This is a genomic window from Marinobacter profundi, assembly GCF_002744715.1.
In the GTDB taxonomy this organism is placed as follows: Bacteria; Pseudomonadota; Gammaproteobacteria; order Pseudomonadales; family Oleiphilaceae; genus Marinobacter; species Marinobacter profundi.
The window spans coordinates 115,027-228,140 of sequence record NZ_KZ319372.1; the positions used below are offsets into that span (position 1 = coordinate 115,027).

The 113,114-nt window shown below is 61.9% G+C and carries 103 protein-coding genes (1 of these 103 running past the window's edge); 48 read left to right on the forward strand and 55 right to left on the reverse strand.

The genetic code is table 11. From position 1 onward, the window contains the following. The first annotated feature begins 8 nt into the window (after nt 1–8). The 4 genes from pepQ to CLH61_RS12525 all read left to right on the forward strand — a co-directional run bounded on the left by pepQ (nt 9) and on the right by CLH61_RS12525 (nt 3,577). The gene (pepQ, locus tag CLH61_RS12510) at nt 9–1,286 is read left to right on the forward strand and encodes a Xaa-Pro dipeptidase (RefSeq protein ID WP_211289118.1); all 1,278 of its coding nucleotides are present in this window, start codon (nt 9–11) and stop codon (nt 1,284–1,286) included. 108 nt (nt 1,287–1,394) lie between these two features. Then, nucleotides 1,395–1,601: a bacterioferritin-associated ferredoxin gene (locus tag CLH61_RS12515; protein ID WP_099615088.1), complete on the forward strand. Its 207-nt coding sequence runs from the start codon at nt 1,395–1,397 to the stop codon at nt 1,599–1,601. Nucleotides 1,602–1,738: 137 nt separating this feature from the next. Further along, nucleotides 1,739–2,215 (forward strand): bacterioferritin, encoded by a 477-nt coding sequence (bfr, locus tag CLH61_RS12520; RefSeq protein ID WP_099615089.1) that lies wholly within the window; start codon nt 1,739–1,741, stop codon nt 2,213–2,215. Nucleotides 2,216–2,224: 9 nt separating this feature from the next. Further along, on the forward strand, nt 2,225–3,577 hold the full coding sequence (locus CLH61_RS12525) for a phosphohexomutase domain-containing protein (protein WP_099615090.1): 1,353 nt from the start codon (nt 2,225–2,227) through the stop codon (nt 3,575–3,577). Nucleotides 3,578–3,707: 130 nt separating this feature from the next. Here CLH61_RS12525 and CLH61_RS12530 read toward each other — a convergent pair whose 3' ends face one another. Together CLH61_RS12530 and CLH61_RS12535 are read right to left on the reverse strand one after the other, a co-directional pair. Next, nucleotides 3,708–4,835, reverse strand: a complete 1,128-nt coding sequence (locus tag CLH61_RS12530) for a phospholipase A (RefSeq protein ID WP_099615091.1) — start codon at nt 4,833–4,835, stop codon at nt 3,708–3,710. Nucleotides 4,836–4,910: 75 nt separating this feature from the next. Next, entirely contained in the window at nt 4,911–5,246 is a 336-nt protein-coding gene (locus tag CLH61_RS12535) for a hypothetical protein (RefSeq protein WP_099615092.1), read from the reverse strand. 209 nt (nt 5,247–5,455) lie between these two features. On the opposite strand from CLH61_RS12535, the gene CLH61_RS12540 reads away from it, so the two are divergent. Further along, nucleotides 5,456–5,869, forward strand: a complete 414-nt coding sequence (locus tag CLH61_RS12540) for a c-type cytochrome (RefSeq protein WP_099615093.1) — start codon at nt 5,456–5,458, stop codon at nt 5,867–5,869. Nucleotides 5,870–6,025: 156 nt separating this feature from the next. Here the strand turns inward: CLH61_RS12540 and CLH61_RS12545 are convergent, their stop codons facing one another. The 3 genes from CLH61_RS12545 to rep form a co-directional block, all read right to left on the reverse strand. Continuing rightward, a complete protein-coding gene (locus tag CLH61_RS12545; RefSeq protein WP_099615094.1) occupies nt 6,026–6,589 on the reverse strand; it encodes a hypothetical protein in 564 nt (187 codons plus the stop codon). 10 nt (nt 6,590–6,599) lie between these two features. Beyond that, on the reverse strand, nt 6,600–8,930 hold the full coding sequence (locus CLH61_RS12550; RefSeq protein ID WP_099615095.1) for a galactose oxidase early set domain-containing protein: 2,331 nt from the start codon (nt 8,928–8,930) through the stop codon (nt 6,600–6,602). Nucleotides 8,931–9,055: 125 nt separating this feature from the next. Next, nucleotides 9,056–11,074 (reverse strand): DNA helicase Rep, encoded by a 2,019-nt coding sequence (gene rep, locus CLH61_RS12555; protein WP_099615096.1) that lies wholly within the window; start codon nt 11,072–11,074, stop codon nt 9,056–9,058. A 142-nt stretch (nt 11,075–11,216) separates the two neighbouring features. Here rep and CLH61_RS12560 point away from each other — a divergent pair, with 142 nt between their 5' ends. The 6 genes from CLH61_RS12560 (at nt 11,217) to rsd (ending at nt 18,510) form a co-directional block, all read left to right on the forward strand. Beyond that, on the forward strand, nt 11,217–12,956 hold the full coding sequence (locus tag CLH61_RS12560) for a GGDEF domain-containing response regulator (RefSeq protein WP_228152630.1): 1,740 nt from the start codon (nt 11,217–11,219) through the stop codon (nt 12,954–12,956). Nucleotides 12,957–13,003: 47 nt separating this feature from the next. Beyond that, entirely contained in the window at nt 13,004–15,340 is a 2,337-nt protein-coding gene (locus CLH61_RS12565) for a Tex family protein (RefSeq protein WP_099615098.1), read from the forward strand. A gap of 88 nt (nt 15,341–15,428) precedes the next feature. Further along, nucleotides 15,429–16,982, forward strand: coding sequence for a glutamate--cysteine ligase (gshA, locus tag CLH61_RS12570; RefSeq protein ID WP_099615099.1), 1,554 nt, complete (start codon nt 15,429–15,431; stop codon nt 16,980–16,982). A gap of 161 nt (nt 16,983–17,143) precedes the next feature. After that, nucleotides 17,144–17,353 carry a ribosome modulation factor gene (rmf, locus tag CLH61_RS12575; protein ID WP_099615100.1) on the forward strand — a complete coding sequence of 70 codons (210 nt, stop codon included), beginning with the start codon at nt 17,144–17,146 and terminating at the stop codon, nt 17,351–17,353. 104 nt (nt 17,354–17,457) lie between these two features. Further along, nucleotides 17,458–17,937, forward strand: a complete 480-nt coding sequence (locus CLH61_RS12580; RefSeq protein ID WP_099615101.1) for a disulfide bond formation protein B — start codon at nt 17,458–17,460, stop codon at nt 17,935–17,937. A gap of 90 nt (nt 17,938–18,027) precedes the next feature. After that, a complete protein-coding gene (rsd, locus tag CLH61_RS12585) occupies nt 18,028–18,510 on the forward strand; it encodes a sigma D regulator (RefSeq protein WP_099615102.1) in 483 nt (160 codons plus the stop codon). 64 nt (nt 18,511–18,574) lie between these two features. Here the strand turns inward: rsd and CLH61_RS12590 are convergent, their stop codons facing one another. The 3 genes from CLH61_RS12590 to CLH61_RS12600 all read right to left on the reverse strand — a co-directional run bounded on the left by CLH61_RS12590 (nt 18,575) and on the right by CLH61_RS12600 (nt 20,323). After that, nucleotides 18,575–19,312 (reverse strand): BamJ family beta-barrel-assembly machinery protein, encoded by a 738-nt coding sequence (locus tag CLH61_RS12590; RefSeq protein WP_099615103.1) that lies wholly within the window; start codon nt 19,310–19,312, stop codon nt 18,575–18,577. A 91-nt stretch (nt 19,313–19,403) separates the two neighbouring features. Next, the gene (locus CLH61_RS12595) at nt 19,404–19,793 is read right to left on the reverse strand and encodes a DUF4124 domain-containing protein (protein WP_099615104.1); all 390 of its coding nucleotides are present in this window, start codon (nt 19,791–19,793) and stop codon (nt 19,404–19,406) included. Beyond that, complete coding sequence (locus CLH61_RS12600) at nt 19,790–20,323, reverse strand: TIGR02444 family protein (RefSeq protein WP_170003729.1); 534 nt, start codon at nt 20,321–20,323, stop codon at nt 19,790–19,792. The genes CLH61_RS12595 and CLH61_RS12600 overlap by 4 nt, the downstream gene beginning before the upstream one ends. Before the next feature lie 97 nt (nt 20,324–20,420). On the opposite strand from CLH61_RS12600, the gene CLH61_RS12605 reads away from it, so the two are divergent. Beyond that, nucleotides 20,421–22,406, forward strand: a complete 1,986-nt coding sequence (locus CLH61_RS12605; protein ID WP_099615106.1) for an ATP-binding cassette domain-containing protein — start codon at nt 20,421–20,423, stop codon at nt 22,404–22,406. Between the two features lie 6 nt (nt 22,407–22,412). Here CLH61_RS12605 and ppx read toward each other — a convergent pair whose 3' ends face one another. Continuing rightward, entirely contained in the window at nt 22,413–23,924 is a 1,512-nt protein-coding gene (gene ppx, locus CLH61_RS12610; RefSeq protein WP_265734790.1) for an exopolyphosphatase, read from the reverse strand. 327 nt (nt 23,925–24,251) lie between these two features. Between ppx and trxA the strand changes: the two genes are divergently transcribed. Next, entirely contained in the window at nt 24,252–24,578 is a 327-nt protein-coding gene (gene trxA, locus CLH61_RS12615) for a thioredoxin TrxA (protein ID WP_099615108.1), read from the forward strand. 69 nt (nt 24,579–24,647) lie between these two features. On the opposite strand, the gene CLH61_RS12620 is transcribed toward trxA, so the two are convergent. Genes CLH61_RS12620 through moaB form a run of 4 tightly spaced genes read right to left on the reverse strand, consistent with a single transcriptional unit; the run spans nt 24,648 to nt 27,157 of the window. Then, nucleotides 24,648–25,094 (reverse strand): molybdenum cofactor biosynthesis protein MoaE, encoded by a 447-nt coding sequence (locus tag CLH61_RS12620; RefSeq protein WP_099615109.1) that lies wholly within the window; start codon nt 25,092–25,094, stop codon nt 24,648–24,650. 1 nt (nt 25,095) lies between these two features. Next, entirely contained in the window at nt 25,096–25,365 is a 270-nt protein-coding gene (locus CLH61_RS12625; protein WP_099615225.1) for a MoaD/ThiS family protein, read from the reverse strand. Nucleotides 25,366–25,367: 2 nt separating this feature from the next. Beyond that, the gene (locus CLH61_RS12630; RefSeq protein ID WP_099615110.1) at nt 25,368–26,585 is read right to left on the reverse strand and encodes a molybdopterin molybdotransferase MoeA; all 1,218 of its coding nucleotides are present in this window, start codon (nt 26,583–26,585) and stop codon (nt 25,368–25,370) included. Continuing rightward, on the reverse strand, nt 26,585–27,157 hold the full coding sequence (gene moaB / locus CLH61_RS12635; RefSeq protein ID WP_099615111.1) for a molybdenum cofactor biosynthesis protein B: 573 nt from the start codon (nt 27,155–27,157) through the stop codon (nt 26,585–26,587). Before moaB ends, CLH61_RS12630 begins: the two co-directional genes overlap by 1 nt. 418 nt (nt 27,158–27,575) lie before the next feature. Here moaB and rho point away from each other — a divergent pair, with 418 nt between their 5' ends. From rho to CLH61_RS12650, 3 genes are all read left to right on the forward strand, one after another. Further along, nucleotides 27,576–28,838, forward strand: coding sequence for a transcription termination factor Rho (gene rho, locus CLH61_RS12640; protein ID WP_099615112.1), 1,263 nt, complete (start codon nt 27,576–27,578; stop codon nt 28,836–28,838). 196 nt (nt 28,839–29,034) lie between these two features. Next, entirely contained in the window at nt 29,035–30,522 is a 1,488-nt protein-coding gene (gene ubiD, locus CLH61_RS12645) for a 4-hydroxy-3-polyprenylbenzoate decarboxylase (RefSeq protein WP_099615113.1), read from the forward strand. A gap of 1 nt (nt 30,523) precedes the next feature. Continuing rightward, entirely contained in the window at nt 30,524–31,528 is a 1,005-nt protein-coding gene (locus tag CLH61_RS12650) for a 2Fe-2S iron-sulfur cluster-binding protein (protein ID WP_099615114.1), read from the forward strand. Nucleotides 31,529–31,618: 90 nt separating this feature from the next. Here the strand turns inward: CLH61_RS12650 and CLH61_RS12655 are convergent, their stop codons facing one another. The 6 genes from CLH61_RS12655 to CLH61_RS12680 form a co-directional block, all read right to left on the reverse strand. Beyond that, nucleotides 31,619–32,857: a heme biosynthesis HemY N-terminal domain-containing protein gene (locus CLH61_RS12655; RefSeq protein WP_099615115.1), complete on the reverse strand. Its 1,239-nt coding sequence runs from the start codon at nt 32,855–32,857 to the stop codon at nt 31,619–31,621. Next, entirely contained in the window at nt 32,854–33,951 is a 1,098-nt protein-coding gene (locus tag CLH61_RS12660) for a uroporphyrinogen-III C-methyltransferase (protein ID WP_099615116.1), read from the reverse strand. The genes CLH61_RS12655 and CLH61_RS12660 overlap by 4 nt, the downstream gene beginning before the upstream one ends. A gap of 48 nt (nt 33,952–33,999) precedes the next feature. Continuing rightward, nucleotides 34,000–34,827 carry a uroporphyrinogen-III synthase gene (locus CLH61_RS12665; protein ID WP_099615117.1) on the reverse strand — a complete coding sequence of 276 codons (828 nt, stop codon included), beginning with the start codon at nt 34,825–34,827 and terminating at the stop codon, nt 34,000–34,002. After that, entirely contained in the window at nt 34,808–35,749 is a 942-nt protein-coding gene (hemC, locus tag CLH61_RS12670; protein ID WP_099615118.1) for a hydroxymethylbilane synthase, read from the reverse strand. Before hemC ends, CLH61_RS12665 begins: the two co-directional genes overlap by 20 nt. An 83-nt stretch (nt 35,750–35,832) precedes the next feature. Then, entirely contained in the window at nt 35,833–36,600 is a 768-nt protein-coding gene (locus CLH61_RS12675) for a LytR/AlgR family response regulator transcription factor (RefSeq protein ID WP_099615119.1), read from the reverse strand. After that, nucleotides 36,597–37,685, reverse strand: coding sequence for a sensor histidine kinase (locus tag CLH61_RS12680; protein WP_099615120.1), 1,089 nt, complete (start codon nt 37,683–37,685; stop codon nt 36,597–36,599). Before CLH61_RS12680 ends, CLH61_RS12675 begins: the two co-directional genes overlap by 4 nt. A 117-nt stretch (nt 37,686–37,802) precedes the next feature. Between CLH61_RS12680 and argH the strand changes: the two genes are divergently transcribed. Beyond that, entirely contained in the window at nt 37,803–39,194 is a 1,392-nt protein-coding gene (gene argH, locus CLH61_RS12685; RefSeq protein WP_099615121.1) for an argininosuccinate lyase, read from the forward strand. Nucleotides 39,195–39,219: 25 nt separating this feature from the next. On the opposite strand, the gene CLH61_RS12690 is transcribed toward argH, so the two are convergent. Further along, nucleotides 39,220–41,664, reverse strand: a complete 2,445-nt coding sequence (locus CLH61_RS12690; protein WP_099615122.1) for an EAL domain-containing protein — start codon at nt 41,662–41,664, stop codon at nt 39,220–39,222. A 198-nt stretch (nt 41,665–41,862) separates the two neighbouring features. Between CLH61_RS12690 and lptM the strand changes: the two genes are divergently transcribed. Genes lptM through xerC form a run of 5 tightly spaced genes read left to right on the forward strand, consistent with a single transcriptional unit; the run spans nt 41,863 to nt 46,004 of the window. Then, on the forward strand, nt 41,863–42,039 hold the full coding sequence (gene lptM, locus CLH61_RS12695; RefSeq protein WP_099615123.1) for an LPS translocon maturation chaperone LptM: 177 nt from the start codon (nt 41,863–41,865) through the stop codon (nt 42,037–42,039). Nucleotides 42,040–42,072: 33 nt separating this feature from the next. Then, nucleotides 42,073–43,323, forward strand: a complete 1,251-nt coding sequence (lysA, locus tag CLH61_RS12700) for a diaminopimelate decarboxylase (RefSeq protein ID WP_099615124.1) — start codon at nt 42,073–42,075, stop codon at nt 43,321–43,323. 14 nt (nt 43,324–43,337) lie between these two features. Beyond that, a complete protein-coding gene (gene dapF / locus CLH61_RS12705) occupies nt 43,338–44,315 on the forward strand; it encodes a diaminopimelate epimerase (RefSeq protein WP_099615125.1) in 978 nt (325 codons plus the stop codon). A 22-nt stretch (nt 44,316–44,337) separates the two neighbouring features. After that, nucleotides 44,338–45,078, forward strand: coding sequence for a DUF484 family protein (locus CLH61_RS12710; RefSeq protein WP_099615126.1), 741 nt, complete (start codon nt 44,338–44,340; stop codon nt 45,076–45,078). Then, on the forward strand, nt 45,078–46,004 hold the full coding sequence (gene xerC, locus CLH61_RS12715; protein WP_099615127.1) for a tyrosine recombinase XerC: 927 nt from the start codon (nt 45,078–45,080) through the stop codon (nt 46,002–46,004). The genes CLH61_RS12710 and xerC overlap by 1 nt, the downstream gene beginning before the upstream one ends. An 8-nt stretch (nt 46,005–46,012) precedes the next feature. Here xerC and CLH61_RS12720 read toward each other — a convergent pair whose 3' ends face one another. Continuing rightward, the gene (locus CLH61_RS12720) at nt 46,013–46,246 is read right to left on the reverse strand and encodes a DUF2789 domain-containing protein (protein ID WP_099615128.1); all 234 of its coding nucleotides are present in this window, start codon (nt 46,244–46,246) and stop codon (nt 46,013–46,015) included. Between the two features lie 107 nt (nt 46,247–46,353). On the opposite strand from CLH61_RS12720, the gene CLH61_RS12725 reads away from it, so the two are divergent. Further along, entirely contained in the window at nt 46,354–49,122 is a 2,769-nt protein-coding gene (locus tag CLH61_RS12725) for a transporter substrate-binding domain-containing protein (RefSeq protein WP_099615226.1), read from the forward strand. A 14-nt stretch (nt 49,123–49,136) separates the two neighbouring features. Here CLH61_RS12725 and CLH61_RS12730 read toward each other — a convergent pair whose 3' ends face one another. Next, the gene (locus CLH61_RS12730; protein ID WP_099615129.1) at nt 49,137–49,505 is read right to left on the reverse strand and encodes a hypothetical protein; all 369 of its coding nucleotides are present in this window, start codon (nt 49,503–49,505) and stop codon (nt 49,137–49,139) included. 207 nt (nt 49,506–49,712) lie between these two features. Here CLH61_RS12730 and CLH61_RS12735 point away from each other — a divergent pair, with 207 nt between their 5' ends. Beyond that, entirely contained in the window at nt 49,713–50,297 is a 585-nt protein-coding gene (locus CLH61_RS12735; protein ID WP_099615227.1) for a hypothetical protein, read from the forward strand. A gap of 19 nt (nt 50,298–50,316) precedes the next feature. Then, entirely contained in the window at nt 50,317–52,539 is a 2,223-nt protein-coding gene (locus CLH61_RS12740) for a patatin-like phospholipase family protein (protein WP_099615130.1), read from the forward strand. Between the two features lie 8 nt (nt 52,540–52,547). On the opposite strand, the gene CLH61_RS12745 is transcribed toward CLH61_RS12740, so the two are convergent. The 4 genes from CLH61_RS12745 to CLH61_RS12760 form a co-directional block, all read right to left on the reverse strand. Then, the gene (locus CLH61_RS12745; RefSeq protein ID WP_099615131.1) at nt 52,548–52,931 is read right to left on the reverse strand and encodes a hypothetical protein; all 384 of its coding nucleotides are present in this window, start codon (nt 52,929–52,931) and stop codon (nt 52,548–52,550) included. After that, the gene (locus CLH61_RS12750; protein ID WP_099615132.1) at nt 52,915–53,601 is read right to left on the reverse strand and encodes a GntR family transcriptional regulator; all 687 of its coding nucleotides are present in this window, start codon (nt 53,599–53,601) and stop codon (nt 52,915–52,917) included. The genes CLH61_RS12745 and CLH61_RS12750 overlap by 17 nt, the downstream gene beginning before the upstream one ends. A gap of 95 nt (nt 53,602–53,696) precedes the next feature. After that, complete coding sequence (cls, locus tag CLH61_RS12755; protein WP_099615133.1) at nt 53,697–55,127, reverse strand: cardiolipin synthase; 1,431 nt, start codon at nt 55,125–55,127, stop codon at nt 53,697–53,699. Nucleotides 55,128–55,129: 2 nt separating this feature from the next. Further along, nucleotides 55,130–56,197, reverse strand: coding sequence for an AraC family transcriptional regulator (locus CLH61_RS12760; RefSeq protein ID WP_228152632.1), 1,068 nt, complete (start codon nt 56,195–56,197; stop codon nt 55,130–55,132). A gap of 492 nt (nt 56,198–56,689) precedes the next feature. Here CLH61_RS12760 and CLH61_RS12765 point away from each other — a divergent pair, with 492 nt between their 5' ends. Next, nucleotides 56,690–57,472 (forward strand): alpha/beta fold hydrolase, encoded by a 783-nt coding sequence (locus CLH61_RS12765; protein WP_099615134.1) that lies wholly within the window; start codon nt 56,690–56,692, stop codon nt 57,470–57,472. A gap of 13 nt (nt 57,473–57,485) precedes the next feature. Here CLH61_RS12765 and CLH61_RS18400 read toward each other — a convergent pair whose 3' ends face one another. Continuing rightward, entirely contained in the window at nt 57,486–57,644 is a 159-nt protein-coding gene (locus tag CLH61_RS18400; RefSeq protein WP_155522956.1) for a hypothetical protein, read from the reverse strand. A gap of 180 nt (nt 57,645–57,824) precedes the next feature. Here CLH61_RS18400 and CLH61_RS12770 point away from each other — a divergent pair, with 180 nt between their 5' ends. From CLH61_RS12770 to CLH61_RS12780, 3 genes are all read left to right on the forward strand, one after another. Next, nucleotides 57,825–58,916 (forward strand): SMP-30/gluconolactonase/LRE family protein, encoded by a 1,092-nt coding sequence (locus CLH61_RS12770; protein WP_099615135.1) that lies wholly within the window; start codon nt 57,825–57,827, stop codon nt 58,914–58,916. Beyond that, nucleotides 58,909–59,394 (forward strand): acyl-CoA thioesterase, encoded by a 486-nt coding sequence (locus CLH61_RS12775; protein WP_211289114.1) that lies wholly within the window; start codon nt 58,909–58,911, stop codon nt 59,392–59,394. Before CLH61_RS12770 ends, CLH61_RS12775 begins: the two co-directional genes overlap by 8 nt. Before the next feature lie 88 nt (nt 59,395–59,482). Further along, nucleotides 59,483–60,472 carry an NADP-dependent oxidoreductase gene (locus CLH61_RS12780; protein WP_099615136.1) on the forward strand — a complete coding sequence of 330 codons (990 nt, stop codon included), beginning with the start codon at nt 59,483–59,485 and terminating at the stop codon, nt 60,470–60,472. Nucleotides 60,473–60,475: 3 nt separating this feature from the next. On the opposite strand, the gene CLH61_RS12785 is transcribed toward CLH61_RS12780, so the two are convergent. The 5 genes from CLH61_RS12785 to CLH61_RS12805 all read right to left on the reverse strand — a co-directional run bounded on the left by CLH61_RS12785 (nt 60,476) and on the right by CLH61_RS12805 (nt 66,782). Then, the gene (locus CLH61_RS12785) at nt 60,476–62,323 is read right to left on the reverse strand and encodes a cation:proton antiporter (protein WP_099615137.1); all 1,848 of its coding nucleotides are present in this window, start codon (nt 62,321–62,323) and stop codon (nt 60,476–60,478) included. A 7-nt stretch (nt 62,324–62,330) separates the two neighbouring features. Then, nucleotides 62,331–63,155 (reverse strand): tRNA cyclic N6-threonylcarbamoyladenosine(37) synthase TcdA, encoded by an 825-nt coding sequence (gene tcdA / locus CLH61_RS12790; protein ID WP_099615138.1) that lies wholly within the window; start codon nt 63,153–63,155, stop codon nt 62,331–62,333. Nucleotides 63,156–63,415: 260 nt separating this feature from the next. After that, nucleotides 63,416–65,191 (reverse strand): acyl-CoA dehydrogenase C-terminal domain-containing protein, encoded by a 1,776-nt coding sequence (locus CLH61_RS12795; RefSeq protein ID WP_099615139.1) that lies wholly within the window; start codon nt 65,189–65,191, stop codon nt 63,416–63,418. A 356-nt stretch (nt 65,192–65,547) separates the two neighbouring features. After that, nucleotides 65,548–66,186: a ChrR family anti-sigma-E factor gene (locus CLH61_RS12800; protein ID WP_099615140.1), complete on the reverse strand. Its 639-nt coding sequence runs from the start codon at nt 66,184–66,186 to the stop codon at nt 65,548–65,550. Next, a complete protein-coding gene (locus tag CLH61_RS12805; RefSeq protein ID WP_099615141.1) occupies nt 66,183–66,782 on the reverse strand; it encodes a sigma-70 family RNA polymerase sigma factor in 600 nt (199 codons plus the stop codon). Before CLH61_RS12805 ends, CLH61_RS12800 begins: the two co-directional genes overlap by 4 nt. A gap of 243 nt (nt 66,783–67,025) precedes the next feature. On the opposite strand from CLH61_RS12805, the gene CLH61_RS12810 reads away from it, so the two are divergent. Further along, nucleotides 67,026–68,060 carry an AraC family transcriptional regulator gene (locus tag CLH61_RS12810; RefSeq protein ID WP_099615142.1) on the forward strand — a complete coding sequence of 345 codons (1,035 nt, stop codon included), beginning with the start codon at nt 67,026–67,028 and terminating at the stop codon, nt 68,058–68,060. Nucleotides 68,061–68,066: 6 nt separating this feature from the next. On the opposite strand, the gene speA is transcribed toward CLH61_RS12810, so the two are convergent. Continuing rightward, nucleotides 68,067–69,977: a biosynthetic arginine decarboxylase gene (gene speA, locus CLH61_RS12815; RefSeq protein WP_099615143.1), complete on the reverse strand. Its 1,911-nt coding sequence runs from the start codon at nt 69,975–69,977 to the stop codon at nt 68,067–68,069. 216 nt (nt 69,978–70,193) lie between these two features. Between speA and speE the strand changes: the two genes are divergently transcribed. Then, entirely contained in the window at nt 70,194–71,075 is an 882-nt protein-coding gene (gene speE / locus CLH61_RS12820) for a polyamine aminopropyltransferase (RefSeq protein WP_099615144.1), read from the forward strand. Nucleotides 71,076–71,234: 159 nt separating this feature from the next. After that, the gene (locus CLH61_RS12825; protein WP_099615145.1) at nt 71,235–71,426 is read left to right on the forward strand and encodes a DUF6316 family protein; all 192 of its coding nucleotides are present in this window, start codon (nt 71,235–71,237) and stop codon (nt 71,424–71,426) included. A gap of 160 nt (nt 71,427–71,586) precedes the next feature. On the opposite strand, the gene CLH61_RS12830 is transcribed toward CLH61_RS12825, so the two are convergent. Continuing rightward, on the reverse strand, nt 71,587–72,855 hold the full coding sequence (locus CLH61_RS12830; protein ID WP_099615146.1) for an ammonium transporter: 1,269 nt from the start codon (nt 72,853–72,855) through the stop codon (nt 71,587–71,589). Between the two features lie 72 nt (nt 72,856–72,927). Continuing rightward, nucleotides 72,928–73,266: a P-II family nitrogen regulator gene (gene glnK, locus CLH61_RS12835; RefSeq protein ID WP_092020784.1), complete on the reverse strand. Its 339-nt coding sequence runs from the start codon at nt 73,264–73,266 to the stop codon at nt 72,928–72,930. 386 nt (nt 73,267–73,652) lie between these two features. On the opposite strand from glnK, the gene CLH61_RS12840 reads away from it, so the two are divergent. The 3 genes from CLH61_RS12840 to trmB all read left to right on the forward strand — a co-directional run bounded on the left by CLH61_RS12840 (nt 73,653) and on the right by trmB (nt 76,344). Beyond that, complete coding sequence (locus CLH61_RS12840; protein WP_099615147.1) at nt 73,653–73,907, forward strand: accessory factor UbiK family protein; 255 nt, start codon at nt 73,653–73,655, stop codon at nt 73,905–73,907. Nucleotides 73,908–73,982: 75 nt separating this feature from the next. Next, nucleotides 73,983–75,506: a YifB family Mg chelatase-like AAA ATPase gene (locus CLH61_RS12845; RefSeq protein ID WP_099615148.1), complete on the forward strand. Its 1,524-nt coding sequence runs from the start codon at nt 73,983–73,985 to the stop codon at nt 75,504–75,506. Between the two features lie 121 nt (nt 75,507–75,627). Continuing rightward, on the forward strand, nt 75,628–76,344 hold the full coding sequence (gene trmB, locus CLH61_RS12850) for a tRNA (guanosine(46)-N7)-methyltransferase TrmB (protein ID WP_099615149.1): 717 nt from the start codon (nt 75,628–75,630) through the stop codon (nt 76,342–76,344). Nucleotides 76,345–76,355: 11 nt separating this feature from the next. Here trmB and CLH61_RS12855 read toward each other — a convergent pair whose 3' ends face one another. The 10 genes from CLH61_RS12855 to CLH61_RS12900 all read right to left on the reverse strand — a co-directional run bounded on the left by CLH61_RS12855 (nt 76,356) and on the right by CLH61_RS12900 (nt 85,483). Then, the gene (locus CLH61_RS12855) at nt 76,356–76,883 is read right to left on the reverse strand and encodes a hypothetical protein (RefSeq protein WP_099615150.1); all 528 of its coding nucleotides are present in this window, start codon (nt 76,881–76,883) and stop codon (nt 76,356–76,358) included. Further along, on the reverse strand, nt 76,883–78,013 hold the full coding sequence (gene hemW, locus CLH61_RS12860; RefSeq protein WP_099615151.1) for a radical SAM family heme chaperone HemW: 1,131 nt from the start codon (nt 78,011–78,013) through the stop codon (nt 76,883–76,885). Before hemW ends, CLH61_RS12855 begins: the two co-directional genes overlap by 1 nt. 16 nt (nt 78,014–78,029) lie before the next feature. Next, nucleotides 78,030–78,638 carry an RdgB/HAM1 family non-canonical purine NTP pyrophosphatase gene (gene rdgB, locus CLH61_RS12865; RefSeq protein WP_099615152.1) on the reverse strand — a complete coding sequence of 203 codons (609 nt, stop codon included), beginning with the start codon at nt 78,636–78,638 and terminating at the stop codon, nt 78,030–78,032. 8 nt (nt 78,639–78,646) lie between these two features. Next, a complete protein-coding gene (locus CLH61_RS12870; RefSeq protein WP_099615153.1) occupies nt 78,647–79,111 on the reverse strand; it encodes a DUF4426 domain-containing protein in 465 nt (154 codons plus the stop codon). A gap of 2 nt (nt 79,112–79,113) precedes the next feature. Beyond that, a complete protein-coding gene (gene metW / locus CLH61_RS12875) occupies nt 79,114–79,716 on the reverse strand; it encodes a methionine biosynthesis protein MetW (protein WP_099615154.1) in 603 nt (200 codons plus the stop codon). After that, nucleotides 79,713–80,861, reverse strand: coding sequence for a homoserine O-succinyltransferase MetX (gene metX, locus CLH61_RS12880; protein WP_099615155.1), 1,149 nt, complete (start codon nt 80,859–80,861; stop codon nt 79,713–79,715). Before metX ends, metW begins: the two co-directional genes overlap by 4 nt. 148 nt (nt 80,862–81,009) lie before the next feature. Next, entirely contained in the window at nt 81,010–82,974 is a 1,965-nt protein-coding gene (locus tag CLH61_RS12885) for a dynamin family protein (RefSeq protein WP_099615156.1), read from the reverse strand. A 255-nt stretch (nt 82,975–83,229) separates the two neighbouring features. Next, entirely contained in the window at nt 83,230–83,814 is a 585-nt protein-coding gene (locus CLH61_RS12890; RefSeq protein WP_099615157.1) for a YggT family protein, read from the reverse strand. Between the two features lie 80 nt (nt 83,815–83,894). After that, on the reverse strand, nt 83,895–84,728 hold the full coding sequence (proC, locus tag CLH61_RS12895; RefSeq protein ID WP_099615158.1) for a pyrroline-5-carboxylate reductase: 834 nt from the start codon (nt 84,726–84,728) through the stop codon (nt 83,895–83,897). A 59-nt stretch (nt 84,729–84,787) separates the two neighbouring features. Further along, nucleotides 84,788–85,483, reverse strand: a complete 696-nt coding sequence (locus CLH61_RS12900) for a YggS family pyridoxal phosphate-dependent enzyme (RefSeq protein ID WP_099615159.1) — start codon at nt 85,481–85,483, stop codon at nt 84,788–84,790. 146 nt (nt 85,484–85,629) lie between these two features. On the opposite strand from CLH61_RS12900, the gene CLH61_RS12905 reads away from it, so the two are divergent. The 3 genes from CLH61_RS12905 (at nt 85,630) to CLH61_RS12915 (ending at nt 89,348) form a co-directional block, all read left to right on the forward strand. After that, nucleotides 85,630–86,664 carry a type IV pilus twitching motility protein PilT gene (locus tag CLH61_RS12905; protein WP_099615160.1) on the forward strand — a complete coding sequence of 345 codons (1,035 nt, stop codon included), beginning with the start codon at nt 85,630–85,632 and terminating at the stop codon, nt 86,662–86,664. Nucleotides 86,665–86,706: 42 nt separating this feature from the next. Then, entirely contained in the window at nt 86,707–87,828 is a 1,122-nt protein-coding gene (locus CLH61_RS12910) for a PilT/PilU family type 4a pilus ATPase (protein ID WP_099615161.1), read from the forward strand. Nucleotides 87,829–87,962: 134 nt separating this feature from the next. Next, entirely contained in the window at nt 87,963–89,348 is a 1,386-nt protein-coding gene (locus tag CLH61_RS12915; protein ID WP_099615162.1) for an OmpP1/FadL family transporter, read from the forward strand. A 39-nt stretch (nt 89,349–89,387) separates the two neighbouring features. Here CLH61_RS12915 and CLH61_RS12920 read toward each other — a convergent pair whose 3' ends face one another. Both CLH61_RS12920 and polA read right to left on the reverse strand, forming a co-directional pair. Further along, entirely contained in the window at nt 89,388–89,756 is a 369-nt protein-coding gene (locus CLH61_RS12920) for a hypothetical protein (protein ID WP_099615163.1), read from the reverse strand. A gap of 314 nt (nt 89,757–90,070) precedes the next feature. After that, a complete protein-coding gene (polA, locus tag CLH61_RS12925; RefSeq protein ID WP_099615164.1) occupies nt 90,071–92,788 on the reverse strand; it encodes a DNA polymerase I in 2,718 nt (905 codons plus the stop codon). A gap of 113 nt (nt 92,789–92,901) precedes the next feature. Here polA and CLH61_RS12930 point away from each other — a divergent pair, with 113 nt between their 5' ends. Further along, nucleotides 92,902–93,231, forward strand: a complete 330-nt coding sequence (locus CLH61_RS12930; protein ID WP_099615230.1) for a DUF2782 domain-containing protein — start codon at nt 92,902–92,904, stop codon at nt 93,229–93,231. A 146-nt stretch (nt 93,232–93,377) separates the two neighbouring features. Beyond that, entirely contained in the window at nt 93,378–93,791 is a 414-nt protein-coding gene (locus CLH61_RS12935) for a hypothetical protein (RefSeq protein ID WP_099615165.1), read from the forward strand. A gap of 78 nt (nt 93,792–93,869) precedes the next feature. On the opposite strand, the gene CLH61_RS12940 is transcribed toward CLH61_RS12935, so the two are convergent. Next, entirely contained in the window at nt 93,870–94,538 is a 669-nt protein-coding gene (locus tag CLH61_RS12940; protein WP_099615166.1) for a DUF4124 domain-containing protein, read from the reverse strand. Nucleotides 94,539–94,629: 91 nt separating this feature from the next. Then, nucleotides 94,630–95,268 carry an orotate phosphoribosyltransferase gene (gene pyrE / locus CLH61_RS12945; protein WP_099615167.1) on the reverse strand — a complete coding sequence of 213 codons (639 nt, stop codon included), beginning with the start codon at nt 95,266–95,268 and terminating at the stop codon, nt 94,630–94,632. An 81-nt stretch (nt 95,269–95,349) separates the two neighbouring features. Here pyrE and CLH61_RS12950 point away from each other — a divergent pair, with 81 nt between their 5' ends. Beyond that, entirely contained in the window at nt 95,350–96,156 is an 807-nt protein-coding gene (locus CLH61_RS12950; RefSeq protein WP_099615168.1) for an exodeoxyribonuclease III, read from the forward strand. A gap of 66 nt (nt 96,157–96,222) precedes the next feature. Here the strand turns inward: CLH61_RS12950 and rph are convergent, their stop codons facing one another. Beyond that, complete coding sequence (gene rph, locus CLH61_RS12955; RefSeq protein ID WP_099615169.1) at nt 96,223–96,939, reverse strand: ribonuclease PH; 717 nt, start codon at nt 96,937–96,939, stop codon at nt 96,223–96,225. A gap of 191 nt (nt 96,940–97,130) precedes the next feature. Here rph and CLH61_RS12960 point away from each other — a divergent pair, with 191 nt between their 5' ends. From CLH61_RS12960 to CLH61_RS12980, 5 genes are all read left to right on the forward strand, one after another. Next, a complete protein-coding gene (locus tag CLH61_RS12960) occupies nt 97,131–97,997 on the forward strand; it encodes a YicC/YloC family endoribonuclease (protein ID WP_099615170.1) in 867 nt (288 codons plus the stop codon). A 119-nt stretch (nt 97,998–98,116) separates the two neighbouring features. Continuing rightward, nucleotides 98,117–98,749 carry a guanylate kinase gene (gene gmk / locus CLH61_RS12965; RefSeq protein ID WP_099615171.1) on the forward strand — a complete coding sequence of 211 codons (633 nt, stop codon included), beginning with the start codon at nt 98,117–98,119 and terminating at the stop codon, nt 98,747–98,749. A 146-nt stretch (nt 98,750–98,895) separates the two neighbouring features. Then, nucleotides 98,896–99,108 carry a DNA-directed RNA polymerase subunit omega gene (rpoZ, locus tag CLH61_RS12970; protein WP_099615172.1) on the forward strand — a complete coding sequence of 71 codons (213 nt, stop codon included), beginning with the start codon at nt 98,896–98,898 and terminating at the stop codon, nt 99,106–99,108. Nucleotides 99,109–99,249: 141 nt separating this feature from the next. Beyond that, nucleotides 99,250–101,406, forward strand: a complete 2,157-nt coding sequence (locus CLH61_RS12975) for a RelA/SpoT family protein (protein WP_099615173.1) — start codon at nt 99,250–99,252, stop codon at nt 101,404–101,406. Between the two features lie 102 nt (nt 101,407–101,508). Next, a complete protein-coding gene (locus tag CLH61_RS12980; protein WP_099615174.1) occupies nt 101,509–101,895 on the forward strand; it encodes a RidA family protein in 387 nt (128 codons plus the stop codon). A gap of 93 nt (nt 101,896–101,988) precedes the next feature. Here the strand turns inward: CLH61_RS12980 and CLH61_RS12985 are convergent, their stop codons facing one another. Then, nucleotides 101,989–102,879: an NAD-dependent epimerase/dehydratase family protein gene (locus tag CLH61_RS12985; RefSeq protein ID WP_099615175.1), complete on the reverse strand. Its 891-nt coding sequence runs from the start codon at nt 102,877–102,879 to the stop codon at nt 101,989–101,991. A 60-nt stretch (nt 102,880–102,939) separates the two neighbouring features. On the opposite strand from CLH61_RS12985, the gene CLH61_RS12990 reads away from it, so the two are divergent. Both CLH61_RS12990 and recG read left to right on the forward strand, forming a co-directional pair. After that, the gene (locus CLH61_RS12990; protein ID WP_099615176.1) at nt 102,940–103,902 is read left to right on the forward strand and encodes a hydrogen peroxide-inducible genes activator; all 963 of its coding nucleotides are present in this window, start codon (nt 102,940–102,942) and stop codon (nt 103,900–103,902) included. 7 nt (nt 103,903–103,909) lie between these two features. Then, nucleotides 103,910–105,985: an ATP-dependent DNA helicase RecG gene (gene recG / locus CLH61_RS12995; RefSeq protein WP_099615177.1), complete on the forward strand. Its 2,076-nt coding sequence runs from the start codon at nt 103,910–103,912 to the stop codon at nt 105,983–105,985. A 334-nt stretch (nt 105,986–106,319) separates the two neighbouring features. Here the strand turns inward: recG and CLH61_RS13000 are convergent, their stop codons facing one another. The 4 genes from CLH61_RS13000 to CLH61_RS13015 form a co-directional block, all read right to left on the reverse strand. Beyond that, entirely contained in the window at nt 106,320–106,775 is a 456-nt protein-coding gene (locus CLH61_RS13000) for a DUF2489 domain-containing protein (RefSeq protein ID WP_099615231.1), read from the reverse strand. 22 nt (nt 106,776–106,797) lie between these two features. Next, nucleotides 106,798–109,092, reverse strand: a complete 2,295-nt coding sequence (locus tag CLH61_RS13005; protein ID WP_099615178.1) for a molybdopterin oxidoreductase family protein — start codon at nt 109,090–109,092, stop codon at nt 106,798–106,800. Between the two features lie 150 nt (nt 109,093–109,242). Further along, entirely contained in the window at nt 109,243–112,479 is a 3,237-nt protein-coding gene (locus CLH61_RS13010) for an Ig-like domain-containing domain (RefSeq protein WP_099615179.1), read from the reverse strand. A 14-nt stretch (nt 112,480–112,493) separates the two neighbouring features. Then, nucleotides 112,494–113,114: the final stretch of an outer membrane protein transport protein gene (locus CLH61_RS13015; RefSeq protein ID WP_099615180.1), read on the reverse strand. 714 nt of this gene lie beyond the right edge of the window; the window shows 621 of its 1,335 coding nt (coding positions 715–1,335); its start codon lies off the right edge, out of view; the stop codon is at nt 112,494–112,496.

The following is a 113,114-nucleotide window of genomic DNA, read 5'->3' on the forward strand; positions in this document are numbered from 1 at the left end:
ATCCTCAGCTGGGCCGACTGCAAGTTGATCACCTGCAAATCCTTCAGCAGCGTTACGAGCAGGCGATGGCTGCGCACGGCTATGACGCTCTGCTGATCAGCTCCGGGGCGGCGCCGTTGCGTTACGGCGATGATCAGGCCTGGCACTTCCAGGGCTACGGCCCCTTCCTGCACTGGACCGGCCTGGTGGGGCGAGAGCACTGCTGGTTGCTGGTCCGTCCCGGGCAGCGCCCGGTGCTCTGGCTCTATCAGCCGGTGGATTTCTGGCACGCCACCTTGACCCTGGCGGACGAGCCCTGGCACGGGAGTGTCGATATGCGCACCGTGGATCAGCAACTGCCGGCGGACCTGCCCGGGTCGGGGCGGCAGGCGGTAATCGGCGATCCGGCGGTCATTGCGGCGGTGGCAGGGGATCACAACCCGCAAGCCCTGTTGCCGGCCCTGGAGGAAACCCGGGTCCACAAGACCCCCTACGAGATTGCCTGTCTGACGCAAGCCAGTCGCGTCGCCCTGCAGGGCCATAATGCGGCGCGGGACGTCTTTCTGGCCGGTGGTAGTGAATTCGACATCAGCCTGGCCTACCAGCAGGCCACCGGGCAGCGGGAGGCAGATGCCCCGTATCACAGCATCATCGGGCTCAATGCGCACGCTGGCACGTTGCATTACCAGTACTACGATACCGTTGCCCCGGCACGGCACCGCAGCCTGCTGATAGACGCCGGGGTAAGGTACCGCGGCTATGGCTCGGACATCACCCGCACCACCGCGGGACCGGGTGAGGGCCGCTTTGCGGCGCTGATCCACGGCCTTGATCATTTGCAGCAGCGACTGTGCGGAATGGTGGCGCCGGGGGTGAGCTACCCGGACCTGCACCACCGCGCCCATCTCGGCCTGGCGGCCCTGCTCGGGGCGGCCGGCCTGGTCCGTGGCCTGGATGAAGACGCGATGGTTGCGCAGGGCATTACCCGGGCGTTCTTCCCCCATGGCGTTGGTCACTTTCTGGGGGTTCAGGTTCATGATGTGGCAGGCAAGCCGGCGCCGCCACCGGCGGATGCGCCTTTCCTGCGGCTAACGCGGACGCTGGAGCCGGGCATGGTGGTAACGATTGAGCCTGGCCTGTATTTCATTCCCTCGCTGCTGGAGCCCTTGCTGACGGGGCCGCTGGCTAAGCACCTGAATGCCGGGCTGATCCGTGAGTTGCAAGGCTGCGGCGGCATCCGCATTGAGGACAACGTGGTGGTGACAGCGGCAGGCGGGCGCAACCTGACCCGCGAGGCCGGCGGCTGACAACGGACGACTTTCGGCCCGGTTGCACAAATTTAACGCAACGGGGTTGCATTTCTAGATGGTAATGACAATAATTCCCACTAAGTTCTTCAGGACGGTGGGATCGTTATGTATGTATGCCTGTGCCACGGGGTAACCGACCGCGACATCCGCGAGGCGGCAGATAATGGCTGTTCTTCCATGCGCCAGCTCGGTAACGAGCTCGGGGTGGGTCGCCAGTGCGGGCGCTGTGCGTCCACCGCGCGGGAGATCCTGCGGGAAAGCCGGACTCCGGACTACCTGGCCCTGGCCAACATGCTCGCCCAACCCGCCTGACCTCACGCTCTGCCGTATCCCCAAAGCCGGCCGCACCGCCGGCTTTTCTGTACCGGATGTCCCCTCCGCAATTTTTTATTGGCCGGTAAGCAGCTATCCTTGTTCTCTGAACACACTCGTCATCAGGGAGCGCTGCTATGAAAGGCGACAAGAAGGTTATCCAGTATCTCAACAAGGTCCTCGGCAACGAGCTGACCGCCATCAACCAGTATTTCCTGCATTCCCGCATGTACAAGGACTGGGGGATCACCAAGCTGGCCGCCAAGGAATACGAAGAGTCCATTGATGAGATGAAGCACGCCGACCAGCTCATCGAACGTATCCTGTTCCTGGAAGGCTTGCCCAACCTGCAGGACCTCAACAAGCTGCTGATCGGTGAAAACGTCGAGGAAATGCTGTCCTGCGATCTCAAGCTGGAGATGACGGCCCACGCCGACCTCAAGGAAGCCATCCTCTATTGCGAGGAAGTGCAGGACTTCACCAGCCGGGAGCTGTTCCGCAGCATTCTGGACAGCGAGGAAGAGCACATCGACTGGCTGGAAACCCAGCTGGAGATGATCGGCCAGATGGGTATCCAGAACTATATCCAGCTTCAGTCAGCCGCCGCGGAGTAAGCCAGTACAATGGATCTGTCCTGTTTTAAAGCCTACGACCTGCGGGGCCGCGTGCCGGAGCAGCTCAATCCCGAACTGGCTGAAAAGATCGGCCGCGCCTATGTGGACGTTACCGGTGCCCGCAAGGTCATCGTGGGTTACGACATCCGCCTCTCCAGCCCGGAGATTGCCGAAGCGCTCAGCGCGGGGCTGATGGCGGCCGGCGCTGATGTATTTGACATTGGCCTGTGCGGTACCGAGCAGGTGTACTTTGCTACCAGCCACTACGGCATGGACGGTGGCATCATGGTGACCGCCAGCCACAACCCGAAAGACCACAACGGCATGAAGATGGTGGGCCCCGAGTCCCGGCCGATCAGCTCCGATAACGGGCTGAACGACATCCGGGACCGGGTACTGCAGCCGTTTACTGACGCCCCGCTGCGCGGCCGCCGTGAGTCGCTGGCAGTGGCGGCAGCCTATGTCGATCACCTGCTGGGCTATGTTGATGTGGCAACGCTCAAGCCGATGAAGATTGTGGTCAATGCCGGCAACGGCGGCGCCGGCCTGGTGATTGATGACCTGGAGCCTTTGTTGCCGTTCAGTTTTATCAAGGTTCATCACCGGCCCGACGGTAACTTCCCCAACGGAGTCCCCAACCCGATTCTGAAGGAGAATCAGGCGGTGACCGCCGATGCAGTGGTGGAACACCAGGCTGCCATGGGGATTGCCTGGGACGGCGATTATGACCGTTGTTTCTTCTTTGATGAGAATGGCCGCTTTATCGAGGGCTATTACATTGTCGGGTTGCTGGCAGACCAGTTCCTGCGCAAGGCCGGCGGCGGCAAGATCATCCATGACCCGCGGCTGACCTGGAACACCATCGACCTGGCGCAGGCGGCGGGCGGCAAGGCCATCGAAAGCAAGACCGGCCATGCCTTTATCAAGCAGCGGATGCGGGATGAGGATGCCCTGTACGGCGGCGAGATGAGTGCCCACCACTACTTCCGTGATTTTGCCTACTGCGACAGTGGGATGATTCCCTGGTTGCTGGTGGCGGAGCGGCTGTGCCAGTCCGGCCAGACATTGTCGTCACTGATTGACGCCCGCATCGAGTCCTATCCCGCCAGTGGCGAAATCAACCGCACCATTGACGATCCCCGCAAGGTGATCGCCGCAATTGAAGCCAAATACAGCATCGGCGCCAAAAGCGTCAGCCATGTGGATGGGGTGAGCATCGAGTTCGACGACTGGCGGTTCAACCTGCGGATGTCCAACACCGAGCCGGTGGTACGGCTGAATGTGGAATCCCGGGGGGATATACCGTTGATGAACGAGAAAACCGAAGAACTGCTGGCGGAAATGGAGCGGTTGAATAAGTAGCAGAATGGTTTGGATCAGGAGGGGAGGGGGACAGGCTTAAGCCAGTCCCCCTATACACAGGTCAGAAAGGGGACAGGCTTAAGCCTGTCCCCATATGTCCACCTACGCCTGTCCCCCTGCACCTGTTGACCTAGAGCCAGTCGTTCAGCATCACGCCAATGCCAAAGCGGTGAACGCGCTTGTTGTAGTCGATCAGGCTTTCTGCGTAGCCGTTGTAGTACTGGATAAATCCCTTCAGGCGCCCGCCCATCGGGAAGCTGTAACCCAGTTCAAAGGACGTCTTGTTGTCTTCGGAACGGAAATTGTTGCGCAGTTTCAGGGACAGCGTCTTGTCCTCGCTCAGCTTGTAAACGCCAATGAAATCGGCATAGCCCACATAGCGGTCCAGGTCGGCGTTGTCGTCACTGTCGGAGCCTTCCGGCAGTCGATACCAGGGTTGCACCATGAAAAGCCAGCGGTCATAGCTGTATCCGGCGCTGCCAATGATGCGGTTCCAGCTGCGGGAGCGCGGCTCGCTCTGGCCATTGGACTGGTGACTGAAGCCGAGCGTGACGCCATTAAGGGTGCCCGGGCCCAGTTTCCAGTCGGTCCGGTAACGGACAAAGAGCTCCGGTTCGTAATTGGTTTCCCGGAACGGTGCCGATTCGGCGCGGTTGTAGACCTGCCAGAAGGAGGCCTGGGTGTAGCCGAACCAGAGGGTGGTGCGGTCGTCGAGCAGGCCGGTCAGCAGCGGCACCTTGAAGCTGATCTGATACTTGGCTTCCTTGTTGTCGAGGTCGTAATCGTAACCGGTGCTGCCCAGTCGCGGGCTGGTCGGCTGCTGATTGGGGCTGGATACCCAGGTAAATGGCAGGATATAGGTGGGCCGGTGGCTGACAAAGGCTCCGGAGAACGAGAAGATGGCTTTCTCCGCGGCCACGTAGCGATCGATGACTGCATCCATTACGCCACTGTCGTCTTGGTCACCGACTGCGGCTGCGGTATCGCCGGTATCGGTATCCAGCGCCGCATCCGGGTCGAGCCGGTCGGTGAGCTGCTCGGCCGCCTCGATCTCCGCGTCACTGGCCTGCTCGCGGGCCGCTTGCGGGTTATTCTGCTCGTCGTAGCAGGCAAGGCGCGCGACGCCGTTCTGGATTACCGCGCAGTCACGCAACTCACGGCTGGTGGTTTCCGCCGGATCCGGGCTGGCCTGCGCAAGTGTCGTGGCCGGGGCCAGGCCAGTCAGCAGCAGCAAGGGCAGAACTGACAATCGGTTCATTTTTGCACCTGTTTTCGTGCCTGTGTTTTTTACTGAAGTTTCGCGCTGTTGTTTCGCACTGATGTCTCGCCGGGTCTAGCCCGCGTTCATGCTGAGCCAGGTGTTGGCGATGCCATAAACCCATACGCCCAGCAGGGTGACTGCCAGCAGCCCGAACACCAGTTTGTGACGGGTTGCTTTGCCGGCTTCCGCCGCCACCACCCAGCGCAGGTACATCAGCCCGATAAAACTCAGAAATACCGCCAGGCTGGCGGCGGCGGGGATGATCAGCCAGGCTGGATTCAGCGTGCCACCGTCACTGCTCCTGCCCAGAATGGCCATGGAGCCAAGCAGGATGGCAAGGGCGATGAACTCCGTGGCCAGCAGGCGCTTGCGCCAGGGATGGGGTGTCGTTGACGGATTCGGTAACATGGGTCAGGGCTCCGCAGTGGGCAGGGAATGGCGCTATGGTAACGGTTTACCATTGCCGGCGTTACCCCGGCTGGAAAAGTTCACCAAATGGCAATTATTTGGCCGAAATCAAGTGACGGGTCGAGCCATTGGTTTTTTTGCAGTGCGCCACCCGCTATAATGCGGCGACTTAAAGATTATAACGCTCTGATGCGAGGTGCATTGTGAAGATGAAGAGAGTCCTGGCTGCTGTACTGCTTGGCTTCGGCCTGACGGCAGGTGCCGTAATGGCAAGTGTTGAAGACGAAATTCGTGCGCGCATTGCGCCGGTAGGCGAAGTCTGCCTGCAGGGCGAGGACTGTGGCCAGGAAGTGGCACCTGCCGCGGCCGCCAGCTCCGGCCCGCGTGCGGGTGACGAGGTTTATAATGCGGTTTGTATGGCTTGCCACACTACCGGCGCAGCCGGTGCCCCGGTGATCGGTGATTCCGGCGCCTGGTCTGCCCGTATCGACCAGGGCCTCGAAACCCTCGTAAGCCACGCCATCAACGGCTTCAATGCCATGCCGGCCAAGGGTGGCTGCGCCAGCTGCCCGGATGAAGAAATCCAGGCCGCGGTCGAATATATGGTTAATGAGAGTAAGTAAGCCGACACGGCTGTGATGAAAAACCCCCGCACTGCGGGGGTTTTTCGTATCAGGGGACAGGCTTAAGCCTGTCCCCGAAGGGGACGCGCGGAGTTGGAGGTTAGCAGGGGACAGGCTTAAGCCTGTCCCCGCCTGCAGTTGGCGCTTTCGGGGGAATCATTGCCCGCCCGGGTCTGGTAGTGGTTGCCAGGTCACCGAGCCGGTCAGGCTGCTCGCAGTGCTGCTGTTTTCGAGCGCGACCGGGATGCGCCAGGTCACCGGTTTGCCGTCTGCACCGGCATGCCGGACGGCCTCGGCGACCCTGGAGTCAACCCAGCCGAAGCTGCCAGAGCCCGACACGGTTTGCCAGTGGCCGCGATCAGTCCCGGTGGGCTTGCCGGCCGCGGTAGCGGCAGCGTGCCAGCTGGGGCTATCGGTATGGGCTTCGACCCGGTCGCGCTGGAACCGCAAAAAAGGCCCGCCGTCGCTGCCGGGGACGTGCAGGGTTCCTGAGCCTTCATAGCGCAGCAGGAGGGCCGGCACCGGCGCGTCCAGAATGGTGAGGTGCAGCCCGCGGATATCCGCCGGGTCGGTAAGACTCGCCTTGACTACCCCCTGCGGCAGCGCCGACATGTCGGGGCCGCCGTGTGCAACGACGGCTCCGGGGCTGAGCAGCCCGAGCGTCGTTACCAGGCAGCCGATGGTGGCGAGCAGCCGGTCAGATGATTTTTTCGCCGTCATGCCTGTCTCCTCACAGTATTCCGAGCAGACCATCGCTGCTGCCGTCAGTGTCGGTGTCGGTGTCAGTACCTGCGGTGTCGTCGGCCAGTTGCAGGTCCGCCATGCACTCCAGCGCCGTGTTGACCACGGTGATCGGCGCAGACACCGAGGGGACCCGCCCCTCTTCGCTGTCTTTGCTGACGAACAGCATGTACTTGCCGGCCGGGACCACGTTGTGGGTGTCCGGCATAGTCAGGCGCAGGTTGCGGCCATTGCGGGACTGGATGGGTAACTCGATGGCGCGCTGGTCACCATCAATCAGATGGGTCATCACGGTGCGCCGGATCAGCAGTACCTTGTCGATATTCTCGGGGTCGTCCACCTGGATGGAAAAACTCTGGCCGGTGGTCAGGTTTTCCGGTGCCGAGAGAATCTCCGGGCGGTCGTTGCGCATGGCGTAGGGTGGGGTATAGATCTCGAAGCTGGGATCGCGACCGGCGTTCGGTGCCAGACCGAAATCCTCGAAGCTGATATGAGACAGGTAGGCGGTATTGATGGGCGCGTGGCCACCGATCAGTACCCGACCGTCGGCCAGCAGCAGCGCGGTGTTGTGGTAGGTGCGGGGGCGATTGGCCGTGGCCACCTCGGTCCAGGTTCCGCTTTCCGGATCAAAGCGCTCGGCGGTCATCAGTGGGCCTTCCAGGCCCGGTGCGACCACGCCGTCGCGGGTACCGCCGCTGAACACCATCACGCTGCCGTCGGGCATCACTACGTTGGTACCGTACCAGCGGGGCTGGTTCAGCGGTCCGGTCAGTCGCGACTCATAGTCGATACGGTCGCCGGTCGTGGTGATGCGGTCAATCCGGCTCTGGGCCACCGGCAGGTATCCGCCGGGGTTGGTCAGCAGGGCGTAGCTGGGTACGCCACCGGCGGTCAGCAGCTCGACCTCGGTGTAGTCGCCGTTTTCATTGGGTTTGAGGGGCAGCATGGTGGAGGAGGTGGAGCCCCGCATACCGCCGGCAATGGCTATCTTCAGGGCCTCTTCATCGACACCGGTATCGGCGGCGGAGGTCAGCAGCTCCGTCGGCGATTCCAGCAGATCACCGAGCAGGGTGGAGAACTGGTCCATTGAGGCGTTGGTGATGTTGAGAGTGCTGGAGAGCTGGGCGAGGCCGGCCTCGTCCAGCCGCAGGGGTAATCCGGCGTAGCCGATGTCGGTCCAGGCCTGGGTTTGCGGGTTGTAGCTGGCTACCAGGTTCCACAGCGCCTGGTCATAGCCCTGGCCGAACGGGTTAAAGGCCTGGCCGCCGGCGTTATACAGCACGTGGCCGTTGGGCAGCAGGTGCATCCGCGGGTAGAGTGGCAGAGAGCGGTCGGCCGTGGGCGGGTTCTCGGTCCAGACACCGCTACAGGGGTCGTAGGTTTCGGTCTGGACCACATTGCGGCCGGAATTCAGCGGGTCTTCCGGATAGACCGGTTTCAGCAGCTTGGTGACGCCACTGGCGACGAACACCTTGCTGTCTGCCAGGGTAACCAGCGATGGATACCAGCGGCCGTAAGTCATATCGCCACTCTGGCTCCAGGTGTTGCTGCGTTCGTCGAAGATCCGCGAGTTCTTGATGCCTTCCAGTTCGGCAACCCCCAGCGGCAGGCCGTCAATACCAGGCTCGGAATAATAGTCGGTGCCACCCACCGCCATGATCCGGCCGTCCGCCAGCCCGATTACGTCGGAGCAGAACAATGCCCCGTCGTTCCGGGTGGTGTTGTCTGCGGTGTCCAGCAAGCCATCCAGCTCGGTGCCGTTGAGCAGGGTTTCACTGTCGTTGCCATCGGGGTTGGCGCCGGCTCGCAGCGGGTCCGGCTTCTGCCAGCTTGGCGTGTCGTTATCGCCCAGTGCCAGTACCCGGCTCTGGTCGTTGATCGACACTTCACCGAACTCCCCCACGATGGACAGCTCAACGTTCTCGGTACCCTCGAGGGCATTGAGGTAGAGCACCCGGCCGTCTTCGAGGAGCGCCATGGTGCCCGCGGCAGGTTTGCATTCGAGCAGGCCTTCGCTGTTGGTAACGCAGCGTTCGTCGGTGGTTACGGCTTCGCCGTCAACAATGATGGTCGGTTCTGCGAAGGGCGCACTGAACGCGCCAACCGGCGAGTAGTCGTCCCGCAACACGGCCTGTCGTTCGCTGACGGTCTGATCGCCGGCAACGGCCGTGCTGGAGTCCGGCGACGGTGAGGTTCCCGCTGCATTGTCTCCGGACGATCCACCGCCGCAGGCGCTGAGAATCAAAGCCGAACCGAGCGCCAGATAGCGTCGGCTCCGTGCTGCGGGAGCGGGAATCAAAGGCAGGTTCTTGCTGTTCATTTCACTCTCCTGGCTGTTGTTTTTGTAGTCGGGGCCAGGGGCCCCACTACAGCTAACGGCTCAGGGGAGGGAATAGTTGCAGTTGACGGTGTTTAACAATTGGTAATGTAGTGGCCGGTGCCGGCTCAGGCCCCGAGATCCCCGAGCAGGGCGCTCAGGGTCGCCTTGCCCTTTTTCTGGTTGGCTTCAACATCCAGGTCACCCATGCCCTCCCATCTAAGGTCCTCTTCCGGCAGTTCGTCCAGGAAGCGGCTGGGAATGGTTTCCAGCTTTTCGCCATATTGCTTGCGCTGGGCGGCAAACGTGAGGGTCAGGGTCTCCCGGGCGCGGGTGATGCCCACGTACATCAGCCGGCGCTCTTCCTCGATGTTGCCTTCTTCGATGCTGGTGCGGTGGGGCAGGATCTCTTCCTCCAGGCCCATGATGAAGACATGGGGGAATTCCAGGCCCTTGGAGGCATGGAGTGTCAGCAGCTGCACCTTGTCACTGTCATCATCTTCTTCTCGCTGTTCCATCATGTCGCGCAGGATCAGTTTGCTGATGGCGTCCTCGACCCCGATTTCATCGGCGGTGCCTTTGCCGTCATCGAGCATGCGCTGGATGGCATCAGTCAGGTACCAGATGTTCTCCATTCGCCGTTCGGCCTGTTTCGGGCTGCCGGAGTGCTGGTGCAGCCACTCCTCGTACTCGATGTCGGTGAACAGCTGCTTGATCACCGGGATCGGGTTTTCCCGGTGCAGGCGCTCGCAGGTGTTGTCGACCCAGTGGGCGAAGCGGCGCAGCCGGTCAAGGCCCTTCTCGGTGACGTGGGCCTCGGCGCCCATATCTCCCAGCGAGCGGAACAGACTGACATTGCGGGAGCGGGCATAGTGGCTGAGCTGCTCTAAAGTGCGCGGGCCGATTTCCCGCCGTGGTACGTTGACCACCCGCAGAAACGCGGCATCGTCATCCGGGTTTACCAGCAGTCGGAGGTAGGACATGGCGTCCTTGATCTCGCTCTTGGAGAAGAACGACTGCCCGCCGGAGATCCGGTAGGGAATCTGGTAGGCCTGCAGTTTCATTTCCAGCAGCCGGGCCTGGTGGTTGCCGCGGTAGAGTACGGCGAAATCCCGGAACGACAGGCCCTTTTTAAGCTTCTGGTCAATGATCTCGGTGGCGACCCGCTCTGCCTCGGCATCCTCGCTGCGGCAGCGCACGATGCGGATTTCCTCGCCGATGGTGTGCTCACTCCACAGTGCTTTCTCGAACACGTGGGGGTTGTTGGCAATGACTGTGTTGGCGCTGCGCAGGATGCGTCCTGTGGAGCGGTAGTTCTGCTCCAGCTTGACGATCTTCAGGCTGGGGAAGTCTTCCTTCAGCTGGACCAGGTTTTCCGGTCGCGCGCCGCGCCAGGCGTAGATCGACTGGTCATCGTCTCCGACCACGGTAAAGGCCGCCCGCTCGGCCACCAGCAGCTTGACCAGTTCGTACTGGCAGACGTTGGTATCCTGGTACTCATCCACCAGCATGTAGCGGATCTTGCGGCGCCACTTCTGCAGGACGTCCGGATGGGTGCGGAACAGTTGTACCGGCAGCAGGATGAGGTCGTCAAAGTCGACCGCGTTGTAGGCCTTGAGGTACTCGTTGTACCGCGCGTAAATGAGGGCGATCCGTTGTTCCCGTTCGTCCGCCGCCTTGCTCCGCGCCTCTGCCGGACTGCGCATGGCGTTCTTCCAGGACGAGATGGTCATCTGGACGTCCGCCAGTTCATCACCGGCATCGGCACTGGCCTCCCGCATCATCAGGTCCTGCAGCAGGGCCTTGGCATCCTCGGCGTCGAAAATGGAGAAGCCGGGATGGTAGCCGAGGTGGGCATGCTCCTCGCGGATCATGTTCAGGCCGAGGTTGTGGAAGGTGGACACCGTGAGGCCGCGGGCCTGGCTCCGGTCGACCAGCCGGCTGACTCGCTCCTTCATTTCCCGCGCCGCCTTGTTGGTAAAGGTGACCGCGGCAATATGTCGCCCCGGAATGCCTACCTGCTCGATCAGATGGGCGATCTTGCGGGTGATCACGCTGGTCTTGCCGCTGCCGGCCCCCGCCAGTACCAGTAGGGGGCCTTCTACATAGCGCACGGCTTCACTTTGTCGGGGGTTGAGCTGGCTCACGACGGTCCTGTTGGAGAAGGCAGATTCGATAGGGATAATGGGCCGCTATTCTACACCAGCGCAGGGGGTCCTGTACCTTGGCAATGTATCGGCTATCCTAGTGAGGACAACTTGTTATGATTACAGGGAAATCTGCGAATAAATGACACTTTTGGCGACGGAACCCATGAGCTGTAGCCGCATCCGTATACTGGTACTGACCCCGGAATACGCCGACTACCTGTGGCTCGGTGCCCTGCTGGCGCGGGATCCGGAGCTGGATCCGGACCTGACCTGGTGCCCGGATCTTATCGATTGCGAAGACCTGATCCGCAACGCCCATTTTGACGTGATCATCTGGGATTGTGTCTTTCATGGCGGCTCCGAGCTGGCCTTTATCCAATACCTGGCGGCGTCCAGCCATGACCGGCCGGTGCTGGCGCTGAGTGCCGAGCCCGCCGCCGAGCGGGCGCCGGAACTGCTGGCCGAGGGTGCCGCGGATTACCTGAGCCGGGCCCGGATCGACCAGTGGGAGCTGATCCGCGCCGTCCGTTGCCTGTGGTACCGGGAGCAGCTGGCAGAGTCGGCCCATGGCCAGCTTGGCCGCGAGGTGGCCAGCGGTTTCATCAATCGCGACCTGTTCTTCGACCGCTTGCAGCAGGCGTTACTGCGGGCGGAACGGGGCAGTCAGCGCCTTGCGCTGCTGCACCTCAACATTGACGCCTTCCGCAATCTCAACGAATCCCTGGGGTACCAGCAGAGCGACCAGCTCATCGTGAAGCTGGCCGAACGGCTGCGGGCCAGCCTGCGCCGGGTGGATTCCCTGATGCGCATCGGTGGTGACGAGTTCGCCATTATCGTCGAGAAGGTGGAGGACTCCCTGGATGTCACCCAGGTCATCCGCAAGGTGGTCACCGCACTGAATGAGCCGCTGACCATTGGCGGCCAAACCCTGGTGGTGAGTGCCAGCCTGGGGGTTGCCACCTACCCGGAGGCCGGTAACACCGCCGAGAACCTGTTGCGGCGGGCCAACCGCGCCATGTTCGAGGCCAAGCGGGATGCCGGCACCAGCTACCGCTTCTATGACCAGAACCTGCACGTAACCGCCGGCCACCAGCTGCGGCTGGAAGCGGACCTGCGCAATGCCCTGCGTAACCGGGAGCTTGAGCTCTACTACCAGCCGCGGATCGACCTGGCCACCGAGGAGGTGCGCGGGGTGGAATGTCTGCTGCGCTGGAACCACCCGGAACGCGGCCTGATCTCACCGGAGGAATTCATTCCGGTTGCGGAGCGCAGCGGGCTGATCGTGCCGATCGGTTACTGGGTGATTGAGCAGGCCTGTGGGCGCTTGCGGGATGCCGCCGAGCTGGGGCACCCCGGGCTGGTGTTTGCGGTCAACCTGTCGTTCCGCCAGTTCCACGACCGCAAGATGACGGAAACTATTTTCCGCATCATCTACAACGCCAATGTGGATACCAGCCTGCTTGAACTTGAGCTCACCGAAAGTGCCATGATGCACGACCCGGAATACGCCCAGCGCTGCCTGCGGGAGCTTAACCAGCTGGGAATCAGTTTTGCGCTGGATGATTTCGGTACCGGGTTCTCATCCCTCAGCAACCTCCAGCACCTGCCCATTGCACTGGTCAAGATCGACAAGTCCTTCGTCCAGGACCTGGGCCATTCCGCGGATGCGGAGCACATCATCCGCGCGATTATCAGCCTGGCCCACAGCCTGCAGATCAGCGTGGTTGCCGAAGGGGTGGAGACCGAGGATCAGCTGGATTTCCTGCGCCAGCAGCACTGTGACGAGATCCAGGGATACTTCTATGCCCGCCCCATGCGCTGGCCGGATCTGATGCATTTTCTCGATGGTGGCAACACCCCGGCTTGCCTGCAACAGTAAGCCGCTGTACCTTTGCGCTTTGTTTTTAAAGCATCAGGCGAGGTTGCATGAACAGTATCTCCAGGCGCATTGCCGACGAACTCGGGGTTCGCGAGCAACAGGTGAATGCCACCATTGAACTGCTGGATGAAGGCGCGACGGTGCCTTTCATCGCCCGTTACCGTAAGGAGGTTACCGGTTCCCTGGACGACAGTCAGCTGCGAACCCTCGAGGAACGGGTGCGCTACCTGCGGGAGCTGGAAGACCGTCGCGGAACCATCCTCAAGAGCATTGAGGAGCAGGGCAAGCTGACCGATGAACTGCGCAGTGCCATCGCCGAAGCCGACACCAAGAACCGCCTGGAAGACCTCTACCTGCCCTACAAGCCCAAGCGCCGCACCAAGGCCCAGATTGCCCGTGAAGCGGGTCTGCAGCCGTTGGCCGACGCGCTTTATGACGACCCCACGCTGGATCCGGAAACCACCGCGACCGGTTATCTCAATGCCGAGGCCGGCATCACTGACAGCAAGGCTGCGCTGGAGGGAGCCCGCCATATCCTGATGGAGCGATTTGCCGAAGATGCCGAGCTGCTCGGTGTGCTGCGGGACTTCATCTGGAACCAGGGCCAGCTCAAGGTGACAGTCATCGAGGGGAAGGAAACCGAAGGGGCCAAGTTCCGTGATTACTTTGACCACATCGAGCCACTGAAAAAAATTCCCTCCCACCGGGCGCTGGCCATTCTTCGTGGCCGCAACGAAGGTATTCTGGGCTACACCATTGTGGTGGGTGACGGTGAGGATGACCGGCGCCAGCCCCATCCCGCGGAACAGCGCATTGCCGCGCACTGGAACATCCGTGACAACGGCCGTGCTGCCGACAAGTGGCTGGCCGAGGTGGTGCGCTGGACCTGGCGAGTCAAGCTCGCGACCCAGATTGAAACCGACCTGATGGCGCAGATTCGCGAAGCCGCGGAAGCCGAGGCCATCAACGTGTTTGCGGCCAACCTCAAGGACCTGTTGCTGCTGGCACCGGCCGGCCCGCGTCCGACTCTGGGGCTGGATCCCGGGCTGCGCACCGGGGTCAAGGTGGCGGTGATTGACGGTACCGGCCAGGTAGTGGGCCATGGTGCGATCTTCCCCCATGCCCCGAAGAACCAGTGGGACCAGTCCATCGAGCAGCTGGCCGCCTGGTGCCGGCAGTACCGGATCGAGCTGGTAGCAATCGGCAATGGCACCGCCTCGCGGGAGACCGAGAAACTGGTCGCCGACCTGTGCAAACGATATCCGGAGCTCAAGCTCGCGCGAATTGTGGTCAGTGAATCCGGTGCTTCAATCTACTCCGCCTCCGAGTTTGCTTCCCGCGAGCTGCCGGATCTCGATGTCACCATCCGTGGCGCCGTCTCCATCGCCCGTCGCCTGCAGGATCCGCTCGCCGAACTGGTCAAGATCGAACCCAAATCCATCGGGGTGGGGCAGTACCAGCACGATGTGTCTCAGGTGCAGTTGGCCCGCAGTCTGGATGCGGTGGTCGAGGACTGCGTGAACGGGGTCGGGGTCGACCTCAATACCGCTTCCGTGCCGCTGCTGGCGCGGGTATCCGGACTGAACCAGAGCATTGCCCAGAACATTGTTGATTACCGTAATCGTAACGGTGTGTTCAGCAGCCGCAAACAGCTGCTCAAGGTTTCCCGCCTCGGCGAGCGGACCTTTGAGCAGGCTGCAGGATTTCTCCGGATTGCCGGTGGCGAGAACCCGCTGGACCGCTCTTCGGTCCACCCGGAGGCCTATGGCGTGGTGGAGGCCATAGCGGCCCGCAACGGACGCCAGGTGGCCGATATTATCGGCGACAGCTCGTTCCTGCGCTCGCTGGACCCGAAGGATTACGTGACCGAACAGTTCGGCTTGCCGACGATTCGCGATATCATCGCCGAACTGGAAAAGCCCGGCCGCGATCCGCGCCCGGAATTCCGTTTTGCCAGTTTCGAGGAAGGGGTGGAAACCCTTGGTGATCTCAAGCCTGGCATGATTCTCGAGGGCTCGGTGACCAATGTCACTAACTTTGGTGCCTTCGTGGATATCGGCGTGCATCAGGATGGGCTGGTACATATCTCCGCCTTGTCCCACACTTTCGTCAAGGACCCGCGGGAAGTGGTGAAGGCCGGCGATATCGTCAAGGTAAAGGTGATGGAAGTGGACATTCCCCGCAAGCGGATTGCGCTGTCAATGCGGATGGATGACCAGCCGGGTGAGGACAGTCGTGGCGGCGCAAAGCCAGCCGGTCGCAGCAGCGGTGCGGGTGCCGGTCGCGGTGGCCAGGGGCGCGCAGCCAGGCCCCAGCCGGCCCAGCAGGGCGCAATGGCCGGCGCGCTGGCGCAGGCGCTGGCCTCGGCCAAAGGTAAGCGCTGATCTCATCCGGGGGCCCTGCACGGCCCCGTCACCATTCTAATTGTTCGCAGTGCCGGGTTGGCCTGGTACTGCACAACAGGAGTCATTCATGGCTGAATCCCGTCATCAGCTTTTCGGGCAGTTTACTGCCAGTCAGTGGTCCGGTTTCCGCAAGGGCGCAGAGAAGGAAGGCCTGCGGGTAGACCGCAACGGGTTCATCGCCCAGACTCCGCATCCCCGGGCGCTGGGATCGGCACTGACCCATCCGCAGATAACCACCGATTATTCGGAGGCCCTGCTCGAGCTGATCACCCCGGTCTGTGACTCGACCGCCGCCATGCTGTCCTCGCTGCGGGATACCCACCGCTATGTCCAGCAACACCTGGGGGACGAGCTGTTCTGGGGGGCGAGCATGCCCTGCGAGATCAATGGTGACAGCAGCATTCCCATTGCCCGTTATGGCACCTCCAACATTGGCCGCCTCAAGCACGTTTACCGTCAGGGCCTGGCCGTGCGCTATGGCCGGGTCATGCAGAGCATTGCCGGTGCCCACTACAATGTGTCGTTGCCGGACAGTTTCTGGGGTATCTGGCAGCAGGCGCTGGGCAACCGTCAGAACCTGCAGGATTTCAAGTCGGACCAGTACTTCTGGCTGATCCGCAATTTCCGTCGCCGCAGCTGGCTGCTGATGCTGTTGTTTGGTGCCTCGCCGGCGCTGGATGCCAGCTTTGTTGCCGGCGTCCGGCACAACCTGGCGGACTGGGGGCATCGCACCTGGTACGGGCCCGAGGCAACCTCGTTGCGGATGGGTGATCTGGGTTACCACAACAATGCCCAGTCGTCGCTCAATATCTGTTTTAACGAGCTGGAGACTTACACCAAGACCCTGTACCGGGCCATACATACGCCCTGGCCACCCTATGAAGCGATCGGCACCCGGGACGGGGACCGGTTCATCCAGATCAATACCAGCATCCTGCAGATTGAAAACGAGTACTACAGCGCGGTGCGTCCCAAGCGCACCACCCGGCGCGAGGAAAAGCCGATCCAGGCGCTGGAGGCCCGTGGCGTGGAATACATCGAGGTACGCTGCCTGGATCTCGATCCGTTCTCGCCGGTAGGGATGAACGAGCAGCAGATCGACTTCCTCGACCTGTTCCTGCTGGACTGCCTGTTATCGGACAGTCCCCGAATCGGTGATGACGAGTGCGAGCGGCTGGATGACAACTACAAGGACGTCGTCAGCCGCGGCCGGTCCCCTGAGCTGACGCTGTGTGACGGCCGTGGCCCCACCACTGTCGGTGAGTCGGCATTGCGCCTGCTGGACCGCTTGCAGGGACTGGCCGGACAACTCGATGGGCTGGCCGGGGGCGATACCTATCGCAATGCCCTAACGGCCCAGCGCGCCAAGGTGGAAAACCCGGAGCTGTTGCCGTCGGCACAGGTGCTGCAGGCGATGAAGACCTCCGGTCTCGGACACCGTGACTGGGGTATGGAGATGGCCCGCCAGCACCGGGAAACCCTGCTGGCGGAACCGCTTGAGGGTACGGCGCTGGCAGAATTCGAGCGGATGAGCGCTGATTCGCTGGCTGAGCAGGTTGAGATGGAGCGATCCGACTCGCTGTCATTTGAGGATTTCCTGGCCCAGTACCTGCGGAACTGATGCGGCAAACGGCGGGCAACGCGGGGGCGGTCACACGATGACCGGACCTGGTGCACAAAAACTCCACAGCACGTTGTCCGGCGGCCAATCCCCTGCTAGCGTTGACGTGGCATTTCATATCGTCGGTATTCGCTACGTTCGTGCGGTCAGGGAGAGAAGGCATGGCAACAGACACCGGCCTGGGCTGGGGCGTTGAATCGCTTAACAAGGCTTATCGTCAGGGCTATATGGCGGCCAGCATCGGTCTGCCGAAAGCCCGCTGCCCCTATCGCGGAGAGGTGGTGGTTGCGGCCTGGGAGGCCGGCTGGGACGATGCCGAGCAGGTGGTCCGCGATGCCACGGACGATGATCTGTTTTCCCGCATTGCCTGAGCCTGCCGAAGCTTGAAGTTCGCGCCCGTTTACGGTTAAGTGGGTGGCCGCCGGAGTCCGGCCGGCTGCCCGTTCAATCGTGAGGTGACAACTTGAAGTACAGGATGGTGTTTTCCCTGATTTTTCTTGTGTGTGCCGGCTTGCTGGCTACCGCGTTCTACATGGAATATGTGATGGGCCTCGAGCCGTGCCCGCTGTGCTGGCTCCAGCGCTATGCCTTCATGGCGGTCGGGGCGGTCAGCCTGCTTGCGGTGGTCCATAACCCCGCGGCAACCGGCGGCCGGATCTACGGTTTCCTGCTGGCGCTGTTTGCCGGCACCGGCCTTGCCCTGGCCGGGCGTCAACTCTGGCTGCAAAGCCTGCCCCCTGACCAGGTGCCCGCCTGCGGCCCATCGGTCGACTATATGCTCGAAGTGTTGCCCTGGACGGAAGTGCTCACCACGGCAATCCGCGGTACCGGCGATTGTGCCGAAGTGGTGTGGCGCTTCCTCGGGCTCAGCATTCCCGGCTGGACGGCCGTTTTCTTCAGCCTGCTGGTGGTGGTCGGGCTGGTAATGCTGTTTCGTCCGCTTCGTCGCGGTTAAGTGTTGCGAGGGCAGGCTGCCTTGGGGTAAGTTGAGGTTCACAATCAACAGCAGCACTGAGTGCACAGCCGTGAGCAGGAGACGGGCGACATGTTAGAAAATTGCCGGAATGCGAGGGAGCGCTGGGGTGGCGTCAGCGAGTTGATTGACCGCTGGCTCAAGGAGCGACAGGAATTGCTGGTCCATTACTGCGACCTGTCCGGCCAGGAGGACCGTACGCCTTCGGAAGCGCTCATGGCGAAATTTGTCCGGTTCTGCGAAGTGTTGGTGGACTATGTCTCCGCAGGGCATTTCGAGGTCTACGAGCAGCTCATTCGGGAGGCCAAGGAGTTCAATGACGGCGGTCTCGAGCTGGCGGCCAAGGTCTACCCGCGGTTGGCGGAAAACACCGAGATTGCGCTCGATTTCAATGATCGCCTGGATGGCCGGGCACTGTCCGGGGATGAAGTGAAGTCACTTTTTGACGAGCTGTCAAACCTGGGTGAGGTGCTTGAAAGCCGCTTCGAGATCGAGGATTTTCTGATCGAACACCTGCACAACGTTCACGCTGACAAGGTTCTGTCATCGGTCTGAGGCGGGCCGGCAGGTAGTTTTACCCGGGCCGCGGTGTTGCTGGCCCGGGTGCTTTGGAAGCTGCTTAGTTTGCCTCAGCTTCCGTCTCTTCTTTCTGGTCCGGGTTCACGGCCAGCAGTTCCACGTCGAAAATCAGCGTTTCGTTGGGGCCAATGCCACGATTACCGCCCGGGCCGTAGGCCAGGTCTGACGGGATGTAGAGTTTGTAGCGGCTGCCTTCAGTCATCAGCTGCAGGCCTTCGGTCCAGCCGGGAATGACCTGGTTCAGTCCGAAGGTTACCGGCTCGCCGCGTTCGCGGGAGCTGTCAAAGACTTCGCCGGAGATCAGCTCGCCGGTGTAGTGCACACGAACCTGATCTTCGGCGGCCGGCTTGTCGCCACTGCCTTCTTCAATCACTTCGTACTGCAGACCGGATTCGGTGGTCTGTACGCCTTCGCGGGCGCCGTTCTCGGCGAGGAAGGTTTCGCCGGCGTCCTTGTTCTTCTGGGCAAGCTCTTCCATCTGGGCGCGCTGCTCGTCCTGGAGTTCCTGCTGATAGGCCATCAGAGCCTGCTGGATCTCCTCGCGGGTCATCCGGTTGGCAGTTTCGTCAGCGGCGTGACCGTGCTGGATGCCCTGGAGAAACTGGTCCATCTGCAGGTCGGGCAGATCGTTGCGCATACGCTCGCCGAGCACCAGACCCATGCCGTAGCTTACTTTCTGGTCGTTGGTGTCGAGCTTAGGATCTTCCGGGGTCTGAGTTGCAGTGGTGCAGCCAGCCATAACGCCGGCAATCGCCAGGGCGATCAGGGTTTTCTTCATTGCTGGGTCCTTCGTCTGGTTTTGTAATTCAGCACTGAAAGTTATCGGTTTCAGTCGTCGGATGCTACTGAACATGCGTTAACGTGTGAAGTCAGCTGCCGTTATTGGCAGGCCGGGGGGTCAGGGCAAAAGGAGCCTGATAGGGTGACTGCCAGTCGGTCTCCGGATTGCCGGCCGGTAGCGCTGGTTGCTCGCTCAGCGGGGCGGGTTCGATAGCCAGTGCATTCCAGTTGCCCTGGGCGGGCGGCCGGTCGGCATAGTGCCAGCTGCCGTCGCTGTCCTGCCACTTGAATACGATTTCCGGTCCTTCAGTAGGCACCGGAGAGGGAACCAGTCCTTCGAAGGACGGGATTTCGGGGCCGGGTTTCGGCTCCTCGGTCTTGACCACCACCGTATCGGGGGCATTGATGCCGAAGAAAATCAGCAGCATCAGCAGGCCAAGCGCCGGGAAGGCGAGCCTGACAAGCCATTTCATCATCATGGCTTTGAAGCTCCAGTTGGGGAGAGCCGGTCGCGCAGGCTCCTGGTGAGTTGTTCCAGCAAAATGCCGGTCTCCCTGTCGATCATTGGTTCCGGCGCGGCCTGGCGGAGGTTGCAGATGGTCAGACCTGCCAGGTCCTGGTGTTCCGCTTCGGTGGGCCCTTTGGTAGACAGGGCCCTGAAGGCGAGCGCCAGCTCGATTTGTTCCGCGTGCAATTCGGCGGCCGCAACATTGTCTCGCAGTGCGGCCAGCGTGTATTGCTCTTTTGGCAATATATGACGAATTGTACGCAAAGTAGCGGTAATGTCATTACGCCAGCGCACAATCTCGGGCGCCTCTTGCGTCGGGTAGCTCCGGTTCCGGCTCGCCTGCCAGCAGGCACAAAGGATACGGGTCACGCTCCAGCCCCGGGATTGCAGGGCAAGACAGCTTTGCTCGACCTCCGGTTGCTGCCAGAAGGCGAGGGCGAAGTGCCACAGCGGGTTTTCGGTCTCCAGTGTACCGGCAAACTCTGCTGTTTCTGTTGTCATGCCGCTCCGTTCCCGGTATCCGGGCATTACCTGCCGTTTACATTACAGATTAACAGACGATATCCGAACCGTAAGGTTCCCTGATAATATTGCCGCCATGTTAACGATAACCGATCTCAGTTTACAACGTGGTGGCCTCTGGTTACTAGAAAGCGCCAGTCTCACTGTCCAGCCGGGGCAGCGGGTGGCTATTGTCGGCGCCAATGGAGCCGGTAAATCTAGCCTGTTCCAGCTGCTGTTGGGCCAGCTTGCGCCGGAGCAGGGCAGCATCAGCCTGCCGGGTGGTTGCCGTATTGCCCATATGGCGCAGGAAGTGGGTGCCTCCAGCCGCAGTGCCAGGGATTTCGTGCTCGATGGTGATACCGACCTGCGTCGGCTCGAGGCCGAATTGGCGGAAGCCGAGCTGCGTGGCGATGACCATGCCATGGCGCGGCTGCACGGCGAGCTTGACCTCCATGAGGCCTGGTCGGCACCGCGGCGTGCCGAGGCACTGATTCGCGGTCTCGGGTTCTCCGATGCGGATGCCGACCGCCCGGTGTCGGCCTTCTCCGGGGGCTGGCGGATACGTCTTAACCTGGCCCAGGCGTTGATGCGGCCCTCGGACCTGTTGCTGCTGGACGAGCCTACCAACCACCTTGACCTGGATGCCTGCCTGTGGCTCGAAAACTGGCTGCGGCGTTATCCCGGTACCCTGCTGTTCATCTCGCACGACCGGGATTTCATGGACCGGGTGGCGACCCATGTCGTGCATTTTGACCAGCGCCGGCTGGAGTCCTACACCGGCAATTACTCTGCCTTCGAGAGCCAGCGGGCGGAACGTCTGGCCCAGCAGCAGGCTGGCTATGAACGCCAGCAGGCCAGGATCGCGGAGATCCAGCGTTTTATCGACCGCTTCAAAGCCAAGGCCACCAAGGCCCGCCAGGCCCAGAGCCGGGTCAAATCCCTGGAGCGGATGGAGAAGATTGCGCCGGCGCATATCGATTCCCCGTTCAGTTTCGAGTTCCCCCTGGCAGAGAAGGTCTCCAACCCGCTGCTGTCGATTCGCAACGGGGCCGCGGGGCACGGCGACAAGGTCATCCTGTCAGGTCTTAACCTCAGCCTGTTGCCCGGCAGTCGCATCGGTCTGCTTGGTCCCAACGGAGCGGGCAAGTCCACCCTGATCGATGCCCTGCGTGGTGAGCGTACCCTGCTGTCCGGAGACCGGGTGACCGGCGAGAACCTGGCAATCGGCTATTTTGCCCAGCACCAGCTGGAATCGCTCGATCTGGACGCCAGCCCGTTCCTGCATCTGCAACGGCTTGATCCCAGGGCCTCCGAACAGAAGATCCGCAATTTTCTCGGCGGGTTTGATTTTCACGGCGACGAAGCGCTGACTCCGATCCGCACTTTCTCCGGCGGCGAGAAGGCCCGGGTTGCTCTGGCGGTTATTGCCTGGCAGCGGCCAAACCTGCTGTTACTGGATGAGCCCACCAACCACCTTGACCTGGAAATGCGTCAGGCACTGACCATGGCGCTGCAGAACTTTGACGGTGCCATTGTCGTGGTGTCCCACGACCGTCACCTGTTGCGCAACACGGTGGATGAGTTCTGGCTGGTTAACGAGGGCCGGGTGGTTGCCTACGAGGGTGACCTGGAAGATTACGAGCGCTGGCTCGCGGACCGCCGCAAGAACGAGGTGGAAGCGCCCTCCCGCGACGTCCAGGCCCGGGCCCAGGGCGAGGCGTCTGGCGCGGCGGCGCCGGCTTCGGCGAGTCGTGGTGGAGAATCTGCGGGGGAGGGGCCCGGCGAAAGTGCCGAGGAGCGCAAGGCCAGGAAACGTGCCGAAGCCGCCGTGCGTCAGAAGCTGTCCCCCTTCCGTAAGGAGCAGGCCAGTCTGGAAGCTGCGATGGACCGGCTGCAGGCCGAAATGGCCGACGTCGAGCAGGCGCTGGCGTCGCCTGCGTTGTATGACGAGGCGGGCAAGCAGCAGCTGAAGGAGCTGTTGGCGCGACAGACTGAACTCAGTCGCCGGCTGGAGGATACCGAGGCCCGCTGGCTTGAGGTCAGCGAAACGGTGGAGAATCTGGAGGCCGAGCTGGGCTGAGCCTGCTCAGTCGCTGACCTCCAGGCGGAATTTCTGCCGGGCCAGGTAGTCCTGCTCGTTCTGCAGGTCGGCCAGCGTCAGCGGTCGCTCGTCAAGCCAGCCCTTGGGAAACTCCACGGTAAGCCGCTGCTCCCCCGGGTACAGCCGGATATCCGGCGGCGCTTCCTGGTTGCGCGGATGCTGGATCAGTACCGCCAGGCGCAGCAGGACGCACAGATAGCGCAGGCGGGGAATATCCTCCGGGTCGGCGCTTTCGAAGATTGCCGGCGCGAACTTGCGCCGGTGGCCGCGCACCAGCGTGGCCAGGTCCCGCTGGAACTGCTGCGAAAAACCGGGCAGGTCGGAGTAGCGCAGCAGGTAGGCGCCGTGCTTGTGGTACTGGCTGTGGGAGATGGTCAACCCGATTTCATGCAGCCGGCAGGCCCAGCGCAGGACGTCCTCGTCGTGGGGGGTGCGCAGTGCCCAGGCATCGGCGACCTGCTCCCAGGCGGCCAGTGCGGTGTCTTCCACCGCCCGGCCGTGCTGCTGATCGACATGGTAACGCTCCTGCAGGGCCTGGATGGTCCGTTCCCGCACATCTTCGTGCTGAATGCGACCGGCGATGTCGTAGAGCAGTCCCTCCCGTAGCGCGCCGTCGGCATAGGTCATGCTTTCAATGCCGAGGGATTCAAAGGCTCCCATCAGGATGGCAAAGCCGGCCGGGAAAATGTTGTGGCGGTCGGCGCGGACCCCGATTTCCGAAAGCCGGTCGGTGCGGCCCATGTCCACCAGCCGGCGACGCAGTTCACGCATGCCGTCGAGGGTCAGGGTGCCGTCGGAAATTTTCAGGTGGGCCATGACATTGGCAATCGCCTTGATCGAGCCCGAGGAGCCGGCCGTGCTCTGCCAGCCGAGCTGGCGATAGCGGTTACGAATGCTCAGCAGTTCCTGCTCGGCATGGGTGACTGCCTTTTCCATCTGGCGCCGGGTAATCCGGTCTTCCGGGAAATAGCGGTTGCGGAACGACACGCAGCCCATGTGGAGGCTTTCCAGTTCCAGGGGTTCAAAGCGTTCACCGATAATGAATTCGGTACTGCCGCCGCCGATATCGATGACCAGCCGGCGTCCGGCATCGTCGGACAGGGTGTGGGATACGCCGAGGTATATCAGGCGGGCCTCTTCTCGGCCGGCAATGATTTCCACCGGGTAGCCCAGGACTTCCTCGGCGCGGGCCCGGAACTGATCGGCGTTGCGGGCGACCCGCAAGGCATTGGTGCCGACAATCTGGACAGCTTCAGCAGGCATATTGCTGATCCGCTGGGCAAAGCGCCCGAGGCAGGCGAGAGCCCGCTGCTGGGCTTCTTCGGTGAGGCGGTTGTAGCTGTCGAGCCCGGCGCCGAGCTGGACCTTTTCGCCCATTTTTTCCAGGGTGCGGATTTCGCCATGGACTAGTCGGGCAACAACCATGTGGAAGCTGTTGGAGCCCATGTCGATTGCTGCCAGCAATTCCGGTGGGGTGGCGGTGGATGGAGCCGTCACGTGCTTGAAATCCTCTTTGCCAGGCAGTATGGAACCACGGGCGTAGCAGCACCCGGATGCGCGGACAGGCGTCACTTGAAGCCTGCGGGTACTATAAGCGAAACCGCGCGGGGCTGTCAGTAACCGATTCCCCCCATGCCACCGGGAGCGGATACCCCGATCGCAGTAAGCGCTTCACATCGGGCTGATCAATCGCGTAAAGTAACGCGTATCACTGATCACGGTGACCGGGCGACGCTGCCCCGGAAGACCCCTTCAGTCGCTTTCAAGTCAATCGCATAAGGCCGGGGTCCGCCCTTGCCGACGTGCCTGAATCAGGAAATTGCAATGAGCGGAAATATCGTAAATGTTACCGATGCATCCTTCGAGCAGGATGTACTGCAGTCAGACGTCCCGGTTCTGGTGGATTACTGGGCCGAGTGGTGCGGTCCCTGCAAGATGATCGCCCCGGTACTGGAAGAGATTGCCGACGAATACGAAGGCAAGCTGAAGATCTGCAAGCTGAACATTGACGAAAACGAGCAGACTCCGCCCAAGTTCAATATTCGCGGTATCCCGACCCTGATGCTGTTCAAGAACGGCAATGTGGATGCCACCAAGGTTGGTGCCCTGTCCAAGTCCCAGCTGGCAGCCTTCCTCGACAGCAACCTCTGATTGCTGTCAGTAGATACCGAAGCCCTCGCCCAGGATTTGACATTCACGGGCGACGGGCTTGCGGGGAGCTTACTCCCAGGTCCGTGACTGCTCCAGGTCGGATGATTTCTGTTCCACCCAATGCTCGCCGTCAGTGGTGATTTCCTTCTTCCAGAACGGCGCCGAGGTCTTCAGAGCATCCATAATGTACTGGCAGGCCGCAAACGCATCTCCACGGTGGGCGCTGCACACGCCGACAAAGACAATCTGGTCACTCAGCAGCAACTCTCCCACCCGGTGAATCACCCGCGCCTTGCGGACGTCCCAGCGTCGCGACGCTTCCTCCACCAACTGGCTAATGACCTGTTCAGTCATGCCCGGGTAGTGTTCCAGAAATAGCCCGCGGACCCCCTCCAGGTCGCCACTGTCACGCACCAGCCCGGTAAAGGTCACAATCGCCCCGGTACCCGCACCACTGTCCCGCAGCGCTGCGTACTCTGCCCCGGAATCAAAGTCCTGCTGCTGGATACTGATCATTTCAGCCCCCTGTCACCGGCGGAAAAAAGGCCACTTCGTCACCACCGCTGAGTACCGTACCCGGCTTCGCCATAGCCTGGTTGACGGCAATCATCACCGGTTGATCCCCGCAAAGTTGCGCCCAGGCGCCGCCCCGTGTGGCCAGTTCGGCAAGCAGTGTGCCGGCCGTCATCCCGGGCGTCACCGGCAGGATCAGGCTGTCGGTGTCCAGTTCTTCCCGCAAGCGGGCAAAGAACCGCACAGTGACCGCTTGTTGATGGGATTCGGTCATGGTCATTTCCCCAGCAATTCTGTGAACGAGTAATAGGTGATGATATCACCGGGAGTTATCGTGGTGTGCTCGGGAACCACCGCGAAGCCGTCAGCCCAGCACGCTGAACTTAGTACCCCGGAGCTCTGGTTGGGGAAGGCCTCGACGACCAAGCCCTGGTCAGTCAGGGTCTTGCGGGCGCGGACAAATTCGCGTCGCATGGAGGACTGCGGCACGGCAAAGTCTGCCGGTAACTGCTCACCGTAGATGGTGGAGCGGGTGTCGCCCTGACAGAAGCGGATGTAGGGGGCGCCCACCACCAGGAAAGTGACCAGCACGGAAACGGGGTTGCCCGGCAGCCCCAGCACCGGCGTGTCGCCAATGCGACCGAACGCGAGCGGCTTGCCCGGTTTGATGGCCAGGCGCCACAGCGATAGCCCGCCGGAGTCTTCCAGGACTGCGCGGATGTGGTCTTCTTCACCTACCGACACGCCACCGCTGGTAATGATCAGGTCGGCGACGCCGGCGGCCCGTTCCAGGGTGGCGGCTGTGGCGCTACGGGTATCTTCCACGGTTTCGCACAGCACTACCTCACAGCCTGTCCGTTCGAGCAGGCCCAGCAGGGTGAAGCGGTTGGAGTTGTAGATCTGTCCCGGAGTCAGTGACTTGCCGGGGTCAACCAGCTCGTCTCCGGTGGTCAGCACAGCCACCCGAAACCGGCGAAGCACCGGGACCCTGGCGACACCCATGGAGGCCAGCAGGCCCATTTCCTGGGGTCGGATCGGGGTACCGCGGGGGATGGCGAGGTCACCGGTTGCCAGGTCCTGGCCGCGGCGGCGGATGTTCTGGCCGGCGCTGACGTCGACAGGAATCCGGATGCCGTCATCCAGCAGTTCGATACGCTCCTGCATGACCACGGCATCGGCGCCGGCCGGAATTTCCGAGCCGGTGAAGATGCGCACGGCGGTGCCGGGCACAATGGCCTTCGGGGCCTGGCCAGCCGGAACCCTGGCGGACACCGGCAGAACCGGATCGCCGCTGAGGTCAGCACAGCGTACCGCGTAACCGTCCACCGCGCTGTTGTCCGCCGGCGGCACATCCGCCGGCACCGTATGGTCGGTTGCGAGGATTCTTCCGAGGCTCTGAGCCAGGTCCACCGTTTCCGTTTCGGTCACCGGGCGGGCCCGCTCCAGCAAGTGGGCGAGGGCGTCCTCTACCGGGGTGAGTGGCGTGCCGGTCATCAGTGCTGCGCCCTCTCTCCGATAACTTCATCAAGCCGCGCCATCGGCCGGTCCGGTTTGCGCAGCACCAGTGCCGAGAAGTTGCAGGGGCCGTGGGTGCTGTCCAGCTGGGCGCGCAGGATGCCGTTCCAGCCGGTCCGGCAGGCGCCGGTGGAACCGGGCAGGCAGAAGATGACGGTGTGATTGGCGAGTCCGCCAAAGGCCCGTGACTGAATCGTCGACGTACCGATTTCGCTGGCAGACAAGCGGCGGAATTCCTCGCCAAAGCCGTCGATGGCCTTGTCGAACAGGGGGGCAACCGCCTCGGGGGTGCTGTCACGTTCGTGGAAACCGGTGCCGCCGGTAATGATCACGACATGGACCTCCGGGTCGGCGATCCAGCGCGACATGATGGCACGCACCAGGTACACATCGTCCGGCAGGATGCGCCGGGCGACCAGCTGGTGGCCGGCTTCGATAACGCTGTCTTCAAGGAACTGGCCGGAGGTATCCTGGTCTGGGCCACGGGTGTCCGAGACGGTGAGGACCGCGATGTTGAGGGACTTGAGTTCGCCGGTTGGGTGGCTGCTCATAGGGATGCGACTCCGTATGGAAAATGTCAGTGTTGAGCTCAGTATACGTCTCAGTATCCGTATCGGAACGGCTTAAGGGAAGGGGGTAACCCATCAGAGGGAGGCCGGGGCGACACTTCCGCCCCCTGGCGCCTGTGGTGTCAGCCTTTGTAGGCGGGGCAGTGACATTTGTGGCACAGCTGGCGCAAAATTGCGCAGTAGCACTTGACAGGGGCGGTACTCGTGGCCGATGATCCGTCGTGCCTGGCGAACGATTGTTCCTCCTGTCTCTGGCTAACGTACTTTTCCGGACTCCATCTACACCGGTTGCTCCATCCGGCCAGCACCTGAGTTCAGCGTGTTTTTGACCAATTCGTTCAGGGGCACCCCTGTCATCTCAATATCCGTTTACTTCCATTCCTGAAAAACCAAACAACCTATGAATCTTACTGAACTCAAGCAGAAATCCGTACCCGAACTGCTCGACATCGCGCAGGAAATGGGGCTCGATAACCTGGCTCGTTCGCGTAAACAGGATGTCATCTTCTCGATCCTGAAGAAGCATGCTAAAAGCGGCGAAGACATTTATGGCGACGGCGTATTGGAAATTCTGCAGGACGGTTTCGGCTTTCTGCGTTCCGCCGATGCCTCTTACCTGGCCGGCCCTGACGATATCTATGTGTCACCGAGCCAGATCCGCCGGTTCAACCTGCGTACCGGGGATACCATTTCCGGCAAGATCCGGCCGCCGAAAGATGGCGAGCGCTACTTTGCGCTGTTGAAAGTTAACGAGATCAACTTCGACAAGCCGGAAAACGCCCGTAACAAGATCCTGTTCGAGAACCTGACGCCGCTGTTCCCGGAAGAGCGCCTGACGCTCGAGGCCGGTAACGGCAGTACTGAAGACCTGTCGTCCCGGGTACTCGACCTGGTGGCGCCGATCGGCAAGGGCCAGCGTGGTCTGATCGTATCGCCGCCCAAGGCCGGTAAGACCCTGCTGATGCAGACCATCGCCCAGTCCATTACCCGCAACAATCCGGAGTGCCACGTGATGGTGCTGCTGATTGACGAGCGTCCGGAAGAAGTGACCGAGATGCAGCGTACCGTGCGGGGCGAGGTTATTGCCTCCACCTTTGACGAGCCGCCGGCCCGTCACGTCCAGGTGGCCGAGATGGTGATCGAGAAGGCCAAGCGCCTGGTCGAACACAAGAAAGACGTGGTGATCCTGCTGGATTCCATCACCCGTCTGGCCCGTGCCTACAACACGGTTATCCCGTCATCCGGTAAGGTCCTGACCGGTGGTGTGGACGCCCATGCCCTGGAGAAGCCCAAGCGGTTCTTCGGCGCGGCCCGTAACGTGGAGGAAGGCGGCAGTCTGACCATCCTCGCGACTGCCCTGGTGGATACCGGTTCCAAGATGGACGAGGTGATCTACGAGGAGTTCAAGGGTACCGGTAACATGGAAGTGCATCTGGATCGCAAGATTGCCGAGAAGCGCATCTACCCGGCCATGAACATTCGTCGCTCGGGCACCCGCCGTGAAGACTTGCTGATGACCGAAGCTGACATCCAGCGCGTATGGATCCTCCGCAAGCTGTTGCACTCCATGGACGACGACACCGCGGCCATCGAGTTCCTGCTGGACAAGCTGAAAGAAACCAAGACCAACGACGAGTTCTTCCAGTCCATGAAACGCCGTTGATCCTGGATTTTCTCATGGGGGCAGTGCTCCCATGCCCGAAGAACGAGGTGCGGGACAGGTTACCAAAACAGTCAGGAAAACAACGTTTTCCGTTTTGGTAACCTGTCCCGCACCTCGTTCCGCCGCCAGGCAAGAACCGGATACGTCCAAGAACGAACATCCTCCGTAGTACCCCAGGCAGCAAACGGAGCATCCAATGAAATACAGCGACCTGAGAGACTTCATTGCCCAACTGGAAAAGCTGGGTGAGCTCAAGCGTATAAGTGTTGAAGTCGACCCCCACCTGGAAATGACCGAAATCTGTGACCGTACCCTGCGGGCGGGTGGTCCGGCGTTACTGTTCGAAAACCCGAAAGGCTACGACATGCCGGTGCTGGCCAACCTGTTCGGAACGCCGAAGCGGGTCGCGCTGGGAATGGGGCAGAGCGACGTCAGCGCATTGCGGGAGATCGGCAAGTTGCTGGCGTTTCTCAAGGAGCCGGATCCCCCCAAGGGCTTCAAGGACGCCATCGAAAAGCTGCCGCTGTTCCGCCAGGTGATGCGGATGAGCCCGAAAGTACTGCGCACCGCGCCCTGCCAGGAGGTGGTGATCGAAAAGGATCAGGTGGACCTGTACCAGATTCCGGTTCAGCATTGCTGGCCCGGCGATGCCGGTCCGCTGGTGACCTGGCCACTGGTGATTACCCGGGGTCCCCACAAAGAACGCCAGAACCTGGGCATTTACCGACAGCAGGTCATCGGTCGTAACCGTCTGATCATGCGCTGGCTCAGTCACCGTGGGGGCGCGCTGGATTACCTGGAGTTCCGCAAGGCCAACCCGCAAAAACCCTATCCGGTGGCGGTGGCGCTCGGGGCCGACCCGGCGACCATTCTCGGGGCGGTGACACCGGTGCCGGATACCCTGTCCGAGTACGCCTTTGCCGGCCTGTTGCGGGGTGCCCGTACCGAGCTGGTCAAGGCCGGACTCAGTGACCTGCAGGTGCCGGCCAGTGCTGAGATCGTGCTGGAAGGCTTTATCTACCCGGATGACCTGGCTCCGGAAGGCCCGTTCGGCGATCACACCGGGTACTACAACGAAGTGGACGAGTTCCCGGTGTTTACCGTGGAGCGAATTACCCACCGTCGCGACCCGATCTACCACAGCACCTACACCGGTCGTCCGCCGGATGAGCCGGCCATTCTCGGGGTGGCGCTGAACGAAGTGTTCATTCCCATCCTGCAGAAGCAGTTCCCGGAGATCGTGGATTTCTACCTGCCGCCGGAGGGTTGCTCCTACCGGCTGGCGGTGGTGACCATGAAGAAACAGTACCCCGGCCATGCCAAGCGCGTGATGATGGGAGTATGGTCCTTCCTGCGCCAGTTCATGTACACCAAGTTTGTGATTGTCACCGACGATGACGTTAACGCCCGCAGCTGGGAAGACGTGATCTGGGCGATCACCACCCGTATGGATCCGGCGCGGGATACCACCCTGGTGGAAAGCACACCGATCGATTACCTGGACTTTGCCTCCCCGGTTTCCGGCCTGGGGTCGAAAATGGGGATGGATGCCACCAACAAGTGGCCGGGAGAGACCGATCGGGAATGGGGGACGCCGATTGTCATGTCCGAGGACGTCCGCCAGCGGGTAGATGACCTCTGGGACTCCCTGGGCATTGATGTTGCGGCGGAGCCGCGGCGCTGACATGACCGATAAGCCCTGTCGGGTGGTTCTGCAGCCCTCCGGATTGACGTATAGTGCCGGCCCCGGTACCGACCTGCTCAGTGCCGCTGCCGGCGCCGGTATCGAGGTGCCGGCAGCCTGTCGCAACGGGGTGTGTGAAATCTGCGAAGCGCGGCTGCTGGCCGGGCCGGCGCTGAACACCCGCAACCAACAGCATATTCCGGTTTCCGGGCGACTCATGCTTTGTCGCACCTTCGCCCTCGGGAACCTTGAACTGGAGATGACCGCCGTTATGGCCGCCGGAGAAAATCAGCCCCGCAAGTTTCAGGCAAAGGTGGTGGACGTGCGTTCCATCAGCCACGACGTGTACCGGGTGGAGCTGCAGTTGCCGCGCCGCCGGGAACTGTCGTTCCATGCCGGTCAGTACCTGTCCGTCAATCTTCCGGACAGCGACCCCTGCTATTTCTCCATTGCCAGCAGTCCGTCCTGCCCGACCATCGAGCTGCACATCCAGGCATCGCCGGACTGGCTGTCGGCCCAGAACGTGATCGATGCCCTGACCTCCGGCCGGGATGTCACAATCGAGTTGCCCTTTGGCAAGGCGTGCCTGGCGGCCGCACCGGAGGAGCCGCTGGTGCTGGTGGCAGCTGGTACCGGATTCGCGCAGATGAAGAGCCTGGTGGATTACCTGCGGGAAACCTCCTATGGCCAGCCAGTGCGATTGTATTGGGGGGTAAGGCGCCATGAAGATATGTATCTCCGCGCGCTGGCCCAGCAATGGGCACACGAGTGGCCACAGTTAACCTTCCTGCCGGTGGTCGGCGATGACGAGGATAACGACTGGAGTGGTCACCATGACCAGCTGGTGCGGGCAGTACTGGCTTCCGGCATGGACTGGCAGCGTGTCCGGGTGATGGCGAGTGGCTCTCCAGTCATGGTGTATACCCTGCTGGATGCCTTGCTTGAGGCAGGGCTGCCGCAGTCGGCGTTCTTCTCCGATGTCCTGGAATACGCGCCGCGGGATTGAAGGTCCGCCGACGAAAAAGGGGCAGCCTCCTGGTCGGATTCTGCCCCTTTTTTTGCCGGTGCTGCGGCGGTATTGTCCCGACGGCCCCGATCAGGCCCTCGGCATTGGCAGGTCCGGCAGGCCGCTGTCCTTCACCAGGCCCTGCATCAGCAGTCTGGCACTGGCTTCCTCCTCGCCCATATGAGCATTGAGGCGGCTCAGTTCCGCCATCGTCTCCCGGCTGCGGCGCAGCCGCAGGCTGGTTTCGAAATATTCCCGCGCCTTTCCCCAGAGCTCGTTACGCAGGCTCAGGCGCCCCAGGGCCAGCAACAATTCGGCATTGTTGGGGCGATCCTTGAGCCACTGTTCAGCCGTCAGCAGCTGCTCATCGGGTTTCAGTCCCTTGACCCGGCCGTACAGGTTGATGAGCTCGTCGCTCCAGTGATTACGCAGCACTTTGCGCAGCAGGGTTTCCGCCTGGGCCTCGTCGCCCAGCTCGGCAAGTAGCCGGGCATAATCGCGAATGGTGTATTCGTCCCGACGCATGCTGCCGGGTAACTGATCCCACAGGCTGGTCAGGGGTTCGAGGGATGCGCTGGTTTCGGTCGACTGGCGTTTGCAGTCGTCCGCGGCTTTCTGCAGCAGGTTGTGCCAGGTTGTGCGCTCCAGTTCGGCGGCCTCGCCCTGATCGATGAGGTCGCGCTTGCGTAGCTCCGGCAATAGTCGGGACAACTCGCGCCAGTCCTCCAGCCGCAGGTAGGTATTCTTCAGGAGCTTGAGCACGAAGGGGTGGTGAGGTGCCTGTTTGCGCAGGCGAATCAGTGTGGCCAGGGCCTGTTCCAGGCGGTTACCGGCCAGTTGCAGCTGGGCCTGGGTGATGCCCACCGCCATATCCGAGCCGGGGGTACTTTCGAAAGCCCTGCGCAGCAGGGTATCCACCGCCTCGTGATCACCAGACTCGAACGCGGCCTGGGCGGCGGCGAGGTAGTTGATCAGCGGGGTATCGGCATGGCCAGCGGACGCCTCAAGCAACTTGCGGGCCCTTGGCCAATTACCCTCGGCGAGGGCAAGCAGACCCTGGGTAGTGCGGCGGCGGGCGCGGCGTTCGTTGCCCCGGGCCAGCCAGCCGGTGACAAACCCGGTGCTGCGGCCCAGGCGGCGGATCAGCGCCACGGTAACCAGGATCAGGGCGACCAGCGCCGCAAGCACGAACAGGCCGACCCAGAAGTTGGTTTCGACCAGGTAGTTGCCGAGACTGATCCTGATATAGCCGAGGTCATATTGCAGGCCAAGGCTCAGGGCGGTGCCGATGAGCAGGGCAACCAGGACAATCAGCAATAACCGGATCATGAGGCGTCCCCTTCACCGGAGGCGGCGGCCTCGCCATTACCCAGGCGGCCGGCCAGCCGGGCCTTGAGCAGTGACAGGGAGCGGCTGATGTCTGGCAGCTCCGGGTCAACATTGCGGGTGGCCAGTTCGGTAAGGGTCCGGGCCAGGGCCACGATGCGCTGGTCGCTGCGGTCATACCATTGTCCCAGCGCCGTTGCTGCCTTGCCGAGGGCGCGCTCGAACAACGGCTGGTTGCCGCGCAAGACCGCCATTTCCGCTTCTTCCAGCATCAGCTGGAGGTTGAGGCGGGCGTAGGCACTCTGGTCCGGCGACAACAGCGGTTTCACCGGCTCGTCCAGTCGCCGCACCACGATCACGTTGCCGAGGGTGGTTTTGAGCTGGTACCAGGCCTTGGCCAGCATGCCCTGGTCGCCAATGGGCTCCGCTTCGTCGCCGCTGCCGGTAAAGGCCGGGGCGCGGTCGTGGATCAGTGCGTCGTCGGTGAGCTGGTTCACGCTGTCGATGGCGGCTTCCAGGGTCAGGTAAAGCCCGGTCCGGTCAACGCCGGCAATGCCTTTCAGGGCAAGCACTTCTTTCGCCAGTTGCTGGCGGACCGCATAGACGCCCACGTCATCCGACTCCAACAGCACGCTGTCGGCTTCCTGCAAGGCAGCGAGTGCGCCACGAATGTCTTTTTCCACCAGCAGGCGCTGGTTGGCAATGCGCAGCAGGAACTCGGCCTCGGCCAGCAGCCAGTCGGTGCGGGTCCGGTTGCCGGCCTCCAGTAACTGTTGGGCGTTATGGTCGATCTGGCGCTGCTGGGTGGCCAGCAGTTCCCGCTGCTCGCCGAGGCGGGTCTCCAGGGCAACGAGCCGGTCAGCGCGCTCACTGCCACTCTGGCCAAAATCCTGTTGCAGCTGACGGGTGTTGTTTTCGACGTTGGCCAGCTGCTGGCTGAGCAGCTGCTGGGTCTGCCATTGCTGCCAGTTCCAGAGGGCGAGGCCAATGGCGAGGATCAGGGCGAGTAACGCAACCAGCCATACGGGCCACAGTTTCTGCCGGGCTGGCGGCGGGGTTTCAAGCGGGGCGGGCAGTTGCGCGTTTGTCTCAGTCACAGGCTTCCTTACTTGGCTGTCAGTGGGTCCCGGATATGCGGTTGCCGGTCAGTGCTGTTCCGTTGGCAGTTCGCGCACTACGGCTGCCACGATGTCGGTGTCTGCAAGGCCCTGCGGTATGCAGAGCCACCGGAACCCGGCGCTCCGGGCCTGCTCGGCAACGCGCTCTGCGGGCACAAGCAGCAATCTTTTCATCAGATTATGGTTGGTATTCTTACCGAGCGCGACGAGATTGTTCAATGTTTCTCCGGACAGCGCGATGATCACCTCCGGATCAAAGTCGGTCAGCACATCGGTTATGGTCTTCTTATCGTAGTCAGGGCAAAAGCGACGGTAAAGCGGCAGCACGGTTACCTCGGCTCCGCGCTGGCTGAGCGTGTCCCGGATCAGTTCGCGGCCATCCTCACCCCGGACCAGCAGTACCCGCTCACCGTCAGGAGTCCGCAACCCCGGCAAGGCCAGCAGGTCTTCACTGGTCCAGCCGTGCCCGGGGGCTTCCGGTGTAACACCTGCCGCAGACAGCACCGCTGCGGTGCCGGCACCCACGCCATACCAGTGAAGGCCTGCGGGTACCTGTGGCCACCAGGTGTCCAGCAGCTCCAACAACAGGGTGGCGGCATAGGGACTGACCGCGATGACGTGGTGGAACTGGTCGAGGTTCTGGATCAGCGTACGGGTTTCGGGGGTTTCCGGCAGGGCTTCGCGGGCAAGGGTGGGCAAAACCCGGACGTCTGCGCCGGATTCGCGAAACTGCCGTGCCAGGCGCTCACCATCGGGGCGCGGGCGACAGATCAGGATCCGTCGCCCTGCCAATGGCTGCGGTGGCCGGTCGTTCGCAGGCTCGCCGGTCGCCACCTTACTTCGGGGTGTGGCCATAGATCTCGGCCAGTACCCGGTCGGCGCCCATGGCGAGCAGGTCCTCTGCCAGCTCCCGGCCCAGCCGTTCGCCTTCGTTGCGGGGGGCGCGACCTTCTACCCGGAAGATTTCCGTACCATTGACCGCACCGACCAGGCCGCGCAGCCACAGGGTGTCCTCGTCCTCCAGCAGGGCGTAGGCGGCAATGGGAACCTGGCAACCACCTTCCAGACGGCGGTTCAGCGCGCGTTCCGCACGGACCCGGTCCGCCGAGTCTGCATGATTGAGGGGCTCCAGCATGGCCAGTAATTCCCGGTCAGCCAGCCGGCACTCGATACCCAGTGCACCCTGGCCAACGGCAGGCAGCGACAGGGTGTCGGGCAGGCAGTCGCGGATGCGGTCATGGAAGCCGAGGCGTTTCAGGCCGGAACTGGCCAGCACAATGGCGTCATAGTCGCCGGCGTCAAGCTTGGCCAGGCGAGTATTGACGTTACCCCGCAGGGTGCGGATCTGCAGGTCCGGGCGGTAGGCCCGCAGCTGGGCTTCGCGGCGCAGGCTCGCGGTGCCCACCACGGCGCCGTCCGGCAGGGCGTCGATGGATTCGAAACGGTTGCTGACAAAGGCGTCGGTTGGATCTTCCCGCTCACAAATAGCCACCAGGCCGAGGCCTTCGGGGAACTCCATCGGAACGTCTTTCATGCTGTGTACGGCGAGGTCGGCACGGCCGTCGAGCATGGCTTCTTCCAGTTCCTTGACGAACAGCCCCTTGCCGCCGATCTTGGCCAGCGGTACGTCGAGGATCTTGTCGCCCTGGGTCTTGATCTTGAGCAGTTCAACGGTGACGTTGTCGTGCAGTCGTTCCAGTTCTGCCTTGATGAATTCAGCCTGCCATAGCGCCAGTGCGCTGCTGCGGGTTGCAATGCGAAGGGTACGTTTTGACATGTTGAGGTACTTGCCGGGTCAGGAAAATGTCCCGATAGGTTACCGTGTAGCGACCAAAAAGTCCCGTGACCAGAAGGGGTAACTCACCCCGGTTGGTGTTCCCGGAGCCATTGCCGTACCGCACTGCCGTGGCGTCGACTGACCGCACGCTGGCCCCAGGGTTCCGGCAGGCGGACTGCGAGCTGGCCGTCTGCACAGCGGACGATGCCATGGATGTAGCGGACACCCACCAGGGTATGGCGGTGGACTCGCAGCAGGTCGTCGGGGTAGGCGAGCTCCAGTTCTTTGAGCGTGTAGTCACACAGGCTCTCGCCCCGGGTGTGGTGGATGGTGACGTATTTCTGGTCGGCTTCGCAGAGGGCGATCTGGCCGACGTCGAGCAGTTCGGTGCCACGATGGGTGCGGATGGCCAGGCGTTCTTCGCGGTCCGCCGGGGCGACCTGCAGGGCCTGGCGCTGGAGCCGGTTGAGGCGGCCGGCCCTTGCCAGTGCATCGGCGAGGGCTTCACGGCGCACCGGCTTGAGCAGGTAGGCAGCGGCCTGGACGCCAAAGGCGTCAATGGCATAGTGGTCGAAGGCGGTGCAGAAGATGATCGCCGGTGGGCTGTCCAGCGCCTGCAGCCGACCCGCCGCCTCCATACCATCCATCCCTGGCATGCGGATATCCAGCAGGACGATATCCGGGTGCAGGCTGGCCACCTGATTGAGGACGGCGTTGCCGTCAGCGGCTTCCCCGCAGACTTCATAACCTGGCAGCTCGTCGAGCAGACGGCGTACCCGTTGCCGCGCCAACGGTTCGTCGTCGGCAATGAGAACCTTGCGTCTCGGGCTGGCTGGGCTGGGCTGGTTCATGGTTGTCCCGCGTTGCTGGCTGCGCCGGCACGCTGCCAGGGCAGGCGCACCGTCACTGTGTAAATGGTCTGCTGGTGGCTGTGTTTAAGCACCGCCCGGTCGCCGAACAGGGCTTGCAGGCGGGACTGGATGTTGTCCAGCGCCATGCGGTTGCCGTCGTGTCCGGCGGCGCCGTCGGCGGGCTTCGGGTTTCGTACCATCAGGTAAACCGAGTTGCCGTTACGGACGGCCTCGATGTCCACGGTGCCGCCTTCTGGGCGCGGCTGGATACCGTGATAGATGGCATTCTCCACCAGTGGTTGCAGGGTCAGTGGCGGTATCGCCTGTTGGCTGACGTCTGCATCTATTTGCCAGTTTACCTTCAGCCGGTCCCCCAGGCGCAAGCCTTCGATGGCGAGGTAGCGGCGGCAAAGAGTGAGTTCCTCAGCCAGCGAGATCAGTCGCTGCTCGGTCCGCAGGCTGGCGCGAAACAGTTCTGACAGGTCCAGCACCGCCTCCTCGGCCTGCTCCGGGTTACTGGCAATCAGGCTGGCAATGGTGTTCATGCTGTTGAACAGGAAGTGTGGATGGATACGCGCCTGCAACGCGGTCAGCCGGGCCTGCATTTCGGCTTCCTGCTGTTGTTGCCACTGGTGCTGCAGGTAGAAATAGCGCAGTACCATCAGGGTGATCAGCAGCGCCATCAGCAGTTTTTTGATGATGCCCTGCCAGCCGCTGATGCCGGGTTCCGGATAAAGCACGCTGTCAGCGAACAGGCTGAATGTCAGGACATCGGCCAGCACAATGGCCGCCACCGCGGCAGTTGCCATCGCGGTGCTGAGCCTGGCCAGGCGCTGGCGCAGCAGGCAGATCAGTGCGGTACTGGTGAGCACCGTCCACTGCACAAACAGCGACAGCAGCCCGAAGTAGTTCCAGTCAATCCAGCCGGAACGGGCCTGGACGACCGACATCAGCAACACCAGCAATTCGCTGGTGATCAGCAGCATGAATACCGCCCGTACCCGGCACAGGTCGGGGATAAAGAAATCCTGCGCCGCACTGGAACCGGCGGCGGGTTCGGGTTTTCTGGCCTGCGGCGCTGTCATCACTGCGGAGTCCTGAACTCGGGTGGGCGAGACGGTGCCCGAGAGTGTTATAATCGCGGCCTTTATTCCATCCACGTCGGCAGAATGATGCCGGGCTGTCAGCAGGAAAGATAGACCATGACCGATCAGAGCAAGACCTCCGAGAAACCCTGGGGCGGTCGTTTCAGTGAACCGACGGACGCATTTGTCGAGCGCTTCACGGCCTCGGTCGGTTTTGACCAGCGACTGTACCACCACGACATCACCGGCTCCATCGCCCACGCCACCATGCTGGCCGAGGTAGGTGTGCTGACTGCAGCAGAGCGCGACCAGATTGTCGAAGGCCTGAACGGCGTCAAGGCGGATATCGAGGCAGGCAACTTTGAGTGGTCGGTGAGCCTGGAAGATGTCCACATGAATATCGAGGCCCGGCTGACCGACCGCATCGGCATTACCGGCAAGAAGCTGCACACCGGCCGCAGCCGTAACGACCAGGTGGCGACGGACATCCGTCTGTACCTGCGGGACGAGATCGATGTGATCGCCGAGGAGCTCAAACGCCTGCAATCGGGTCTGCTTGATGTGGCCGAGCGGGAAGCGGACACCATCATGCCGGGCTTTACCCATCTGCAGACCGCCCAGCCGGTCACCTTTGGCCACCACCTGATGGCCTGGTATGAAATGCTGGTGCGTGACGCCGAGCGGTTGCAGGACTGTCGCAAGCGGGTCAACGTGATGCCGCTGGGCGCAGCGGCGCTGGCCGGTACCACCTATCCGATTGACCGTGCGATGACGGCCCGCCTGCTGGGCTTTGACCGGCCGACGGAAAACTCGCTGGACTCGGTCAGCGATCGTGATTTTGCCATCGAGTTCTGCAGCTTCGCCGCGCTGCTGATGACCCACCTGTCCCGGTTCAGTGAAGAGCTGGTGTTGTGGACCTCGGCGCAGTTTGATTTCATTGACCTGCCGGACCGGTTCTGTACCGGTTCCTCCATCATGCCCCAGAAGAAGAACCCGGATGTGCCGGAGCTGGTGCGCGGCAAGACCGGTCGGGTCAACGGGCACCTGGTCAGCCTTTTGACCCTGATGAAGAGCCAGCCGCTGGCCTATAACAAGGACAACCAGGAAGACAAGGAGCCACTGTTTGACACCCTGGATACCGTCAAGGGCTGTCTGAAGGCGTATGCCGACATGGTCCCCGCCATCCGTGCCAAGGCGGACAGTATGCGGGCCGCGGCCAAGCGCGGTTTCTCAACCGCTACCGACCTGGCCGATTACCTGGTGAAGAAGGGCGTGCCGTTCCGCGATGCCCATGAGATTGTCGGCAAGGCGGTCGCCTTTGGCGTTGCCGAGCAGCGCGACCTCTCCGAAATGACCCTGGACGAGCTGGCCGGCTTCTCCAGTGTGATCGCAGCCGATGTGTTTGACGTGCTCACCCTGGAAGGCTCGGTGCAGGCCCGTAACCACCTGGGCGGTACCGCGCCGGGGCAGGTGCGGGCGGCAATAGCCCGGGCGCGCCAGCAGCTCTGAGCAGGGAGCGGTGCGGGCAGGCCGGTCAGGTGCCGGCCGGCCCGCACTCCAGCGGCACTGATGCCGCTGTCAGTTCGGTCAGTGGTCGTGGTCGCGACAGGCGATGGCCCTGGCCGTAGTGGATGCCCAGCGTGCGCACCTTGCGCAGGGTATCGTCGTTTTCGATATAGGTCGCCACCGTTGCCTTGCCGGCCGCGACGGCAATCCGCTGCAGGGTTTCCGTCATGACCAGTTGTACCGGGTCATTCTCCAGGCCCCGGATCATCCCGCCATCGAGTTTGATGATGTCCACCGGCAACCGGGCTGCGAGGCTGTAACTCGCCACTGAGGCTCCGGCACCGTCAAGGGCGATACGGCAGCCGATGCGGTGCAGGCCGTCACAGAGTATCGCCACGTCATCCGGATACTGGCTGGCGTCCGCCTCGCGGATCTCGAAACAGAAGCTTTCCGCGGCAAACGGCAATTCCTTGAGCAGCGTCTCTACAAAATCCGGAAAACTGTCATCCAGAACACTCGCCAGCGACAGGTTGAAGCCGCAGTATTTCAGTCGCGGCTCCATCAGTGGCTGGCTCGCCAGCCAGCCCAGGGTCTTGCGAATAACCTGTCGATCAATCAGTTTGGCCAGGTCGAAACGTTCCGCAACCGGCAGGAAGTCTGCCGGTTTCAGGGCGGGCTCCTGTGGGTCGTCGCTCCCGATGCGGGCCAGAATCTCGACGTGATCGCCCCAGGTGGCGCTGGCCACTGGGCGCAGGGTCTCGAATTCGAGGATCAGGGTGTCGTTGTCCAGGCTCTGCTGTATCAGCTCCAACAGCCGTCTCACCCGTCGTTCGCTATCGTTGTCGGTGCCTGAGTGGCTGGTGTGTACCCGGTTGCGGCCGGCGATCTTGGCGGTGTGGCACAGGTCCGCCGCCTGGCCGATCAGTTGTTCGCCGTCCCGTGGGGAGTCTTCGTGGATCATCAGCAGGCCGGCACTGGCGGTGGTGGCCAGTTGCCGGCCCTGCCATTCGAAGACGAACTCCCGGGTCAGTGCCAGCAGGTTGTCGGCAACCCGGCGGGCCTGGCCTTCGTTGCAGTTCTCCAGCAGCAGCGCAAAGGTGTCTCCGGACAGTCGCGCCAGGGCATCCCGTTGCCGTACCCGGACGCCCAGCACACTGGCGAGGGCGCGCAGATAACGGTCGCAGGAACCATTGCCGCAGAGATCGTTGAAGCGGGCAAAATCATCCAGGTCGAGATACAGCAGACCGTGGCTGTTGCTTTCCGTCACCGGCCGCCCCAGCACCCGGTTGAGGCGGTGGATGAATTCCCGCCGGTTGAGCAAGCCGGTGACCGGGTCGTGGCGGTTGCGGAAATGACTGGTGCCGGCGGCCCGCAGCCGGTCGGTGATGTCCTTCGCCACGTGGACGGCGCCGGTAACCTCCCCCTGTTCACTCTTCAGCGGCTGGAAATGGAACTCGAACACCGGTAACTGGTTGTTGTGCTGGGCGATGGGCATTTCGACAATAAAACTGTCGCGCTCGAAGGCTCTTGCCCACAGGCGCTCCGTCAGCCGTCGTTCGTTCGGGAAGCTGGCAAGCAGGGTACTCAGGTTGTCGCCTTCAACCGGGGTAATCCCGAAACTGAGGGCAAACTGCTCCTGGAACGGTCGGTTGCAGCACACCAGGTTGAGTTTGCGGTCGACCGCGGCAACCAGGTTGTCTGTTGCGCCAATGGTTGCCTGCAACAGTTGCCGGGTGTGGCTGCGGGCCTGGCGCTGGATCATTTCCCCGGTGAGATCGGTGATGGTGCCGCCCAGCCGGACAATCGGCTGGCCCCGGTGGAGGGGGCGACCGTCCAGTTTCAGTCGGCGGATACGCTGGCGGGCAGTGACAACCTCAAAGGTGACGCTGAACGGGCGGCCGTTTCGCATGCAGCGACGGAACAGGGCCCGCAGCCGGTTCTGGCTGCCCTGGCAGTAAAACAGGGCCTGCTCCGGGGTGAGCTCGGCGCCGGGCCGTAACTCCAGCATGTGGTAAATGCCTTCGCTCCAGGTCAGCTGGTTCTCCGGGATGTCCAGTTCCCAGATCCCCAGGGCACCGCTGCTGTCGGCCGGCTGAAGCAGTCGCGGATCCAGCGGTTGCTGATCCCGCAGGCTGATGAAGGCGGTCGCGGCGCGGTCGGAATCGCGAACCTTGAGGCGCAGGGTGACTTCGGCGGTAAAGTAATAGCCGTCGCGATGTCGCAGAGTGATCTGCGCGGCTTCACCGCTCTCCATGCGCTGCCGGTTGCCGGGCGCAAACGGGTCGTCCTCGCGGGCGGCCACCAGGCAAGTAACCGGCCGGCCTTCAAGCGCACCGGCGTCATAGCCGAGCACGGCCTCTGCCTGCGCGTCGGCGTAGGTGACCAGACCGTTGTCATCAACCCGGATCAGGGTTCTGCGGGGATCGCCTCCGGCAGCATCGGACCGGTATCGGCGGATAAAAAACTCTTTCACGTCAGATCCTCCGGACCCTCATCTCCCTGACGGGGCAGGGCGTTGCAGCAAGTCCTCATCATACTGATTCTGCCGCCGGAAAAAACTCTTCCTGCCGCTGCCTCGGGCGAGGTACCGGTGCCGCCGTGCCGATCTCGCCCCGCGCGGTCTGACTCAGGTATACTGCGCGTTTACGATCGATACTGGGCAGGTTTTGCGATGCGGGCTCGACTCTTGATGGTGTTTTTGCTGGTGGCCGGCACGCTGGTTGCCGGTTGCGGCCAGAAAGGCCCGCTTTACCGGGAGGTGCCGGCCAGCGTTACCGCCGAGCCGCAGTCGGCTCCAGCCTCGGCGACGGATGACGAACGGCGGCGCCCTGCGGTGACGACCGACTGACCGGCTCACATTTTTTCTTTTTCAGGAATTCGGATGGATCACTTCAACTATCGCGATGGCCAGCTCTTCGCTGAAGATGTCCCGGTTGCGGATATTGCAGAGCGTTTTGGCACACCCGCCTATGTTTATTCCAGGGCAACCCTTGAACGGCACTACCGGGCCTATGACGATGCCCTCGCCGGGCAGCCGCATCTGGTGTGCTATGCCGTCAAGGCCAACAGCAACCTGGCGGTGCTGAACGTATTGGCCCGGCTGGGTGCCGGTTTTGATATCGTCTCTGCCGGTGAGCTGGAGCGGGTGATCCGCGCCGGTGGTGACCCTGGCCGGGTAGTGTTCTCCGGGGTGGGCAAGCAGCCGTGGGAAATGAAGCGGGCGCTGGAAGCGGGCGTGCGCTGTTTCAACGTCGAATCGGATACCGAGCTGGACCGTCTCAACGAGATTGCCGGCGAGCTGGGCCTGCGGGCACCGGTGTCACTGCGGGTCAACCCGGATGTGGATGCCGGTACCCACCCGTATATTTCCACCGGTCTCAAGGAAAACAAATTCGGCATTGATATCGCTGATGCGCCGCGGGTCTATGCCCGGGCTGCGGCCATGGCCAACCTCGAGGTAATCGGAGTGGATTGCCACATCGGCTCCCAGCTCACCTCGGTGGCGCCCTTCCTGGATGCCCTTGACCGGGTGCTGGCGCTGGTTGACCGGCTGGCGGAACAGGGTATCACCATTCGCCATCTGGACATGGGCGGTGGCCTGGGCGTGACTTATGACGAGGAGCATCCCCCTGAGCCAGCTGAATACGTTGAAGCCCTGAAAGCCCGGCTGGGTGATCGCAAGCTGGAGCTGGTTCTTGAGCCGGGCCGCTCCATCGCGGCCAACGCCGGGATTCTGCTGACCCGGGTGGAGTTCCTCAAGTGTACCGATCACCATAATTTCGCCATCATCGACGCCGCAATGAACGACCTGATACGGCCGGCGCTCTACAGCGCCTGGCAGGCCATCATTCCGGTGGTGCCCCGCACCGATACGGAGGCCCGGGAGTGGGACCTGGTGGGTCCGGTGTGCGAAACCGGCGACTTCCTCGGCAAGAACCGCCGTCTGAGCCTGCAGCCCGGTGACCTGCTTGCGGTCCGTTCCGCCGGCGCCTACGGTTTTGTGATGAGTTCCAACTACAACACCCGTAATCGTCCGCCGGAGCTGATGGTGGATGGCGACCGGGTGCACGTGGTACGCCGGCGGGAGACCCTCGAGGACCAGCTCGGCCCGGAAAGCTGTCTGCCGGAATGAGAGGGACTGACCAGATGAACCCGCCGCGCCGTAATCAGGGGCCCCTGCTGGCTTTTACCAAGATGCACGGGCTGGGCAATGACTTCATGGTCGTGGATGCCATCAGCCAGCCCTTCCGGCTGCAACCGGAACTGATCCGCGAACTGGCCGACCGGAACTTTGGTATCGGATTTGACCAGTTGCTGGTGGTGGAGCCGCCGGGGCTGCCGGACGTGGATTTCCGCTACCGGATCTTCAACGCCGACGGCTCCGAAGTGGAGCAGTGTGGTAACGGGGCGCGCTGTTTTGCCCGGTTTGTCCGCGACCAGCGCCTGACCAATAAAAAGGTAATCCGGGTCCAGACTGCCAAGGGCGTGATCGAGTTGCGAACCGGGCGGGACGGCTGGGTCACCGTCAACATGGGCGTGCCGGAGCTGAATCCGCCGGCCATTCCGTTTGCCGCCAATGCCCGCAAGGCGGTGTATACCGTCGAGGTGGATGGCGAAGTGGTTGAGCTGAGCGCCGTGTCCATGGGCAACCCCCACGGTGTGCTGCTGGTTGACGACGTGGACACTGCGCCGGTGGCGACGCTGGGGCCAAAACTGGAGCGTCATCCGCGGTTTCCGGCAAGGGCCAACATCGGCTTCCTGCAGATTGTCAGTCGTGGCAAGGCGCGGCTGCGGGTGTTCGAACGCGGTTCTGGTGAAACCCTGGCCTGTGGCAGCGGTGCCTGTGCCGCGGTGGTGGCCGGCCAGTTGCGCGGGTTGCTGGATGACAAGGTTGAGGTTGAGCTGCGTGGCGGCCGGCTGGTGATCGAATGGCAGGGGGAGGGTACCCCTGTTATGATGGAAGGCCCGACCGCTACCGTCTACGAAGGCCAGATCCGTCTTCCGGGCGAGACCGCACCCCGCCGGCGGCGTCCGGGCCGTCCCCAGGACAGCCGAAACAAGGCGCGGAGCCGTCATAACAACAGTAACAGCGGTGGCAATAATGGAAGCGCCGGTCGCTCCTGACCGGTGATCGGAGGAGAGCTGCATGACAGAACAAGCGGTCCGCGAGAAGGCCGGTAAGCTGAGCCGCGAGGACGTTGCGGAATACCTGCGTGACAACCCCGACTTTTTCATCGACCAGGATGAGTTGCTGCGCAGCCTGACTCTGCCCCACGACAGTGGCCGGGCCATATCCCTGGTGGAGCGCCAGGTTCACCTGTTTCGCGAACAGCGCGATACCCTGCGTCGGGAACTGGTGGAGCTGGTATCAATCGCCCGGCACAACGACCGCCTGTTCGAGAAGAGCAAGCGACTGCTGATGCAGGTGATCGAAGCACGGAATCTCAACGAGATGGCCGCGGCGATCGATGACAGTATCCGCGGCGATTTCGGCCTTGATGCGGCCTCTTTGCTACTGTTTACCGACCTCCCCCTGCCGGTTACCGCCGAAGGTGCCCTCCATGTGGTGTCGCCGGCGCAGGCGCAGCAACATCTCGGCACCCTGCTCGAGGGCCAGCGTGCGGTCTGCGGCCAGTTCCGGGAGAGCGAGCGCGAATTCCTGTTTCCGGAACGGGAAGATCCCATTGCCTCGGTGGCCCTGGTGCCGCTGCGTAATGATGAATTACTCGGGGTGTTTGCCGTTGGCAGCTGCGAAGCAGGCTATTTTGACCAGAGCATGGGGTCCCTGTTCCTGAGCTACATCAGTGATACCCTGAGCCGGCTGCTGCCTGCCATGCTGGAGCGGCACATGGTGATTCCCATCGTCGATGAGGTGGTGGAGTCCTGATGCCGGTGGCCGCTGCCTCCCTTCTCGAGCCGGTGGCGGCCTTTATTCGTCATCTCGCTGCCGAACGCCGGCAATCGCCCCGAACCTGTGACAGTTATTACCGCGATCTGGCGCGACTGGCCGAGTACCTCGATGGCCAGGCACTGACCGACTGGCGGCGGGTCGACAGTCACGCTTTGCGGCGCTACGTAGCAGAACTCAGTCGTTCCGGTCTTGGTGGTCGCAGCATTGCGCGCCATCTCTCGGCAACCCGCCGTTTTTACGATTACCTGCTGCGGGAAAAGCGTGCGACCGACAATCCGGCACTGGATATTCGTGCCCCTCGCTCCGGTCGCCGGTTACCCCGGGTGGCCGATGTCGATCAGCTCAATCAGCTGCTCGACAGCCAGCCCGACGACCCGCTGGAAATCCGCGATCTGGCGATGTTCGAGCTGATGTATTCCTCGGGCTTGCGGTTGGCGGAACTGGCAGGGGTGACCCGGGATGCGCTCGACCTGGCCAGTGGCGAGATCCGGGTGCTGGGAAAGGGCCGCAAGGAGCGGCTGTTGCCGGTCGGCCGTAAGGCTCGGGAGGCGCTTCGCGCCTGGCTGGCGGTGCGGCCGTCACTGGCCGGCGAGGGGCAGCCCGCGCTGTTTGTCAGTCGGCGGGGCGATCCGATCAGCACCCGCAGTATCCAGGCGCGACTGGGCCGCTGGGGCATTACCAAGGGCGCCGAGCAGCGGCTGCATCCGCACCTGCTCCGGCACTCGTTCGCCAGCCACCTGCTGGAGTCCAGTGGCGATTTGCGGGCGGTCCAGGAGTTGCTGGGGCACGCCGATATTGCGACCACCCAGATTTACACCCACCTGGATTTCCAGCACCTGGCCCGGGTGTATGACCAGAGCCACCCCCGGGCCCGTCGTGCCCGTCGCGACGGCGAAGACTAGCCCGGCGTTCAGTGCCGCAGCAAGGCGTCCAGTTCGTCGATGACTTCCGCCCAGTCGGAGTCGTCTTCCAGGCCCTCCTCAAGGAAGCTGGCCTGGCTCTGGCTCCAGAACGGCGCATCCCTGAGGGCAATTTCACGTGCCAGCGGGGAGTGGGAGGCAACGAACTTTTCGATGCTGGCGTCGTCGGAAGGCAGGCCAAGCTGGTCGAAAAGGGTGTTCAGGTTGTGCGTGGTCGTATCCATCTGGGCACCCAAAGGTATTGATTTTTTGAAGTTACCGGTTGTTCTAAATGTAGTGTAAGTGGCGAGGATATCCAGTGGTTGCGGCGTTCGGTCGGTGTTTGCTCCTGATGGTGTGCCTAGTGGCACCTGTGCTTGCGGTGGAGCCGCCGCTGCCATCCCCGGCGCCGGTGCTCGGTGCCGGAGACCTGGCTTGGCTGGCCGCCCAGGAACGCTTCCGGATTGGCGTGCGAAGCGCGCAGGTTCCCCTCGCATTCCGCGCCGGGAATGATGAGCTGGCTGGCACCTATGTCGATTATCTTGCGCGGATTTCGGACAAGCTGGGCGTGCCGGTGGAGGTGGTACCGTTGGAAGGTGACGCAGCGGTTGCCGGTGCGCCGCCAATGGCGGAAGCCGGCGAGCTGGATGGCTGGCTGACCCTGCTGATGCCGGGGGAGCAGGTGGCAGCAGAACGGCTGGTGACGGCGCCGTTGATGACACTGACCTACGGGGTTTTCATGGATGTTGGCGATGCCAGTATCCGCAAGCTCACCGATCTCGAGCGGCGCCGCATCGCTCTGGTGGGCGGTGACCGCATCCAGTTCAACCTGCTGGACCCCGTTGAGAGTTTTACCCCGGTGCCGGTAACAAGTATCAGCGAAGCGGTCAGCCTGCTGCTGTCTGGTCAGGTGGATGCGTTCCTGGGGCCGGTACCGGTGGTGTCCGACTATCTGCAGTCGGCGATGATCAACGGCGTCGGGCTGGGGGTGTTGCTGGATCAGCAGGAAGTGGACGTGGTGCTCGAAGTGCCGGCCGGCCGGGACCAGTTGTCACGGATCCTCGACCAGACAGTCGCCTCCATCAGCCACATCGAACACCGCACCATCCGCCAGGCCTGGCTGCAATCGCCGGTGCCGGTGGTGGAGCCCGGCGATGGCCTCACTCTTACCGGCATCGAAGAGGACTGGCTCAAGCGTAACCCCAATCTGCGCATTGCATTCCGCGATGACTGGCCGCCGTTCGAGTTCCTTGAGGACAGTCAGGTCAACGGTCTGGTGCCGGACCTGGTTGCCCTGCTTGAACAGAAACTCAAGGTCAAATTCAGCCGCGAAGCACTGGAACAGCCCGAGAAGGCGGAAACGATGCTGCGGGAAGGCCGGATCGACATCCTGCCGGCACTCACCCGCACCCCCCAGCGGGAGGACGAATTCCTGTTCAGCCGGCCTTACCTTGCGGTACCCATCGTGCTGGTCATTCGCGATGATGGCCGCTTCATCGGCGAGTTGCGGGAGTTACGGGATGAGCGGGTCGGAGTGGTACGCCAGCAGGCCAGCCATGACTACCTGCTGATCAATCACCCGAACCTGAACCTGTACCCGATGCAATCAGTGGAAGAGGGGTTACTGGCGTTGTCCAATGGCGATCTGGACGTGATGGTCACCCATATCCCGGCAGTCAGTTACACGGTAGCCCGGCTCGGGCTGTCGAACCTGCGAATTACCAGCATAACGCCTTACCAGTATGAGCTCCGCCTTGCGGTCCACAAGGATCGGCCGGAGTTGTTACGCATCATCAACAAGGCCCTGGGCAGTCTCGAGCCCCGGGAGTCCGAGGCCATCTACAATCGCTGGATTCACCTCGATATCGAGCAGGGAACCGACTATACCGCGGTACGACGGGTCATCCTGATCGCCCTGGTGGTGGTGCTGATCTTCCTGTACTGGAACCGCAAACTGTCCCGTGAAGTGGACGAGCGTATCCGCTCGGAAAACGCCCTGCGCCGCAGTGAGGACCAGTTGCGGGCGGCCAAGCTGGAAGCGGAGCGGCTGGCTCGCGAGGCAGAGAGCGCCAACCGTGCCAAGAGCGAGTTCCTCGCCAATATGAGCCATGAGATCCGCACCCCGATGAATGCGGTAATCGGTTACAGCGATCTGCTGCGGAACAAGGTGACCGATCCGCAGCAAAAAACCTATCTGGACGCCATTCGTGCCGGCAGCCGCAGCCTGCTGATGCTGATCAATGACATCCTCGACCTGTCGCGGATCGAGGCCGGCAAGATGCGGCTGGAGATTGCCCCGCTGTCGCTGCGGCGGCTGCTCGGCGATGTCCGTCATATCTTCGACCTACGGGCCCGGGAGCAGGGCATCACCCTCGAGGTTGGCGTCGACAAGAAAATGCCGGCGGCCCTGCTGCTGGATGAGGCGCGACTACGCCAGGTGCTGTTCAACCTGGTGGGCAATGCCATCAAGTTTACCCACGAGGGTGAGGTGACGGTGCGAGCCCGGGCAACGCTGTTGCCGGGTGGTGACGAACATGACGATGCGCCGGCCCATTACCGGCTTGTGGTGACGGTGGCGGATACCGGCATCGGGATCGCCCGGGACCAGCAGGAACGGATCTTTGATGCGTTCGAGCAGCAGGAAGGCCAGAGCAGCCGCCGATATGGCGGAACCGGCCTGGGGCTGGCGATCAGTCGCAAGCTGGTGCGGATGATGGGGGGCGAGCTGACGGTAGCGAGTGAGCAGGGCGTTGGCTCCACCTTCACGGTAACACTGCCTGATGTCGTTGCCGGTGCGGAAGAGGCCGAACCCGAAAGCGAGCCGCAGGATTCGGGACGCCTGCTGGCGGAAACCATGAGCATGCAGGAGCGCGACTGGCTGCGGAGCCAGCTGGCAAAGGATTTCGGTGAAAAGTGGAAGACCGTGCGTGCCAGTGGTGACCCGGAGGAAATGCGCGAATTCGCCAGCCAGGTGCTGGCCTGGGGCAAACGTTTCCGATCCCGTACGGTAACGCTGTATGGTGAGAAACTGCTGGTAGATGTGGAGGCCTTCAACCTGGACGCGGTCAACAGTGCGCTCGAGGCGTTCCCGCGACTGCTAGGGCAGGATCCGGTGCCCTGACGGCCGGCGTACCGTTACAGGCAATCGTATTGGGATTTGCGGTCGAACGCGACAGACACCATGTCATAGCCGTCACGGGTGAGCGAGGAAATCAGGTCACGGTCCCGCAGCAGTGCCATACAGACCTTGTGAACACTCGCCTGCAGCTGTTCATATCCCTGTTCGGACTGCAGTCGGAAATCAACAATCAGGTATTTGCGGTCGACCGTGGAGGTTGCCGGAATGTCCTCGCGTTCCACGCTGTCGTAGCCGACGTAGGTGGCTTCCTGACCGGCAAACAGGCCGCTCATCAGGACGTCGATGTTTTCGGCGGCAGCATAGGGCGCGCTAACGCTGAAGGCGGAGGCCAGAGCCAGGGCGGCGAGGGGGGAGGTCAGTCGCATGATGATGTGTCCCGAGCCAAGTGTAACAGCATGTAACCGGATGTTACGGAAGATTATGGCAAAGTTGGTCGCGGCTTGTCTCCTGTTGTGGTTAGATTTTTCAATTATTTGCAATCTGAACAAAAAATAGCCGATGGCAGCGGGGATTTCCCGCCGAACGGGCCATCATCTATGATGAACGACAACGAAGTGCAGGGAGTCACAGACATGTTTCAGCTGGTATTCAAGGGTGAGTGTACTCCGGGTACCGATCCTCAGGTGGTCCGCAATAATGCCAGGAACCTGTTCAAGGCTTCGGTAGAACAGGTTGAGCGGATGTTCGCGGGCCAACCGGTGGTTATTCGCAATCGTCTGGAGCAGGATCAGGCGGAAAAGTATCGGGCGGTGCTGGCCCGCCACGGCATGGTGGCGTATGTGAAGCCGATGGCTGCTGCACCGCAGGCAGCGCCTGACTCCACCCCGGCAGCGACCGAGACCGCGCCGGCGACGGCTGCCGGGGCTCCGCCGCCCGCAGAGCCGGCCGCCGTACCGGCTGTCGAGCCGGGTGACCGCCTGCCGGTTGCTGGCGACAAGGTCGATGACATTCTGGCCGGCAGCGGCCTGACCCTGGATCCCCCGGGGGTTACCCTGGCCGAGCACCAGGAAGCGGAGGCGCCGATGTTCGAGCATCTGGATGAATGGACGCTGGCACCGCCGGGGGCCGACATCGGTGTGGAACGGGACCTTCCACCCCCTCTGGTTCCGGACGTTTCCCATCTCTCCCTGGTGGATGAGGACAAGGCGAAGCATTGACCACGCACGGATGACACCTATGTTCAATCGCTGTGCCCTGAGTGGCCTGCTGGCACTGCTGGTCCTTGTCGCGCCGGCTGTGCTGGCGGAAACGCCGCAAGCCGAGCCGGGTTCCCGGCCCAAGATCGGCCTGGTGCTCAGCGGCGGCGGTGCCAAAGGGCTGGCCCATGTCGGGGTGCTGCGGGTACTGGAAGAAATGCGCGTGCCCGTGGACGTTATCGTCGGCACCAGCGCGGGATCGGCCATCGGTGCCCTTTATGCCCTCGGAATGCCGGTAGCGCAGATCGAGCAGCAGCTCATCGACATCAACTGGCTGGCCAGTTTCCGGGATGATCCCGGCCGCGCCTACAAGGCGGTGCGTCGCAAATCCGACGATTGGCGCTATCCGGTGGAACCCGGCATCGGAATCCGGCTGGATGGCATCCACCTGGGTAGTGGCATTATCGCGGGCCAGAACCTCGGCTTCATCCTCAACGAGCTGACCCGTGACGCCGCCCTTGTGGAAGACTTCGACCGCTTGCCGATCGCCTTCCGTGCCGTCGCCACTGACCTCGAAACCGGCGAGCAGGTTGTGCTGCGCCGTGGCGACCTCGCCACCGCCATCCGCGCCAGCATGAGCATTCCGGGAGTCTACGCTCCGGTGGTGCTGGACGGCCGGATGCTGGTGGATGGCGGGGTAGCCAATAACATTCCGGTCAGCGTGGCCCACGACATGGGCGCTGACATCATTATCGCAGTGGATATCACCGATCGCCTGCAGGATGTGGAGAGCCTGCGTGAGGCCTTTTCCGTGGTTGGCCAGCTGACCACGCTGATGACCCGAATGAACGCGGATCAGCAGCTGGAACTGCTGCAGGATCAGGATGTGCTGATCCGGCCGGATCTTGAGGGCCATGGCTCGACGGACTTCTACAACGCCCCGGTGATTTTTGAACTGGGCGCGACTGCCGCCCGGGAACACGCCACCGACCTCAGGCCCTTGCAGGTCAGCGAAGACGACTGGCGGGTCTATCAGGGGCATCGCAGTCACCGACCCGCCAGCATTGGCAACATCGTCGGGATCCGGATTGCTGATGATATCCGGCTTGATCGCCGTTTTTTGCGGGCCCGGCTGCGTCAGAAGCTGGGTCAGCCGCTGGATGTGGATCAGCTCGAAGAGGACCTGAAACGGATATACGGGCTCGGGTATTACGAGATGGTGTCCTACAGCCTTTCGCCGACCGGACAGGGCTCGGTCCTCAATGTCGTGGTCAAGGAAAAGAGCTGGGGGCCCAACTACCTGAGTTTTGGTCTGGATTACGAAGACAACTTCAACGACGATACCCGCTTCAATGTTGGCGCGGCCCTGCGTATGACGGAGCTCAATGACTGGGGGGGTGAATGGAAGACCGGAGCTCGCCTGGGTACCGAACCGCGGATCCGTACCGAATGGTTCCAGCCCCTGGATTACGGGTTCAAGCGTTTCCTGATTGCGGGGGCGACCTATCAGCGCAATGAACAGAGTGTGTTCAACAGCACCGGGGATCGCATTGCCGAGGTGGATATCACCCAGCGCGAACTGGACCTGTCGCTGGGTACCGAACTAGGTGTCAACGCCGAAGCGCGCTTGGGTATCACCCGCGGCTACGCCACGGTGGACGATCAGGTGGGTGCCAGGATTGCTCCGGGCGGCGCCATTGACCAGGGTGGCTGGAATCTGCGTCTGGTCCATGACTCCCTGGACGATCCGTTTCTGCCGAAAAGTGGTGCTTTTGCCGGCATTCGCGGAGAGTACGAGCGGCCAGGAATGGGGGCAGACCGCAATCTGGACCGTTACACCATGATGCTGGCGGCAGGCGGGTCCTGGAACGAGTATGGCGTGGTCGGTCAGCTCTATGCCAGTGCGGTGACTGACGGCGTGCCGGGTGTTGAAAACTCGGTGTTGCTGGGTGGTTTCCGCCAGCTGTCTGCCTACAGCCGGGGTGAAATTGCCGGGCCGGATGCGGCCCTGGCCTCGGTGTTTGTCCATCAACGTTTTGGCGGGCCCTTTGTGCCTTATTTTGCCGGTGTCGGTTTCGAGACCGGCAATGCCTGGCAATCGCTGGGCGATGCACGCTGGAATAACCTGTTGCGTTCCTGGAGCGTGTTTGCGGGGGTGGACACCTTTCTTGGTCCGGTCCAGTTGGCGACAGCCTACAACAATCGGGACGACTGGAGCGCCTACCTGAATATCGGCTTCGCCTTCACCCAGCTATTCGATTAACGCGCCGCTCAGATCGGACCGATCGGGGCAATCAGGTACAGCACCGGCTGCTCGCAGGAGCCGCTCAGCGGGCGCCGCAACAGAGCCTTGTATTCCGCTCCGCGTGTGGCGCCCGGTGGCGTCGGGTAGAACAGGATCTCGTCACCGGGGAAAAACTGCCAGGTCCCATTTCCGTTGCCGTCTGCGGTTGCTTCCACCAGCAGGATGGCGACGCCTTTTACCTGGCTCCAGGCACAGGGCAGCTCCGGTTGCGGTACCGCAGGCGGGTCCTCTGGCGGTGCCGGCATCATCGGGGTGACCGCCGTTTCGCGGGGGGCGGTGGCACAGGCGACCAGCAGCAGGGTCAGGCCCAGTCCGAGGCCGCCGCGGAACAGGTCAGCGCACGGCATCATTGGTCTGTTCCTTGACCTCGAGGGCAGCAAGTACCTGTTCGCATTGCAGGCTCGCGTAGCGGCGCAGGATGTCGGTCAGCCGTTCTTCATCGCGGGCGCGGATGGCCTCGATGGATTCCCGCATGTGGGCCAGGTTGTCTTCCAGCAGCTTCTGACTGCCCTGGCGGAACGCCACGAAGGCACAGCGTTTGGCGGACGGCCAGAGGTCGTCAATGGCGGCGACGATAAAATAGTTGTCAGCGTAGGCCAGGGAGGCCTGGGTATATTCGATGCCCAGTTCCAGGAACGCCAGCAGGTCGTTGTTCTGGTGACAGGCTTCCATCCGCTCATAGAGCGACTCCAGTCGCGTCATATCCTGCGGCTGCCACTGGCGGGCCAGTTTGCGCCCGGTATGGGTGAGGTAGAGCTCGAGTATTTCGTAGAGGCTGCGGACAAAGAAATGATCGAGCTCGGTGACGAAAGCACCCTTGCGCGGCACGTTGCGGACCAGGTGGCGCTTTTCCAGTAACAGCAGTCCTTCGCGGATGGAGCCGTGGCTGACGTCCAGCTGTTTGGCCATGGCGGTTTCATAAATCCGCTCGCCGGAGTGCAGTTGCCCGAAGGCAATCAGGTTTTCGATGTGGCGGGCCACCTGCTCGGTGAGGGTTTCTCTGGGTTTGAACGTGTTCATGGACCTGGTTAACTGCCGTCAGGGGGGCGAATCGGATGTCGCGAATACTCTCATATTCCGCGCCGCGGGAAAACGTCCCGCACTATCCCGTGGGGTCAGAGTACCGGTGCCAGCAGGCGGACGGCCCGGCAACACAGCCGGAACAGGTGGGAGCGATCGCGATAGTCCCGCTCGGTCATCAGCCGGCATTTGGTGAGATCTTCCTCGAGCATCCCGGTAACGTCGCGGACCAGCGCCCGGCCGGTGGACAGCGTGGTGATCTCGAAGTTCAGCCGCATTGACCGGTTGTCCAGATTGGCGGTGCCGATCGCGGCATAGCGGTCATCCACCAGGACCACCTTCTGGTGCATGAAGCCAGCCTGGTACTGATAGATGCCGATGCCAGCGGCAGACGCCTGGACCAGATAGGAATATGCCGCGAGCCGGATCAGCGGCTGGTCCGATTTTTCGGGGATGATGATGCGTACGTCCACGCCCCGCAGCGCCGCCAGTTGCAGCGCGTTCACCACCTGGAAGTCCGGCACGAAATAGGGTGAGGCAATCCAGATTCGGGAACGGGCGTTATTGATGCAATTGAGAAAAAACAGGGTGCAGGTTTCGTAAGGGTCGGCCGGCCCGGTGGCCAGCACCAGCACGTTCTCGCCGTCAGGGTCGGGCTCCGGCGCATCCCAGTTCAGCCGGGGAATGTCGTTAGCTGCCCAGTTCCAGTCCTCCAGCCAGGCCAGTTGCAGGCCCAGGACTGCGGCGCCGGTTATGCGGCAGTGGGTATCCCGCCAGGGCTCCTGATCCATTGCCGTGCCGAGGTACTCGTCGCCCAGGTTGATGCCACCGACAAAGCCGATGGTGCCATCGCACACCAGCAGTTTGCGGTGATTGCGAAAGTTGATCTGGAACCGCCGCCGGCGGATGTTGCCGTCACCGAACGAGGCGATCCTGGCGCCGGCGCTGCTCAACTCCTTCAGGTAGCGGCCGGACAGGAAGGCGCTGCCGATGTCGTCGTAGATAAACCACACCTTGACGCCTTCGGCCAGCTTACGCTTGAGAATCGACTTGATGCGCTGGCCGACCCGGTCCGAACGCACGATATAGAACTCCAGCAGAATATAGTCCTGAGCGCTTTCCATGGCTTCGAACAGGGCGTCGAAGGTAGCCACACCGTCTTTCAACAGGGTGCAGTGATTGCCTGCGGTAAAGGGCTGGCGGGCCAGTTTGCACAGCACCTGCAGTTCGTCACTCAGGTGTTCCTGCTGTGGACTGGTAATGGCCGCGGTTTGTTGCTCAAACTGATTCAGCAGCGGAGCCAGGGTCTGGTCGCCCATCCGGCGTGCACTGACGTAGCCGGAGAACCGGTTGCGACCGAACAGCATGAACAGAGGGACCGCCAGGTAGGGCAGGCCGAGCAGGCCGATGATCCAGGCAATCGCGCCCTGGGCAGTCCGGTAGGTCAGCAGGATGCGGTGCACACAAACCAGCGCCACACCGTAGACGACGGCCAGGATAATCGCGATCAGCGAGAGGTCAGCCATGGTTACTCCGATTCCTCGGGCGATCCCATGGCCAGGCAGCGCGCCCGGTACTGGGCCGGGGCAACCCCCGTCCACCGCTTGAAGGCGCGGCTGAAGGCACTGAGCTCGGAGAACCCCAGCAGGAACGCGATCTCACCGAGGGCGTAGCGATCCGCCGCGACATAGCGCAGGGCCTTATCCTTGCGAACCTGCTCCACCAGGTCGTGGAAGCTCATGCCTTCCTTCTTGAGCCGGCGGTACAGGGTCTGCCGGCTCATATGGCATTGCCGCGCCAGGCTGTCGGCATCAATCCGCTCGGTGGACATTTGCCGCGAGATCAGGCGGCGGACCTTGCGGCTGAACGAACGCCGGGTCTGGATTCGTGCCAGCAGGCTGTTGACCTGGCGCAGGACCGCCGAATAGACGTAGGGGTTGCGGCGGGGGATCGGGTGCTCAAGGAAGCGGCTGGCGAAGGCGATCCGGGTGCTGCCGCTGCCAAAGCGCACAGGCCCCCCCAGCAGGGCCTCGTACTCATTGCCGTAGGCTGGTTCCGGGTGAGCGATTTCGGCCCAGTCTACGGTAATCTGCGGGTGGATGAAGTGACGGGTGCGGGATAGCGCCGCCGCCAGAGTCCGGTCCATGTCCTGTCGGCAGTAGTGCCCGGGAATATCGGGCTGCCAGGTGAGAATCGCCTGATCCTCACTGTGTTCGAAGCTGAGCAGAACCGATTCGTTGACCAGGCGGTGCAGGCGGACGTATTGGGTGACGGCCTCGCCGAGGGTGTCGCAGTTAAAGAAGACGTGGCCAACCAGGCCCATACGCTCGGGGTCCACCACCGCGCCGGCATGAAGGCCAACGGCGGGATCCCCGGTCACCTGCTCGGCGTACTCCCATAACCGGTAATGGCGATCTGCGGCGACCCGCCGGTCCGGATCCTGCAGTTGCTCCAGGCTGGCGCCGGTTATCTCCTCCACCCGGGCCGGTTCCAGCAACCCCAGGTTGTCCAGGTAGTGGATCAGCGCCAGAGTGCTGGAGGCCGCCACCGCCGGTGGATTGACCGCCACTGCGGTTTGCTCCGATGACTCGGTCAACTTTGCTCGGTCCTCGTACGGCTGTTTGTCAGATTGATACAAAATGTCAAATGGCTGGGTCAGCCTGTCAACGGTTTGTCATGGCTTTAACGATAGCATTAGACCATCGCACAAAGGCAATCAATCTGCCGTAAACCGGAGGTATTTTTATGGAAAATCCGCTGTTTGTTCCAAATACCGAGCAAGAACGCAAGAATTTCGAAGCGTTGGCCGAGTACCTGAACAACATGTACTTCTGTTGATGATTCGGAAGGTGTCTCAGAGACTTGTTCACTGATTTCTGAGGATTACGGGCCGGCTTGCCGGCCCCTTTTTTTGTCGCAAACGTCCTGTCCCCGTCCCCCCCCCCTGTTTTCCTGCTGTCCTTCCACTGTCCGCGGCGGTCACCCGCTCGCTCGGCCTGTACAGACAGAGGGCTGTGCCGCCGGTCATTGAGTGTTAATGTAAGCCGCTGACCAGACGTCTGTTTCACAGTAAGCGAGGAGCCAGTTCATGAGTGTTGCGCTTAACGGCCGGGTTACCGGCACCGGCAAGCCCCTGATCATACTGCACGGCCTGTTCGGTTCGATGGAGAACCTGGGGGCCATTGCCAAACGGCTGGAAGACCAGTGGCAGATCCATGCCCTGAACCAGCGCAACCATGGTCGCTCACCCCACAGTGACGTCATGGATTACCCGGCGATGGCCGCGGATGTGATTGCCTATATGGACGCCCAGGGGCTCAGCAGTGCCGCCATTCTCGGTCACTCGATGGGCGGCAAGACCGCGATGCAGGTCGCGCTGACCTATCCGGACCGGGTGGACCACCTGATCGTCGCGGACATCGCTCCGGTCACCTACAAGCCCCGCCATGATGCCATCCTGGAAGGTATGACAGCGATTGACCCGTCCGGCTTCAAGTCCCGGCAGGAGGCGGATGTCGCCCTTGCTCACTACGTGGAAATGCCCGGGGTGCGCCAGTTCCTGCTGAAGAATCTGGAGCGGATTCCGACGGGGGAGAGTGGGGCTGGCGGTTTCCGCTGGCGGATCAATGTCCCGGTGATCGAGGCCTGTTACCCCAATCTGGCGGCCGCTCCGGAGGGGGACGCTTTCGAGGGGCCGACCCTGTTCATCAAGGGTGCCGACTCCGCCTACATCCAGGACAAGCATCGGGACGAGATTGCCCGGCTGTTTCCAAAGGCCGAATTGCAGATCATTGAGGGCACCGGACACTGGCTGCACGCCGAACAGCCGGACCGGTTTGCCGAGCTGTGCCGGAATTTCCTCGCAGCCTGACCCGGTGCCGGGATCAGGCTTCTGCCTGGTCCCCGGCCGGGCGAAGGTCGCCGCCGGGAGCATTCAGGGCAGCCATCTTGCGATCAAACACCGTTTTGGCGCTGAACACGATACCGCCCATCACCAGAAGTGCCGCGACGGTGAACAGGGGAGAGGTGATTTCGTAAAGCATCGGAACTCCGGAGTGTGGTCTGGCGACCCTTGACAAGGGGTGGTTAAAAAATGAACGGCGACTATACCCGAGCCAGTGGCCCGCTTCAACCGCCGCCCTGAACGGCCTGCCTGAGCATTGGGTGGTTCGGCGCCCTCTGCTATGGTTCGGTCGTGCTCTGATAAAAAAAGGATTCGGCGTATGAAGTGGATTATGGTCGTCCTGCTGGCACTGTTCGTTGGCGTCGGTGGTTTTTTGTTGCAGCCGTCGCCCGTAGACAGCCGTGCCTGGGATGCCCCGGCGGCACCGGCAATGACCGGCAAGCTGGCAGCTAACCAGGTGTTACAGCAGGCCGAATTGCTGGCGCAAGGGCAGGTGTATGGCCCTGAGGATACTGCGGTGGATGCCGCTGGCCGGGTCTATTCCGGCACCCAGGACGGCAAGATAATCCGGGTCTGGCCCGATGGCCGGGTAGAAACCTGGCTGACCACCGGCGGTCGTCCCCTGGGGATGGTGTTCGACCAGCAGGGCAACCTGATTGTCGCCGATGCCTGGAAGGGACTGCTGTCCATCGACCCCCGGGGCAAGGTTGAAGTGCTGACCCGGGAAGCCCATGGCCTGCCCTTCCGGTTTACCGATGATGTGGCGATTGCGCCCGATGGCCGTATCTACTTCAGTGATGCCAGTTCCCGCTTCCACCAACCGGATTACCGGCTCGATCTGCTGGAAATGCGTCCCCATGGCCGGTTGTTGCGTTACGAGCCGGTCAGCGGCCGGACCGAGCTGGTGATGGGCGGCCTGCATTTTGCCAACGGTGTCGCGGTGTCGCCACAGGGCGACTATGTCCTGGTCAACGAAACCTGGAAGTACCGCATCCTGCGCTACTGGCTGAAGGGACGAAAGGCGGGGCAGAGTGAGGTGTTTGTCGACAACCTGCCGGGCTTTCCCGATAACCTGGCGGTGGACAGCGAAGGCCGGTACTGGGTGGCGTTCCCCACCCTGCGCAACCGCCAGGTCGACACCCTGCACCGATACCCCTGGCTGAAGGAGCTGGTGGCACGGTTACCCGAAAGCCTGCAACCCGCCCCGGAAGACTATGGCCTGGTGCTGGTATTTGATGGCCGTGGCGAGCTGCTGGCCAGCCTGCACGACCCCGAGGGTACCCACTTGCAGGAAATCACCTCGGTGAATCCCCATGATGGATTCCTGTACTTTGGTTCACTTCATAACGACCGGATTGGCCGGCTACCGGTAACGGCTGTTCCGGGCCTGGAGACCGCAAAGAATGATTGAGTTACACGACATCCGGTGGGATCTGCCGGACCCGTTCACCATGACCATCGAGGTACGGGAGGAGGATACCGACCGGCTGGGACATGCCAACAACGTGGTTTATGTGCGCTGGCTCGAAGACATCAGCTGGGCCCATATCGAGAGCCTGGGGATGACGTGGGAGCGCCATGAGGCGACCGGCCGCGCGATGGCCATTACCCGCACCGAGATTGATTACCTGGTCGCCGCCAATGCTGGTGACCGGCTGGTGCTCGGCACCTGGCTGACCGACTTTGATGGCCGCTTCCGCTCTGCCCGCCAGTTCCAGTTAGTCCGGCCGGCGGATGGCAAAACCCTGGTGCGGGCAGTTTCCAGCCATGCCTGCGTCAACCTGCAAACCCAGCGCCCGGCCCGGGTACCCGCCGAGTATGGTGAGATTCTCGGCGGCGCGGTGGTCGCCGGTGGTCGTGGCCTGGACCACATAGGTCCGCGGGACTGAATCGGCCCCGGCTCCCGTGCCGGGCCGGTTTTCTGCTAGGCTGAATACTCTTAGGCCCCTGAAACGGGCGACTGTCGAGGAGAACACCATGACCAACCCTGTAGCGGCAATGGCCAGTGAATTCATGAAGCATGTTGTCTATGACCGCTTTGGCGAGGCGGAGGTGCTTCGCCTCGCCGACAGCCCGGTACCGGCGCCTGCCGCAGGGGAGGTGTGTATCCGGGTCGCTGGCGCGGGCCTCAATCCTATCGACTGGAAAACCCGTAAAGGGCTAGGTTTTGCGGCCCGACAGATCGAGAACTCCCTGCCCTGGACGCCGGGGTATGATGTTGCCGGTGTCGTGGCCGCCGTGGGAGATGACGTGACCACGCTTGCGGTGGGCGACCGGGTGATGGGCATGGTGGGATTTCCGGTCGCTGGCGGGGGCTACGCCGAATACGCGGTGGCGCGTGCCGATGAGTTGACCATTGTGCCGGAAGAGCTCGACCTGGTGGCCGCCGGTGCCCTGCCGCTGGCTGCACTGACCGCGTGGCAGGCCCTGTTCGAGGTTGCCGCGCTGGAACCCGGCCAGAAGGTGCTGATTCATGCCGGAGCCGGTGGTGTGGGGCACTTTGCGGTGCAGTTTGCGCGGGTGCGCGGCGCCCATGTGATTGCCACCGCCTCGGGCCGTAACCAGGACTTCCTTGCCGGGCTAGGCGTTCACGAAGTGATTGACTATCACACCACCGATGTCGCGGATGAGTGCTATGGGCTGGATGTGGTACTGGACCTGGTCGGTGGTGATGCCGGCAAGCGTTCCCTGCATACGCTCAGCGAGCACGGGGTGCTGGTCACCATCCCGACTATCACCGCGGACGAGATCGTCACCGCCGCCGAAACCATGGGGCTGCGCGCCCACGGTATGACCGTGCGGCCGGACGTCTTCCACCTGGAGGAAATCGCCGAGCTCATCGAGGACGGCGACGTGCGGGTCCACATTGACCAGACGTTCCCATTGGCCGAGGTGGCCGACGCCCATCGCCTGCTGGAGACTGGCCACGTGCGCGGCAAGCTGGTGCTGGACTGCCGCGGCGGCTGACGGTCAGGCCGGCGTCGGCTCCGCTTCGCCGTTGTTTTCCCGTTCCCGGCGTTCTTTCAGTGCCTGGGGCGGCACCAGGCTGATCAGTACCCAGTCCTTGTCGGGTTTGACCTCGGAGGGCGAGGTAACCGGCTGGATCCGCTCCCGGTCGTCGATCACGAACAGCAGGATGGCCTGGTGGTTGAACCGCTCCTGGAAGTCTTCAAAGGTGAATTCCTCACTGAGCTGGGTCGTCTTGACGAAATAGCCCTTGCTGACCAGGCTGGCCAGCTTGGCGTAGCTTACCTCGCCGAACAGACCGCGGGTCTGCTGGATCTTTTCGGCGGTCTGATGACGGGCCTTCTGGTCCTGGTCGCCCTCTGACAGGCTGTAGACGCAGCCTTTACCAAACCAGTCCAGGAAGTGGTAGGTGGCCAGCGAGTTCATGTGCTTGTAGGGCGAAATGACCAGCAGATTGCCGATGCCGGTCAGATCAAGGTGGGTCGAGGCATGTTCGGAGACCGGGTTGCCGAAATACACCTGCAGACCGTCCATCCGGGCTTGGCGAACATTCTCCCAGTTGGTGTCACTCAGGGTCACCGGCACTTCGTGTTTCTGCAACGCTTCCGCGATCTGGCGCGCGACCTGGTTGGCGCCGAGGATCAGGAACCCGTAATCGGCCGGCTCGGCCACCTTGAGCAGGCGGGCGATCGGCCTCGCGGTGAGGCTCTGCAGGGTAACCGTGGCAATGATCAGCATGAACACCAGGGGTACCAGGGCGCCCGCGCTGTCATAGCCCTGTTGCTGGAGCTGGAAGGCGAACAGGGCGGAGACGGCTGCAGCGACAATGCCGCGGGGGGCGACCCAGCTCAGGAACAGTTTCTCTCGCCAGCTGAGGCTGGTGCCGATTGACGAAAGAAAAATGCTGAGCGGGCGGGCGACCAGCATCAGCACCGCCAGCACCACCACCAGGCCCCAGCCCAGATCGGCGATTGCGGAGAACTCGATACGGGCAGCGAGGATAATGAACAACGCCGAAATCAGCAGCACGCTGAGGGATTCCTTGAACTCGAGGATGCTGTCGATCGGTACCTGCTTCATGTTGGCCATCCAGATGCCCATCACGGTGACGGTGAGCAGTCCGGATTCGTGGGCCAGTTCGTTGGACACGGCATATACGCCCAGCATGAAAGTAAGGGTGCCGGCATTGTGCAGGTACTGGGGTAGCAGGTGCTTGCGCAGGGCAACCCCGTTGAGCCAGCCGGCCAGCGCACCAATCAGGAAGCCCACAGCAATCGTCTTGCCAAAGATATAAAGCGAGTGGCCGAACACGTTGCCCTGACCCCAGGACACAATCCCCTCAAACACCAGGACCGCCAGCAGAGCGCCGACCGGATCGATAATGATGCCCTCCCAGCGCAGAATGTTGGCCAGGTTCGACTTGGGTCGTACCGAGCGCAGCAGCGGGGCAATAACCGTCGGGCCGGTTACGATGGAGATGGCGCCGAACAGTAACGCGACCTCCCAGGACACTTCGAGGGCCCATTTTGCGGCGAGTGTGCCGATGATGCAGGTGACAATCGATCCAACCGGGATCAGGTTGCGCACCATCTTGCCGTGGCCTCGGATTTCGTCATAACGCAGGGTGAGGCTACCCTCGAACAGGATGACCGCGACCGCCAGGGAGATCAGCGGAAACAGCAGCTCGCCGAACAGCGGTTGCGGGTTGATCCACCCCAACAGTGGCCCTGCCGCAATGCCGCCGGCGAGCAGGAACAGGATGGCCGGCATACGAAGCCGCCAGGCAAGCCACTGACAGAACAGGGAGACGATACCGATGCTGGCAAGAAGGAGAACGATACTGGCTGACATAGGGGAATCAGGTCCGTTGAGTTGATCCGTCAGGGGTTGCCGCCTTCCGTGCCCGGGTCGCTATGCGATTGAGTAGACGGGAGGTAGCGACGAAACCGAATGTTGCCGTAACCGGACTGGCGGCTCCGAAGCCGGACGCGCAGTCCAGTCGCACCGGGCCGTCCGTTGCCGGCTTCTGCAGGCAAACCTCGCCGTCTCCGGCAGGATACGTGAGCTGCTCCAGTGAGTATACAGCCTCGATGCCGAAACGGCGTTTCGGGTTGCGGGAAAAACCGTATTCCCGACGCAGCATATTACGAACCTTGGCCAGCAATGGATCCTGGGTGGTCCGGCTGAGGTCAGCCACCTGGATCTGGGTGGGGTCCATCTGGCCACCGGCGCCGCCAGCCACCACCAGGGGGATCTTGCGGCGCTGGCAATGGGCAATCAGTGCCGCTTTGGCTTTGACGCTGTCGATGGCATCGATGACGCCGTCCATGTCGGGGTGGATGACGTCGGCGGTGTTCTTGGGTGTCACGAACCCGAAGTGGACCCGGATATCGGCGTGGGGATTGATGGCCCGCAACCGGTCCGCCATGGCGTCGGTCTTGGTGCGACCATACTGGCCTTCCAGAGCGTGGAGCTGGCGGTTGGTGTTGGAGACACAGACATCGTCCATGTCAATCAGGGTAATGTGACCAATGCCGCTGCGGGCCATGGCTTCCGCAGCCCAGGAGCCCACCCCGCCAAGACCGATTATGGCGATATGGGACTGGCGGAATGCCTGCAGGGCCAGCCGGCCGTACAGGCGCTCGATGCCGCCGAAACGGAAGGCGTAATCATCTTCAATCATGGTGTCTGGCCCCGGATAACCTGGAAAGCGAATAGAGGGCGCTGATTGTACCGCAGTGCGCGGCAGGCATAAAAAAAGCCACGCCAAGGCGTGGCTGACAAGCAAGAGACTCAACCCGACGGGAGCTGAGCCGGACTAGTTCAGAGACACTAATCAACCCGAACAGTATCCTGCGGTGAGGAAAACTGATAAAGGTCAAAAACTGACAGTACTCGGTCATTTCCGGCCAGTGCCCTTCGCGCCGGCCGCCCCAGGCGGTTTCAGGCCACCCAATGCTCGTCTGCAAACGCCATCAGGCTGTCCTTGCCGCTCTGGATGTCCTTCAGTAGCCAGTCGGTCTCCGGCATCAGTTTTTCGAAGTAGAAGCGGGCCGAGACCTGCTTGCTCTCCAGCAGTGGCTTGTTGCCTTCGCCGCTTTCCAGCTGCCGGCTGGCAACACCCGCCATCCGTGACCACAAGTAACCGACAACCGTCAGCGCCATCAGCCGCAGGTACGGCGCAGCAGCCGCGCCGGCCTGTTCCGGATCCTTCGGCGCATTCTGGGCCAGCCACAGGGTGGCCTGCTCAAGGCCCTTGATGGCGCCTTTCAGCGCTTCCCGGTAAGGTGCATCCGGGTTGTCTTTCAAGTAACCCGTCAGCTCGGCGAACAGGGCGCGCACCAGTTGGCCGCCTTTCAGGGCCAGCTTGCGGCCAACCAGATCCATGGCCTGGATGCCGTTGGTGCCCTCATAGATCCGCGCGATGCGGCCATCTCTCACCAGTTGCTCCAGTGGCCAGTCCTGGGTGAAGCCGGAGCCGCCCAGTACCTGCTGGCCCCAGTTGGCGTTGTTGTAGCCTTCGTCGGTCAGGAAGGCTTTGACCACCGGGGTCAGCAGTTGCACCAGGTCATCGGCGTTTTCACGAACTTTTTCGTCCGGGTGGGCCACCGACAGGTCGAGCTGGTGGCCGGTAAACAGGGCGAGGGCTCGCATGCCTTCGTTCAGCACTTTCTGGCGCATCAGCATGCGCCGCACGTCCGGATGCACGATGATCGGATCAGCCGGGCCGTCCGGGTTCTTCGCGCCACTCAGCGAGCGGCTCTGCAAGCGCTCGCGGGCAAACCCCAGGCTTTCCTGGTAGGCCATCTCGGCCAGCCCAAGGCCCTGCATGCCCACCATCAGGCGCGCTTCGTTCATCATGGTGAACATGGCACTCATGCCCTTGTTGGGCTCACCCACCAGCCAGCCCTTGGCACCTTCGAAGTTCATCACGCAGGTAGCGGAGCCCTTGATGCCCATCTTGTGCTCCAGGCCACCACAGAACGCCGGGTTGCGCTCGCCGGAATCTGGCAGGAACTTGGGCACCACGAACAGGGAAATGCCCTTGGTGGTATCCGGCGCGCCTGGCAACTTGGCCAGCACCAGGTGCACGATGTTGTCCACCAGGTCGTGCTCGCCGCCGGTGATCCAGATTTTGGTGCCCTCGATGGCGTAGCTGCCGTCCCCGTTGGGGGTGGCTTTGGTACGGATCAGGCCCAGATCGGTGCCGCACTGGGGCTCGGTCAGGCACATGGTTCCGGTCCACTCCCCGGAGATCAGCTTCTCGAGGTAGGTCTGCCTGAGTTCGTCGGAACCGTGGGCGTAAAGGGCGCTGATGGCACCGTGGGTGAGGCCCGGGTACATGCCGAGGGACAGGTTGGTGGAGCAGACCATCTCGTCCACCACGAACTTGAGGGTGTGAGGCAGGCCCTGGCCGCCGAACTCCAGCGGCGCGTCGAGGGCGGTCCAGCCGCCTTCAACAAACTTGCGGTAGGCCTCTTTGAACCCTTCCGGCGTTGTCACACTCCGGGTTTCCGGGTCGTACCGGCAGCCTTGCCGGTCGCCGGCCTGGTTGGTGGGCTGGATCACTTCCGCCGCCAGCTTGCCGGCCTCGTCAATCACCGCGGATATCAGGTCCGGGGTGGCATCGGCGTATTTTTCCAGTTCGTGCAGCTTGTCTGCTCCCAGAACATCAAACAGCAGGAAGCGAAGATCATTTGCGGGTGCCTGGTATTGCATGGACGCTCTCCTCGTCGTTTTCAGATCAGTCAGCCTGGAAGTGTCGGGCACCGAGCGGTTCGCTGGGTGCTTAACTTCAAACTGCTGATTCATACGACTGTTTGAACGCTTTGGGCTTCACGGTTCGCCGAAAAACTGACGCAGGTTCATAGAAAAATCATATCGACCTGTTGGGTTCGATCAATGGGTGTTTCGGTAAAACCTTTGGTAAATTTTTCAGGCAGTTGAAGGTAACAAGCAGCACTGATGGGGGGGAGTGCCGCTTCAACGAAGGCGGTGGCAGTGAATTGCCGTGGTAAGGGCGGAGATCTGCACCACCTGGCGAAGGGCGGTGGTGCAGTCAAAAACATAGCAAGCTACCGGATAAACGGGTTCAAAAGCCTCGTGAAGGCGCCGGTCAGCTTCACCGGAGCGCTGAGTACCGACAACGTGATGCAGTCTTCACAGCCGACTGCCACCGGCTTGTGTTCGTCCTGTTCGTTGAGCACCACGAAATCCCACTGGTTGAACACCCCGTTCTGGTCGGCAAACGCACCCTGAAGCACAATCGTGGTTTCGTAACCCCGATGGGTATGGGCCGGTGCCTTGCCGCCGGCAGCCAGCTTCTGCAGTACAACCTGCTCATTCTGGCCCGGGAATTTCTCGCTGATATCCAGCACGCTGACGTCGCCGAGCTGCCGTTTCCACGGCAGATCGTTCAGATCCTCGCCCAGCAATTTGCGCAGCGTGCCTTCCCTCGGCATGACCGGTATCGCCGGTTTGCTGTCGGGCTCGCTGTCAATGCGGGACAGAATGCTGTCAAACATGCTTTCTGACACGCTGACCTTGGGTTGTGTTTCCATCATCACCGCGCCAAGGCTGTCCAGGGTGTCCACCCGGCTGCGGCAGTGCGGGCACTTGTCCAGGTGGAGCCGGATGCACAGGGCATGGGGATCGCTCAGGTTGCCCGCGCTGTATTCCATCAGGCTCAGGCTGTCGGGGTGGTGCCGAGTCATACGTTCTGGTCCTGCAAAATCACTTTCAGCTTGTTCAGCGCCAGGCGAACCCGGCTCTTCACGGTACCAAGGGGAATGTTGAGTTCGTCGGCCACCATCTGGTGCGACTTGTTTTCCATATAGACCTTGGCAATGACGGTGATCTGTTCCTCGGGCAGGTGGCTCAGGGATTCCCGCACCCGGCGCTCGGACATCAGCCGATGCAACGAAGTCACCGGCTCGTCTTCATGCTCGCCCGGGATTTGCCAGAGGTCTTCGGTCTCCACCGCCATTTCCGCACTGGTCCGCTGCATCTTTCGCAGCATATCGATACGCTGGTTCCGGGCAATCGTGAAGATCCAGGTTGATGCCGCAGCCTTGCGCCAGTCGTACAGGCAGGAGCGCCGCCAGATCGAGACAAACACTTCCTGCACCAGTTCTTCGGCGTGACTCGACAGGCCGTTCGCCATGGCGTAGTACTTGATCTGGGGGGCAAAATGCTCGAACAGGGCGTGGTACGCTTTCCTGTCCTGGTGTTTGCCCACTTTCACCAGCAACTGGCTCCACGGATCCTTGCGACCCTCGGCCCGGGCTGGCTGCTGTTCCAGTGTGGTCACTGGACACTCCTTGACTGTGGCATGTGTTGAACGGGTACTGGTCATTATTCTATGCGCTCGTCGGGTGTTTGTCAGTGCATAGAATTACGGCACAGGGCCAGCCGCGGATCAGTGCCCGGATCAAAAAAAATTGCAACGGGATGACTTGAACGTCGTCGGGGGTATGTCGCCAGAGTAATTGTGGTCGCCCGGTTCGCTGACTAATCTGGGTAATGGAAATTCACACAGGATGGTGAGCCAGGCATGCATTCCACAGGCGGTAGTAAAGATCTCCCGGCCATACGGGCCCACTACGCCGACATTCTTTGCCAGCTGGCGGAGGAGAAGGGCGTTCCCCGCAACCGTCTGCTTGGCGCAGCCGGCGTGCGACCGGCCGTCCTTGGCCATCCCGACAACCTTATCACCCTCGACCAGTTCGCCGCCCTGAACCGCTGTGCCCTTGAACTCACCGGCGATGCCGCCCTCGGCCTCGAGTTTGGCGGACGGCTGAAGTTTACCACCCATGGTGCCTTGTCCCAGGCGGCCATCAGCAGCGAAACCATTGCCGATGCGCTGTCGATTCTGATCAAGTACTTCCGTATCCGCTTCAGCTACATGGCGCTGACATTTTTCACGGAGGGTGACGAAGCGGTGCTGCAGCTGGACATCCTCCGCGACCTGGACGGTCTGGAAGTGTTCAATGTGGAAGTGGTGATGGCGTCGATCATGGATGTGAACCTGCTGCTCTTTGGCACCCGGCTACTGGTCACCGGATCCTGTCGGCTGAGCTATCCGGCGCCAGCCCATGGCGCAGCCTACCGCCGTTTGTTTGGTGATCGGGTCAGCTTCGGCACCGGGGTCAACCAGCTGCGTTTTGGCCGTGACTTCCTTGATCTGCCGATCGCGTTGTCCAATCCGGTAGCGCGCCGGGTAGCCGAAGCCCAGTGCGAAGAGGAGATGCGTCACCTGGAGGCAACCAGCTCGGTGGCCACCCGGGTGCAGCGGCTGCTGGATTCGGTGCGCAGTGGCCGGTTGCCCGGGCTGGAAGAGGTGGCTGGTCAGCTACATACCTCCGCCCGGACCTTGCGCCGGCAACTGGGCGCCGAGGGCGTGCGGTTTCAGGAGATTCTTGATCGGGTGCGGCACCGCCGAGCCATCGAACTGCTGACCCGGGCCGGCCTGAGTATCGATGAGGTAGCCTATCGCCTGGGTTACAGTGATCCGTCCAATTTTGGCCGGGCGTTCCGCAAATGGGAGGGGTGCTCACCCTCGGTGTACCGCACCCGCCAGCGCAGCTGACGCGGTTTACTCTTCGAGATAGGTGTAGCCATTCAGGCCGCTTTCGAGCTCCGCCAGCAGGGATCGTTGCTCGTCCTCCGCCAGGTCACTGGCACCGAACTTCTGCCGATAGGTCTCCAGCAGCGCTTCCGGTTCAAAATTCACGTAACGCAAAATCTTGGCAACCGTATCGCCGGCAATGGCTTCGCTGACCTCATAACCGCCCTCGGCGTCGCGCCGGACATCCACCGAGTGGGTGTCGCCGAACAGGTTGTGCATGTCGCCGAGGATTTCCTGATAGGCCCCGGTCATGAAGAAGCCCATCAGCAGCGGGCTGCGGGGATCGTCCAGCGGCATGGGCAGGGTGGTTTCCACGCCCTGGCCATCCACATAGCGGTCGATGCGGCCATCGGAGTCGCAGGTGATGTCCTGGATCACCGCGCGGCGAGTCAGTGCCCGGTTCAGCCCGTTGATCGGCATGACCGGAAAGATCTGGTCGATACCCCAGACATCCGGCAGTGACTGGAACAGCGAAAAATTGACGAACAGCTTGTCGGCGAGCTTTTCATTGAGTTCGTCAATAATCTCCCGGTGTGCCCGGTTGGCACTGTCCAGCTGGCCACGCAACAGGCGGCAACAGGTGGTGTACAGGCTCTCCGCGTTGGCGCGGTCCGCCAGGGTCACCAGACCGTGGGCGAACTGGGCGTGCACGTCGCTCATGGCGTGGAGCACGTCGTGATAGATCTCGATCTGGGAGCGGGGGCAGTGGTCATCCCGCAGGCTTTGCAGGTCCCGCCACAGATCGTGCAGTGGGCCCGGGGCATCGGCTGCCGGTTCGCCGGTTTCGCGGACCTCCGGGGCTTCCCGGTCGATGACATTGGTCACCAGCACGGCGTGGTGCGCGGTCAGGGCGCGGCCGGATTCGCTGATCAGGTCCGGGTGTGGGATGCCGGCGCGGTCGCACTCCGCCTGCAGGGTATGGATGACGTTGTAGGCATATTCGGTGACGCTGTAGTTCATCGAGCAGCTGCTGCGGGAGCGGGTACCTTCGTAGTCCACGCCCAGCCCGCCGCCGATGTCGACGGTACCGATCGGCGCGCCGAGCTGGCACAGTTCGCTGTAAAAGCGGGCGCATTCCTTGAGGCCGGTCTGGATGTCGCGGATATTGGCGATCTGTGAGCCGAGGTGGAAATGCAGCAGTTGCAGGGAGGCCAGTGCGCCGGCCGCCCGCAGCTGTTCCACCACATCGAGTACCTGGTTGGCAGACAGGCCGAACTTGGATTTCTCGCCGCCGGTATTCTGCCAGTTGCCCTTGCCGATGGTGGCCAGCCGGGCGCGGATACCAATCAGCGGGGTGACCTCCAGGTTGCGGGCCTCCTCAAGAATCAGCGGCAGCTCGGACTGTTTTTCCACCACAATGAAGACCCGGTGGCCCAGCTTCTGGCCAATCAGCGCCAGGCGGATGTATTCACGGTCCTTGTAGCCGTTGCACACAATCACCGAACCGGGCTGCCGGGACAGCGCCAGTACCGCCATCAGTTCCGGCTTGCTGCCGGCTTCAAGACCAATCTGGCCGTTGCCGGCGGCCGGTTCGCTGGCGATCAGCTCTTCCACCACCCGCCGTTGCTGGTTGACCTTGATGGGATAGACGGCGGTATAGCGCCCCTGGTAGTCATGCTCGGCGGCAATCTTGTTGAACGCACCGCACAGCTTGTTGACCCGATCGTGAAGAATGTCGGTGAACCGTATCAGTACCGGTAGCTGGATGCCCTGGCTGACCAGGCTGCGGGTGAGCTCGGGCAGGTTGATATCATCACCACTGCGGCCCCGGTCCGGGCGGATCAGTACATCGCCATCGGAATTGACGTCAATGTAGCCATCGCTCCAGTGGGCAATGTTGTAGACCTTGTGAGCGTTGCTGCCGGAGAGTTCGGTCATGGCTTGGTATCCTGTCCAGAAACCTGTGGCGGCCAGTGGCCGGCGTGTTGGCGCCCATTGTATGAATTCGCAGGGCGACCCGAAAGCGCCGTTTGCGGAAATTACGTGGATAATTCTCCGTACAGGATGCTTTAGCTATCTGCCATCCGCACCTACAATACCCCCCATTAACGCGGGCCTCCTGGTCCGGGCATTAACGGAATATGGAGAGCAGACATGACCGCACTCAATGAAGGCTGGTTCACCGAGGTGTTTCAGGACAAGGGAACGGCGTTTTCCCTGCAGGTAAAGCGCAAGCTCCATGAGGAACAGAGCCAGTTCCAGAAGCTGGAAATCTATGAAACCGAAACCTTTGGCAACCTGATGGTGCTGGATGGCTGTGTCATGCTGACCACCCGGGACAACTTCCTTTACCACGAGATGATGACCCATCCGGCACTGTTCACCCACCGCGACCCGAAAAAAGTTGTCATCATTGGCGGCGGAGATTGCGGAACCCTGCGTGAAGTGCTCAAGCACCCGGGCGTGGAAGAGGCCTGGCAGGTGGAAATCGACGAGCGGGTGACCCGCCTGGCGGAGAAATACTTCCCCGAGCTGTGCGACGCCAACGACGATCCACGGGCCAACTTCTTCTTTGGCGATGGTATTCAGTGGATGCGGGATGTGGAACCCAATAGCGTTGACGTCATCATCATCGACAGCACCGATCCGGTCGGCCCGGCGGAAGGCCTGTTCGCCCTGGATTTTTACCGCGACTGCATGCTGGCCCTGCGGGACGGCGGTATCGTGGTACAGCAAAGCGAGTCGCCGCTGCTGCACACCGAGACCATCATCAGGGACATCCATGAAGACATGAAAAAGGCCGGTTTCGACCATGTCCAGACCCTGCCGTTCCCGCAGCCGGTGTATCCCACCGGCTGGTGGAGCTGCACCATGGGGGGCAAGGACAAGCCGGTGAAATACTTCCGCGAGGAAGATGCCGCCCAGCGACCGTTCGTAACCCGCTATTACAACCCCGGTATCCACCACGGTGCCCTTGCCATGCCACAGTTCATGGTTGATGCGCTGGACGACCAGGTACTGCCCGGCGAAGCCTGATTGGGGTTCGCATTCTTGCCGGACTTGGCTAGACTGAGGGTGATCAACCTTTGATCGACTGTTGATCACCCCCGTCTGTTTGCCGGGGTAAGGTCGAGCCCGATTTTGGGGCGGGTGAAAAAAGCAAAAATAACGCGTGCTGTCGCGAAGGAGCAGGATATGGATGTTCGTAAGGGTGAGCAGGGCAAGCACTGGTTCCGCAGTGACCGTTTTACCATGATTAACGGCCAGTGGTTTTTCCAGACTCGCGAAGGCTCCTTTGAGGGACCGTTTGATACGCTGGATGAGGCCCGTATGGAGCTGCTGCTGTTCCTGCGCCACGCGGACGACGTGCTCTATTCAGCGGGCTGAACGATTGCCGAGCCTGGTTATGGTCAGACTGGTCAGGGTCCATAGTGCGGCGGCTCATAGTTCTGACGGTAATAATGCAGACGTATAGCAGCCAACGAATACCGGAATCAGGAAAGGGCGCCCGCGGGCGCCCTTTCTTTTTGCTGAACTTGCCGATGAATTACTTGGAGCTGACGAACTCCGGGTAGGCTTCCATGCCGCATTCGGACAGGTCCACCCCTTCGTACTCGTCTTCCTCGCTGACTCGCAGCCCCATCACGGCCTTGATGATACCCCAGACAACCAGGCTGGCAATGAACACCCAGACAAAGATGGTAAGGGCGCCGATGATCTGGCCGCTGAAGCTGACGTCGCTGTTGGTTACCGGTACCAGCAACAGGCCGAGCAGACCGCAGACACCGTGCACCGAGATGGCACCAACCGGGTCATCAATGCGCAGCTTGTCCATGGTCACCACGCTCAGCACAACCAGCACGCCACCGAAGGCACCGAAGATTGCTGCAGTCAGCGCGCTCGGGGTTGATGGCTCTGCCGTGATGACCACCAGACCGGCCAGGGCACCGTTGATCAGCATGGTCAGGTCGGCCTTGCCGAACATCAGGCGGGCGGTAATCAGCGCGGCAATGGCACCGCCGGCAGCCGCGGCGTTAGTGTTCAGGAAGACCATCGCGACGGAGTGGGCGTTGGCGATATCACCAAGCTTGAGCACGGAGCCGCCGTTGAAGCCGAACCAGCCCATCCACAGGATGAACATACCGATGGCGGCCAGGGGCATGTTGGCTCCGGGGAAGGCGCGAATCTCGCCGTTCGGGCCGTACTTGCCCTTACGGGCACCCAGCAGCAGGACACCGGCCAGGGCTGCGGCCGCACCGGCCATGTGGACGATCCCGGAGCCGGCGAAGTCACTGAAGCCAAGGTCGCCCAGGTTGTACATGCCGAACACGTCCTTGCCGCCCCAGGTCCAGGCGCCTTCCAGCGGGTAGATGAAGCCGGTCATGAACACCGCAAACACCAGGAATGCCCATAGTTTCATGCGCTCGGCAACCGCACCGGAGACGATGGACATGGCTGTGGCGACAAACACTACCTGGAAGAAGAAATCCGCCGCGCCGGAGTAGATGGAACCGCCGGTGAAGCCGTCTTCGCGACCGGCAAACTCGCCGAGCACCGCGTCAACGTCCACGTCACCCATGCCGGACAGAACGATACTGCCACCGTACATGATCGCGTAGCCGCAGATCAGGTACATGGTGCAGGCTACTGCGAACAGAGCCACGTTCTTGGTCAGGATCTCGGTGGTGTTCTTGGCGCGCACCAGGCCGGATTCCAGCATGGCGAAGCCGGCGGCCATCCACATGACTAATGCGCCGCATACAAGAAAATAGAAGGTATCTATAGCGTATTGCAGGTGAAAGAGATTGCTTTCCATATGAAGCCCTCCGCACGAGGCTTTTCAGGTTATAAGTTTTTTTGCGTTGGCTGGTCAGTCAGTGGGGCAGCCTCAGACTGCCTCTTCCCCGGTTTCGCCCGTCCGGATCCGGATTGCCTGTTCCAGCTCAGTAACGAAAATCTTGCCGTCGCCGATCTTGCCGGTATTGGCAGCCTTGGTGATGGACTCGATGACCTGGTCCAGCAGGCTGTCGCCAATGGCAACTTCCACCTTTACCTTGGGCAGGAAGTCCACCACGTATTCCGCGCCCCGGTAGAGCTCGGTATGACCTTTCTGCCGACCGAAACCTTTCACTTCGGTGACGGTTACGCCCTGAACGCCAATCTCGGATAGTGCCTCTCGCACATCATCCAGCTTGAAAGGCTTAATGATCGCTGTCACAAGTTTCATTGCTTTCTCCTTGGTAAAGCCGTCTCAACGTCTTTGGCGTGCAAGCCGTTGGTTGAGGTCGGGATGCTGCCACCTCGCACACGAATTGTGCGGATTGCGTACGAGGCTTAAAGCATCGGGTGTGCCAACGCAAAAAATTAATTATAAAACAACAGGTTAATAGTCCGGTGCGCCAAATTGGGCTCCCGGGGCGCTTCATTATAGCGCAGCCCTTTTGTGGTTGAACCACAATGGTGCAGGGGTTCCGGTGGGCAAGCCGGGAGCTTGTCGACACCGGGAGGCCCCGGCGCACAGTATGGCAGCTGCGGCGATGTGTTACACTCGCCAAAATTGCCCAGCCGCCGGCCGACACAGCTGCCGGCGCCAGCCGACGATCGAGGTGTATAGTGAAAGGTCCCCAGGATTTTCTTGCCCAGCTTCAGGGTCAGTTTGGTCAGTTCGTTCCCGATATGGCAAAAGCCGCCCGGGAGGATTTTGAAACCCAGGCCCGGGCCACCGTCATGGCGGTACTGGCGCGACTGGAGCTGGTTACCCGCGAGGAGTTCGATGCCCAGCAGGCCGTCTTGATGCGGACTCGCGAGAAAGTTGAAGCCCTCGAGGCCCGAGTTGCCGAGCTGGAAGCGCGGCTGCAGCAAGACTGAAGCCCGCCGGCGGCGAGGGTCTGCCGCCGGGCCCCCGGATCTTATCCGTGCCCCATTCAACCAGGGAAGGTTGTCATGTTTGCCACTGTTCACACCCGCGCCAGTCTGGGCGTCGCGGCACCTGCCGTTACTGTTGAAATTCATCTCTCCAACGGGCTGCCTGCGCTGTCCATCGTCGGATTGCCGGAAACCGGCGTCCGCGAGAGCAAGGAGCGCGTCCGCAGTGCCCTGCTGACCGCCGGCTTCGAGTTTCCCGCCAAGCGCATCACCATCAATCTGGCTCCCGCCGACCTGCCCAAGGAGGGGGGCCGCTTTGACCTGCCGATTGCCCTTGGCATTCTTGCAGCATCAGGCCAGCTCCCTGCGGACAGCCTGCAGAGCTGTGAATGCGTCGGAGAGTTGTCGCTCGACGGCGCCCTGCGCCCTCTGAAAGGCATCCTGCCGGCGGTGGTGGCTGCCCGCAAAGCCGGGCGACGAATGCTGATTCCCCATGACAACCGGGACGAAGCCGCCCTTGCCGGAGGGGACGATGTGTTGTCGGCCCGTCACCTGCTGGAGATATGCGAGCACCTGACCGGGACTTCGCCACTGGCCCCGGTAACGCCGGCGCCACTGGAATGCGCGACCCGGTATATGCCGGACCTGGCTGATGTACGTGGTCAGGCCGTGCCCCGGCGCGCTCTGGAAGTGGCCGCGGCAGGTGGCCATAACTTGCTGTTATTCGGCCCCCCGGGTACCGGCAAAAGTATGCTGGCCAGTCGCTTGCCGGGCATATTGCCGCCGCTGGAGGATGAGGCTGCGCTGGAGGTGGCCAGTGTTCACTCGGTGGTCGGGCTGGCGGCCCGTGAGGGGGGCTGGCGTCAGCCACCCTATCGGGCCCCGCACCACACCGCGTCGGCGGTAGCGCTGGTGGGCGGTGGCAGCAATCCGCGCCCCGGAGAAATTTCCCTCGCCCATCATGGTGTCCTGTTTCTCGATGAATTACCGGAGTTTGACCGCCGGGTGCTCGAGGTGCTGCGGGAGCCGATGGAGTCCGGCGAAATTGTGATCAGCCGGGCGGCACGGCAGGTAACCTATCCCGCCCGTTTCCAGGTAATTGCGGCAATGAATCCGTGCCCCTGCGGCTATCGTGGCCACCCGGCAATCGAGTGCCAGTGCACGCCGCAGCAGGTGATGCGTTACCAGGCCCGCTTGTCCGGCCCGCTGCTGGACCGCTTTGACCTGCACGTGGAGGTACCGGTGCAGGCAGCGGGCGTGCTGATGAAGCCGGCGGAGGGCGAGGTGAGCAGCCAGCGGGTCCGCGAGCGGGTCCTTGCGGCGCGTCAGCGTCAGCAGGCCCGGGGCTGCGTAAATGCCCGGCTGGCGGGCCCGGTGCTGCAGGAGGCATGCCGGCTGGATGCGGCAGGTGAAGCCCTGCTGGTCAGGGCGATGGAGCGGCTGGGGCTGTCGGCCCGGGCGTTGCACCGTATCCTGCGGGTGGCGCGAACGCTCGCCGATCTTGAAGGCAGCGCCGAGCTGCAGCTGACTCACCTGACCGAGGCCCTGGGCTACCGCAAGCTGGATCGCCAGCCGGCACAGAACCCGATGGTTTCGGCCTGACCGCCGGGCAGGCAGCGGGGGATGGAAGACGTCATCCGGCGGCGGTCTCTGGTAAACTGTGGGCCAATCTTGTTGATCCGCATCCGCAGTATGCGGACGGCCAAATTCAGAAGGAAGCCAGATGACTGACCAGACCAATTCCGCCGGCGATTCCCCGGTGACCACCCGTCGCGGCATTCGTAGCTTTGTCCTGCGTCAGGGCCGCATGACCGAGGGGCAGAAGAAAGCCTACGAGCGCAGCTGGCCGAAATTCGGCCTGACCCGTGAGCAGGGCATGATCGATCCCCGCGAGGTATTCGGGCGCGATGCGCTGCTCAACCTGGAAATCGGCTTCGGCATGGGGAAGTCCCTTGCAGACATGGCCGAGGCCGCGCCGGAACAGGATTTTATCGGTGTTGAAGTGCATCTGCCGGGGGTGGGTGCCCTGCTCAAGGAGATCGAGGACCGCGGTCTGGAAAACGTTCGTGTCTATGCCATTGATGCCAACGACGTGATAGATCTGTGCCTGCCGGATGCCGCTGTTGACCGGGTGATGGTGTTCTTCCCGGATCCCTGGCATAAAAAGAAGCACAACAAGCGTCGCCTGGTGCAGCCGGAGTTTGTCCAGCGCATCCGTCACAAGTTGCGGGTGGGGGGTATCCTGCACCTGGCAACCGACTGGGAGAACTACGCCGAGCACATGATGGAAGTGATGACGGCCTCCGAAGGCTTCGCCAACACCCAGGCGGACGGTCAGTATTCACCCCGCCCGGAGCACCGGCCGATTACCAAATTCGAGAAACGGGGAGAGCGTCTCGGGCACGGCGTCTGGGATCTGCTGTTCCGCCGTACCAATTGACCTGCACCCTGTCAGGAACTCAGTGGGTGGCGCCGGGCAGCACGAATGACCACCAGCCCGGCGGCGCCCAGCAACAGGGTCGCAAACTTGACCAGCGCGCAGACCGCCGCTGCGCCGCCGATGGCGTCGGTCGGCGTTTCCAGATTATTCATCAGCAACACATTTTCCGCCACGTCACTCACTCCGGCGGTCACAAACAGCAACCGTACCCAGCGCGCCACCTTGCGCTCCCGAATGCCGGGGCGATCCGCGGTCAGGTACGTGGTCAGCAACAGCAGGGTGAGCAGGTAAACCGGGATGAAGATGAAATCCACCAGCAGGGCGGCCCAGGCCCGGTTAACGCCAGTATCGCCCCAACTGGCCAGAATGGCGGCGGCCTGTTGCGCGGAGCCGGCCAGCTGGAAGCTGATCATGCCCTGCGGGGCGGCGCCGGTCTGCAGTGGCTGATTGAGTATGACCAGTACCACAAAGAGCAGCGGCATCAGTACCATGCCCCATTTCAGGCCCCGCGGCAGGGGGGGTAAGGTCGAGCTGTGCATCAGAGGAATCGCTCCAGCAAACTGTTGAGGTAACGCTGCCCGTGTTCCGTGGCCTGCAGGCGTCCGGGGTGGAGCAGGTTTTCCTGGCGTAACTGACCGAGTATTGCAGTTAGCCGGCTCAGAGGTAAACCTGTACGTTCCGTAAACAGGTGTTCATCAACGCCGTTCGTCAGACGCAGGGCGTTCATCATGAATTCCAGCGGCAGTTCGGCGTCCTCGATGGTCTGGCTACCGGCGGTGCGTGAGCCAATCCGGTTCAGGTAGGCATCGGGCTGGCGGGTTTTCCAGTAACGGCGAATCTCCCCGCTGGCAAAGGTTATCTTGCCGTGTGCCCCCGCACCAAGCGCCAGGTAGTCGCCAAAGCTCCAGTAATTCAGGTTGTGGCGGGATGCCCGCCCGGGCTGGCTCCAGGCCGATACTTCGTAGTCCTGGTAGCCGTGACCGCGCAAAAGGGTGGCACCGGCCTCGAAAATGTCCCACAGTCGGTCGTCGTCCGGCAATTGCGGTGGCCGGCTGTAAAATTCGGTATTGGGCTCTACCGTGAGCTGGTACCAGGACAGGTGGGGTGGCTGCCACGACAGCGCGGCTTCCAGGTCGGCGACCGCCTCGGCCGGCGTCTGTCCGGGCAGGCCGTGCATCAGGTCCAGGTTGAAATTGTCGAAACCGGCCCTGAGCGCGGCTTCAATTGCGCGGTGGGCGCTGCTGCTGTCATGAATGCGGCCCAGAATAGCCAGCTGGCGCGGGTTGAAGCTCTGGATGCCGAGGGAGAGCCGGTTAATGCCGGCTTCGAGATAGTCTTCGAAGCGGCCATGCTCGACGGTACCCGGATTGGCTTCGAGGGTGATCTCAGCGTCCGCGGCAAAGCGCAGGTAGCTGCCCATCGCCCGGAACAGTTGCTGGTAGAAGTGCCCCGGTAACAGCGATGGTGTGCCGCCACCGATAAACACGGTGGCGATGTCACGACCCTGGATCAGCGCAAGATCCTCCCGCAGGTCGTCCAGCAACGCGGCGAGATAGGCTTCTTGCGGCAAGGTCCCACTGGCAGCGTGGGAATTGAAATCGCAGTACGGGCACTTGCGCACGCACCAGGGTACGTGGATGTAGAGACTGAGGGGAGGGAGTGAGGACATCCCCCCCCGGGGATCGCTAGCAGTCACTGCTGAGCTGGCCGCCAAGCCGGGCAACCAGGGCCTGCAGGGCACGGCCGCGGTGACTGATCCGGCCTTTCTGCTCGCGGCTCAGTTCGGCTGCGCTGACCGCCAGTTCAGGCACCAGGAATATCGGGTCGTAGCCGAAACCGCCGTCCCCGCGAGGGGCCCGCAGCACACTGCCGGGCCAGACGCCGTGGCAAACGATGGGGGTGGGGTCATCCGCATGGCGCAGGTACACCAGCACACAGTGGAACTGGGCGGCGCGCTGCTCATCCGGCACCCCGGCCATGGCCGCCAGCAGGGCTTCGAGGTTTTCCCGGTCGGTGGCATTGTCGCCGGCGTAGCGCGCCGAGCGCACCCCGGGTTGGCCGCCCAGGGCATCCACCGCCAGTCCGGAGTCGTCCGCCAGTGCCGGCAAGCCGGTCACCTGTGCGGCATGGCGGGCCTTGATCAGGGCATTCTCGATGAAGGTAACCGCCGGCTCCTCCACTTCGTCCACGCCCAGTTCGCCCTGGGCCACCGGCTCGAACCCCAGTGGTGTCAGTAATCCGGTCAGTTCGGCAATCTTGCCGCGGTTATTGCTGGCAATGACGAGCTTCTGCACGGTAAGGCTCACTCCTCGTTGAACAGCGTCTGGGCAAAGCGGATCGGCAACTCCCGGCTTGCCCCGGTGGGGCGCGCGGTGACCTGGAAGGTCAGCAGTTCGCCGGAGCTGTACTGGAATTCGGAGATGAAATACACCGCGTCACCTTCCTGGATGCGGCGGAACGCGAGGAACTTCGCCTGCTGGATATCGTTCAGTACCTTGCCTTCAACCTGGCCGCTGACCGTCGCCAGTCCGCCATCTGCGGTCTTGCGCATAATCGCGATGTTGACGATACCAATGGCCCGGCTGCGCTGCAGGTTGTTCTGCTTCGCCACTTCCGGGGTCAGGTAGGTGCTGGGAAAGGTGCTGTAGTGGACTTGGTACTCGCCGAAATCCACGGACGAGGCGTGGGCGCGACCACCGGCGAGGGCCAGTGCAAGCAGGCTGGCAAGCAGTGTCAGGGTTGTCAGGTGTCGGGTCAGCGTTGTCATGTTCAGTTCTCCTGCCGGCTGATACGGTAAATGGCGATCTGTCCCAGCATATTCGGCCAGAGGCGATGAAACCAGCGATCCCGGTGCTGGCCGTCAACCACCGCGCGGTTCATGATGCGGAAGTTTTTCTGGTAGCACAGCGCCTCGAAGTCCCGGAAAGTGCACAGGCGTATGTTGGGAGTGTCATACCACTTATACGGCAGGGTCTCCGATTCGGGCATCCGGCCATGGCTCATCAGGTACCAGCGCAGGCGCCAGTAAGCAAAATTGGGGAAGGTGACAATGCCCTCCCGGCCCAGGCGCAGCATTTCATCCAGCATCAGGTCGGGCCGGCGCACGGCCTGCAGGGCCTGGGTCATCAGCACCACGTCAAACGTCTGGTTTTCGAAATTGCCCAGCCCCTGGGTGTCGAGGTTCTGCTCGATCACCGAGACGCCTTTGCTCATACAGGTGGTGATGTGGTCCGGGTTGATCTCCAGACCATAGCCGCTGGCCTGTTTTTCCCGCTGCAGCCTGTCAAGCAGGGTGCCGTCGCCACAGCCCAGGTCCAGCACCCGGCTGCCGGGGCGGATCCATTGTTCGATAATTTCGAGGTCTGGTCTCATGCGCCGGCCTCCCGTGCGACCCGGTCCATATAGGCCGTGAAGATGTCCATGTACCGTGGGGTGGGAATCAGGAACGAATCATGTCCCCAGGGTGACTCGATCTCGGCGTAGCTGACCTTGCGCCGGGCGGAAATCATGGCGTTGACCATCTCTTCCGAGCGCGCTGGCGTGAAGCGCCAGTCGGTACTGAACGACAGGACCAGGAACTCGCAGCTGGCCTGCGCCAGCGCCTTTGCCAGATCGTTGTCAGTGTCATAGGCCGGGTCGAAGTAGTCCAGCGCCCGGGTCATCAGCAGGTAGGTGTTGGCGTCGAACGACTCGGAAAAACGTTCGCCCTGGTAGCGCAGGTAGCTCTCAACCTGGAATTCGGCGTCATAACCGAACTTGTAGGCCTGGTCCCGCAGTTCGCGGCCGAATTTCTCGCCCATGGAGGCATCGGACAGATAGGTGATGTGACCCACCATGCGTGCCAGCATCAGGCCGCGGCGGGGCACTACATCAAAGTCGTAGTAACGGCCGTCGTGGAATTCCCGGTCTGAGGTGATGGCCTGGCGTGCCACTTCGTTGAAGGCGATGTTCTGGGCGGTCAATCGCGGCGTGGAGGCGATAACGACCGCATGCTTCAGCCGGTCCGGGTAATCGAGGCTCCACTGCAGGGCCTGCATGCCACCGAGGGATCCGCCAACCACGGCCGCCCAGCACCGGACGCCGAGGCGGTCGGCCAGCAGCGCCTGGCTGTGGACCCAGTCCCGTACCGTCACCACCGGGAAGTCCGGGCCGTATTGCTGGCCGGTTTGCGGATTGATGGAGTTGGGGCCGGTACTGCCGTGGCAGCCACCCAGATTGTTCAGGCTGACGACATAGAACCTGTTGGTGTCGATGGGCTTGCCCGGACCGATACAGCTGTCCCACCAGCCGGGCTTGCGGTCTTCCGGGTGGTGATAGCCGGCGGCATGGTGATGGCCGCTGAGTGCATGGCAGATCAGCACTGCGTTACTGGCATCCGCGTTCAGCTCGCCGTAGGTCTCGACCACCAGGTCGTAACTGTCCAGGGTCTGCCCGCAGGCCAGGGTGATGGGAGCATCAAAGTGCAGTGTCTGCGGGGTGACTATCCCAACAGAATCCGTGGGCAGGGAATCGGGCATCGGCGCGACAGTTTCCTGGTTCGGTCCTAAAAAGATCTGGAGCTTCGTGGTGGCAGCCGGAACGGATGCCAGCCCAGCAGTTTAAAGGCCGCCACCCGTGGCTGCAACCGGTGAGGGAGGGGCGCCCGCCTGGCGGGCGCCGGATTACTCAGGCAATGCCGGTTATGTTAACGACTTTTTGCTGGATCAGGGTGGGTGCCGGCTTGCGGATCTGGCGCTGCATGGTGTCGGCCAGTTCCAGCTGGCGTTGCAGGTCGGCAATGCTGGCCTGCAGGCGCTCCCGTTCTGCCCGGCTGTCGCGGTCGCCACGTACGGTATCCCGCAGGCGGCGGATCTGGTGTTCCAGCAACTGCTTCTGTTCCATGGAGTACTGCATGATCGGCAGCAGGGCTTCGGAGGGCCAGCGCTCCACATCAGACCGTACGCGCTGGTGCAGGGTGCGGGCCTCGCCCACCATAACGTTGAAGAAGCGGCGGATCAGCAGGTTCTGTTCGGTCAGCAGGTTTTTCGGGCTGACGCGGAAACGGTTCGCCTTCTTGCGCAATTCCCGGATGGCGATTACGTGGCGACCGGCCCGCAACGGGATGGGCTCCAGATGGCGGGCCCGGGTGTCCTCGTTATAACGGCGGTAGATGGCCTCGACCATTTTCTCCGCCAGCTGTCCTTCTGCCATCAGATTGCTCAGGTCGCTCTCCAGGGCTTCAAAGAAATAGAACATCCCGCGGTTGATGCCGACGGTGGTCCAGCTCTTGGCCATGATAGCCCGTGCCTTGGCGGCATGGGCTTCGAACCGGTCCTCGCTGACCAGGGCGTTCAGGGATTCGCCCTGGGACTGCATCAGGCGGCGGCTGGAGCGCAGGGTAATCAGTTTTTTGTAGTAGAAGTCGTAATCGCGCTGGGCCCGGTCGGCCAGGCGCTTGAGCGCATCCTTGTCTATGCGGGTTTCGGAGCAGGCATCCAGCTCCTCGGACATCGCATCGAGGCGGCTCTGCATGGCTGCCTGGCTGTTCTGCAGCATTCCCAGCAGATCGTTGATCAGGCTCTGGGTGATGAGCTGTTCCTTGTGCATCAGGATGCGATTGATGATCAGCTGCTCAAGGCCGCCGAGATTGGAACGTTCGAACAGCGCGGAATTGTTGCGGATCCGGGCCAGCAGGCCCTGCTTGGCGGATACCGGAATGACGTCGTGATGGCGGATGCCAAGGTGGTCGGCGGTGTACGCCTGCACCCGCTTGATAGCGTCACTGGTGTGGTCGTCGCCCTGAAGGTCATCCCACAACACGTCGATCTTGTTCAGCACCGCGAAGCGGCCGGCACGGTGGTCGGCATGCTCGGTATCGATGTGGTCCTGCCAGATGGTCATGTCACTGGCGGTTACCCCGGTATCGGCACTGAGCAGGAAGATCACGGCGTGCGCGCTGGGTAACATGCTGATGGTGAGTTCGGGTTCGGAACCGAGCGCGTTGAGGCCGGGAGTATCGAGGATGCGCAGCCCGCGCTCGAACAGCGGATGGCGGATACTGACCTGGGCATTTCGCCACGCCGGAATAAGCACGTTGCCGGGCAGCTGCCGGTCATGTTCCAGCATGTCTTCCTCGAAACCGAGCTTGCGGGCCTCGTCCGTGGTGACGCTCTTGACCCGGGCGACCTCGCCGAGCACTTCGCGCATGACCTCCGGGTTGTGCTCGTCCAGCTCGTGGCGGATCCAGTGGTCCGGTTTCTTGCGCAGCTGCTGCAGCGAGAGATCACCGCAGCGGGTTTCGATGGGCAGCAGGAGCAGGTAGTTACGGTTTTCAGCCCGGTCAAAGAACAGCTCGGTCGGACACATGGTGGTCCGGCCGGCCTGGGAAGGCAGCATGCGCTGGCCGTAATCCGAGAAGAACAGCGCGTTGATCAGCTCGGTCTTGCCCCGGGAATACTCACCCACAAAGGCAATGGTGAGCTCATCCTCGATCAGCAGTTCCAGGCCGTGCCGTATGCGGTTGCTGATGTCATCCGAGAACAGATCGTTGTCCTGGAGCCAGAGACGGTAACGGCTGATTTGCCGGATCAGTTCTTTTTTCCATGCGTGATACGCCTCGACCTGTTGTGACAGGCTGCCAACTTTGCTCATCGCACTGACCTTTTCCTGACTGCGGAATAATTATTAACTGGCGTTAATGCAGGACTATAGCGGGAGTTTCCTGCGGGGCCTACGGAGCCCGGGTGGGCCAGGGTGGTTTTTTATAGCAGCGAGGCCGGGTAAGGTCAAAAAAAAGCCGCTGAATCAATGATCTGAGTCAGCGGCGTGGGCCGTGGGTGACCCTGTGAGTGTTTGTAAAGAATTGTGAATTTGTGATCCGGCCTGCGTTCTTTGCGTGACGTCCGGTCAGAGCCCCAGGCCGATGGCGCCGAGGCCTGCGGCAATCTTCATGTGGTTGATGATCACTGAAATCACATTGAGGATCAGGAACACTATGATCGGGGACAGATCCAGCCCCCCCATGGACGGCATCAGGTTGCGTACCGGACGCATGACCGGTTCGGTGATCTGGGCGACCAGCTGAATCGCCGGGTGATGGCTGCCGGGGGCAATCCAGCTCACCACGACTACGGCGATGACCGACCAGAAATAGATCTTGACGATCAGTCCCAGCACATTCAGTACCGACCAGACCAGCAGGGTGATCGGGTTGATTGCCGGAATGCCCTGGTTGAGGGTGATCAGGATCAGGAAGAAGGTGAGGGCCTGGATGATAACCGCCAGCACCAGGGCGGCGCCGTCAATGCCACCCCAGCCCGGAATAAAGCGGCGTAGCGGGCGCAGCAGCGGGTTGGTGGCCTTGACCACGAACTGGCAGATCGGATTGTAGAAATCCGCTCTCGCCAGTTGCAGCAGAAAGCGCAGCAGCACCACGGTCAGGTAGAACGTCGAGGCAATGAGCAGGATGGTAATCAGGATATCCGCCAGCATGAAGCCGTTTCTCCATTTATCAATCGGTTTCCCGGATCAGATGGGGGCATCCGGGGTGGTAAACAACCCTGGCCGGGTGATCAGGACTTGCCGGCCAGTTCCCTTGCCATTTCTTCCGAGCGTTCGCAGGCCGCACGGTAGGCCTTGCCCACCAGTTGCCGCAGGCCGCCGTCCTCGAAACTCTGGATCGCCCGCTCGGTGGTACCCCCGGGAGACATGACGTTGCGCTTGAGCTGGGCCGGATCATGCTCACTGCGGGCCGCCATTTCCGCAGCACCGGCCATGGTCTGGATGGCCAGCTGACGGGCGGTGGAGGCTTCAATGCCGGCGGCGGTGGCGGCCTCCTCGAGGGCTTCGAGCATCAGGAAGAAATAGGCCGGGCCGCTGCCGGAGAGTGCGGTTACCGCGTGCAGCTGGTCTTCGTCGGCCACCCACAGTGCGGTTCCTATGCTGCTGAACACCGACTCGGCGGTCTGGCGCTGTTGCTCGGTGACCTGCTTGTTGGCAAACAGACCGGCCGCGCCCTTGCCGACCAGGGAAGGGGTATTGGGCATGACCCGCACCAGTGGCAGGCCACCGCCGAGCCAGCTATCGAGGGTGGCGGCTTCCAGTCCGGCCGCGATCGAGATCATCAGCGGGCGGGTGTTCTGCACCACCGGCGCGATATCACGACAGACGTCGGCCATGACCTGGGGCTTCACCGCAAGGATGACCACATCCGCCTGTTGCGCGCAGTAGCGGTTCTCGGTGGTTACACTGACACCGAAACGCTTGCGAATGCTCTGCAGGTGGTCGTCGTCCGGCGCGCTGACCCAGATGTCTGCCGCCCGGAACCCGCTATCGAGCATGCCGCCGATGATGGCGCTGGCCATGTTGCCGGCGCCGATGAACGAGATGGTTGGTGATTTACTCAAAATTTGCTCCGCCTGGCGTGGTTGATTCGATTGTGACCGATGATAGCAGGATCGGTTGGTCAGTTCCTTGCGCCGAACAGGGCGGTACCTACCCGAACCCAGGTGGCACCTTCAGCAATGGCCAGCTCGAGATCGTCGGACATGCCCATGGACAGGGTATCCAGCGGGCCCGCATCGGGAAAGCGGTGGCGCAGTTCCGCCAGGGCGTCGGCGAGGCGGTGAAAGCTGCTGCGCAGGCCTTGGTCATCCTGCTGTGGGTCCGGAATGGCCATCAACCCCCTCAGGCGCAGGTTAGCCAGTTGACCAACCCCGGCGACCAGTTCTGGAAGCTCTTCCAGGCGACAGCCGGACTTGCTCGCTTCGTTATCGATGTTGACCTGCAGGCAAATGTTGAGTGGCGGCAGTTGCGGCTCCCGCTGCTCACTGAGCCGGCGGGCGATCTTCAGCCGGTCCACGCCATGGACCCAGTCAAAACTGGCCGCAATCTGGCGGGTCTTGTTGGACTGGATAGGGCCGATAAAATGCCATTCCAGCCCGTCGAGGTCCGCCAGGGCCGCAATCTTGTCGAGTGCTTCCTGCAGGTAGCTTTCGCCAAAGGCCCGTTGTCCGGCCGCGAACGCCTCCCGCAGGTCGGCGGCAGGCCGGGTCTTGCTGACTGCGAGCAAGTGCACAGATTCCACGGGCCGTCCGGCGGCCAATGTTGCTTTTTGTATGCGTCGGGTTACGCTCTCGATGTTGTCTGCTATGCTGCTCATTGTGTTAATCCGGCGGTACTGGGTCTGTCATTGCTACGCTGACACGTTACCCGCAGGTCACTGAAAAGCCAAGTGATACGCCACCCTGGTCAGCGGCAACCGGCCGCGGCACCGGGAAAAAAGAAAAACGCCTTCCGAGGACCCCTATGGATATTACCGAACTGCTTGCCTTCTCGGCGAAACAGGGTGCGTCTGACTTGCACCTGTCTGCCGGACTCCCTCCCATGATTCGTGTTGACGGCGATGTACGCCGTATCAATCTGCCGCCCATGGAACACAAGGAAGTTCACGGGCTGATTTACGACATCATGAACGACAAGCAGCGCAAGGACTACGAAGAGTTCCTCGAGACCGACTTTTCGTTTGAGGTGCCCGGGGTTGCCCGCTTCCGGGTGAATGCCTTCAACCAGAACCGCGGCGCCGGTGCGGTCTTCCGGACCATTCCGTCGAAGGTGCTGACCATGGAAGACCTGGGCATGGGCCAGGTGTTCAAGGATATCTCCTCGGTGCCCCGTGGTCTGGTGCTGGTCACCGGGCCGACCGGTTCGGGTAAGTCCACCACGCTGGCGGCGATGATGGATTACATTAACGACAGTCGTTACGAGCACATCCTCACCATCGAGGACCCTATCGAATTCGTCCACGAATCCAAGAAATGCCTGGTGAACCAGCGGGAAGTCCACCGGGACACGCTCGGCTTCAACGAAGCCCTGCGCTCGGCCCTGCGGGAAGACCCCGATATCATCCTGGTGGGTGAGCTGCGGGATCTCGAAACCATTCGCCTGGCCCTGACCGCGGCGGAAACCGGTCACCTGGTGTTCGGCACCCTGCACACCACCTCGGCGGCCAAGACCATCGACCGGGTCGTTGACGTATTCCCGGCGGAAGAAAAGTCCATGGTTCGTTCGATGCTGTCCGAGTCACTGCAGGCGGTAATTTCCCAGACGCTGATGAAGAAGGTGGGCGGCGGCCGGATTGCGGCCCACGAGATCATGATCGGCACGGCGGCCATTCGTAACCTGATTCGTGAAGACAAAGTGGCCCAGATGTATTCCGCCATCCAGACCGGTGGCTCCCTCGGTATGCAGACCCTCGACCAGTGCCTTGAGCGGCTGTTGCAGAAGGGCCTGATTTCCCGCGAGGCGGCCCGTTCCAAGGCCAAGATGCCGGATAATTTCTGACCGTCCCGCAGTCACGGCAACTGACAGAATAAAGGTAGAGCAATGGAATTTGAAAAGCTGTTACGGCTGATGGTCGAGAAAGGTGGTTCGGACCTGTTTATCACCGCAGGGGTGCCGCCGAGCATGAAGGTGAACGGCAAGGTGCTTCCGGTCACCAAGAATGCCCTGACGCCGGAGCAGACCCGGGAGTTTGTCTACGGCTCGATGAACGACAAGCAGCGGGCCGAGTTCGAAGCCTCCCACGAGTGCAACTTCGCCATCAGTGCCCGCGGTATTGGCCGCTTCCGGGTCAGTGCTTTTTTCCAGCGCAACCTCTGCGGCATGGTGCTGCGGCGAATCGAGATCAAGATTCCGCAAATTGACGACCTGTCGCTGCCCGACATCGTCAAGGACCTGGCGATGACCAAGCGCGGACTGATCATGTTTGTCGGCGCGACCGGCACCGGTAAGTCCACCTCGCTGGCCGCGATGCTGGGGTACCGTAACCGCAACAGTCGTGGTCATATCATTTCCATTGAGGATCCCATCGAATTTGTCCACCAGCACCAGGGTTGCATTGTCACCCAGCGGGAAGTGGGCATCGATACCGAGAGCTTTGAGGTGGCCCTGAAGAACACCCTGCGACAGGCGCCGGACGTTATTCTGATTGGTGAGGTACGGACCCGCCAGACCATGGAGTATGCGGTGCAGTTCGCTGAAACCGGCCACCTGTGCCTGGCGACCCTGCACGCCAACAACGCGAACCAGGCGCTGGACCGGATTATCCAGTTCTTCCCGCCGGAACAGCACAACCAGATCTGGATGGACCTGTCCCTCAACCTGCGGGCCATCGTGGCCCAGCAACTGATCCCGACCCCGGATGGCAAGGGGCGGCGGGCCGTTATCGAAGTTCTGATCAATACGCCGCTGGTGGCCGACCTGATCCGCAAGGCCGAGGTCCACAAGCTCAAGGAGCTGATGGCCAAGTCTGGCGAAGCCGGCATGCAGACCTTTGACCAGGCCCTCTACCGGCTGTATTCGGAAGGTGCGATCACCTATGAGGATGCATTGGCCCACGCGGACTCTGCCAACGACCTGCGACTGATGATCAAGCTCGGTGCGGATGCGCCAGGCTCGGACAAGCTGTCGTCCACGGTCGACAAGCTGTCGATCCAGGGTGATTGAATAAGGTGACCGAACTAGGTCGGATGCTTACGACTTTAGTCTAAAACGATTAGTGTCCTGAATCTGTAGGGATGGCATTTGAGGCCGTTGGCCTGTGCTGCGTATACTCCGCGCCGACTTAACAAGGAGATACCATGCACAACAATCCCTCCCGTCTCAGCCTTGCCATTCGCCTCGCTGCGCTGGCGGCCATCACGGCGCCCGCCAGCGTTTTCGCCGGAGGCTTTGCCCTCAACGAACAGAGTGCGTCCGCCATGGGTGTGGCCAACGCCGGCGCTGCCGCCAACCCTGAAAACGCCACCACGGTGCTGTTTAACCCGGCCGGCATGAGCCAGTTGTCCGGTACCAACCTCTCGTTTGGTGCGGCGGTGCTGGATATCGATGCCGAGGCGAAGGCCGAAAGCATCTCGACGACCCGCAACAATCCCGCGGTTCCGGTTCAGCCGTCCAGCAATGGTGGAGATATTGCTGATCCGGCCGTGCTGCCTAACCTCTATGTGACGAAAGAGCTCAGTGAGCATGTGGATATCGGCTTCGGTATTCATGCCCCCTACGGCCTCGCCGCAGATTACGACAATGAGTTTGCCGGTCGGTTCTTTGCCGACAAGACCGAGTTGACTGCCATCGCCTTTACGCCGGCCATCGCCGTGAATAACGGCCAGGGGCTGTCCATGGGGCTCGGTCTCAACGTGATCTATGCAGAAGGGCGGCTGACCCGGTACCAGGATCTCAGCGACCAGGCCGGTGCCGCGGCGCTGGTGCTGGATGAACCCTACGCCGATGTGGAAGGCGACGATGTCGGCATGACGGTCCGCTTCGGTTTCCTGTACGAGCTTTCCGACAAGACCCAGTTTGGCCTCAGCGCGCAGACCGGAACCGAGCTGGAGCTGAAGGGCGATCTGGAAGTATCGAATGTGCCGGTCCCGCCGACCTTTGCCCAGACTACGACCCTGACCGAAAAAGTCAGGGTGCCACTGGCCATTCCGGAGAGTGTCAGCTTCGGTGCGCGTCACCGGTTCAATGATGACATTACCCTGCTGGCAGGGGCCACTTACGCCAAGTGGAGTCGCTTTGAGGAGCTGGATATCGTGAGTCGCGAGGTTGGCGGTGAGGTGGCTGGTGCGCCGTTTACCGGTGCCGTCATCACTCACATTACCGAGCAGTGGGAAAACACCTGGCAGTTCAACTTCGGCGCCATCTGGCAGGCAACGCCGGCCTGGGCGTTCAAGGCCGGGTATGCGTTTGATGAGTCGCCGGTGAACGAAAGCAACGTTACCGCCCGCATTCCTTCCGAGGACCGTCACTGGCTGACCCTCGGCACTCAATGGAAAGATGCCGGCTCGGGCTGGGCGGTGGATGTTGCGGTCGGCACCCTGATCTTCTCGGATGACGCCGAAGTGGATGACCGGGAATATAGCCACGAGGACCCGACCGGGGCACCGGTCAGTGCGGCCAACTATCAGGCAACCTATGACCTGAGCGCCTGGAGTGCCTCGGTCCAGGTCAGCAAGGCCTTCTGACCCTGTTGTGACTGAAAAGGGCGGGCCTGCAATCGCGGGTCAGCCGACTTCCCGGCCCCGGTAGATGACTTTTTTCTTCCGGGGCCGGCTCTCATCTGCCGCTGTTTCCCGTTCTCCCGCAATCCCTGTCCCGTCATCGGCGATAACCTGCCCGCGGTAGGTGCGCTGGTGGCCGTCACCTTCCTCGATGTTGAGCTGGGGCACCTGCGCCCTGAGGGTTTCCCAGGTTCGGGTCAGGTGGCTTGAGCGGGTTTTCCTGGCGTAGTCCGCCAGCTGCTGCTCCAGATGCTCTTCGGTGAGATGGAGTTTGACGCCGAATTCGGAATGAATCAGCCGGCGACATTGATGGACCAGTTTCAGCAAACCTGGATCCAGTAACCAACTGCGTTCGGATGCCAGAAAAGTCATGGTAGCGAGCCTCGGAATGGAGTGTCACAACAGGGCGCGGCCCCGGATACAGGTCCGGGTGTGCGTCAGACATGCTTTCTAAAGCGAATTCCGTGCCGGTTTGCCGGTAAGTTGCGCCGAGGGTACGGTTTGCCCCGTCGGCGGCGGCAAAAACGGTTGTCGCGTGGCTGAAGACGCTGGGAAGTGCTTTTTTTCAGTGCGTTACCGAAAAGCGGCGCCCCGTTATGGCGCTCAGGTGTGAGGCGTTAGCCCGCCTGGCCGCAAGGCCCGCCGGAACCCTGGTATCCGGCGGGTGATTGCAGCAGGGCGGGTTGTCAGTGTGCCTCGTCCCAGTTGTTGCCCACGCCGGCTTCCACCAGCAGCGGAACGTCAAGGGAGGCTGCTGCGGACATCCGTTTGACCAGGCCGTCGCGGATGGGCTCGAGAACATCCTCGCGGACCTCCAGGATCAGTTCGTCGTGGACCTGCATGATCATCCGTGCGGTCTCCGGATGCTCGGTCAGCAGCCAGTTTTCCACCTCCAGCATCGCCCGCTTGATGATGTCTGCGGCGGTGCCCTGCATCGGGGCGTTGATGGCGGTCCGTTCGGCGGCCTGCTGCAGCTGCTTGTTGCGGGCATTGATCTCCGGCAGGTAGAGGCGACGGCCAAACAGGGTTTCCACAAAGCCGTCGTCGTGGGCCTGCTTGCGGATGTTGTCCATGTATTTCAGCACGCCCGGGTAGCGGTCGAAATAGCGGTCGATGTATTCCTGAGCGACGCCGCGGGCTACATCCAGCTGGCGGGCCAGGCCGAAGGCGGACATGCCGTAGATCAGTCCAAAGTTGATGGCCTTGGCGCTGCGGCGCTGGTCGCTGGTCACTGCGTCAAGGGCAACGCCAAACACTTCGGCAGCGGTGGCCTTATGGATGTCCTCGCCGTTGGCAAACGCGGTCAGTAACCCGGGATCGCCCGACAGGTGGGCCATGATCCGCAGTTCGATCTGCGAGTAATCCGCCGCCACCAACTTGTAGCCTGCGGGCGCAATGAAGGCCTGGCGGATGCGCCGACCCTGCTCGGTACGGATCGGAATATTCTGCAGGTTCGGCTCGGAGGAGGACAGCCGTCCGGTGGCGGTGACCGCCTGGTGATAGGAGGTGTGGATGCGCCCGGTGCGGTGATGGATCAGCTCCGGCAGGGTATCGGTGTAGGTGGACTTGAGCTTGCTCAGGCTGCGGTGCTCCAGCAGCAGGCGGGGCAGTTCGTGCTCGTGGGCCAGCTCCTGGAGGACCGGTTCGGCGGTGGACGGGGCGCCCTTGGGGGTTTTCTTGATAACCGGCAGGCCCAGCTTGTCGTAGAAAATGGCTTGCAGCTGCTTGGTGGAGCCAAGGTTGAATTTCTCACCGGCGACCTCGTGGGCCTCCTGCTCCAGCTCGGCCATGCGCTCGGCCAGCTCCTGGCTGTGCTGGCGCAGGGTGCTGGCGCTTACCATCGCTCCCCGTTGCTCCATGCGGGACAGTACGGGCACCAGCGGCAGGTCGATCTCCTCATAGACGGACTTCAGGCGGCCGGTCTCTGCCAGTTTCGGGCGCAGGACCTGATGCAGGCGCAGGGTGATGTCGGCATCTTCCGCGGCATAGGGCCCGGCCTTGTCCAGTTCGATCTGGTTGAAGGTGAGCTGTTTGGCGCCCTTGCCGGCAATGGACTCGAAGGTGATGGTGCTCTCGCCAAGGTATTCCCGTGCCAGGCTGTCCATGTCATGGCGGGTGGCCACGGAGTTCAGCACGTATGACTCCAGCATGGTGTCTTCGGCAATGCCTTCCAGGTGGATGCCATGGTTGGCGAGTACGTTCTTGTCATATTTCAGGTTCTGGCCGAGCTTGGCCTTGTCCGGGTCTTCCAGCAACGGTTTCAGTTGGGCAAGTGCCTGGTCCCGGTCGAGCTGGTCCGGCGCCCCCATGTAATCGTGGGCCAGAGGAAGGTACGCGGCCTCGCCCGGTTCAATGGCGAACGACACCCCCACTATTTCGGCGTCCATATAACGCAGGCTGGTGGTCTCTGTGTCGAAGGCAAACAGCGGCGCCTTGGCGAGCCGTTCCAGCCAGCGGTCCAGTTCGGCCTGGCTGGTGATAATGCTGTAGCGTTTGTCGGCCGGTGCGTCGGCTTGCGGCGCATCCGGGGTGGCCGCGTCGTCCTTGCTCTCGAGCTCATTGATCCAGGAGCGGAATTCATACTCGCGGAACAGGTCGAGCAGCCGGGTGTCGTCCTGGTGAGGCAGCGGCAGGTCTTCGAGGCTGAAGTCCAGCTCGACATCGGTCTTGATGGTGGCCAGCTCGCGGGAGAGCGGCAGGGTATCCAGGGCCTCCCGCAGGTATTCGCCGATCTTGCCTTTCACCTCATCGGCACGGGCCATGATGGTATCGAGGTTGTGGTGTTCCTCCAGCCACTTCACCGCTGTCTTGGGGCCGCATTTGGTGACGCCGGGGATGTTGTCCACCTTGTCACCCACCAGGGCCAGGTAGTCGATGATCTGATCCGGGGTAACTCCGAACTTTTCCACCACGCCGTCGCGATCCATTCGTGTTTCGGTCATGGTATTGATCAGGGTGACATGGTCGCTCACCAGCTGGGCCATGTCCTTGTCACCGGTGGAAATGACGACGTCGATGCCCTTGCGGGTGGCCTCATGGGCCAGGGTGCCAATGACATCGTCCGCCTCCACCTCCGGAATGATCAGCAGCGGCAGCCCCATGGCACGGACAATGTCATGGATCGGCTGGATCTGGCTGGCCAGGTCTTCCGGCATCGGTGGCCGGTTGGCCTTGTATTCGGCGAACATGGCGTGACGAAAGGTTTTGCCTTTGGCATCGAAGACCACCACCACTTTCGAGCCGGGAAAATCCTGTTCCAGCCGCCGCAGCATGCTGATGACCCCCTTGATCGCTCCGGTCGGCTGGTTCTTGCTGGTCGTCAGCGGGGGAAGGGCATGATATGCCCGGAACAGGTAGGAGGAACCGTCCACAAGGACGACCGGCGGGGTCTGCTGCTGACTCATATCAAATCGGGTCCGATATATAGATTGAAGCCTGTCGGCGCATGTGCAACTCTTTAGCAAAGCGCACGCGCACGGTGGTTGCGTTGTTCAATGCCCTGAAGAGTAACATGAAAATGAAACGATTCCCCGGTCTGCCCCTGCTGTTGTGTGTCCTGCCACTGACGGCTGCTGCCCAGCAGTCGGAGCCGCCAATTGTTGTTGAAACACCGAAAGAGCCGGTAGTGATTTCTGACTACCAGTCATCGCCGGATGCCCCCCAGATTATCATTCGCCCGGGCGACAACGAGGTGTTCTATGAGTACCGGGTCAACGGTGAGCTGGTTGAGATCAAGGTGGTACCCGCGGTCGGTCCCTCTTATTACCTGGTGCCTGCCGAAGGCGGCTGGATCCGGGAGGACCAGTCGCAGACCCTGATCCCGAGCTGGGTCATTTTCCGCTGGTAGCCCGGGCTCCCGCCGGGCTGCCGGCTTTTAGTATGAACACTCTAATTTTTAGTCGTAACCTGAGCCTGTCTTAGAGCTCCGGCATGGATGTGCCGGCCAATTGCGGATGTGTTTGTCATCCATCAGTCAGGATCAGGAGAGTTATCATGGGTAAGCTCAAAACCTATCAGGAACAACTGCAGGAAATCGTCGACAAGGGCATCAATGCAGCGGAAGAGCAGCAGAAGAAACTGGCGGCCAAGCCGTTCGAGTATGCCGAGAAGCTGGAAGCCGAGGCCCGTGAATACAGCGTCAAGAACCTGCGCAAGCGTTACAACGGTTATAGCGACAGCCTGTTCGAGCAGCTGCGCACTCTGAACAGCCGTTTCGGTAATTTTGCTGCCGATCTGGTGGCGAAAATCGAGAAGGAAGCGGCCGAAGGTGCGGATGCGGTTTCCGAGGTTGCTGAAGAGGTTGCCGAGGCTGCGCAGGACGCCAAGGGTCTTGTCGCCGAGAAGAAGCCGGCAGCCCGCAAGAGCACTGCCCGCAAGCCTGCTGCCAAGAAGGCGACGACGGCCTGATGGGCGTCACTTGCTGAAACCAAAAGCCCCGGCACACTGCCGGGGCTTTTTTTCGGCCGGTTAGCGCGCGTTGCGGGATCAGTCCTGGCTCTGCTGGTCGCTGTTTTCGGCCTGGGGTTTTTCCAGTGGCAGGGTGCGCTTTTTGCCGGTAACCATTTCAAGGCGCTCGATATCCCCGACGAACTCCGCTTTCAGGTTTTCGATGGCCTGGTTCTGCGTCTCGATTTCCGCTTCAATATCCTGGATCTGGTTCTGCAACCGGTCTATTTTCTTGCGGGTGGGTTCCGGAATCTCGCGTCCGGAACGTTCGAGGTCTGCGGCCCGGCTCTGTTCATTGTTGAGCTGGCTGGTCACCAGGGTGATATTGCCCTGCTTGAGCTGGTTCAGGCTCTGCATTTCCTGGATCTTGCGGTGCATTGCCCGGACCGCGTCATCGGGGTGACTGTAGCGCTTCAGTAGCAGTTCATCCTGCTCGCGCTGACGCAGGGCGGCTTCTTCCCGCGCCTTTTCGGCTTTTCTGGCAGCGATTTCTTCGGCACTGGGGGCAGGGGGAACGGTGTCCACAACCCGGCCCTTGCTGTTGAGAATGTCGTAACCGCGTTTGGACGCCTCGTGGGGGACGGTGTTACTGATCACGGTCCGGCCATTGTCGTCCTTATAGCGGTACATCTGGGCTTCGGCTGTTGCAGCGGCCAGCATCAGGGCTGTAATCGCAGCAGCTACGGGAAGTCGGGTCAGGCGTTTCATGGCGTCTACAGCTTACTCCGGTTAAAGCGGGCAAATGACCTGGCTAGCATAGCAAAACCGGCTGCCAGTTCCATGCCCGGTTTCACAGGCCTCAGATTCCGTAGGTTGACCGGTAGTCGGCGACTTTGCGGGCATGCTCGTCAAAGCCCGGCTGGGACTTGAGGTAGTCCAGTACCTGGTTGAGCTGGATGATGCTGACCACGGGAATGCCGAACTCCGCCTCGACTTCCTGTATCGCAGACAACTCGCCGTTGCCCCGTTCCTGGCGGTCCAGCGCAATGAGGACGCCGGCAGGTTCGGCGCCGGCGGCGCGGATCAGTTCGATGGATTCGCGAATGGCGGTGCCTGCGGTGATGACATCATCGACAATCAGCACCTTGCCCTGCAGGGCGGCGCCGACAATGTTGCCGCCCTCGCCATGATCCTTCTTTTCCTTGCGGTTGAAGGCAAAGGGGCGGCTGTCGCCGGTTTCCGCAAGGGCCATCGCGGTGGCGGTGGCCAAGGGAATGCCCTTATAGGCGGGGCCGAAAATGATGTCATAATTCAGGCCGCTGCGCCGGAGTGCTGAGGCGTAGGCGCGGCTGAGCTGCACCAGGTCGTCACCGGTATTGAACAGCCCGGCATTGAAAAAATACGGGCTGGTGCGACCGGATTTCAGGGTGAACTCGCCAAAACGAAGGACGTTCCGGCTGATGGCAAATTCGATAAAATCGTGCTGATAGTCGTGCATGGCAAGGTTTCTGGCGGGTCCGGTTCTTTCAAAAGCGCGTAAAAACGGTATCATACACTCAAACCGAATCAGGGAACATGTATGCGGGTAGTATCAATCAGCGTCAATGGCCTGGCTCAGGCCGTTGAAAAGGGCTTTTTTGACTGGCTGGCCGCGCAGGATGCCGACGTGGTCTGTGTCCAGGATCACCGCATGCGCGCCTATGAGATCGAAGATTACAATCTCATCCCCAAAGGCTACGAAGCCTATTTTATTGACGGCGAAAAGAACGAGGACGGCGGTGTCGGTATCTACACCCGTCATTTCCCGAAAGCCATCATGTACGGATTTGCCAATGAGCAGGCGGATCGTGAAGGTCGATTCATCCAGGCCGATTTCGACAAGGTCAGTGTTGCGTGTGTCCTTGCGCCCTGTGCCCTGGGCAAGGAAGACGATCCCATCGGTGATAATGACCTGACCGCGCTGGACCATAAAGATGACTTTATGGAGGCGTTTGGCCTGCACATGCAGAAAACCCTGCGCAAGCGCCGCCAGTTCATCTTCTGCGCCAACCTGCAAACCGCACACCACGTTACTGACGCCAGTTCCCGCTACCACAAGCTGGACGTATCCGGTTTTCTGCCCCACGAGCGTGCGTGGCTCGACCGGCTGTTCGACGAGATGGGTTGCATCGACGCCTTCCGCGAGATCAACAAGCAAAGCAATCAGTTCACCTGGTGGCCGGAGTGGGCCGAAGGCTGGCGCAAGAATGCGGGTATTCGCGTTGATTACCAGTTGCTGACGCCTGGCATCCGCAAGACCATTCTTGATGGCTGGATCGACGATGGCACCCGGTTTTCCGATCATGCGCCGGTAGTGATGGATTACGACATCGAAATCGGCTTCTGATAATCTGCAGTGAAATAAGCGTGTCCGGAGCCGGTCGGTTGCCGGACACGCTCTAGAATCCGCGGGTCAGGCTGACAGCGCTTCCTGCTGGATCTCGAACAGTCTCGTAATGCCCTGCCTGGCCAGTGTCAGCATGCTGTCCAGCTCCTCCTGGACGAACGGCGCACCTTCGGCGGTGCCCTGAATCTCAATGAAGCCACCCTGATCCGTCATGATCACGTTCATGTCCGTCTCGGCCTCGGAGTCTTCCGGGTAGTCCAGGTCCACCACCGGAGTTCCCTTGTAGACACCCACTGACACTGCGGCAACCATCTGCTTCAGCGGTGATTTCTTCAGGCGTTTTTCCGCGACCAGATGGTTCAGGGCATCCACCAGCGCGACGCAGCCGCCGGTGATGGCGGCGGTCCGGGTGCCACCATCGGCCTGGATGACGTCACAATCCACCGTAATGGTGTGCTCGCCAAGGGCGCTCAGGTCCACCGCGGCCCGCAGCGAACGGCCGATCAGGCGCTGGATTTCGACGGTACGGCCGCCCTGCTTGCCACGGGCGGCTTCCCGCCCCATGCGACTGCCGGTGGAGCGCGGCAACATGCCGTATTCTGCGGTAATCCAGCCTTTGCCTTCGCCGCGCAGGAATGGCGGCACCTTGTTTTCCACCGAAGCGGTGCAGATGACCTTGGTGTCGCCGAACTCGATCAGTACGGAACCCTCGGCGTGACGGGTGTAATGGCGGGTAATTCGGATATCTCTCGGTTGTTCCGGAGTTCTTCCGCTGGGTCGCATAAAAGGTCCTGGTGTCTGTGGTGAGTGTCCGGGAATGGTCCCGGCCGAAAGTATGAAGTGAGGGCGGAGTATAGCATGGTCGGCGGCTTGTCCGGGGATGCCCCGGCGAGGCTTTGGTCGGGTTCGCCGCCGGGGGCGGGTGCCTGCTAAACTGTAGGTCTTTGTCACCAAGCCTCGATTGGGGAGCTGAAATGATCCGGAGCATGACCGCCTTTGCCCGCCAGGACACCCAGGATGACTGGGGAACGTTGACCTGCGAGATCCGTACCGTGAATCACCGTTACCTGGAGCCATCCTTCCGCCTGCCCGAGGCCCTGCGAGAGCTGGAGAACAGCTTCCGTGAAACCCTTCGCCAACAGCTCAAGCGAGGCAAGGTGGACGTTGCCATGCGCCTGCAGGCAAGGGAGGGCGCCGATGCCCGGTTCGAGATCAGTGATGAGATGGCCCGCGCAGTCAACGACGCCGCAAACCACATCAATCGCTTGCTGGATAACCCCGCGCACATCAACGCGCTGGATGTCCTGCGCTGGCCCGGCGTGTTATCCGTGGCAGAGCAGGACTACGGTCCGGCCCGGGAAGCTGCCAATGAGCTGTTTCGCCGCACCCTGGAGGAGCTTGTGATTGTCCGTGAGCGGGAGGGCGAGCGTTTGCGCCCGCTGTTTGAGGATCGCCTCGAGGCCATGGCCCACGGGGTTGAAGAGGTCCGCACGCGGATGCCGGAATTGCTGACAGCCCAGGAACATGCGCTGCGGGAACGCTTCGAGAAGGCCAGGGTGGAGCTTGACAGTGATCGCATTGCCCAGGAGATGGTGATGCTGGCGCAGAAGAGCGATGTGGCGGAGGAACTGGATCGCCTGCAGACCCACATCCACGAGGTCCGGGATACCCTGCAAAGCGATGAGGCGATCGGCCGTCGCCTGGATTTCCTGATGCAGGAGCTGAACCGCGAGGCCAATACCCTGAGCAGCAAGAGTATTGATGCCCGGGTGACGAAAGTGGCGGTGGACCTCAAGGTGCTCATCGAACAGATGCGCGAGCAGGTGCAGAACCTGGAATAAGCCGGACCTGATTAGCGTCCCGCAGGGTGCGGGATGCGGACATAGGTCAAACCCCGTATAATTTCCCGCTTTGTCGCCGGCGGTGCCGGTGTTTAACCGCTTTCGGGAGTCAGCAAGTCATGAACCACGCCGGTGAGCAGGGCACTCTGTTTGTTATTTCCGCACCCTCGGGTGCAGGTAAGACCAGCCTTGTGGCGGAGATGCTCCGGACGGATTCCCGGCTGGGTGTGTCGGTTTCCCACACCACCCGGCCGATGCGGGACGGCGAGCAGGATGGGATGAATTATCACTTCGTCAGCCGTGAGGAATTCGAGGCCATGATCGCCCGGGGTGACTTTCTCGAGCATGCCGATGTCTTTGGTAATTACTACGGTACCTCCCAGGTGTGGGTACGCGAGACCCTGGGCAAAGGGCAGGATGTAATTCTTGAGATTGACTGGCAGGGCGCCGCGCAGGTGCGCCGGCTGATCCCCGAGTGTGTCAGTATCTTTATTGTGCCGCCGTCCGCCGGTGTGCTGCGCGAGCGCCTGGTCGGTCGGGGTACCGATGCCCCTGATGTGGTGGAGCGCCGGTTGTCCGAGGCCGAGGAAGAGTGTCGTCATGCGGTTGAGTTTGATTACCTGGTGGTCAACGACGATTTCCAGGTAGCGCTGCAGGATTTGTTGGCCATTGCCCGCAGTCACCGGTTGCGAATGGAGGCGCAGCAGGTCCGTTACGGAGACCTGCTTGCCCGGCTCTCCCAGCGGGCCTGATCAGGCGTTTAGTTGTATACAAATTGAGCCGATCACAGTAAACTGTGCGGTCTGCTGATTTCTGCGCCTGCTGGCCGGCTGCGTTTCACCGACGCAAGGCTGGCGGGCGCGCCTCAAGCTATTTGATCATTACAGTCGGGGAAGTTATGGCACGAGTTACCGTTGAAGATTGCCTGGAGAACGTGGACAACCGGTTTCAGCTGGTCATGCTGGCCACCAAGCGTGCACGCCAGATTGCCACCAAGGGTTACGAGCCGCTGGTGCCGGAAGAAAATGACAAGCCTACGGTTATTGCTCTGCGTGAAATTGCCGAAGGCAAGATCACTCGCAGTCTGCTGACTCAGGATGATGATGAGTAAAAACCGATTCAGTGCCGGCTGAGGCATTGAAATCTGTCCTGACGGTTTTATAGTGTAACTGTACAGGACATCGGAAGGACCCGAATGCTTGCATTCGGGTTTTTTTGTCCCTCAATTTCACAGACTGTCTGCGGAGGCGCGGTGTCGGCAGAGGCTACGGCGGAAACAGTGGAAGGGCTGGCAGAAGAGCTCAGCACTTATCTGGATACCAGTCGCATCAACCAGGTGCGCAGGGCCTACTATTACGCCGAGCAAGCCCATGAAGGCCAGATGCGTCGCAGCGGCGACCACTACATTACCCACCCCCTGGCGGTGGCACGGATTCTTGCCGAGCTGAAACTGGACCACCAGAGCCTGATGGCTGCCATGCTCCATGACGTCATCGAGGATACCGGCATCCCCAAGGATGCCCTGGCAGACCAGTTTGGTGAGGACGTTGCTGAACTGGTGGATGGCGTCAGCAAACTGACCCAGATCGAATTCCGGTCCCGTGCCGAAGCGCAGGCAGAGAACTTCCAGAAGATGACCCTCGCCATGGCCCGGGATATCCGCGTCATTCTGGTGAAACTGGCGGACCGTCTGCACAACATGCGCACCCTGGGGCCGATGCCCTATGAGAAACGCCTGCGGATTGCCACCGAGACCCTGGATATCTACGCCCCGATTGCCAACCGGCTGGGTATGCACTCGATCTTTACCGAGCTGGAAGATCTGGGGTTCTCGTCCCTTTACCCGATGCGCTCCCGCTACATCTCCCAGGCGGTCAGCAAGCTTCGGGGCAGCCACCAGCAGATCATTGAGGAAATCCGCTCCAGGCTGGAAGACAAGCTGGAGGAGCGAGGGCTTCCGGGGCGGATCATCGGGCGCGAGAAACATCTGAACAGCATCTATAACAAGATGAAGTTCAAACAGAAATCCTTCCATGAAATCATGGATGTCTACGCCTTCCGCATCATTACCGACACCGAGGACGACTGCTACCGCATCCTCGGTGCGGTTCACAGTCTCTACAAGCCGCTGCCGGGTCGCTTCAAGGACTACATTGCGATGCCCAAGGCCAATGGCTACCAGTCGCTGCACACCACCTTGTTCGGTATGCACGTAAACATTGAGATCCAGATCCGTACCGAGGAAATGGAGCACATCGCCAATAACGGTATCGCGGCGCACTGGATGTACAAGAACGAGTCGTCAGATACGCTCACGGTGCACCAGAAACGGGTCGATCGCTGGGTTCAGGGGCTGATGGAAATGCGCGAGCGTGCCGATGACTCCCTGGAGTTTATCGAGCACGTCAAGGTCGACCTGTTCCCCGATGAGATCTACGTGTTTACCCCCAAGGGTAAGATCATGGAGCTGCCCCGAGGTGCAACGCCGATCGATTTTGCCTACGCGATCCACACCGATATCGGTAATGCCTGTGTGGCGTGCCGGATCAATCGCAATCTCGGTTCGCTGAGCCAGCCGCTGCAGAGTGGCCAGACGGTGGAAGTGATTACCGCACCCGGTGCCCGCCCCAATCCGGCGTGGCTCAGTTTCGTGGTGACCGGCAAGGCTCGCAGCAGCATCCGTCATGTCCTGAAACATCAGAAGCGCACCGAATCCATTGAACTGGGCAAGACGTTGCTGAAAAAGTCACTCAACGGTTTTGGTTTCAAGCTGTCCCTCATCGCCGACGAACAGGTGGCCGCCGTGGTACGCCACAACCAGGTGCAGAGCTTTGACGACCTGCTCAGCGAAATTGGCCTTGGTAATCGCATGGCTTACCTGGTGGCCCGTCAACTGGCGATGTCCGGAGAAGGTGTGCTGGAGGAAGCGGACCAGGACCAGCCCCAGGCGGACGCAGGGTCGCGGGCGCCGGTCACAATTCGCGGTACCGAAGGATTGGTGGTCCGGTTTGCCAGCTGCTGCAAGCCGATTCCCGGAGATCCGGTGGTCGGGGTGATGGATTCCGGCAAGGGTATGGTGATCCACAGCGATACCTGCTCGAGACTACCGGAAGGGGACGAGGCGCGCGCCCGGCTTACCCACCTTAAGTGGGCCAAGGACATCACCGACGAGTTCTCTGTGGAGCTGCGAGTCGAACTGGAACGCCAGCGCGGTGTCATTGCCGAGGTGGCCAATGCCGTCGCCATGGCGGACGGCAACATCGAACGTATCAGCGTGGAAGAACAGAACGCCCGCCTGGGCATTGTCAGCCTGGTCATCCATGTTAACGGCCGTCGTCACCTGGCCCGGGTTATGCGGCGCATCAAAAATATCCGTGCGGTTACCAATATCAGCCGGGTCCGGCACTGAGGCTGGCCGCAGGTCTGGTTGACACAGCTGCCGGCGAGGGGTGACGATTGCGGTTTTCCCCGTGCGGATATTACCGTTACCAAAGAGAGGACCCGGAAGGTCATGACCAACAAATCCGTAATCCAGACCGATAAAGCACCCCAGGCCATCGGTACCTATTCCCAGGCTGTAAAGGCCGGCGACACCGTTTACCTGTCAGGCCAGATCCCTCTGGTGCCGGAAACCATGGAAGTGGTTGCCGGAGATTTCGCCGCCAAGACACGCCAGGTCTTCGAGAACCTCAAAGCGGTGTGTGAGGCTGCCGGTGGTGATCTGAAAGACATCGTCAAACTCAACATCTATATGACGGACCTGGCCAACTTTGCCACCGTCAACGAAGTGATGGCGACCTATTTCCAGGAGCCCTACCCGGCCCGCGCGGCAGTTGGCGTGGCGGAGCTGCCCAAGGGCGTGCCCGTGGAGATGGAAGCGGTGATGGTACTCAGCTGAGTTCCCCGGTTACCTCGTAACAACAAGGGGCGCCACTGGCGCCCCTTGTTGTTGATGACGGTTGTTCCTGGCGGGTTGTTCCTGGTGAATGGCTTAAGCCGGTCCGCTTTGCCGGCGGATCATCTCGCCGTAGCCCGCCCGGTAATCCGGATAGCGGAAGCGGAACCCGGTATCCAGCAGGCGCCGGTTCCGGCATTGCTTGCTGCCGGCCCGCCCTGCAGTGCGGGCGCCGGCGGCCGGGGCACTGCAAGGCACCTGCTGGCGAACCCACTCCACCACTTCGTCGAGCCGCACCGGTTCGCAGTCGCTGACAACATAGCAATTGTCCAGCGGCCTGCCGTCCAGGGCTCGTTCGGTAAGGTGCGCCACCGCGGCGACTGCGTCGGCCTCGTGAATCCGGTTGCTGTAGGGGCCGGGACTGGCCGGGTTCATTTCGCCGCGGCGTACCGCGTCGAGGAAGCGCCTGCGGGTCGGTCCGTAAATTCCGCTGAATCGTACGATCGTTGCAGGGATGCCGCTGTTCAGGGCCAGCTGTTCCCCTGCCAGGATCTGCTGGCCGCTGAACTTCACCGGTCGGGTCGGGCTGAGCTCGTCCACCCAGCTGTCATCGTCCTGGTGGTAAACGCTGGTACTGCTGATAAACAGCAGGCGGGTGGTTGGCTTGCCGTGCAGCGCCGCAAGCAGGTTCTGCAGTCCCGCCACGTAAGCATCGCGGTAACCCTGCACGTCATAGCTGGACGGCGTCAGGCAGTAGATAATGATGTCGAGGTCGGCGGGCAGGGTATCCCGCAGCTGGTCAGGCTGGCGCAGATCGGCGCCGATGCCGTGAACGCCGGGTGGCACCCGGTCGGGATTTCGGCGCAGGCCGAACACGTCGGCGGCCGGCAGCAGGGCGCTGGCGATGGCGCCACCCAGGGCACCGCAACCGGCGACAAGAATGCGGGGGCGGTTTTCTGGCGGTTGGGGGTTTGCAGTGATTGCCATAGACAATTTCAATCCTTATGCTTTAGCTCATAAATTAGTAAACGCTGACCGGAGCTCACCATGACCCTCACCGAGTTACGTTACGTCGTTACCCTGGCCCGGGAAAAGCATTTTGGCCGTGCTGCAGAACGTTGTCACGTCAGCCAGCCTACTCTCAGTGTCGCGGTAAAGAAACTGGAGGACGAGCTGGGTATTCCGCTGTTCGAGCGCAGCAAGAGCAGCATCCGGGTGACAGAAACCGGCCAGCGTATCATCGAGCAGGCCCAGCGGGTGCTGGATCAGGTGGGGGTCATCAAAGACATGGCCCAGGACGGAAAGAACCAGCTGAATTCGCCGCTGAAAGTGGGCGCCATCTACACCATCGGGCCTTACCTGTTTCCCCACCTGTTGCCGGAATTGCGCCGTGCCGCGCCGGAAATGCCGCTGTACATTGAAGAAAATTATACTGCGAGCCTGCGCCAGAAGCTGCGTCAGTCGGAACTCGATGCCATCATTATCGCCCTGCCGTTCGAGGAGCCGGAAGTGGTGACACTGCCGCTTTACGATGAGCCGTTCGTGGTGCTGCTGCCAGCGGGCCATCCACTGGCGGCAAAGGACAGCCTGACCGCCGAGGAAATTGCCCGGGAGCAGCTGTTGTTGCTGGGCCCCGGCCATTGCTTCCGCGACCAGGTGCTGGAGTCCTGCCCACCGCTGGTGGAGGCGGTGACCCAGCATGCCGGTAACAACACCAGCGGGCCTGCCCTGGTAACGGAGGGCAGTTCACTGGAAACCATCCGTCACATGGTGGCGTCGGGGCTGGGTATTACGGTATTGCCGTTGTCGGCGGCTACCAGCATGCAGTATCACCAGGACATCCTGGCAGTCCGGCCGTTTGCGCCGCCGGTACCCTTCCGCACCGTTGCGCTGGCCTGGCGGGTGACCTTCCCCCGGCCGAAGGCCATCGATGTCCTTTCGCTGGCAGCCAGCCAGTGTCGGGTGATCGAAAAGGCCAGCAGGGACACGCCGGCTGTTGCCGGGGCCTGAGTACCCCATGACGGCCCTGGAAGATATCCCGGTTACCACCCTCAAAGGGGTTGGCCATGCGCTTGCCGGTACCCTCGCCAAACTGGGCATTCATTCCCTGCAGGACTTGCTGTTCCATCTTCCGCACCGCTACGAAGACCGTACCCGGATTATCCCCATGGGCAGCCTGCGGGTGGGGGATGTCGGGGTAGCAGAAGGGGAAGTGGTCAAAACCGACCTGGTGATGGGCCGGCGTCGCAGCCTGCAGGTCACCTTGCGGGACAGCAGTGGCTTCCTGGTGCTGCGGTTTTTCCATTTCAATGCCGCCCAGAAGAATCAGCTGGCGGAGGGAGTCCGGGTTCGTTGCTACGGCGAGGTCCGGCCCGGGCGGGCCGGCTACGAGTTCTATCATCCCGAGTACCAGGTGAATCCTCCGCCGATGCCGGCGACAGGCGAAGCCACCCTGACCCCCGTTTACCCGCTCACCGAAGGCATCCAGCAGCCGCGGGTGCGCAGTCTGTGCCAGCAGGCACTGGGCTATCTGAAGCGGTATCCGATTCGCGACTGGCTGCCGCCTACCCTTTTGGCGGACTACCAGTTACCGGCAATCACCGAGGCAGTGGCACTGGTACACTCACCACCGGCCAGCGCATCGGTGACTTTGCTGATGGAGGGCCGCCATCCGGCGCAGCAGCGGCTGGTCATGGAGGAATTGCTGGCCCACCAGCTCAGCCTGTTGCAGGTGCGGGAGCAGATTCAGGCCCGGGAGGCGCTGCCGCTGTTGCCGACCGGTGAGCTGGCGGAGAGTTTCCTGGACAGTCTGCCTTTCCGGCTGACCGGTGCCCAGGGCCATGTCCTGGCGGAGATCCGCCAGGATCTCAGTCAGCCGTTACCGATGTTGCGACTGGTGCAGGGCGACGTGGGCTCCGGCAAGACAGTGGTTGCTGCCATGGCGGCCATCCAGGCCATCTCGGCAGGTGGCCAGGTGGCACTGATGGCGCCGACCGAGATTCTGGCGGAGCAGCATTTCCAGAACTTTCGCAATTGGCTGGAACCGCTGGGCGTCGAACTGGCCTGGCTGTCCGGCAAGGTCAAGGGTCGGTCCCGGGCCGGGGCGCTGGAACGGGTCGCGTCCGGGCAGGCCTCAGTTGTCATCGGTACCCATGCGCTGTTCCAGGACGATGTGCATTTCCAGAGACTGGCACTGGTGATCGTGGACGAGCAACACCGGTTTGGCGTGCACCAGCGGCTGGCACTCCGGGAGAAAGGCGTGGAGGGCCGGCTGGCACCGCATCAGCTGATCATGACGGCCACGCCGATCCCGCGGACACTGGCTATGAGTGCCTACGCCGACCTGGACACCTCGGTGATTGACGAGTTGCCCCCCGGCCGCAAGCCCATCGAAACCATCGCCATTCCGGACAGTCGCCGCGACGATGTGATTGAGCGGGTGCGCAGTGCCTGCGAGGCCGGTCGCCAGGCCTACTGGGTCTGTACGCTCATCGAGGAGTCCGAAGCCTTGCAGTGCCAGGCGGCAGAAGTGACCGCACAGTCCCTGCTGGAACGTTTGCCGGGATTGCGGGTGGGCCTGGTTCATGGTCGCCTGAAGGCAGCTGAGAAGGCGGCGGTGATGGACAGTTTCAAACGCGGCGAGCTGGACCTGCTGGTGGCAACAACGGTGATCGAAGTGGGGGTGGATGTTCCCAATGCCTCACTGATCATCATTGAGAACCCGGAACGGCTGGGCCTGGCCCAGCTTCACCAGTTGCGGGGCCGGGTGGGGCGGGGTGAGGAAGCCAGTTATTGTGTGCTGATGTATCACCCGCCGTTGTCCCTCAACGGCAAGGCCCGCCTGCAGGCGCTGCGGGAAAGTCAGGACGGCTTTTTTATTGCGGAAAAGGACCTGGAAATCCGCGGTCCGGGGGAAGTTCTCGGTACCCGGCAGACCGGCATGATGCAATTTCGGCTGGCGGATTTCGAGCGCGACAAGGGCTGGATCGAGCCGGTTCGGGAGATGGCGCCCGCGCTGTTGAAAGACCGTGCCTGTGTGGAGGGCCTGGTGCGCCGCTGGCTGGGCGAGCGGACCCGTTACGGGGATGTTTGACGGCCACCGAACCCAAAAAAGCCGGCCCGAAGGCCGGCAGGCTCACCCGCTTGTTGCAGATCTTTCCCGGGAATCGCTCAGGGTGTCAGGAGAAAACAACGATTGGGCTGTCATCAGGTCCGAATCAAATGACGGCCTGATTTAAATTTAGCCAAAGCCGCGGGAAAGAAAAGGTTGCTGTTGCAAAGGATTTTGCCGGCAGGACAGTGGTCGGCTAACCCGTTGCAGAACGAATTGATTTACAACGCGATTTAATTTGCCCGGCGGGACGCCCCGTTACAAAAATTTACAAAAGTGTCGCGCGCGGTTGGGTTCACGCAGATTCGACGCCGGATCAGAAGCGGTGGAGGCGAATGGCGGTGGCGGCCCGGCGAATGGCGTCGGCATGTTCGCTTTCCACTTCCCGCCGTTCCTTATCCATCTTGCGGATAAAGCGGTTATCGGTGGCTTGCCGGGCGCGATGGGTCGGCATGTGCTGAATGCGTTCATGCACCTCACGGAACACGCGGAACGGGGATTCCTCGAGCAGTTCCGGTGCCAGGTGATCGAGCAGGCCCTTGATGCGCAGGCAGGCTTCGGAGTATTCCACCTGATCTTCCTCGATGGCCAGGGCAAGCACGCGGATGCTTTCGACCATGCTGGCGCGACGCTCCTGCTGAAATTGCCGAGCCCTGGCCTGGTGCCGCTTGTGGGTCTGCAGGGTGTGCCAGTGGCGTCGGATCACCGTAACCAGCACGGTAATGGCAACCAGCCCGGCAACAATCAGCGTCCACTGCAACCACTGGGACATAATTTCCTCCATCGATAGCAGGTCAGGCCTGTTTGCGGGTGCGTTCGGTGCGCCATACTTTAACACGCACCGGCTGCCCGTTGAGTACGGAGGTACCTGCCAGCGGATCAATCTCCTGGTCGCCGAGCACATCGTTGATGCTGGCACCGGCGTGGCGGGACGCCACCGACTGACGGGTACCCTCACGCTGATGACCCCAGCCGTGGGGAATCGACACCACGCCGGGCATCAGGTCTTCGGTGATTTCCACCGGCAGCACTACCTGGCCGGCGGCGCCGGTAACCTCGGCGCAGTCCCCGGCCTGCAGCCCGACACGGGTGGCATCCTTGGGATGGATCATCAGGGTACAGCGGTCCTTGCCTTTGACCAGCCGGCGACTGTTATGCAGCCACGAATTGTTGCTGCGAATGTGGCGGCGGCCGATCAGCAGAAGGTTGTCGGCGGGTCCGCTCGCCAGCAGGGCGTGGAGCCGTTGCAGATCCTGCAGATAGCGGCGGGGCGCCAGGTTGATCATGCCGTCGCGGGTATACAGCCGCTCCGGCAGCGCCGGCTGCAGCGGGCCGAGGTCCACGCCGTGGGGAAGGTGTCGCAGGTTGCTGAGGGACAGGCCCTTGGGAAGATCCCGCCAGTGCCGGTTCAGCGGGCTGAGGCGGGCGAGTCCGCGCAGCGGATGGCGTTCCGGAAGGATGTCCAGCACCAGGTCGGTCAAAGGCTGGGCGAGCCCGCGCAGCTTGCCGACATCGCTGCCGTAGGGGCCGCTGCGCAACAACAGGTCAAGGATCGGGTCCGGCCCCAGCTGTTTGAAGGCCCGCCAACCGAGCTCCTTGCGCAGGGGCAGGCGACCGCCATTGCGGCGTTGCTCGAGCCGGTGTGCCAGCTCCAGCAGGATCTGCCAGTCATGGCGACTGTCGTCCTCCGGCGTAAACAGCGCATCGCTGAACTTTGCCGTGTTCCGTACCGCGAACATACTGAAGATCAGGTCATAGTGGCTGCGCTCGAGGGCCGCGGTGGGCGGCAGGATCACATCGGCATGGCGGGTAGTCTCGTTCAGGTAGTAATCCACCGACACCATGAAATCGAGACCCGACAGTGCCTGGTCCAGGCGTCCACCGTTGGGGCTGGACAGCACCGGATTGCCGGCCACGGTGACAAAGGCACGGATCTGGCCGTCACCGGGGGTGAGCATTTCGTCCGCCATGGTGCTGGCCGGATATTCGCCGGCAAATTCCGGTAGCTTGCGCACCCGGCTGAAGCGCTTGCCGAAGTGGCCCTGCTGGCCGGACAGTGCACCGAGAGCGACCAGGTCGATCGCCGGTTGGGTGAACATCATGCCGCCGGGCACATCGAGTTTGCCGGTGAGGATGTTGATCACATAGATCAGCCAGGTGGCAACGCCGCCGTGGGCCTGGGTGCTGGTGCCCATGCGGCCGTATAGTGCGGCTTTGCGGGTACCTGCCAGCTGGCGGGCCAGGTCGCGGATGGCACTGGCTGCGATGCCGGTGTGGGCGCTCACCGCGGCCGGGCTGAAGGGCAGGGCGGCGAGGCGCACGAGGTCGATATCCTTCGTCCACTGCTCGGCGTGGCCTGCATCCACCAGGTCCTCGTCAAACAAGGTGTGGACCATGGCCAGCAGCAGCAAGGCGTCGCTGCCTGGGCGGATAAAGTGGAACTCGTCGGCCAGCTTGCCGGTTTCGGTCCGGCGCGGGTCGATGACCACCAGTTTGCCGCCCCGTGCCTGCAGCGCCTTGAGCCGGCCGCGGAAGTCCGGCACGGTCATCAGGCTGCCGTTGGAGGCCATGGGGTTTGCGCCAATGCAGACAAACAGGTCGGTGTGGTCAATATCCGGAATTGGAAACAGGACCTGGTGGCCGAACATTTCCAGGCTAGCCAGCATGTGGGGCAGCTGGTCGTTGGAAGTGGCGGAGAAACGGTTCTGGCTGCCAATCGCCCGCAGGAACGGCAAGGTGGTAATCAGGGCTCCGTGGTTATGAACGTTGGGGTTACCCAGATAGACGCCGATACTGTTGCGGCCATGCTCCTTTCGTACCCGGTGCAGACGGTCGGCCACCAGTTCGAAGGCATCGTCCCATTCCATTTCCTGCCAGCCTTCTGCGGTGCGCCGCAGGGGTTTGCGTAGCCGTTCCGGGTCTTCATGAAGGTCCTGCAGAGCGGTGGCCTTGGGGCAGATGTGACCGCGGCTGAAAGGGTCATTGGCATCGCCCTTGATGGAGGCAATCCGGCCATCCTTTACCTCAATGGCAACGCCACACATGGCTTCACACAGGTGGCAGGTGCGGTAATGGGTGCCGTTTTCCATGGATTCTCTCCGTCGTCGTGGCCGGTCCGGCCGGTTTCATCAGGCAACCAGATTAGCAGGATTCATCGGGTTGGGGAAAACACCTCCTTGGCAGATCCGGCCATAAAAAAGGCCAGCCCGGAGGCTGGCCTGATCATCAGATCGCCCGGCTCAGTACTGGGCCGGAATCTCCTTGATGGGGTTGGAGAGGAAGTTGAGGTAGACGCCGTCGGCCGGGATTGCCAGTGGAATGGCTACCGTTGAGACGTCTGATGAATCGCCGCTGACCAGGGCTTCGCAGGCCGTCAGATCGAATGACAACAAGCCTCCGAAACAACTCGCCAGGTCAAGTACCGGCTCAAGCAATACGTTACTGCTCGATACCAGCACATTGATGGAAGGCGCGTTGGTGTTGCGCTGCACCACCTGCATGCGGCCATCGTCGAAGAATACGATCGGGCCTTTCAGTTCCAGGGTGATCGGATAGCTGTACAGGTTGTGTTGCAGCACGGTGCCGCCATCCGGCAGGGCAAGGTTGGGCGCATCGAGGGTCAGATTTGCTGTGGTCATGAAGGTGGGTTGGCCATCCTCGCCCTCGACAATGATGCCTTCCACCAGGCCCATCGGGTTGTCTTCCGTGGGTTCGCCATAGGTCATGCGCAGCACCTGCGGTCCCGTTGCCTGCTCCCCCAGAAGGTCGAGAAAGACACTGGCCGACGTGGTAGCCAGCATGGTCGGGTAGAGCAGCACTCGTACACCAATCTGCTCGCCCGCCTCATTGAGTGCCGGGCCCATGATCTCGGTATTGAGAGCATAGGTCTGGTAGATGAACTTGTTTTCCGGGCAGTCGGCTCCTGGCGCACAGCCGACGTTAGCGCCCAGGCTTTCGGCACCAAGAAGCGTTGCATTGCCTGTCACCTCAAGCTTTGCTGCGTTAGCAGAGGGCAGGAACTCACCCGGATTCGCCGGATCCTCTTCGTGATTGAAGGGTTCCAGGCAGGTCGCGGAACCGTCGCAGTCAATCACGTAGTTGGCATTGGTATCCCGGATCGGCAGGTTGCGCAGCGGGGTGAACACGGTAGTGGCGGCTTCGGCGCCCTCGAAGTAGATCGTCATATCGGGACCACCGACCCCTGCGGCCGAGGTATCGACCAGCAGGTCCGTTTGCAGCGGGAAGCCCTTGGCAGAGCAGATGGCCTGGCTCGGGCTCTGGCTGCACTGGCTGGCGTTGGTCGCCGATCTCATGGTGTAGCGGTAGAAGCTGCCCACTTGCCAGGGCTGGTCCGGGTAGAAGCGGATGCGCTGGTTATTCTTCTCCAGCCGGCCGGATACCGCACCGGCAACGCTGCCGTCCGGATTGACCTGTTCAACGACGAACGTCTCACCGGCGCGGATGCTGTCCAGGTTCATTGACTGGGAGAACACCACGACGATTGGCCGGTCTTCTGGGAGGGTGGTGATTGGCAGGATCTGACCCTGGGGACCGTTTGCTGCAGCGTCCTGGCAGCGACCGTGGGTTTTGTTCGCCAGGTCAACCGCCGTGGTGGTGCAGGGGTAACCCGGGTAGGTGGTCAGTGCCAGTGGCGACACGACCTCGGGGTTGGTGGCGTCGGTGATTGCCGGCAGTGCGAACGCCAGGGTTTGGCTGGTCGCGCCGTTGCCGGCAAGATCGGTCAGGGTGCTGCCGATCTGCAGGGCGTAGGCCACCCCGTGCTGCAGGCCCCCTACCGGATTGATCACAACCGCGGTGCCGTCGAGCCTGGTGCGGAGGTTCTCGGCGGCGACCGGATTGTTATCTGCCAGCAAAGTCAGGCCGCCGGCCAGGGTTTTGCCATCCAGGGGCTCGTCAAAGTTCAGCACAATCGGGTCACCCGGGCGCTGCATCTGGTCGCGGTTGCCGGGAATCGCGTCGTCCGGGCCCGGCATCCAGCTCACCAGTTGCGGCCCCGTGGTATCCAGCGGTCGGTTATCCAGGGCATCCAGCTGCACGTCCGCATTGGTATCGGCTTCAATGCGGAAGGCGATGGTGGAATCCGTAAACTCCTGACCCAGCAGATTTGGCTCGACCACGCCAATGGCATCAATGGTCAGTACGCCGTTCTTCACAATCGCGATGCCACTCAGCTCAACCCCCAGCAGATCCTGTGACAGGGAGGCATTGGGCTGGGCTTCCGCGGTGTTCATCGACACATCCATGAACAGCTTGACGTGGCGGGGCGCCTCGGCCGACTCACTGTAGGGGTTGGGATACAGGTAGCCGGTGGCGTCGGACAGCATGGTGACCTTGATCTCACCGGTTTGCTGGATGGAGTTGGTGGCCGGATCGATGATCGGTACGAAGCCGTTGACCCTCACATCGAGGCTGCTGCTGAGCAGCTCGCTGCCCTTGGGCACCCGCAGGGGAACCGGCTGGTCGCCGGGAAAGCTCGGGGCATAGGCCAGCTCTGCATAGAGCCCGCCGGTTTGCTGGGACGGCCCGGCCACGCCTTGCAGCACCGAGTTGAGGGTGACGCCATTGATAATCTGGCCATTGAGTACCGAGCGTTGCGGTTCGGTACCCGCCAGCAATCCGGAATCAATGGTTTCCTGGAACAGGGTCACCGTCGGGCTGGTTTCGCGGGGTGTGAAGGCCGCACTGAAATCCAGGCTGTCGCCGCCCAGGGCCGGCAGGCTGCTGATCCTGAGTGTGTAGGTCTCGCCCGGGGTCAGGGCATCCTGCTGGAGGCCGCAGGATGCCGGGTCATCCACTGTGCAGGGATCGACGGTGATATAACGGCCTTTCACCAGGATGGTTGCCGGAACGGTTTCTCCGGCACTGTCGACCAGGGTGATGGCGCCGCCCAAGGTCTGCCATTGCGGATGTACGGGCTGGGTCAGCCGCAGGCGGAAGGTGGAGAAATCCATTGGCTGGAAAAAACCGTCAGCGGACGGAATCATCTTGGCAACGGCGAAGGTATCGCTGGTGTTGTCCAGCCCTGCGATACCGCTCAGACCGCCACGGGTACTGAACTGGATGCCGGCCGGACCGAAGGCATTCGGGGTAGCAATCTCCCGGTTGCCTTCGGCCAACAAAGGCGCGGCAAATTCGATGGTGTAATCGGTGCCCAGCGAAAGGCCCGCGTTGGGGGTCAGTTCCAGGCTTCGACCGCCGTCAACCAAAGTGACGCTGGCCTGGTTTGCCTGGCCGTTAATCAGGATCTTGCCGGCAAGTGTGGCTTCGTCTTCGGTCAGGGCATTGGCGAAGCGCAAGACCGGCTTCGCTTTCGGGCTGACTTCGGCCTGGCCGTCCGCCGGGAACGAATAGATCAGCGAGCCGGGCAGGGCAGGTTGGTTCATGATCTGCTCGTCGCCACCGCAGGCCGCGAGAATCAAGGCAGGCAGCAATGCCAGGGTGTTTTTGTAGTTCATGGCAGCGTCTCTCCTCAGAACTTCAGCGTGATGGAGCCGCTGATCACATCCACGTCACCGTCGGTGCTGATCACGGTGCCGTTGTTGGTTGCGTCAGGGTTGGAGGTGCTGATGGTAAAGTCCCGGTCCTGCAGCATCTGCCGCTGGTAGCCGATGTCCAGGCGAACCGGGTAGGCGAGCAGGCGGGTGCGTGTGTATTCTGCACTCAGACCGAGGCCGACGATGTACTTGTCGTTGTCAAAATAATTGACGTCCAGGGTACTGTCGCTTTTAAGGGCGGACTCCTGGTAGGCCAGGCCGGCGGTTACTGCAAAGTGTTCACCGAGTTTCATCTCGCCGCCAATTCGCGGTATCAGAATGTCATCAAACTCTGCCATGGCCTGGTTCTTGACGGTGTCGCCGGCAAACTCGTCCTCGAGGTCGGACCAGTTCTGCTGCTCCAGGGTCAGGCCGACGCGCCAGCGCTCAGCTTTGTACTGCATGCCGAAGGCATAGACCGACGGCTGGTAGGAGTCGTAGGTGGTAATGGCGAACACCAGTGGATCACTGGCCGGAATCAGACCGGGAATCACCGTGTTGGCACTGACCGTGGTGCGGGTATTGGAACTGGTGCGGTAGGCGAAGGCGGTCTCGAA

Excerpts from the sequence above, each read along its gene's own strand:
- moaB (WP_099615111.1), bottom strand. The coding sequence starts at position 27,157 with ATGAGCAGCCACCCAACCGGCGAACTCAAGTCCCTCAACATCGCGGTC.
- CLH61_RS12940 (WP_099615166.1), bottom strand. The coding sequence starts at position 94,538 with ATGAAACGCCTGACCCGACTTCCCGTAGCTGCTGCGATTACAGCCCTG.
- tcdA (WP_099615138.1), bottom strand. The coding sequence starts at position 63,155 with ATGATTGAAGATGATTACGCCTTCCGTTTCGGCGGCATCGAGCGCCTG.
- xerC (WP_099615127.1), top strand. The coding sequence starts at position 45,078 with ATGCCGGTGGCCGCTGCCTCCCTTCTCGAGCCGGTGGCGGCCTTTATT.
- CLH61_RS12770 (WP_099615135.1), top strand. The coding sequence starts at position 57,825 with ATGAAGTGGATTATGGTCGTCCTGCTGGCACTGTTCGTTGGCGTCGGT.
- gshA (WP_099615099.1), top strand. The coding sequence starts at position 15,429 with ATGGCTGAATCCCGTCATCAGCTTTTCGGGCAGTTTACTGCCAGTCAG.
- CLH61_RS12565 (WP_099615098.1), top strand. The coding sequence starts at position 13,004 with ATGAACAGTATCTCCAGGCGCATTGCCGACGAACTCGGGGTTCGCGAG.
- CLH61_RS12930 (WP_099615230.1), top strand. The coding sequence starts at position 92,902 with ATGAAACGATTCCCCGGTCTGCCCCTGCTGTTGTGTGTCCTGCCACTG.
- CLH61_RS12950 (WP_099615168.1), top strand. The coding sequence starts at position 95,350 with ATGCGGGTAGTATCAATCAGCGTCAATGGCCTGGCTCAGGCCGTTGAA.
- CLH61_RS12825 (WP_099615145.1), top strand. The coding sequence starts at position 71,235 with ATGGATGTTCGTAAGGGTGAGCAGGGCAAGCACTGGTTCCGCAGTGAC.
- CLH61_RS12885 (WP_099615156.1), bottom strand. The coding sequence starts at position 82,974 with ATGAGCAAAGTTGGCAGCCTGTCACAACAGGTCGAGGCGTATCACGCA.
- rmf (WP_099615100.1), top strand. The coding sequence starts at position 17,144 with ATGGCAACAGACACCGGCCTGGGCTGGGGCGTTGAATCGCTTAACAAG.
- polA (WP_099615164.1), bottom strand. The coding sequence starts at position 92,788 with ATGAGTCAGCAGCAGACCCCGCCGGTCGTCCTTGTGGACGGTTCCTCC.
- CLH61_RS12605 (WP_099615106.1), top strand. The coding sequence starts at position 20,421 with ATGTTAACGATAACCGATCTCAGTTTACAACGTGGTGGCCTCTGGTTA.
- CLH61_RS12740 (WP_099615130.1), top strand. The coding sequence starts at position 50,317 with ATGTTCAATCGCTGTGCCCTGAGTGGCCTGCTGGCACTGCTGGTCCTT.
- CLH61_RS12905 (WP_099615160.1), top strand. The coding sequence starts at position 85,630 with ATGGATATTACCGAACTGCTTGCCTTCTCGGCGAAACAGGGTGCGTCT.
- metW (WP_099615154.1), bottom strand. The coding sequence starts at position 79,716 with ATGAGACCAGACCTCGAAATTATCGAACAATGGATCCGCCCCGGCAGC.
- CLH61_RS12990 (WP_099615176.1), top strand. The coding sequence starts at position 102,940 with ATGACCCTCACCGAGTTACGTTACGTCGTTACCCTGGCCCGGGAAAAG.
- CLH61_RS12550 (WP_099615095.1), bottom strand. The coding sequence starts at position 8,930 with ATGAACAGCAAGAACCTGCCTTTGATTCCCGCTCCCGCAGCACGGAGC.
- dapF (WP_099615125.1), top strand. The coding sequence starts at position 43,338 with ATGAACCCGCCGCGCCGTAATCAGGGGCCCCTGCTGGCTTTTACCAAG.
- CLH61_RS12545 (WP_099615094.1), bottom strand. The coding sequence starts at position 6,589 with ATGACGGCGAAAAAATCATCTGACCGGCTGCTCGCCACCATCGGCTGC.
- CLH61_RS13010 (WP_099615179.1), bottom strand. The coding sequence starts at position 112,479 with ATGAACTACAAAAACACCCTGGCATTGCTGCCTGCCTTGATTCTCGCG.
- CLH61_RS12590 (WP_099615103.1), bottom strand. The coding sequence starts at position 19,312 with ATGAAGAAAACCCTGATCGCCCTGGCGATTGCCGGCGTTATGGCTGGC.
- glnK (WP_092020784.1), bottom strand. The coding sequence starts at position 73,266 with ATGAAACTTGTGACAGCGATCATTAAGCCTTTCAAGCTGGATGATGTG.
- CLH61_RS12620 (WP_099615109.1), bottom strand. The coding sequence starts at position 25,094 with ATGATCAGTATCCAGCAGCAGGACTTTGATTCCGGGGCAGAGTACGCA.
- CLH61_RS12745 (WP_099615131.1), bottom strand. The coding sequence starts at position 52,931 with ATGATGCCGTGCGCTGACCTGTTCCGCGGCGGCCTCGGACTGGGCCTG.
- rph (WP_099615169.1), bottom strand. The coding sequence starts at position 96,939 with ATGCGACCCAGCGGAAGAACTCCGGAACAACCGAGAGATATCCGAATT.
- lysA (WP_099615124.1), top strand. The coding sequence starts at position 42,073 with ATGGATCACTTCAACTATCGCGATGGCCAGCTCTTCGCTGAAGATGTC.
- CLH61_RS18400 (WP_155522956.1), bottom strand. The coding sequence starts at position 57,644 with ATGCTTTACGAAATCACCTCTCCCCTGTTCACCGTCGCGGCACTTCTG.
- CLH61_RS12920 (WP_099615163.1), bottom strand. The coding sequence starts at position 89,756 with ATGACTTTTCTGGCATCCGAACGCAGTTGGTTACTGGATCCAGGTTTG.
- CLH61_RS12515 (WP_099615088.1), top strand. The coding sequence starts at position 1,395 with ATGTATGTATGCCTGTGCCACGGGGTAACCGACCGCGACATCCGCGAG.
- cls (WP_099615133.1), bottom strand. The coding sequence starts at position 55,127 with ATGGCTGACCTCTCGCTGATCGCGATTATCCTGGCCGTCGTCTACGGT.
- CLH61_RS12935 (WP_099615165.1), top strand. The coding sequence starts at position 93,378 with ATGGGTAAGCTCAAAACCTATCAGGAACAACTGCAGGAAATCGTCGAC.
- CLH61_RS12665 (WP_099615117.1), bottom strand. The coding sequence starts at position 34,827 with ATGGCCACACCCCGAAGTAAGGTGGCGACCGGCGAGCCTGCGAACGAC.
- gmk (WP_099615171.1), top strand. The coding sequence starts at position 98,117 with ATGAACCACGCCGGTGAGCAGGGCACTCTGTTTGTTATTTCCGCACCC.
- CLH61_RS12720 (WP_099615128.1), bottom strand. The coding sequence starts at position 46,246 with ATGGATACGACCACGCACAACCTGAACACCCTTTTCGACCAGCTTGGC.
- CLH61_RS12750 (WP_099615132.1), bottom strand. The coding sequence starts at position 53,601 with ATGAACACGTTCAAACCCAGAGAAACCCTCACCGAGCAGGTGGCCCGC.
- ubiD (WP_099615113.1), top strand. The coding sequence starts at position 29,035 with ATGAAATACAGCGACCTGAGAGACTTCATTGCCCAACTGGAAAAGCTG.
- speA (WP_099615143.1), bottom strand. The coding sequence starts at position 69,977 with ATGACCGAACTCTCCGGCAGCAACGCTCACAAGGTCTACAACATTGCC.
- CLH61_RS12845 (WP_099615148.1), top strand. The coding sequence starts at position 73,983 with ATGTTTGCCACTGTTCACACCCGCGCCAGTCTGGGCGTCGCGGCACCT.
- rsd (WP_099615102.1), top strand. The coding sequence starts at position 18,028 with ATGTTAGAAAATTGCCGGAATGCGAGGGAGCGCTGGGGTGGCGTCAGC.
- CLH61_RS12730 (WP_099615129.1), bottom strand. The coding sequence starts at position 49,505 with ATGCGACTGACCTCCCCCCTCGCCGCCCTGGCTCTGGCCTCCGCCTTC.
- CLH61_RS12600 (WP_170003729.1), bottom strand. The coding sequence starts at position 20,323 with ATGACAACAGAAACAGCAGAGTTTGCCGGTACACTGGAGACCGAAAAC.
- CLH61_RS12775 (WP_211289114.1), top strand. The coding sequence starts at position 58,909 with ATGATTGAGTTACACGACATCCGGTGGGATCTGCCGGACCCGTTCACC.
- argH (WP_099615121.1), top strand. The coding sequence starts at position 37,803 with ATGACCGATCAGAGCAAGACCTCCGAGAAACCCTGGGGCGGTCGTTTC.
- CLH61_RS12780 (WP_099615136.1), top strand. The coding sequence starts at position 59,483 with ATGACCAACCCTGTAGCGGCAATGGCCAGTGAATTCATGAAGCATGTT.
- CLH61_RS13005 (WP_099615178.1), bottom strand. The coding sequence starts at position 109,092 with ATGGAAAACGGCACCCATTACCGCACCTGCCACCTGTGTGAAGCCATG.
- CLH61_RS12595 (WP_099615104.1), bottom strand. The coding sequence starts at position 19,793 with ATGATGATGAAATGGCTTGTCAGGCTCGCCTTCCCGGCGCTTGGCCTG.
- trxA (WP_099615108.1), top strand. The coding sequence starts at position 24,252 with ATGAGCGGAAATATCGTAAATGTTACCGATGCATCCTTCGAGCAGGAT.
- CLH61_RS12795 (WP_099615139.1), bottom strand. The coding sequence starts at position 65,191 with ATGCAATACCAGGCACCCGCAAATGATCTTCGCTTCCTGCTGTTTGAT.
- CLH61_RS12560 (WP_228152630.1), top strand. The coding sequence starts at position 11,217 with ATGACACTTTTGGCGACGGAACCCATGAGCTGTAGCCGCATCCGTATA.
- hemW (WP_099615151.1), bottom strand. The coding sequence starts at position 78,013 with ATGTCCTCACTCCCTCCCCTCAGTCTCTACATCCACGTACCCTGGTGC.
- CLH61_RS12855 (WP_099615150.1), bottom strand. The coding sequence starts at position 76,883 with ATGCACAGCTCGACCTTACCCCCCCTGCCGCGGGGCCTGAAATGGGGC.
- CLH61_RS12830 (WP_099615146.1), bottom strand. The coding sequence starts at position 72,855 with ATGGAAAGCAATCTCTTTCACCTGCAATACGCTATAGATACCTTCTAT.
- lptM (WP_099615123.1), top strand. The coding sequence starts at position 41,863 with ATGCGGGCTCGACTCTTGATGGTGTTTTTGCTGGTGGCCGGCACGCTG.
- CLH61_RS12960 (WP_099615170.1), top strand. The coding sequence starts at position 97,131 with ATGATCCGGAGCATGACCGCCTTTGCCCGCCAGGACACCCAGGATGAC.
- CLH61_RS12765 (WP_099615134.1), top strand. The coding sequence starts at position 56,690 with ATGAGTGTTGCGCTTAACGGCCGGGTTACCGGCACCGGCAAGCCCCTG.
- CLH61_RS13000 (WP_099615231.1), bottom strand. The coding sequence starts at position 106,775 with ATGTCCCAGTGGTTGCAGTGGACGCTGATTGTTGCCGGGCTGGTTGCC.
- rho (WP_099615112.1), top strand. The coding sequence starts at position 27,576 with ATGAATCTTACTGAACTCAAGCAGAAATCCGTACCCGAACTGCTCGAC.
- CLH61_RS12735 (WP_099615227.1), top strand. The coding sequence starts at position 49,713 with ATGTTTCAGCTGGTATTCAAGGGTGAGTGTACTCCGGGTACCGATCCT.
- CLH61_RS12810 (WP_099615142.1), top strand. The coding sequence starts at position 67,026 with ATGCATTCCACAGGCGGTAGTAAAGATCTCCCGGCCATACGGGCCCAC.
- CLH61_RS12725 (WP_099615226.1), top strand. The coding sequence starts at position 46,354 with ATGGTGTGCCTAGTGGCACCTGTGCTTGCGGTGGAGCCGCCGCTGCCA.
- trmB (WP_099615149.1), top strand. The coding sequence starts at position 75,628 with ATGACTGACCAGACCAATTCCGCCGGCGATTCCCCGGTGACCACCCGT.
- CLH61_RS12785 (WP_099615137.1), bottom strand. The coding sequence starts at position 62,323 with ATGTCAGCCAGTATCGTTCTCCTTCTTGCCAGCATCGGTATCGTCTCC.
- CLH61_RS12530 (WP_099615091.1), bottom strand. The coding sequence starts at position 4,835 with ATGAACCGATTGTCAGTTCTGCCCTTGCTGCTGCTGACTGGCCTGGCC.
- CLH61_RS12625 (WP_099615225.1), bottom strand. The coding sequence starts at position 25,365 with ATGACCGAATCCCATCAACAAGCGGTCACTGTGCGGTTCTTTGCCCGC.
- metX (WP_099615155.1), bottom strand. The coding sequence starts at position 80,861 with ATGCCCGATTCCCTGCCCACGGATTCTGTTGGGATAGTCACCCCGCAG.
- pyrE (WP_099615167.1), bottom strand. The coding sequence starts at position 95,268 with ATGCACGACTATCAGCACGATTTTATCGAATTTGCCATCAGCCGGAAC.
- recG (WP_099615177.1), top strand. The coding sequence starts at position 103,910 with ATGACGGCCCTGGAAGATATCCCGGTTACCACCCTCAAAGGGGTTGGC.
- speE (WP_099615144.1), top strand. The coding sequence starts at position 70,194 with ATGACCGCACTCAATGAAGGCTGGTTCACCGAGGTGTTTCAGGACAAG.
- CLH61_RS12870 (WP_099615153.1), bottom strand. The coding sequence starts at position 79,111 with ATGACAACGCTGACCCGACACCTGACAACCCTGACACTGCTTGCCAGC.
- CLH61_RS12650 (WP_099615114.1), top strand. The coding sequence starts at position 30,524 with ATGACCGATAAGCCCTGTCGGGTGGTTCTGCAGCCCTCCGGATTGACG.
- CLH61_RS12630 (WP_099615110.1), bottom strand. The coding sequence starts at position 26,585 with ATGACCGGCACGCCACTCACCCCGGTAGAGGACGCCCTCGCCCACTTG.
- CLH61_RS12525 (WP_099615090.1), top strand. The coding sequence starts at position 2,225 with ATGGATCTGTCCTGTTTTAAAGCCTACGACCTGCGGGGCCGCGTGCCG.
- CLH61_RS12800 (WP_099615140.1), bottom strand. The coding sequence starts at position 66,186 with ATGACTCGGCACCACCCCGACAGCCTGAGCCTGATGGAATACAGCGCG.
- CLH61_RS12675 (WP_099615119.1), bottom strand. The coding sequence starts at position 36,600 with ATGAACCAGCCCAGCCCAGCCAGCCCGAGACGCAAGGTTCTCATTGCC.
- CLH61_RS12535 (WP_099615092.1), bottom strand. The coding sequence starts at position 5,246 with ATGTTACCGAATCCGTCAACGACACCCCATCCCTGGCGCAAGCGCCTG.
- CLH61_RS12580 (WP_099615101.1), top strand. The coding sequence starts at position 17,458 with ATGGTGTTTTCCCTGATTTTTCTTGTGTGTGCCGGCTTGCTGGCTACC.
- CLH61_RS12985 (WP_099615175.1), bottom strand. The coding sequence starts at position 102,879 with ATGGCAATCACTGCAAACCCCCAACCGCCAGAAAACCGCCCCCGCATT.
- CLH61_RS12915 (WP_099615162.1), top strand. The coding sequence starts at position 87,963 with ATGCACAACAATCCCTCCCGTCTCAGCCTTGCCATTCGCCTCGCTGCG.
- rpoZ (WP_099615172.1), top strand. The coding sequence starts at position 98,896 with ATGGCACGAGTTACCGTTGAAGATTGCCTGGAGAACGTGGACAACCGG.
- CLH61_RS12890 (WP_099615157.1), bottom strand. The coding sequence starts at position 83,814 with ATGCTGGCGGATATCCTGATTACCATCCTGCTCATTGCCTCGACGTTC.
- CLH61_RS12910 (WP_099615161.1), top strand. The coding sequence starts at position 86,707 with ATGGAATTTGAAAAGCTGTTACGGCTGATGGTCGAGAAAGGTGGTTCG.
- CLH61_RS12655 (WP_099615115.1), bottom strand. The coding sequence starts at position 32,857 with ATGATCCGGTTATTGCTGATTGTCCTGGTTGCCCTGCTCATCGGCACC.
- CLH61_RS12680 (WP_099615120.1), bottom strand. The coding sequence starts at position 37,685 with ATGACAGCGCCGCAGGCCAGAAAACCCGAACCCGCCGCCGGTTCCAGT.
- CLH61_RS12980 (WP_099615174.1), top strand. The coding sequence starts at position 101,509 with ATGACCAACAAATCCGTAATCCAGACCGATAAAGCACCCCAGGCCATC.
- CLH61_RS12900 (WP_099615159.1), bottom strand. The coding sequence starts at position 85,483 with ATGAGCAGCATAGCAGACAACATCGAGAGCGTAACCCGACGCATACAA.
- CLH61_RS12710 (WP_099615126.1), top strand. The coding sequence starts at position 44,338 with ATGACAGAACAAGCGGTCCGCGAGAAGGCCGGTAAGCTGAGCCGCGAG.
- hemC (WP_099615118.1), bottom strand. The coding sequence starts at position 35,749 with ATGTCAAAACGTACCCTTCGCATTGCAACCCGCAGCAGCGCACTGGCG.
- CLH61_RS12540 (WP_099615093.1), top strand. The coding sequence starts at position 5,456 with ATGAAGAGAGTCCTGGCTGCTGTACTGCTTGGCTTCGGCCTGACGGCA.
- bfr (WP_099615089.1), top strand. The coding sequence starts at position 1,739 with ATGAAAGGCGACAAGAAGGTTATCCAGTATCTCAACAAGGTCCTCGGC.